The organism is Streptococcus sp. 3109 (assembly GCF_013276905.1).
Lineage (GTDB): Bacteria > Bacillota > Bacilli > Lactobacillales > Streptococcaceae > Streptococcus.
This window is the reverse complement of sequence record NZ_VMLY01000001.1, coordinates 1-111,723: the sequence shown is the minus strand read 5'-3', so window position 1 is coordinate 111,723 and position 111,723 is coordinate 1. Positions and strand designations below refer to the sequence as shown.

The 111,723-nt window shown below is 39.8% G+C and carries 130 protein-coding genes, 7 pseudogenes and 1 other annotated feature (1 of these 138 only partly in view); of the genes and pseudogenes, 112 read left to right on the top strand and 25 right to left on the bottom strand.

Annotated features, from left to right (window positions below; all coding sequences use genetic code 11):
• From HT698_RS00675 to HT698_RS00590, 19 genes and pseudogenes are all read left to right on the top strand, one after another.
• Nucleotides 1-406, top strand: partial view of a hypothetical protein gene (locus HT698_RS00675; protein WP_240147172.1) — the 3' portion only. The gene continues 452 nt to the left of window position 1, outside the view; 406 of the gene's 858 nt are visible here — the last part of the coding sequence; its start codon lies off the left edge, out of view; it ends in the stop codon at nucleotides 404-406.
• Nucleotides 399-833, top strand: a complete 435-nt coding sequence (locus HT698_RS10225) for a hypothetical protein (protein ID WP_240147173.1) — start codon at nucleotides 399-401, stop codon at nucleotides 831-833. The genes HT698_RS00675 and HT698_RS10225 overlap by 8 nt, the downstream gene beginning before the upstream one ends.
• 346 nt (nucleotides 834-1,179) lie before the next feature.
• Nucleotides 1,180-2,250: a hypothetical protein gene (locus tag HT698_RS00670; protein ID WP_173218368.1), complete on the top strand. Its 1,071-nt coding sequence runs from the start codon at nucleotides 1,180-1,182 to the stop codon at nucleotides 2,248-2,250.
• A 23-nt stretch (nucleotides 2,251-2,273) separates the two neighbouring features.
• Nucleotides 2,274-3,443 carry a hypothetical protein gene (locus HT698_RS00665; RefSeq protein WP_173218370.1) on the top strand — a complete coding sequence of 390 codons (1,170 nt, stop codon included), beginning with the start codon at nucleotides 2,274-2,276 and terminating at the stop codon, nucleotides 3,441-3,443.
• A gap of 182 nt (nucleotides 3,444-3,625) precedes the next feature.
• A pseudogene (locus HT698_RS00660) lies at nucleotides 3,626-3,940 on the top strand (transposase family protein); the annotation flags it as partial.
• 143 nt (nucleotides 3,941-4,083) lie between these two features.
• Nucleotides 4,084-5,307: an FtsW/RodA/SpoVE family cell cycle protein gene (locus HT698_RS00655; protein ID WP_050242906.1), complete on the top strand. Its 1,224-nt coding sequence runs from the start codon at nucleotides 4,084-4,086 to the stop codon at nucleotides 5,305-5,307.
• Between the two features lie 24 nt (nucleotides 5,308-5,331).
• Nucleotides 5,332-8,028, top strand: a complete 2,697-nt coding sequence (ppc, locus tag HT698_RS00650) for a phosphoenolpyruvate carboxylase (protein WP_173218372.1) — start codon at nucleotides 5,332-5,334, stop codon at nucleotides 8,026-8,028.
• 69 nt (nucleotides 8,029-8,097) lie between these two features.
• Nucleotides 8,098-8,315, top strand: a binding site (T-box leader).
• Between the two features lie 265 nt (nucleotides 8,316-8,580).
• Nucleotides 8,581-9,576 carry a tryptophan ABC transporter substrate-binding protein gene (trpX, locus tag HT698_RS00645; protein ID WP_173218375.1) on the top strand — a complete coding sequence of 332 codons (996 nt, stop codon included), beginning with the start codon at nucleotides 8,581-8,583 and terminating at the stop codon, nucleotides 9,574-9,576.
• Between the two features lie 75 nt (nucleotides 9,577-9,651).
• The gene (locus HT698_RS00640; RefSeq protein WP_045612545.1) at nucleotides 9,652-10,518 is read left to right on the top strand and encodes an ABC transporter permease; all 867 of its coding nucleotides are present in this window, start codon (nucleotides 9,652-9,654) and stop codon (nucleotides 10,516-10,518) included.
• Nucleotides 10,515-11,273 carry an ABC transporter ATP-binding protein gene (locus HT698_RS00635; protein WP_173218377.1) on the top strand — a complete coding sequence of 253 codons (759 nt, stop codon included), beginning with the start codon at nucleotides 10,515-10,517 and terminating at the stop codon, nucleotides 11,271-11,273. Before HT698_RS00640 ends, HT698_RS00635 begins: the two co-directional genes overlap by 4 nt.
• Before the next feature lie 89 nt (nucleotides 11,274-11,362).
• Nucleotides 11,363-13,123 carry a DNA primase gene (gene dnaG, locus HT698_RS00630; RefSeq protein ID WP_173218379.1) on the top strand — a complete coding sequence of 587 codons (1,761 nt, stop codon included), beginning with the start codon at nucleotides 11,363-11,365 and terminating at the stop codon, nucleotides 13,121-13,123.
• A 2-nt stretch (nucleotides 13,124-13,125) separates the two neighbouring features.
• A complete protein-coding gene (rpoD, locus tag HT698_RS00625; RefSeq protein ID WP_173218381.1) occupies nucleotides 13,126-14,235 on the top strand; it encodes an RNA polymerase sigma factor RpoD in 1,110 nt (369 codons plus the stop codon).
• A 14-nt stretch (nucleotides 14,236-14,249) separates the two neighbouring features.
• Nucleotides 14,250-14,579, top strand: coding sequence for a metal-sulfur cluster assembly factor (locus HT698_RS00620; protein WP_000331925.1), 330 nt, complete (start codon nucleotides 14,250-14,252; stop codon nucleotides 14,577-14,579).
• 115 nt (nucleotides 14,580-14,694) lie between these two features.
• Nucleotides 14,695-15,738 carry an alpha-galactosylglucosyldiacylglycerol synthase gene (gene cpoA / locus HT698_RS00615; RefSeq protein ID WP_173218383.1) on the top strand — a complete coding sequence of 348 codons (1,044 nt, stop codon included), beginning with the start codon at nucleotides 14,695-14,697 and terminating at the stop codon, nucleotides 15,736-15,738.
• 15 nt (nucleotides 15,739-15,753) lie between these two features.
• On the top strand, nucleotides 15,754-17,079 hold the full coding sequence (locus HT698_RS00610) for a glycosyltransferase family 4 protein (protein WP_173218385.1): 1,326 nt from the start codon (nucleotides 15,754-15,756) through the stop codon (nucleotides 17,077-17,079).
• A gap of 30 nt (nucleotides 17,080-17,109) precedes the next feature.
• Nucleotides 17,110-17,286, top strand: coding sequence for a PspC domain-containing protein (locus tag HT698_RS00605; protein ID WP_173218387.1), 177 nt, complete (start codon nucleotides 17,110-17,112; stop codon nucleotides 17,284-17,286).
• Between the two features lie 58 nt (nucleotides 17,287-17,344).
• A complete protein-coding gene (locus tag HT698_RS00600; protein ID WP_000863859.1) occupies nucleotides 17,345-17,479 on the top strand; it encodes a DUF4044 domain-containing protein in 135 nt (44 codons plus the stop codon).
• 63 nt (nucleotides 17,480-17,542) lie between these two features.
• On the top strand, nucleotides 17,543-18,853 hold the full coding sequence (gene obgE, locus HT698_RS00595; RefSeq protein WP_173218389.1) for a GTPase ObgE: 1,311 nt from the start codon (nucleotides 17,543-17,545) through the stop codon (nucleotides 18,851-18,853).
• A 9-nt stretch (nucleotides 18,854-18,862) separates the two neighbouring features.
• Entirely contained in the window at nucleotides 18,863-19,021 is a 159-nt protein-coding gene (locus HT698_RS00590; RefSeq protein WP_001808548.1) for a hypothetical protein, read from the top strand.
• 1,018 nt (nucleotides 19,022-20,039) lie between these two features.
• On the opposite strand, the gene HT698_RS00585 is transcribed toward HT698_RS00590, so the two are convergent.
• Nucleotides 20,040-21,206, bottom strand: a complete 1,167-nt coding sequence (locus HT698_RS00585; protein WP_173218391.1) for an IS30 family transposase — start codon at nucleotides 21,204-21,206, stop codon at nucleotides 20,040-20,042.
• Nucleotides 21,207-21,432: 226 nt separating this feature from the next.
• Between HT698_RS00585 and HT698_RS00580 the strand changes: the two genes are divergently transcribed.
• From HT698_RS00580 to radC, 6 genes are all read left to right on the top strand, one after another.
• The gene (locus HT698_RS00580) at nucleotides 21,433-22,692 is read left to right on the top strand and encodes a UDP-N-acetylglucosamine 1-carboxyvinyltransferase (RefSeq protein WP_173218393.1); all 1,260 of its coding nucleotides are present in this window, start codon (nucleotides 21,433-21,435) and stop codon (nucleotides 22,690-22,692) included.
• 15 nt (nucleotides 22,693-22,707) lie between these two features.
• Nucleotides 22,708-23,259, top strand: a complete 552-nt coding sequence (locus tag HT698_RS00575; protein WP_173218395.1) for a GNAT family N-acetyltransferase — start codon at nucleotides 22,708-22,710, stop codon at nucleotides 23,257-23,259.
• A complete protein-coding gene (spxR, locus tag HT698_RS00570; protein WP_173218397.1) occupies nucleotides 23,252-24,529 on the top strand; it encodes a CBS-HotDog domain-containing transcription factor SpxR in 1,278 nt (425 codons plus the stop codon). The genes HT698_RS00575 and spxR overlap by 8 nt, the downstream gene beginning before the upstream one ends.
• Nucleotides 24,530-24,544: 15 nt before the next feature.
• Nucleotides 24,545-25,405, top strand: coding sequence for a methionyl aminopeptidase (locus HT698_RS00565; RefSeq protein ID WP_000631543.1), 861 nt, complete (start codon nucleotides 24,545-24,547; stop codon nucleotides 25,403-25,405).
• A gap of 516 nt (nucleotides 25,406-25,921) precedes the next feature.
• A complete protein-coding gene (gene pcrA, locus HT698_RS00560) occupies nucleotides 25,922-28,213 on the top strand; it encodes a DNA helicase PcrA (RefSeq protein WP_173218399.1) in 2,292 nt (763 codons plus the stop codon).
• Between the two features lie 42 nt (nucleotides 28,214-28,255).
• Nucleotides 28,256-28,936: a DNA repair protein RadC gene (gene radC / locus HT698_RS00555; RefSeq protein ID WP_054392765.1), complete on the top strand. Its 681-nt coding sequence runs from the start codon at nucleotides 28,256-28,258 to the stop codon at nucleotides 28,934-28,936.
• Here radC and HT698_RS00550 read toward each other — a convergent pair.
• From HT698_RS00550 to HT698_RS00495, 12 genes are all read right to left on the bottom strand, one after another.
• On the bottom strand, nucleotides 28,933-29,622 hold the full coding sequence (locus HT698_RS00550; RefSeq protein WP_023935878.1) for a gamma-glutamyl-gamma-aminobutyrate hydrolase family protein: 690 nt from the start codon (nucleotides 29,620-29,622) through the stop codon (nucleotides 28,933-28,935). The genes radC and HT698_RS00550 overlap by 4 nt on opposite strands.
• Nucleotides 29,623-29,639: 17 nt before the next feature.
• A complete protein-coding gene (locus HT698_RS00545; RefSeq protein WP_000653414.1) occupies nucleotides 29,640-30,281 on the bottom strand; it encodes a redox-sensing transcriptional repressor Rex in 642 nt (213 codons plus the stop codon).
• A gap of 82 nt (nucleotides 30,282-30,363) precedes the next feature.
• Nucleotides 30,364-30,579, bottom strand: a complete 216-nt coding sequence (locus tag HT698_RS00540) for a DUF4649 family protein (protein WP_173218401.1) — start codon at nucleotides 30,577-30,579, stop codon at nucleotides 30,364-30,366.
• 7 nt (nucleotides 30,580-30,586) lie between these two features.
• On the bottom strand, nucleotides 30,587-30,934 hold the full coding sequence (locus HT698_RS00535; RefSeq protein ID WP_000863540.1) for a DUF1831 domain-containing protein: 348 nt from the start codon (nucleotides 30,932-30,934) through the stop codon (nucleotides 30,587-30,589).
• 4 nt (nucleotides 30,935-30,938) lie between these two features.
• Complete coding sequence (locus tag HT698_RS00530) at nucleotides 30,939-32,054, bottom strand: cysteine desulfurase family protein (protein WP_023935874.1); 1,116 nt, start codon at nucleotides 32,052-32,054, stop codon at nucleotides 30,939-30,941.
• Between the two features lie 9 nt (nucleotides 32,055-32,063).
• Nucleotides 32,064-33,023, bottom strand: a complete 960-nt coding sequence (locus tag HT698_RS00525; protein ID WP_004254210.1) for a ribose-phosphate diphosphokinase — start codon at nucleotides 33,021-33,023, stop codon at nucleotides 32,064-32,066.
• A 112-nt stretch (nucleotides 33,024-33,135) separates the two neighbouring features.
• Nucleotides 33,136-33,705 (bottom strand): CYTH domain-containing protein, encoded by a 570-nt coding sequence (locus HT698_RS00520; RefSeq protein WP_173218403.1) that lies wholly within the window; start codon nucleotides 33,703-33,705, stop codon nucleotides 33,136-33,138.
• A gap of 132 nt (nucleotides 33,706-33,837) precedes the next feature.
• Nucleotides 33,838-34,983, bottom strand: a complete 1,146-nt coding sequence (locus tag HT698_RS00515; protein ID WP_173218405.1) for a site-specific integrase — start codon at nucleotides 34,981-34,983, stop codon at nucleotides 33,838-33,840.
• Nucleotides 34,984-35,156: 173 nt separating this feature from the next.
• Complete coding sequence (locus HT698_RS00510; RefSeq protein WP_173218407.1) at nucleotides 35,157-35,753, bottom strand: CD20-like domain-containing protein; 597 nt, start codon at nucleotides 35,751-35,753, stop codon at nucleotides 35,157-35,159.
• Between the two features lie 435 nt (nucleotides 35,754-36,188).
• Nucleotides 36,189-36,977 carry a DUF1828 domain-containing protein gene (locus tag HT698_RS00505; protein ID WP_173218409.1) on the bottom strand — a complete coding sequence of 263 codons (789 nt, stop codon included), beginning with the start codon at nucleotides 36,975-36,977 and terminating at the stop codon, nucleotides 36,189-36,191.
• Entirely contained in the window at nucleotides 36,970-37,434 is a 465-nt protein-coding gene (locus tag HT698_RS00500; RefSeq protein WP_031233729.1) for a hypothetical protein, read from the bottom strand. Before HT698_RS00500 ends, HT698_RS00505 begins: the two co-directional genes overlap by 8 nt.
• Nucleotides 37,435-37,441: 7 nt before the next feature.
• Entirely contained in the window at nucleotides 37,442-38,236 is a 795-nt protein-coding gene (locus tag HT698_RS00495; protein WP_173218411.1) for a S24 family peptidase, read from the bottom strand.
• Between the two features lie 454 nt (nucleotides 38,237-38,690).
• Between HT698_RS00495 and HT698_RS00490 the strand changes: the two genes are divergently transcribed.
• The 4 genes from HT698_RS00490 (at nucleotide 38,691) to HT698_RS00475 (ending at nucleotide 39,605) form a co-directional block, all read left to right on the top strand.
• Nucleotides 38,691-38,921, top strand: a complete 231-nt coding sequence (locus tag HT698_RS00490; protein WP_023938094.1) for a hypothetical protein — start codon at nucleotides 38,691-38,693, stop codon at nucleotides 38,919-38,921.
• 137 nt (nucleotides 38,922-39,058) lie between these two features.
• Entirely contained in the window at nucleotides 39,059-39,244 is a 186-nt protein-coding gene (locus HT698_RS00485; RefSeq protein ID WP_000274132.1) for a helix-turn-helix transcriptional regulator, read from the top strand.
• Nucleotides 39,245-39,255: 11 nt separating this feature from the next.
• The gene (locus HT698_RS00480) at nucleotides 39,256-39,453 is read left to right on the top strand and encodes a hypothetical protein (RefSeq protein WP_001057655.1); all 198 of its coding nucleotides are present in this window, start codon (nucleotides 39,256-39,258) and stop codon (nucleotides 39,451-39,453) included.
• Nucleotides 39,454-39,464: 11 nt separating this feature from the next.
• Entirely contained in the window at nucleotides 39,465-39,605 is a 141-nt protein-coding gene (locus tag HT698_RS00475; protein ID WP_000993373.1) for a hypothetical protein, read from the top strand.
• 25 nt (nucleotides 39,606-39,630) lie between these two features.
• On the opposite strand, the gene HT698_RS00470 is transcribed toward HT698_RS00475, so the two are convergent.
• Nucleotides 39,631-40,161, bottom strand: a complete 531-nt coding sequence (locus HT698_RS00470) for a hypothetical protein (RefSeq protein ID WP_001135683.1) — start codon at nucleotides 40,159-40,161, stop codon at nucleotides 39,631-39,633.
• 305 nt (nucleotides 40,162-40,466) lie between these two features.
• On the opposite strand from HT698_RS00470, the gene HT698_RS00465 reads away from it, so the two are divergent.
• From HT698_RS00465 to HT698_RS00400, 14 genes and pseudogenes are all read left to right on the top strand, one after another.
• Nucleotides 40,467-40,757 carry a hypothetical protein gene (locus tag HT698_RS00465; RefSeq protein ID WP_023937079.1) on the top strand — a complete coding sequence of 97 codons (291 nt, stop codon included), beginning with the start codon at nucleotides 40,467-40,469 and terminating at the stop codon, nucleotides 40,755-40,757.
• Between the two features lie 12 nt (nucleotides 40,758-40,769).
• Nucleotides 40,770-41,108: pseudogene (locus tag HT698_RS00460) on the top strand (hypothetical protein).
• 34 nt (nucleotides 41,109-41,142) lie between these two features.
• Complete coding sequence (locus tag HT698_RS00455) at nucleotides 41,143-41,391, top strand: hypothetical protein (RefSeq protein WP_240147142.1); 249 nt, start codon at nucleotides 41,143-41,145, stop codon at nucleotides 41,389-41,391.
• The gene (locus tag HT698_RS00450) at nucleotides 41,382-42,278 is read left to right on the top strand and encodes a phage replisome organizer N-terminal domain-containing protein (protein WP_173218415.1); all 897 of its coding nucleotides are present in this window, start codon (nucleotides 41,382-41,384) and stop codon (nucleotides 42,276-42,278) included. The genes HT698_RS00455 and HT698_RS00450 overlap by 10 nt, the downstream gene beginning before the upstream one ends.
• Entirely contained in the window at nucleotides 42,278-42,472 is a 195-nt protein-coding gene (locus HT698_RS00445; RefSeq protein ID WP_173218417.1) for a hypothetical protein, read from the top strand. Before HT698_RS00450 ends, HT698_RS00445 begins: the two co-directional genes overlap by 1 nt.
• Nucleotides 42,472-42,933, top strand: a complete 462-nt coding sequence (locus HT698_RS00440; RefSeq protein ID WP_173218419.1) for a class I SAM-dependent methyltransferase — start codon at nucleotides 42,472-42,474, stop codon at nucleotides 42,931-42,933. Before HT698_RS00445 ends, HT698_RS00440 begins: the two co-directional genes overlap by 1 nt.
• A 9-nt stretch (nucleotides 42,934-42,942) precedes the next feature.
• A complete protein-coding gene (locus HT698_RS00435) occupies nucleotides 42,943-43,170 on the top strand; it encodes a hypothetical protein (protein ID WP_173218421.1) in 228 nt (75 codons plus the stop codon).
• Nucleotides 43,171-43,256: 86 nt separating this feature from the next.
• On the top strand, nucleotides 43,257-43,652 hold the full coding sequence (gene ssb / locus HT698_RS00430) for a single-stranded DNA-binding protein (RefSeq protein WP_000609557.1): 396 nt from the start codon (nucleotides 43,257-43,259) through the stop codon (nucleotides 43,650-43,652).
• Between the two features lie 14 nt (nucleotides 43,653-43,666).
• Nucleotides 43,667-43,876, top strand: a complete 210-nt coding sequence (locus HT698_RS00425) for a hypothetical protein (RefSeq protein ID WP_173218423.1) — start codon at nucleotides 43,667-43,669, stop codon at nucleotides 43,874-43,876.
• On the top strand, nucleotides 43,848-44,165 hold the full coding sequence (locus HT698_RS00420) for a hypothetical protein (RefSeq protein WP_173218425.1): 318 nt from the start codon (nucleotides 43,848-43,850) through the stop codon (nucleotides 44,163-44,165). Before HT698_RS00425 ends, HT698_RS00420 begins: the two co-directional genes overlap by 29 nt.
• Before the next feature lies 1 nt (nucleotide 44,166).
• Complete coding sequence (locus tag HT698_RS00415) at nucleotides 44,167-44,676, top strand: DUF1642 domain-containing protein (protein ID WP_173218427.1); 510 nt, start codon at nucleotides 44,167-44,169, stop codon at nucleotides 44,674-44,676.
• Nucleotides 44,676-44,957: a hypothetical protein gene (locus HT698_RS00410; RefSeq protein ID WP_173218428.1), complete on the top strand. Its 282-nt coding sequence runs from the start codon at nucleotides 44,676-44,678 to the stop codon at nucleotides 44,955-44,957. The genes HT698_RS00415 and HT698_RS00410 overlap by 1 nt, the downstream gene beginning before the upstream one ends.
• Nucleotides 44,954-45,214, top strand: a complete 261-nt coding sequence (locus tag HT698_RS00405; RefSeq protein WP_173218430.1) for a DUF1372 family protein — start codon at nucleotides 44,954-44,956, stop codon at nucleotides 45,212-45,214. Before HT698_RS00410 ends, HT698_RS00405 begins: the two co-directional genes overlap by 4 nt.
• Nucleotides 45,211-45,603: a YopX family protein gene (locus tag HT698_RS00400; RefSeq protein ID WP_172922637.1), complete on the top strand. Its 393-nt coding sequence runs from the start codon at nucleotides 45,211-45,213 to the stop codon at nucleotides 45,601-45,603. The genes HT698_RS00405 and HT698_RS00400 overlap by 4 nt, the downstream gene beginning before the upstream one ends.
• A gap of 20 nt (nucleotides 45,604-45,623) precedes the next feature.
• On the opposite strand, the gene HT698_RS00395 is transcribed toward HT698_RS00400, so the two are convergent.
• Together HT698_RS00395 and HT698_RS00390 are read right to left on the bottom strand one after the other, a co-directional pair.
• Nucleotides 45,624-45,977 (bottom strand): type II toxin-antitoxin system PemK/MazF family toxin, encoded by a 354-nt coding sequence (locus tag HT698_RS00395; RefSeq protein WP_138706349.1) that lies wholly within the window; start codon nucleotides 45,975-45,977, stop codon nucleotides 45,624-45,626.
• Entirely contained in the window at nucleotides 45,961-46,176 is a 216-nt protein-coding gene (locus HT698_RS00390; RefSeq protein ID WP_001098945.1) for an AbrB family transcriptional regulator, read from the bottom strand. Before HT698_RS00390 ends, HT698_RS00395 begins: the two co-directional genes overlap by 17 nt.
• 129 nt (nucleotides 46,177-46,305) lie before the next feature.
• Here HT698_RS00390 and HT698_RS00385 point away from each other — a divergent pair, with 129 nt between their 5' ends.
• From HT698_RS00385 to HT698_RS00225, 34 genes and pseudogenes are all read left to right on the top strand, one after another.
• Complete coding sequence (locus HT698_RS00385) at nucleotides 46,306-46,734, top strand: ArpU family phage packaging/lysis transcriptional regulator (protein WP_023940104.1); 429 nt, start codon at nucleotides 46,306-46,308, stop codon at nucleotides 46,732-46,734.
• Nucleotides 46,735-47,021: 287 nt separating this feature from the next.
• Complete coding sequence (locus HT698_RS00380; RefSeq protein ID WP_138700361.1) at nucleotides 47,022-47,588, top strand: site-specific integrase; 567 nt, start codon at nucleotides 47,022-47,024, stop codon at nucleotides 47,586-47,588.
• A gap of 233 nt (nucleotides 47,589-47,821) precedes the next feature.
• Nucleotides 47,822-48,166, top strand: coding sequence for an HNH endonuclease signature motif containing protein (locus HT698_RS00375; RefSeq protein ID WP_050228905.1), 345 nt, complete (start codon nucleotides 47,822-47,824; stop codon nucleotides 48,164-48,166).
• Between the two features lie 193 nt (nucleotides 48,167-48,359).
• Nucleotides 48,360-49,664, top strand: coding sequence for a hypothetical protein (locus HT698_RS00370; protein ID WP_173218432.1), 1,305 nt, complete (start codon nucleotides 48,360-48,362; stop codon nucleotides 49,662-49,664).
• Nucleotides 49,618-50,853 (top strand): hypothetical protein, encoded by a 1,236-nt coding sequence (locus HT698_RS10220; RefSeq protein WP_240147141.1) that lies wholly within the window; start codon nucleotides 49,618-49,620, stop codon nucleotides 50,851-50,853. The genes HT698_RS00370 and HT698_RS10220 overlap by 47 nt, the downstream gene beginning before the upstream one ends.
• A complete protein-coding gene (locus tag HT698_RS00360; RefSeq protein WP_112445646.1) occupies nucleotides 50,840-51,067 on the top strand; it encodes a hypothetical protein in 228 nt (75 codons plus the stop codon). The genes HT698_RS10220 and HT698_RS00360 overlap by 14 nt, the downstream gene beginning before the upstream one ends.
• Nucleotides 51,068-51,116: 49 nt before the next feature.
• A complete protein-coding gene (locus tag HT698_RS00355; protein WP_050216382.1) occupies nucleotides 51,117-51,347 on the top strand; it encodes a hypothetical protein in 231 nt (76 codons plus the stop codon).
• 50 nt (nucleotides 51,348-51,397) lie between these two features.
• Nucleotides 51,398-52,810, top strand: coding sequence for a terminase large subunit (locus tag HT698_RS00350; RefSeq protein WP_050216383.1), 1,413 nt, complete (start codon nucleotides 51,398-51,400; stop codon nucleotides 52,808-52,810).
• 82 nt (nucleotides 52,811-52,892) lie between these two features.
• The gene (locus HT698_RS00345; protein WP_173218434.1) at nucleotides 52,893-53,357 is read left to right on the top strand and encodes a DUF4355 domain-containing protein; all 465 of its coding nucleotides are present in this window, start codon (nucleotides 52,893-52,895) and stop codon (nucleotides 53,355-53,357) included.
• 5 nt (nucleotides 53,358-53,362) lie between these two features.
• Nucleotides 53,363-54,262 (top strand): phage major capsid protein, encoded by a 900-nt coding sequence (locus HT698_RS00340; protein WP_173218436.1) that lies wholly within the window; start codon nucleotides 53,363-53,365, stop codon nucleotides 54,260-54,262.
• Between the two features lie 5 nt (nucleotides 54,263-54,267).
• Entirely contained in the window at nucleotides 54,268-54,480 is a 213-nt protein-coding gene (locus tag HT698_RS00335; protein WP_050216386.1) for a HeH/LEM domain-containing protein, read from the top strand.
• Between the two features lie 3 nt (nucleotides 54,481-54,483).
• A complete protein-coding gene (locus tag HT698_RS00330; RefSeq protein WP_050216387.1) occupies nucleotides 54,484-54,924 on the top strand; it encodes a phage Gp19/Gp15/Gp42 family protein in 441 nt (146 codons plus the stop codon).
• Complete coding sequence (locus HT698_RS00325; protein WP_050216388.1) at nucleotides 54,869-55,207, top strand: hypothetical protein; 339 nt, start codon at nucleotides 54,869-54,871, stop codon at nucleotides 55,205-55,207. Before HT698_RS00330 ends, HT698_RS00325 begins: the two co-directional genes overlap by 56 nt.
• A complete protein-coding gene (locus HT698_RS00320) occupies nucleotides 55,200-55,436 on the top strand; it encodes a hypothetical protein (RefSeq protein WP_112445663.1) in 237 nt (78 codons plus the stop codon). The genes HT698_RS00325 and HT698_RS00320 overlap by 8 nt, the downstream gene beginning before the upstream one ends.
• Complete coding sequence (locus tag HT698_RS00315; RefSeq protein ID WP_173218438.1) at nucleotides 55,433-55,768, top strand: hypothetical protein; 336 nt, start codon at nucleotides 55,433-55,435, stop codon at nucleotides 55,766-55,768. Before HT698_RS00320 ends, HT698_RS00315 begins: the two co-directional genes overlap by 4 nt.
• A gap of 81 nt (nucleotides 55,769-55,849) precedes the next feature.
• Nucleotides 55,850-56,407 carry a phage tail protein gene (locus HT698_RS00310; protein WP_173218517.1) on the top strand — a complete coding sequence of 186 codons (558 nt, stop codon included), beginning with the start codon at nucleotides 55,850-55,852 and terminating at the stop codon, nucleotides 56,405-56,407.
• A gap of 5 nt (nucleotides 56,408-56,412) precedes the next feature.
• Nucleotides 56,413-56,688 carry a hypothetical protein gene (locus HT698_RS00305; protein WP_112445655.1) on the top strand — a complete coding sequence of 92 codons (276 nt, stop codon included), beginning with the start codon at nucleotides 56,413-56,415 and terminating at the stop codon, nucleotides 56,686-56,688.
• Between the two features lie 11 nt (nucleotides 56,689-56,699).
• A complete protein-coding gene (locus HT698_RS00300; RefSeq protein ID WP_112445657.1) occupies nucleotides 56,700-57,086 on the top strand; it encodes a DUF5361 domain-containing protein in 387 nt (128 codons plus the stop codon).
• Complete coding sequence (locus HT698_RS00295; protein ID WP_173218440.1) at nucleotides 57,086-59,923, top strand: PblA; 2,838 nt, start codon at nucleotides 57,086-57,088, stop codon at nucleotides 59,921-59,923. The genes HT698_RS00300 and HT698_RS00295 overlap by 1 nt, the downstream gene beginning before the upstream one ends.
• Nucleotides 59,923-60,621 carry a phage tail protein gene (locus HT698_RS00290; protein WP_173218442.1) on the top strand — a complete coding sequence of 233 codons (699 nt, stop codon included), beginning with the start codon at nucleotides 59,923-59,925 and terminating at the stop codon, nucleotides 60,619-60,621. The genes HT698_RS00295 and HT698_RS00290 overlap by 1 nt, the downstream gene beginning before the upstream one ends.
• Entirely contained in the window at nucleotides 60,618-62,423 is a 1,806-nt protein-coding gene (locus HT698_RS00285) for a phage tail spike protein (RefSeq protein ID WP_240147140.1), read from the top strand. The genes HT698_RS00290 and HT698_RS00285 overlap by 4 nt, the downstream gene beginning before the upstream one ends.
• Nucleotides 62,420-62,941 carry a hypothetical protein gene (locus HT698_RS10440; RefSeq protein ID WP_173218444.1) on the top strand — a complete coding sequence of 174 codons (522 nt, stop codon included), beginning with the start codon at nucleotides 62,420-62,422 and terminating at the stop codon, nucleotides 62,939-62,941. The genes HT698_RS00285 and HT698_RS10440 overlap by 4 nt, the downstream gene beginning before the upstream one ends.
• 8 nt (nucleotides 62,942-62,949) lie before the next feature.
• The gene (locus tag HT698_RS00275; RefSeq protein ID WP_173218446.1) at nucleotides 62,950-63,315 is read left to right on the top strand and encodes a hypothetical protein; all 366 of its coding nucleotides are present in this window, start codon (nucleotides 62,950-62,952) and stop codon (nucleotides 63,313-63,315) included.
• 6 nt (nucleotides 63,316-63,321) lie between these two features.
• Nucleotides 63,322-63,699, top strand: a pseudogene (locus tag HT698_RS10210) (gp58-like family protein); the annotation flags it as partial.
• A gap of 189 nt (nucleotides 63,700-63,888) precedes the next feature.
• Nucleotides 63,889-64,797, top strand: a pseudogene (locus tag HT698_RS10205) (tail fiber domain-containing protein); the annotation flags it as partial.
• The gene (locus HT698_RS00265) at nucleotides 64,790-64,996 is read left to right on the top strand and encodes a hypothetical protein (protein WP_173218450.1); all 207 of its coding nucleotides are present in this window, start codon (nucleotides 64,790-64,792) and stop codon (nucleotides 64,994-64,996) included. The pseudogene HT698_RS10205 and the gene HT698_RS00265, both read left to right, overlap by 8 nt.
• The gene (locus HT698_RS00260; protein WP_173218451.1) at nucleotides 64,993-65,583 is read left to right on the top strand and encodes a hypothetical protein; all 591 of its coding nucleotides are present in this window, start codon (nucleotides 64,993-64,995) and stop codon (nucleotides 65,581-65,583) included. Before HT698_RS00265 ends, HT698_RS00260 begins: the two co-directional genes overlap by 4 nt.
• Nucleotides 65,576-65,728, top strand: coding sequence for a hypothetical protein (locus HT698_RS00255; protein WP_173214043.1), 153 nt, complete (start codon nucleotides 65,576-65,578; stop codon nucleotides 65,726-65,728). The genes HT698_RS00260 and HT698_RS00255 overlap by 8 nt, the downstream gene beginning before the upstream one ends.
• A gap of 10 nt (nucleotides 65,729-65,738) precedes the next feature.
• Nucleotides 65,739-66,176: a hypothetical protein gene (locus tag HT698_RS00250; RefSeq protein WP_173218453.1), complete on the top strand. Its 438-nt coding sequence runs from the start codon at nucleotides 65,739-65,741 to the stop codon at nucleotides 66,174-66,176.
• A gap of 17 nt (nucleotides 66,177-66,193) precedes the next feature.
• Nucleotides 66,194-66,670 (top strand): hypothetical protein, encoded by a 477-nt coding sequence (locus tag HT698_RS00245; protein ID WP_173218455.1) that lies wholly within the window; start codon nucleotides 66,194-66,196, stop codon nucleotides 66,668-66,670.
• A gap of 6 nt (nucleotides 66,671-66,676) precedes the next feature.
• Nucleotides 66,677-66,997 carry a hypothetical protein gene (locus HT698_RS00240; protein ID WP_112445809.1) on the top strand — a complete coding sequence of 107 codons (321 nt, stop codon included), beginning with the start codon at nucleotides 66,677-66,679 and terminating at the stop codon, nucleotides 66,995-66,997.
• A 5-nt stretch (nucleotides 66,998-67,002) separates the two neighbouring features.
• Nucleotides 67,003-67,827, top strand: a complete 825-nt coding sequence (locus tag HT698_RS00235; protein WP_173218457.1) for a collagen-like protein — start codon at nucleotides 67,003-67,005, stop codon at nucleotides 67,825-67,827.
• Nucleotides 67,828-67,841: 14 nt separating this feature from the next.
• The gene (locus tag HT698_RS00230; RefSeq protein ID WP_173218459.1) at nucleotides 67,842-68,177 is read left to right on the top strand and encodes a phage holin; all 336 of its coding nucleotides are present in this window, start codon (nucleotides 67,842-67,844) and stop codon (nucleotides 68,175-68,177) included.
• Nucleotides 68,177-69,133, top strand: coding sequence for an N-acetylmuramoyl-L-alanine amidase family protein (locus HT698_RS00225; protein ID WP_173218461.1), 957 nt, complete (start codon nucleotides 68,177-68,179; stop codon nucleotides 69,131-69,133). Before HT698_RS00230 ends, HT698_RS00225 begins: the two co-directional genes overlap by 1 nt.
• 311 nt (nucleotides 69,134-69,444) lie before the next feature.
• Here HT698_RS00225 and HT698_RS00220 read toward each other — a convergent pair whose 3' ends face one another.
• Together HT698_RS00220 and HT698_RS00215 are read right to left on the bottom strand one after the other, a co-directional pair.
• The gene (locus tag HT698_RS00220; protein ID WP_023937752.1) at nucleotides 69,445-69,624 is read right to left on the bottom strand and encodes a hypothetical protein; all 180 of its coding nucleotides are present in this window, start codon (nucleotides 69,622-69,624) and stop codon (nucleotides 69,445-69,447) included.
• A gap of 141 nt (nucleotides 69,625-69,765) precedes the next feature.
• On the bottom strand, nucleotides 69,766-69,915 hold the full coding sequence (locus HT698_RS00215; protein ID WP_162489709.1) for a hypothetical protein: 150 nt from the start codon (nucleotides 69,913-69,915) through the stop codon (nucleotides 69,766-69,768).
• A 341-nt stretch (nucleotides 69,916-70,256) separates the two neighbouring features.
• On the opposite strand from HT698_RS00215, the gene HT698_RS00210 reads away from it, so the two are divergent.
• Together HT698_RS00210 and HT698_RS00205 are read left to right on the top strand one after the other, a co-directional pair.
• A complete protein-coding gene (locus HT698_RS00210) occupies nucleotides 70,257-71,024 on the top strand; it encodes a class I SAM-dependent methyltransferase (protein ID WP_050971369.1) in 768 nt (255 codons plus the stop codon).
• Between the two features lie 117 nt (nucleotides 71,025-71,141).
• A pseudogene (locus HT698_RS00205) lies at nucleotides 71,142-71,294 on the top strand (NUDIX hydrolase); the annotation flags it as partial.
• Here the strand turns inward: HT698_RS00205 and HT698_RS00200 are convergent.
• A pseudogene (locus tag HT698_RS00200) lies at nucleotides 71,291-71,359 on the bottom strand (DNA-binding transcriptional regulator); the annotation flags it as partial. The pseudogenes HT698_RS00205 and HT698_RS00200 overlap by 4 nt on opposite strands.
• Nucleotides 71,360-71,503: 144 nt before the next feature.
• On the opposite strand from HT698_RS00200, the gene HT698_RS00195 reads away from it, so the two are divergent.
• From HT698_RS00195 to HT698_RS00165, 7 genes and pseudogenes are all read left to right on the top strand, one after another.
• Nucleotides 71,504-72,478 carry a LacI family DNA-binding transcriptional regulator gene (locus HT698_RS00195; RefSeq protein WP_000207600.1) on the top strand — a complete coding sequence of 325 codons (975 nt, stop codon included), beginning with the start codon at nucleotides 71,504-71,506 and terminating at the stop codon, nucleotides 72,476-72,478.
• Nucleotides 72,478-73,389 carry a ribokinase gene (rbsK, locus tag HT698_RS00190; protein ID WP_050971368.1) on the top strand — a complete coding sequence of 304 codons (912 nt, stop codon included), beginning with the start codon at nucleotides 72,478-72,480 and terminating at the stop codon, nucleotides 73,387-73,389. Before HT698_RS00195 ends, rbsK begins: the two co-directional genes overlap by 1 nt.
• Nucleotides 73,364-73,762, top strand: coding sequence for a D-ribose pyranase (rbsD, locus tag HT698_RS00185; protein WP_050971367.1), 399 nt, complete (start codon nucleotides 73,364-73,366; stop codon nucleotides 73,760-73,762). The genes rbsK and rbsD overlap by 26 nt, the downstream gene beginning before the upstream one ends.
• Before the next feature lie 13 nt (nucleotides 73,763-73,775).
• Nucleotides 73,776-75,254, top strand: coding sequence for a sugar ABC transporter ATP-binding protein (locus HT698_RS00180; RefSeq protein ID WP_173218463.1), 1,479 nt, complete (start codon nucleotides 73,776-73,778; stop codon nucleotides 75,252-75,254).
• A gap of 1 nt (nucleotide 75,255) precedes the next feature.
• Nucleotides 75,256-76,200 (top strand): ribose ABC transporter permease, encoded by a 945-nt coding sequence (rbsC, locus tag HT698_RS00175; protein ID WP_004248623.1) that lies wholly within the window; start codon nucleotides 75,256-75,258, stop codon nucleotides 76,198-76,200.
• 99 nt (nucleotides 76,201-76,299) lie between these two features.
• The gene (locus tag HT698_RS00170) at nucleotides 76,300-77,265 is read left to right on the top strand and encodes a substrate-binding domain-containing protein (RefSeq protein ID WP_000691495.1); all 966 of its coding nucleotides are present in this window, start codon (nucleotides 76,300-76,302) and stop codon (nucleotides 77,263-77,265) included.
• Between the two features lie 77 nt (nucleotides 77,266-77,342).
• Nucleotides 77,343-77,468: pseudogene (locus HT698_RS00165) on the top strand (NUDIX hydrolase); the annotation flags it as partial.
• Between the two features lie 11 nt (nucleotides 77,469-77,479).
• On the opposite strand, the gene HT698_RS00160 reads toward HT698_RS00165, so the two are convergent.
• The 5 genes from HT698_RS00160 to coaB all read right to left on the bottom strand — a co-directional run bounded on the left by HT698_RS00160 (nucleotide 77,480) and on the right by coaB (nucleotide 80,776).
• Entirely contained in the window at nucleotides 77,480-77,995 is a 516-nt protein-coding gene (locus HT698_RS00160) for a transcription repressor NadR (protein WP_000159184.1), read from the bottom strand.
• Between the two features lie 11 nt (nucleotides 77,996-78,006).
• Nucleotides 78,007-78,534, bottom strand: coding sequence for an ECF transporter S component (locus tag HT698_RS00155; protein ID WP_173218467.1), 528 nt, complete (start codon nucleotides 78,532-78,534; stop codon nucleotides 78,007-78,009).
• A 442-nt stretch (nucleotides 78,535-78,976) separates the two neighbouring features.
• On the bottom strand, nucleotides 78,977-79,540 hold the full coding sequence (locus HT698_RS00150; protein WP_000747412.1) for an ECF transporter S component: 564 nt from the start codon (nucleotides 79,538-79,540) through the stop codon (nucleotides 78,977-78,979).
• Entirely contained in the window at nucleotides 79,524-80,075 is a 552-nt protein-coding gene (gene coaC / locus HT698_RS00145) for a phosphopantothenoylcysteine decarboxylase (protein ID WP_173218469.1), read from the bottom strand. The genes HT698_RS00150 and coaC overlap by 17 nt, the downstream gene beginning before the upstream one ends.
• 11 nt (nucleotides 80,076-80,086) lie before the next feature.
• Nucleotides 80,087-80,776, bottom strand: a complete 690-nt coding sequence (gene coaB / locus HT698_RS00140; RefSeq protein WP_173218471.1) for a phosphopantothenate--cysteine ligase — start codon at nucleotides 80,774-80,776, stop codon at nucleotides 80,087-80,089.
• Nucleotides 80,777-81,008: 232 nt separating this feature from the next.
• Between coaB and HT698_RS00135 the strand changes: the two genes are divergently transcribed.
• From HT698_RS00135 to HT698_RS00110, 6 genes are all read left to right on the top strand, one after another.
• Nucleotides 81,009-82,679, top strand: coding sequence for a formate--tetrahydrofolate ligase (locus HT698_RS00135; protein WP_173218473.1), 1,671 nt, complete (start codon nucleotides 81,009-81,011; stop codon nucleotides 82,677-82,679).
• Between the two features lie 359 nt (nucleotides 82,680-83,038).
• A complete protein-coding gene (mutY, locus tag HT698_RS00130) occupies nucleotides 83,039-84,208 on the top strand; it encodes an A/G-specific adenine glycosylase (protein WP_173218474.1) in 1,170 nt (389 codons plus the stop codon).
• Nucleotides 84,209-84,269: 61 nt separating this feature from the next.
• Nucleotides 84,270-84,974 (top strand): response regulator YycF, encoded by a 705-nt coding sequence (gene yycF, locus HT698_RS00125; RefSeq protein ID WP_050223087.1) that lies wholly within the window; start codon nucleotides 84,270-84,272, stop codon nucleotides 84,972-84,974.
• Entirely contained in the window at nucleotides 84,967-86,316 is a 1,350-nt protein-coding gene (gene vicK, locus HT698_RS00120) for a cell wall metabolism sensor histidine kinase VicK (protein ID WP_173218476.1), read from the top strand. The genes yycF and vicK overlap by 8 nt, the downstream gene beginning before the upstream one ends.
• 1 nt (nucleotide 86,317) lies before the next feature.
• A complete protein-coding gene (locus HT698_RS00115; protein WP_054384038.1) occupies nucleotides 86,318-87,127 on the top strand; it encodes an MBL fold metallo-hydrolase in 810 nt (269 codons plus the stop codon).
• A gap of 85 nt (nucleotides 87,128-87,212) precedes the next feature.
• Complete coding sequence (locus HT698_RS00110) at nucleotides 87,213-87,986, top strand: ion channel (protein WP_164226228.1); 774 nt, start codon at nucleotides 87,213-87,215, stop codon at nucleotides 87,984-87,986.
• Nucleotides 87,987-88,246: 260 nt separating this feature from the next.
• Here the strand turns inward: HT698_RS00110 and HT698_RS00105 are convergent, their stop codons facing one another.
• Nucleotides 88,247-89,233 carry an L-lactate dehydrogenase gene (locus HT698_RS00105; protein WP_000204726.1) on the bottom strand — a complete coding sequence of 329 codons (987 nt, stop codon included), beginning with the start codon at nucleotides 89,231-89,233 and terminating at the stop codon, nucleotides 88,247-88,249.
• Nucleotides 89,234-89,426: 193 nt separating this feature from the next.
• Between HT698_RS00105 and gyrA the strand changes: the two genes are divergently transcribed.
• The 20 genes from gyrA to HT698_RS00005 all read left to right on the top strand — a co-directional run bounded on the left by gyrA (nucleotide 89,427) and on the right by HT698_RS00005 (nucleotide 111,625).
• The gene (gyrA, locus tag HT698_RS00100) at nucleotides 89,427-91,895 is read left to right on the top strand and encodes a DNA gyrase subunit A (protein ID WP_173218478.1); all 2,469 of its coding nucleotides are present in this window, start codon (nucleotides 89,427-89,429) and stop codon (nucleotides 91,893-91,895) included.
• Complete coding sequence (gene srtA / locus HT698_RS00095) at nucleotides 91,895-92,638, top strand: sortase SrtA (protein WP_173218480.1); 744 nt, start codon at nucleotides 91,895-91,897, stop codon at nucleotides 92,636-92,638. Before gyrA ends, srtA begins: the two co-directional genes overlap by 1 nt.
• A gap of 138 nt (nucleotides 92,639-92,776) precedes the next feature.
• Nucleotides 92,777-93,574, top strand: a complete 798-nt coding sequence (locus HT698_RS00090; RefSeq protein ID WP_173218482.1) for a formate/nitrite transporter family protein — start codon at nucleotides 92,777-92,779, stop codon at nucleotides 93,572-93,574.
• A 148-nt stretch (nucleotides 93,575-93,722) separates the two neighbouring features.
• Nucleotides 93,723-95,003 carry an O-acetylhomoserine aminocarboxypropyltransferase/cysteine synthase family protein gene (locus tag HT698_RS00085; protein ID WP_173218519.1) on the top strand — a complete coding sequence of 427 codons (1,281 nt, stop codon included), beginning with the start codon at nucleotides 93,723-93,725 and terminating at the stop codon, nucleotides 95,001-95,003.
• A 95-nt stretch (nucleotides 95,004-95,098) separates the two neighbouring features.
• Entirely contained in the window at nucleotides 95,099-96,373 is a 1,275-nt protein-coding gene (locus HT698_RS00080; RefSeq protein ID WP_173218484.1) for a DUF2130 domain-containing protein, read from the top strand.
• 9 nt (nucleotides 96,374-96,382) lie between these two features.
• Nucleotides 96,383-97,261 carry a tRNA pseudouridine(55) synthase TruB gene (gene truB, locus HT698_RS00075; protein ID WP_173218485.1) on the top strand — a complete coding sequence of 293 codons (879 nt, stop codon included), beginning with the start codon at nucleotides 96,383-96,385 and terminating at the stop codon, nucleotides 97,259-97,261.
• A gap of 111 nt (nucleotides 97,262-97,372) precedes the next feature.
• Nucleotides 97,373-98,011 (top strand): uridine kinase, encoded by a 639-nt coding sequence (gene udk, locus HT698_RS00070; protein ID WP_001181376.1) that lies wholly within the window; start codon nucleotides 97,373-97,375, stop codon nucleotides 98,009-98,011.
• A gap of 110 nt (nucleotides 98,012-98,121) precedes the next feature.
• Nucleotides 98,122-99,963: a GbpC/Spa domain-containing protein gene (locus HT698_RS00065; protein ID WP_173218487.1), complete on the top strand. Its 1,842-nt coding sequence runs from the start codon at nucleotides 98,122-98,124 to the stop codon at nucleotides 99,961-99,963.
• Nucleotides 99,960-100,481, top strand: a complete 522-nt coding sequence (locus HT698_RS10510; RefSeq protein WP_173218489.1) for an LPXTG cell wall anchor domain-containing protein — start codon at nucleotides 99,960-99,962, stop codon at nucleotides 100,479-100,481. The genes HT698_RS00065 and HT698_RS10510 overlap by 4 nt, the downstream gene beginning before the upstream one ends.
• Before the next feature lie 240 nt (nucleotides 100,482-100,721).
• Nucleotides 100,722-102,062, top strand: coding sequence for an exodeoxyribonuclease VII large subunit (gene xseA / locus HT698_RS00055; RefSeq protein WP_000417491.1), 1,341 nt, complete (start codon nucleotides 100,722-100,724; stop codon nucleotides 102,060-102,062).
• The gene (locus HT698_RS00050; protein WP_000043226.1) at nucleotides 102,040-102,252 is read left to right on the top strand and encodes an exodeoxyribonuclease VII small subunit; all 213 of its coding nucleotides are present in this window, start codon (nucleotides 102,040-102,042) and stop codon (nucleotides 102,250-102,252) included. The genes xseA and HT698_RS00050 overlap by 23 nt, the downstream gene beginning before the upstream one ends.
• Complete coding sequence (locus tag HT698_RS00045; RefSeq protein ID WP_173218491.1) at nucleotides 102,249-103,124, top strand: polyprenyl synthetase family protein; 876 nt, start codon at nucleotides 102,249-102,251, stop codon at nucleotides 103,122-103,124. Before HT698_RS00050 ends, HT698_RS00045 begins: the two co-directional genes overlap by 4 nt.
• Entirely contained in the window at nucleotides 103,117-103,932 is an 816-nt protein-coding gene (locus tag HT698_RS00040; protein WP_173218492.1) for a TlyA family RNA methyltransferase, read from the top strand. Before HT698_RS00045 ends, HT698_RS00040 begins: the two co-directional genes overlap by 8 nt.
• Nucleotides 103,925-104,356 carry an arginine repressor gene (locus tag HT698_RS00035; RefSeq protein WP_001034401.1) on the top strand — a complete coding sequence of 144 codons (432 nt, stop codon included), beginning with the start codon at nucleotides 103,925-103,927 and terminating at the stop codon, nucleotides 104,354-104,356. Before HT698_RS00040 ends, HT698_RS00035 begins: the two co-directional genes overlap by 8 nt.
• Nucleotides 104,357-104,362: 6 nt before the next feature.
• The gene (gene recN, locus HT698_RS00030; protein ID WP_173218493.1) at nucleotides 104,363-106,030 is read left to right on the top strand and encodes a DNA repair protein RecN; all 1,668 of its coding nucleotides are present in this window, start codon (nucleotides 104,363-104,365) and stop codon (nucleotides 106,028-106,030) included.
• A gap of 1 nt (nucleotide 106,031) precedes the next feature.
• The gene (locus tag HT698_RS00025) at nucleotides 106,032-106,760 is read left to right on the top strand and encodes a metallophosphoesterase family protein (RefSeq protein WP_173218495.1); all 729 of its coding nucleotides are present in this window, start codon (nucleotides 106,032-106,034) and stop codon (nucleotides 106,758-106,760) included.
• A gap of 78 nt (nucleotides 106,761-106,838) precedes the next feature.
• Nucleotides 106,839-108,662, top strand: coding sequence for a translation elongation factor 4 (lepA, locus tag HT698_RS00020; RefSeq protein ID WP_173218497.1), 1,824 nt, complete (start codon nucleotides 106,839-106,841; stop codon nucleotides 108,660-108,662).
• Between the two features lie 618 nt (nucleotides 108,663-109,280).
• Complete coding sequence (locus tag HT698_RS00015; protein ID WP_173218499.1) at nucleotides 109,281-109,757, top strand: PTS sugar transporter subunit IIA; 477 nt, start codon at nucleotides 109,281-109,283, stop codon at nucleotides 109,755-109,757.
• Nucleotides 109,758-109,795: 38 nt separating this feature from the next.
• Nucleotides 109,796-110,101 carry a PTS sugar transporter subunit IIB gene (locus HT698_RS00010; RefSeq protein WP_000590550.1) on the top strand — a complete coding sequence of 102 codons (306 nt, stop codon included), beginning with the start codon at nucleotides 109,796-109,798 and terminating at the stop codon, nucleotides 110,099-110,101.
• A gap of 48 nt (nucleotides 110,102-110,149) precedes the next feature.
• Nucleotides 110,150-111,625 carry a PTS galactitol transporter subunit IIC gene (locus tag HT698_RS00005; RefSeq protein ID WP_173218501.1) on the top strand — a complete coding sequence of 492 codons (1,476 nt, stop codon included), beginning with the start codon at nucleotides 110,150-110,152 and terminating at the stop codon, nucleotides 111,623-111,625.
• Nucleotides 111,626-111,723: the final 98 nt, after the last annotated feature.

Here is a 111,723-nt window from a genome sequence, read left to right as displayed (position 1 = left end):
AGATAAAATCGCAGAGTGGAATAAGAGGGAAACAGCTGCTTCCTATCTCTACTTTGATTCTAGGCACAGATATAATGATTTAAAAGAACCTAAATTTGTAAAAAATATTTCACTCAATTCTCTTCCACGTTTATATCGCTTTTTAGATACACTAGTTACTGTAATTGAAAGAATTGGTGATAATGTAACTTCAAATTGGGATATTCAAATTGATAAGGATATTGTTCGTTTTGAAGTTATAGAATCAACAGACAAAGTAAGTCATGAATTAACAAAAGAAGAAGCTAAAGAACTAGCAGAGTACAATGATAGCGTTAAGTTTAATGGATATGCTTTTAAACCAAGAATAAAGAAGTATGACTATATACCAAATGGAAAATTCCGATTTAAGATAATAGATGGGTAAATACATTAAAGATACTAAAGAATTCACACTTGAACAATCAATCCCAGAAATAATTGTTTTAATTTACCAAGAGCATTATAAAGTTAAGAACTTACGCCTTGAACGTGAAGAGAAAGCAAGACTATACGAAGAGGAGCAAGAGCGAAAAAGAAAATTACAAAATAGAATCGAAGAAGAGAAGAAGCGGACAATGTCTCTTCTGAATATGCTAGAAGATTTTCAAACAGCAAATGATTTAAGACTGATGGCTGATAAACTGGAGATAGTAGGGAAACTTAGTAAAGAGGAAATTGATTGGATTAGATCCAAGGCTGACTGGATCGACCCAATAGTTTCTTCATCAGATGAATTATTAGGAATCAGAAATCATGAAAATTCTAGAGAAGAAAAAGAACAATATCTAAGTGAGAAAAGGTACTACTGGTAAATTTGTGTTTTTAGTTTTTCACAGAGTGTAGTGTTATTAGAGTAAATGATTAACTAAACTAATAATAAATCATTTTACACATTTATTATAAATAGGTCTTTAATACAAGATAGTATATACTTTCGTTCTATAATTTAGAAGTTTTCTTGCACTATGTTTAGTCACTATCACTGCTTGTTATTTCTATAAATTAAAATAGTAAGATTTTTTGAAAACAAAATTTTTATTGTTCAGGAACAATTTGTATCAAAGTGGTTGTTCAAGTTGAACTTCTTAATGGCTAAGGTCTTTTTATAGTTTTAGTGGTATAATAAACAATATGAATAAGCTGTTTTTGGGGGACAAAATGATTGATAGTATTAAAGTGAAGAAAGTTGAAATAGACTCTAAAAAAATTCCCATAGACAGCTCAACAAACCTCTCTGAAAAGATAAAATTGGGACAAAATACTACACCTATTTCTGTTTTGGCTGATACCTTTAGTAGCTTTCAAGCAACTGTAAATGCTAACATTATTTCAGAATTAACTGCAACTTCAAATGTATTAAGTTCAGCTAAATTAGTGAATATTACTAATTTGACAACTTCTTTACTAAGTCTGCCTTCATCAATTCAAGTGGACAAAAGCGTTATTAATGTTATGTTAGAAGTGATTGATTCGTACAATAAGATGTTGTCAAGCACACACTTGCAAGCAATTCAAAACATTGCAGAGTCTGCTAAAAATTTAATTGCTAGCTATCAAATTGATTATTCAAAGACTTTTAGTGGCATTAATGAACTTTTAAAGTCACTGCCTTCGATTTACACACAAGAAGAAATTGAGCAGATTATTTCTCGAGTTCAACTGCTGGCAGAAAATGGATGGGTTATTTATTTTCGTGATAGAAATGTTTATCAACGTTTACTTGCTGAGGAATGGAATACCTTGGAGGACGAATGGTTAGAGCTGCTTAGGGATAAACTAAAAAATGAGGATTTTATTATTGACTTACAAAATTCAGCGTGTTATTCAGCTCCTCTTGTAAGATCAATGGTTGATTGCTACTTTAATCGAAACTTTTATGCAGCATACACTCTGGGAAGTTTGGCAATTGATGGTGCACTAAATAGAATTTCAGAAATGACTTCATTAGAGAAAAAAATACCAGTAGGTCACCGAGCGATTAAAGAAATTGATAATATATTTATTGATAAGTCGTTTAGCGATGTAGGACTGATGCACTGGCTGTATAGTTTCTTCAAAGATACTAATAGATTTACACTTGATGAACCAAATCGACATATGATTAGTCATGGTCGGTGGGAGAAAGAAATCGAAGAACAAGAGTTTTTGAAGTTATTTAATGCAATGTTGTATATTTGTGATGAGTATGATTATTGGGAAGAAGTTATTCGTTATGAACAAGACAACTAAATATTTTTGGAGGTTAAACACCTATGCTTGAAATATATCCTTTTATTCAGGAGCTAGTTAAGTGTGAAACGACCATACAGAAAATAGAAGTTTTCAATAGATGGAACCTTCATGAGTGTAGAGTTTTTCTATTTGATGAAGAAAAGTCAAATTTTGGTAATATAGGCAAATCATTTAGCTATGGAAAGTTTAATCTGATTGGTTTGGGAGATTACCAAAAAATTTGGGTTATTGATAAAAATACTGTGAATGCTAAGGATAATTTCTTACCCGTTGCCAGAATTATCAATTATGACTTAAACATTTTTACCTACATACATGATTTATATAGAGGAAGAAATGTCCCAGATAAGGAGAATTTAATTAAATTTTTACACGAAATTAAATCGTTGCGTCTAACAAATAATATTTCAAATGCTTTAATGGAAAGATATACCACCCCAATAAATCGTGAATTATTAGCCAAAATGATTGAAAGTTATGTTTATTTTGATAGCACTAATTTTGAAGTATTTCAATCTAATGTGCCTCAGACTCTAAAACCAGATAAATATATTTGGATGAAAGAAATCTGGGAAGATGCAGAAAACTACCTAAGCAATGATGAGGTGATACAACAGTATGAGGCAGTATGTTGCTATATATTGAAAGCATTCGTTTTGAAAAATACAAAAAATCTTTCTACAAAAGCTAAAGTAGCTGAGTTTAAACGCTATTGTTTTGAGGATTTATGCGTATTTTTAGAATTGGAAATGACTTTATTAATACTTTTTTTGAAAAATGATAGTGCTGTTCAAGAAATATTTAAAAAGTTACAGCTAGGGGCTAAGAAGTTAATTGATAAAATACATAATACAGCATGGGATATTTTTCATATAAGACTATTGGAACAAAGTACTTTATTCAATTGTATTGAAAATTCAGATGTGATTTATCTCCATTATTTCGCAACTGCGGATTCTGGAGTGGCTGAGGTATTACGAGTCAATCCGATTAAAATGCTGGTTTATTATAATGAAAAACTTATACCTATACGTCGATATGATGCACTAGATTTCTTCACTCAAGATGAATTAGATTTTTATACTACTGCAGAAAAAATTACATTACGTGAGACGAAAGTTCAGAGTATTGATTTCTGTTCTATAAAGCAAGGATTGGTCAGTGAGTTAGGGGATTTCCTTACTAAATAAATTTTAATAGTTCCGTTCTATAGTATTATTCCAAAATCACTTTTACATACTTTCGTTCTATAATATAGAAGTTTGCTAGCACCACACGTGGAGTGTGTAGGATTGCTTGAAAAAGCGTAAAAACCTTGGAACGAAAGGGATAATAGACTTTCTGCGAAACAAAAATACAAGACAATAAAACTATGGATGATGAAGCAAGTAAACAATTAAGCGATATCCGTTTCAAGAGCCTTGTAGGTGTTCAGCGCACGACTTTTGAAGAGATGTTATCTGTGTTAAAAACAGCTTATCAACGTAAACGCGCAAAAGGTGGACGAAAATCCAAATTAAGCCTAGACGATCTCCTCAAGGTAACTATTCAATACATGCGAGAATAGCGCACTTATGAACAAATTTCGGCTGATTTTGGCATTCACGAAAGCAACATAATTAGTCGGAGTCAATGGATTGAAGCAACTCTTATTCAAAATGGTTTTACGATTTCAAATTCTGCCTTAATTCTGTAAAAACAGTAAAATTCGAAGGATTGTAAGGTAAGAGTTTTTTTCTTTCTGAAAAAATGGTATAATAGCAATCAAAACTAGAAAATAAAACGGAATTTGGAACAGATTTATCTGTATCCTAGTAGAGTGGTGATACTATGAAGATTAGTAAGAGGCACTTATTAAATTATTCCATCTTGATTCCTTACTTGCTTTTATCTATTTTGGGCTTGATTGTGGTCTATTCGACCACCAGCGCTATTTTAATCGAAGAAGGCAAGAGCGCCTTGCAATTGGTTCGAAACCAAGGAATCTTTTGGATTGTTAGTTTGATACTGATTGCCTTAATTTATAAATTGAGACTAGATTTTTTGAGAAATGAGCGACTAATCATTTTAGTTATATTGATAGAAATGCTTTTATTGTTCTTGGCTCGTTTTATTGGTATTTCCGTAAATGGGGCATACGGTTGGATTTCGGTTGCAGGAGTAACTATTCAGCCAGCTGAGTACTTAAAAATCATTATTATTTGGTATTTGGCTCACCGATTCTCCAAACAGCAAGAAGAAATAGCTATTTATGATTTTCAAGTTTTGACTCAAAATCAATGGCTTCCCCGTGCTTTTAATGATTGGCGATTCGTTCTCCTGGTTCTGATTGGAAGTTTGGGAATTTTCCCTGATTTAGGAAATGCGACTATTTTAGTCTTGGTTTCCTTGATTATGTATACAGTTAGTGGAATCGCTTATCGCTGGTTTTCAACCATTCTGGCGCTCGTATCTGCCGCTTCTGTCTTTGTCTTGACCACTATCAGCCTAATCGGTGTTGAGACCTTTTCAAAAATTCCAGTATTTGGCTATGTGGCCAAGCGCTTTAGTGCCTTTTTTAATCCTTTTGCCGATCGTGCGGATGCGGGTCACCAGTTATCTAATTCTTATTTTGCCATGGTCAATGGCGGTTGGTTTGGTCTAGGTCTTGGGAATTCGATTGAAAAACGAGGTTATTTACCAGAAGCTCATACAGACTTTGTCTTTTCTATCGTGATTGAAGAATTTGGCTTTGTTGGTGCCAGTCTTATTTTAGCTCTCTTGTTTTTCATGATTTTGCGGATTATCTTGGTCGGTATCCGAGCGGAGAATCCTTTCAATGCTATGGTTGCACTCGGTGTCGGAGGGATGATGTTGGTTCAGGTATTTGTCAATATCGGAGGGATTTCGGGCTTGATTCCATCTACAGGAGTGACTTTCCCCTTCTTATCCCAGGGTGGAAATAGTCTTCTAGTCTTATCAGTGGCAGTAGCCTTTGTCTTAAATATTGATGCCAGTGAAAAACGCGCTAAGTTGTACCGAGAATTGGAAAATCAACCAATGAACCTTCTGTGAAGTAGAATAAAGAAAGGATAGTCTATGTCTCTTCAAAAATTAGAAAATTATAGTAATAAAAGTGTTGTGCAAGAAGAAGTATTGATTCTAACAGAATTGCTGGAAGATATCACTAAAAACATGCTTGCCCCAGAGACCTTTGAAAAAATCATGCAGTTGAAAGAATTATCAACGCAGGAAGATTATCAAGGTCTAAACCGTCTAGTGACTAGCTTATCAAATGATGAAATGGTCTATATTTCACGCTATTTTTCAATCTTACCTCTTTTGATTAATATTTCAGAGGATGTGGATTTAGCTTATGAAATCAATCATCAAAATAATATTGATCAGGACTATTTAGGTAAATTATCTACAACGATCAAAATGGTTGCTGAAAAAGAAAATGCCGTTGAGATCCTAGAACACTTGAATGTTGTCCCTGTTTTGACAGCCCATCCAACACAAGTGCAACGCAAAAGTATGTTGGATTTAACAAATCATATTCATAGTCTTTTGCGTAAATACCGTGATGTTAAGTTGGGGTTGATCAATAAAGAAAAATGGCACAATGATTTGCGCCGTTATATCGAAATTATCATGCAGACAGACATGATTCGTGAGAAAAAATTAAAAGTGACTAACGAAATCACGAATGCTATGGAATATTACAACAGCTCCTTTTTGAAAGCTGTACCTCACTTGACGACGGAGTATAAGCGCTTAGCGCAAGCCCATGGGCTGAATTTAAAACAGGCTAAACCGATCACGATGGGAATGTGGATTGGTGGAGACCGTGATGGGAATCCCTTTGTTACAGCAGAGACCTTGAAGCAGTCTGCACTCACTCAGTGTGAAGTCATCATGAACTATTATGATGAAAAGATTTACCAACTTTATCGTGAATTTTCTCTTTCAACTAGTATTGTCAATGTAAGTAAGCAAGTCAGAGAAATGGCTCGTCAGTCTAAGGATAATTCGATTTACCGCGAAAAAGAGCTTTACCGTCGTGCCTTGTTTGATATTCAATCAAAAATCCAAGCAACAAAAACCTATCTGATTGAGGATAAGGAAGTTGGGACTCGTTATGAAACCGCCAATGATTTCTACAAGGATTTGATTGCCATTCGAGATTCTCTACTAGAAAATAAGAGCGAGTCCTTGATTTCAGGTGATTTTGTGGAATTATTGCAGGCAGTAGAGATATTTGGTTTTTACCTAGCATCAATTGATATGCGACAAGACTCTAGCGTCTATGAAGCCTGTGTGGCAGAACTCTTGAAATCAGCAGGAATTCATTCTCGATATAGCGAGTTGAGCGAAGAAGAAAAATGTGACCTTCTCTTGAAAGAGTTAGAAGAAGATCCCCGAATTCTTTCTGCGACTCACGCAGAGAAATCAGAATTATTAGCAAAAGAACTAGCTATTTTTAAGACGGCTCGTGTTTTGAAAGATAAGTTGGGAGATGATGTCATCCGTCAGACCATCATTTCACATGCAACCAGCCTTTCTGATATGCTAGAATTAGCTATTCTATTAAAAGAAGTAGGACTGGTGGATACGGAAAGGGCGCGTGTTCAGATTGTTCCCCTTTTTGAAACAATTGAAGACTTGGATCATTCAGAGGAAACAATGAGACAATATCTTTCTCTTCCTCTTGCCAAAAAATGGATTGCTTCACGTAATAACTATCAAGAAATCATGTTGGGCTACTCTGACAGTAATAAAGATGGCGGTTACTTGTCATCATGTTGGACCCTCTACAAGGCTCAACAACAATTGACTGCTATTGGAGATGAATTTGGCGTTAAGGTTACCTTCTTCCATGGCCGTGGTGGGACTGTCGGTCGTGGTGGTGGGCCAACCTATGAAGCCATCACATCTCAACCGCTCAAGTCTATCAAGGATCGTATCCGCTTGACGGAGCAGGGTGAAGTAATTGGCAATAAATACGGTAATAAAGACGCTGCTTACTATAACCTTGAAATGCTAGTATCGGCAGCTATTAACCGTATGATTACTCAGAAGAAGAGCGATACCAATACCTCAAATCGTTATGAAGCCATTATGGATCAAGTAGTGGACCGTAGTTACGATATCTACCGTGATTTGGTCTTTGGTAATGAGCATTTCTATGATTATTTCTTCGAGTCAAGTCCAATCAAGGCTATTTCAAGCTTTAACATTGGTTCTCGCCCAGCTGCCCGTAAGACGATTACTGAAATCGGTGGTTTGCGTGCCATCCCTTGGGTATTCTCATGGTCACAAAGTCGTGTTATGTTCCCTGGATGGTACGGGGTTGGTTCAAGCTTCAAGGAATTTATCGATAAAAATCCAGAAAATATTGCTATTTTACGAGATATGTACCAAAATTGGCCTTTCTTCCAATCGCTTCTTTCAAATGTTGATATGGTTTTGTCAAAATCAAATATGAATATTGCTTTTGAATATGCTAAACTTTGTGAAGACGAGCAAGTTAAGGCCATCTATGAGACTATTTTAAATGAATGGCAAGTTACTAAGAACGTTATCCTGGCTATTGAAGGACATGACGAACTCTTAGCTGACAATCCATATCTAAAAGCTAGTCTGGATTACCGTATGCCTTACTTTAATATTCTCAACTATATTCAGTTGGAGTTGATCAAACGCCAACGTCGTGGAGAATTGTCCAGTGATCAAGAACGATTGATTCATATCACCATCAACGGAATTGCGACAGGATTGCGTAATTCAGGTTGATAATTTTCAAGAGTGAATATCAAAAAAATTCTAATAGACTATTGACAAGTAGTTTAAAAATGATATAATTTAACCATTCAGAAAAGTAATCGTACAAACTTTCAAGAGAGTCTGTGGTAGCTGAAAACAGATAAGTGGCGATGATGAAAATTGGGCTGAATGCTATTTAGAATTTGAAATCATAAGAATTCGGTGAGCACACCTTACAGTGCATCTCGTTATTGCGAGACAGAGCGATAGGGAAATTCCCTATAATTGAGGTGGTACCGCGCATCGACGTCCTCACACAAGTTTTTTGTGTGAGGACTTTTTTGATGGAGGTTAGTATGGAAAGAAAACGATGGCGTCGCTTGTTTATACTCAATGAAAATCAAAAAGCAAACTAGGAAGCTAGCCGCAAGCTGCTCAAAACACTGTTTTGAGGTTGTGGATAGAACTGACAGAGTCAGTATCATATATCTACGGCAAGGTGAAGCTGACGTGGTTTGAAGAGATTTTCGAAGAGTATTAGATAAGTGAAGTATTTTAAAGGAAGTAAAAAGGAGAAAGAGAATGAAAAATAAACATTTGATTGGAATGATCGCTGCCTTGGCAGTCTTAGTAGCAGGAAGCTTGATCTACTCTTCAATGAATAAACCAGAAGCTAAGAACGAAAAGAAAGTTGCTAAAGTTGGTGTCCTTCAGTTTGTCAGCCATCCATCTCTTGACTTGATTTATAAAGGGATTCAAGATGGACTTGCAGAAGAAGGTTATAAAGATGATCAATTGAAAATTGACTTTATGAACTCAGAAGGTGACCAAAGTAAGGTTGCGACAATGAGTAAACAATTGGTTGCAAATGGGAATGACCTTGTGGTTGGTATTGCAACACCAGCTGCTCAAGGTTTGGCTAGTGCCACAAAAGACCTACCGGTTATCATGGCCGCTATTACAGACCCAATCGGAGCTAACTTGGTCAAAGATTTGAAAAAACCAGGTGGCAACATTACAGGTGTATCTGACCATAATCCAGCTCAACAACAAGTTGAACTCATCAAAGCTCTCACACCAAATGTGAAAACAATCGGAGCTCTTTATTCAAGTAGCGAAGACAATTCAAAAACACAGGTAGAAGAATTTAAGGCTTATGCTGAAAAAGCAGGTTTGACAGTGGAAACATTTGCGGTTCCTTCAACAAATGAAATTGCTTCAACAGTCAATGTTATGACTAGTAAGGTTGATGCTATCTGGGTTCCAATTGATAACACTATTGCTTCAGCCTTCTCAACTGTTGTATCAAGTAACCAATCAGCTAAAAAACCAATCTACCCAAGTGCAACTGCCATGGTAGAAGCAGGTGGTTTGGCATCCGTTGTAGTTGACCAACATGATCTTGGTGTGGCAACTGGTAAAATGATTGCGCAAGTTTTGAAAGGTGCAAAACCAGCTGATACTCCAGTCAATGTCTTTTCAACTGGTAAGTCAGTCATCAATAAAAAAATAGCACAAGAACTAGGTATTACGATTCCTGAATCTGTTCTAAAAGAAGCAGGACAAGTGATTGAATAATCTACAATGGAGGAGTTGGGGACATCTCCTCCAATTTTTTACAAAAGAAATCGTATAGAAAAGGTTAAGAAACAGATGATATTATCTATTATTTCTCAAGGATTTGTCTGGGCTATTTTAGGTCTGGGAATCTTTATGACATTTAGGATTTTGAACTTTCCAGATATGACGACAGAAGGTTCCTTCCCTCTTGGGGGAGCTGTTGCTGTCACTTTGATAACCAAAGGTGTAAATCCCTTTTTAGCGACACTTGTTGCTGTAGGAGCAGGTTGTTTGGCTGGAATGGCAGCAGGACTTCTTTATACAAAAGGGAAGATTCCAACCTTGTTATCAGGGATTTTGGTGATGACTTCTTGTCACTCTATCATGCTCTTGATTATGGGACGTGCAAATTTAGGATTGCTTGGAACTAAGCAAATTCAGGATGTCTTGCCTTTTGATTCGGATTTGAATCAACTCTTGACAGGTCTTATCTTTGTGAGTATTGTTATTGCTCTCATGCTCTTTTTCTTGGACACTAAACTCGGACAAGCCTATATTGCTACAGGTGACAATCCTGATATGGCTAGAAGTTTCGGGATTCATACTGGACGCATGGAGCTCATGGGCTTGGTTTTATCAAATGGTGTGATTGCCCTTGCAGGTGCCCTCATTGCTCAGCAAGAAGGCTATGCTGATGTATCTCGAGGAATCGGGGTTATCGTTGTGGGGCTTGCAAGTTTGATTATTGGGGAAGTTATCTTCAAGAGTTTGAGCTTGGCAGAACGTCTGGTTACCATCGTTGTCGGTTCTATCGCCTATCAATTCTTAGTGTGGGCAGTTATTGCACTTGGCTTTAATACAAGTTACCTTCGTTTGTACAGCGCCGTGATTTTAGCAGTCTGCCTCATGATTCCAACATTTAAGCAAACAATCTTGAAAGGAGCCAAGTTAAGCAAATGACAGCAATTGTAGAATTAAAAAATGCAACCAAAGTCGTTAAAAATGGCTTTGATAAAGAAAAGATTATTTTAAATGATGTTTCCTTAGAAATTTTTGAACAGGACTTTATCACGATTTTAGGTGGAAATGGTGCTGGGAAATCAACCCTCTTTAACACTATTGCAGGAACTTTATCACTAACCAGTGGAACTATCCGTATTTTAGGTGAGGATGTTACCAAGTTTTCACCAGAGAAGCGCGCTAAGTATCTGTCTCGTGTCTTCCAAGATCCAAAGATGGGGACAGCTCCTCGTATGACAGTGGCAGAGAATCTCTTGATTGCCAAGTTTCGTGGTGAAAAGCGTGAACTATTTCCACGACGCTTGACTAGTTATAAGGATGAGTTTCAGACAACAATTGAAAAAGTAGGAAATGGTCTTGAGAAACACTTGAATACACCAATTGAGTTCTTATCAGGTGGTCAAAGACAGGCCTTGAGTCTCTTGATGGCAACCTTGAAGCGTCCTGAATTGCTCTTGTTAGACGAGCATACTGCAGCCCTTGATCCAAAGACCAGTGTTGCCCTCATGGAATTGACAGATGAATTTGTCAAGAAAGACCAGCTGACAGCTCTTATGATTACTCACCACATGGAAGATGCTCTTAAGTATGGCAATCGCTTAATTGTCATGAAAGAAGGACGAATTATCCAAGATTTGAACCAAGAAGAAAAAGCAAAAATGAAAATCTCTGATTATTATCAGCTCTTTGAATAAAGTAGGGAAAATGAGTGAAATGGTTTACTTTTTTTCTGAAATAAAGTATACTATATAAAGTAAACTATGATAACATGGAGGTATTGTGTATGGTTGACAAACAAGTCATTGAAGAAATCAAAAACAATGCCAACATTGTGGAAGTCATAGGAGATGTGATTTCTTTACAAAAGGCAGGACGGAACTATCTAGGGCTCTGTCCTTTTCATGGTGAAAAAACACCTTCTTTCAACGTTGTAGAGGACAAGCAGTTTTACCACTGTTTTGGTTGTGGCCGCTCGGGTGATGTCTTTAAATTCATCGAGGAGTACCAAGGGGTTCCCTTTATGGAGGCTGTCCAAATCTTAGGTCAGCGTGTGGGGATTGAGGTTGAAAAACCGCTTTATAGTGAACAGAAGCCAGTTTCTCCTCACCAAGCTCTTTATGATATGCACGAAGATGCGGCTAAATTTTATCATGCTATTCTCATGACAACGACTATGGGGGAAGAGGCCAGAAACTACCTTTATCAGCGTGGTTTGACAGATGAAGTGCTCAAGCATTTTCGGATTGGTTTAGCACCTCCAGAACGCAACTATCTCTATCAACGTTTGTCTGATCAGTATCGTGAAGAGGATTTCTTGGATTCGGGACTGTTTTATCTCTCGGATGCTAATCAATTTGTAGACACCTTTCACAATCGCATTATGTTTCCCCTGACCAATGATCAGGGAAGGGTCATTGCCTTCTCAGGTCGTATCTGGCAGAAAACGGATTCACAAACTTCTAAGTATAAAAATAGCCGATCGACTGCAATTTTTAACAAAAGTTACGAATTATATCATATGGATAGGGCAAAAAAATCTTCTGGAAAAGCCAGTGAGATTTACCTGATGGAAGGGTTCATGGATGTCATCGCAGCCTATCGGGCTGGAATCGAAAACGCTGTGGCGTCCATGGGAACGGCCTTGAGTCATGAGCATGTTGAGCATCTGAAAAGGTTAACCAAGAAGTTGGTTCTTGTTTATGATGGTGATAAGGCTGGGCAAGCTGCGACATTGAAAGCCTTGGATGAAATTGGCGATATGCCTGTGCAAATCGTTAGTATGCCTGATAACTTGGATCCAGATGAGTATCTACAAAAAAATGGACCAGAAGACTTGGCCTATCTATTAACAAAAACTCGTATTAGTCCGATTGAGTTTTACATTCACCAGTACAAACCTGAAAACAGTGAAAATCTGCAGGCTCAGATTGAGTTTATTGAAAAAATAGCTCCCTTGATTGTTCAAGAAAAGTCCATCACTGCTCAAAACAGCTATATTCATATTTTAGCAGACAGTCTGGCGTCCTTTGATTATGCCCAGATTGAGCAGATTGTTAATGAGAGTCGTCAGGCGCAAAGGCAGAATCGCATGGAAGGAATTTCCAGACCGACGCCAATCACCATGCCTGTCACCAAGCAGTTATCCGCTATTATGAGGGCAGAAGCCCATCTACTTTATCGGATGATGGAATCCCCTCTTGTTTTGAACGATTACCGCTTGCGAGAAGACTTTGCATTTGATACACCTGAATTTCAGGTCTTATATGACTTGCTTGGTCAGTATGGCAATCTTCCTCCAGAAGTTTTAGCAGAACAGACAGAGGAAGTTGAAAGAGCTTGGTACCAAGTCTTAGCTCAGGATTTGCCTGTTGAGATGTCACCGCAGGAACTTAGTGAAGTAGAGTTGACTCGAAACAAGGCTCTCTTGAATCAGGACAATATGAGAATCAAAAAGAAGGTGCAGGAAGCTAGCCATGTAGGAGATACCGACACAGCCCTAGAAGAATTGGAACGTTTAATTTCCCAAAAGAGAAGAATGGAGTAATAATGGCAACAAAACAAAAAGAAGTAACAACATTTGACGTACAAGTAGCAGAATTTATCCGTAATCATAAGCAAAAAGGGACAGCAACAGATGATGAAATCAATGCTAGTCTTGTCGTTCCTTTTACCTTGGACGCTGATGGGATTGAAGATCTCTTGCAACGGATTCAGGATGCAGGAATTTCGATCACAGATAACGAAGGAAATCCAAGTGCGCGTGTTCTTAACACTGAAGAAGAGCCAGAACTCAGTGATGAGGACTTGATTGGTTCAACTTCGGCTAAGGTCAATGACCCTGTCCGTATGTACTTGAAAGAAATCGGGGTTGTTCCTCTCTTGACCAATGAAGAGGAAAAAGAATTGGCACTAGCTGTTGAAGCTGGTGATATCGAAGCCAAACAACGTCTTGCTGAAGCCAACCTTCGTTTGGTTGTTTCTATTGCCAAACGCTATGTTGGACGCGGTATGCAGTTCCTTGACTTGATTCAAGAAGGAAATATGGGCTTGATGAAGGCGGTTGACAAGTTTGACTATTCTAAAGGGTTCAAGTTTTCAACTTACGCAACTTGGTGGATTCGTCAGGCTATCACTCGTGCTATTGCGGATCAAGCTCGTACTATTCGTATCCCAGTCCACATGGTTGAAACGATTAACAAGCTTGTTCGTGAACAGCGTAACCTTCTTCAAGAATTGGGGCAAGATCCAACACCAGAACAAATCGCTGAACGAATGGATATGACACCTGATAAGGTTCGTGAAATCTTGAAGATTGCCCAAGAACCGGTATCCCTTGAAACTCCAATCGGTGAAGAGGATGATAGCCACCTTGGGGACTTTATCGAAGATGAAGTGATTGAAAATCCAGTGGACTATACAACTCGTATCGTCTTGCGTGAGCAGTTGGATGAGGTCTTGGATACTCTTACAGACCGTGAAGAAAATGTTTTGCGTCTGCGTTTTGGGCTAGATGATGGTAAAATGCGTACCCTTGAAGATGTTGGTAAAGTCTTTAACGTGACTCGCGAGCGAATTCGTCAGATTGAAGCTAAGGCTTTGAGAAAACTACGCCAACCAAGTCGCAGCAAACCACTTCGTGATTTTATTGAAGACTAAGAGTGAGGATGAATATGGCTTATACAGAAGAGCAAATTGAAAACATCAAAACACGAATTTTATCAGCCTTGGAAGAAGTTATTGACCCTGAGTTGGGAATCGATATTGTCAATCTTGGTTTGATCTATGAGATTCGTTTTGACGGCGACACAGGACAAACAGAGATTGATATGACTTTGACAACCATGGGTTGTCCCCTGGCAGATCTTTTGACAGACCAGATTTATGATGCTATGACCGAGGTGCCAGAAGTAACTGACACTGAGGTCAAATTAGTTTGGTATCCAGCCTGGACTGTTGAAAAAATGAGTCGCTATGCACGCATTGCCCTAGGCATTAAGTAAACAAATAAAAGCATGTGAGAGATTATTGGAAAAGTGAGGAAATTTCCTCTTCTTTTCCTTTAGTCTCTCCTTTCTTTTGCTGATTTTATTCAAAGAAAATGATATAATAGTAGTTATGGAAAAAAAGAAATTACGCATCAATATGTTGAGTTCAAGTGAGAAAGTAGCAGGACAAGGAGTTTCAGGTGCCTACCGTGAATTAGTTCGTCTTCTTCACCGTGATGCCAAGGACCAATTGATTGTTACAGAAAATCTTCCAATCGAGGCAGATGTGACTCACTTTCATACAATTGATTTCCCCTATTATTTATCAACATTCCAAAAGAAACGCTCAGGGAGGAAAATTGGCTATGTACATTTCTTGCCTGATACACTTGAGGGGAGTTTGAAAATTCCATTTTTCTTAAAGGGAATTGTGAAACGCTATGTATTTTCTTTTTACAACCGGATGGAGCACTTGGTGGTGGTCAATCCTATGTTTATCGAGGATTTGGTGGCAGCTGGTATTCCACGTGAAAAAGTGACTTATATTCCTAACTTTGTAAACAAGGAAAAATGGCATCCTCTTCCACAGGAAGAGGTAGCGATACTGCGTACAGAGCTAGGTCTTAGTGACAATCAGTTTATCGTAGTAGGTGCTGGTCAAGTTCAGAAGCGCAAAGGGATTGACGATTTTATCCGTCTGGCTGAGGAATTGCCGCAAATTACCTTTATCTGGGCAGGTGGTTTCTCTTTTGGTGGTATGACAGATGGTTATGAACGTTACAAGAAAATCATGGAGAATCCCCCTAAAAATTTGATTTTTCCAGGAATTGTCTCACCAGAGCGGATGCGCGAATTATATGCCCTAGCGGATCTTTTCTTGCTTCCTAGTTACAATGAGCTCTTTCCGATGACGATTTTAGAGGCTGCTAGTTGTGAAGCTCCTATTATGTTGCGTGATTTAGATCTTTATAAGGTAATTTTAGAGGGAAATTATCGGGCGACAGCAGATAGAGAAGAGATGAAAGAAGCTATTCTGGAATATCAAGCAAATCCTGCTACCTTAAACGATCTTAAAGAAAAGGCTAAGAATATCTCTAGAGAGTATTCTGAAGAGCATCTGTTGCAAATCTGGTTGAACTTTTATGAGAAACAAGCCGCTTTAGGGAGAAAGTAAAAAGTGAGGTAATCTATGCGAATTGGTTTATTTACAGATACCTATTTTCCTCAGGTTTCAGGTGTTGCGACCAGTATTCGAACCTTGAAAACAGAACTTGAAAAACAGGGACATGCTGTTTTTATCTTTACGACGACAGATAAGGATGTCAATCGTTATGAAGATTGGCAAATTATCCGCATTCCAAGTGTTCCTTTCTTTGCTTTTAAAGATCGTCGCTTTGCCTATCGAGGTTTCAGCAAGGCGCTTGAAATTGCTAAACAATATCAACTGGATATTATCCACACTCAGACAGAATTTTCTCTTGGTTTGTTGGGGATTTGGATTGCGCGTGAATTGAAGATTCCAGTCATCCATACCTATCACACTCAGTACGAAGACTATGTGCATTATATTGCCAAGGGAATGTTGATTCGTCCTAGCATGGTCAAGTATCTGGTTAGAGGTTTTTTGCATGATGTGGATGGAGTCATTTGCCCGAGTGAGATTGTCCGAGACTTGCTATCGAACTATAAGGTTAAGGTTGAAAAACGGGTCATTCCTACTGGGATTGAATTAGCCAAGTTTGAGCGTCCAGAAATCAAGCAGGAAAATTTGAAAGAACTGCGTACTAAACTAGGGATTCAAGATGGTGAAAAGATGTTGCTGAGTCTTTCGAGAATTTCCTATGAAAAAAATATTCAAGCAGTACTAGCAGCCTTTGCAGAAGTTCTGAAAGAAGAAGACAAGGTCAAACTGGTAGTAGCTGGGGACGGGCCTTATTTAGATGACCTCAAAGGGCAAGCCCAGAAACTAGAGATTCAAGACTCGGTCATCTTTACAGGGATGATTGCTCCTAGTGAGACGGCTCTTTATTATAAGGCGGCGGATTTCTTCATCTCGGCATCGACAAGTGAAACCCAAGGCTTGACCTACTTGGAAAGCTTAGCCAGTGGGACGCCTGTCATTGCTCATGGAAATTCTTATCTGGACAATCTGATCAGTGACAAAATGTTTGGAACCTTGTATTACGGTGAACATGATTTGGCTGGAGCTATTTTAGAGGCCTTGATTGCAACGCCAGATATGAATGAGCATACCTTATTAGAGAAATTGTATGAGATTTCAGCTGAGAACTTTGGAAAACGAGTGCATGAGTTTTATCTGGATGCCATTATTTCAAATAACTTCCAGAAAGATTTGGCTAAAGATGATACGGTTAGTCAGCGTATCTTTAAGACAGTTTTGTATCTACCGCAAAAGGTGGTCGCTGTACCGGTAAAAGGCTCTAGACGCATGCTGAAGGCTTCAAAAACACAGTTAATCAGCATAAGAGATTATTGGAAAGACCATGAAGAATAGAAAGAGGAACAGCTATGAAAAAAACAATTAATGAGAAGTGGGCATGACAAAAAGATTGCGGGTGTTTGTGCCGGAGTGGCCCATTATCTTGATATGGATCCAACTATCGTTCGCGTAATATGGGGTGTTTTTGCTTGCTGTTACGGAGCGGGAATTGTAGCTTATATCATTTTATGGATTATCGCACCTGTAGCAACTGACTATTGAAAACTAGCTAAATTCATGCTAAGATAATAGAAAATAGAATGTAACGAAGGAGAAAAAAATGGCATTTGGAGATAATGGAAATCGTAAAAAAACTATGTTTGAGAAAATAACCTTGTTTATCGTGATTATCATGCTAGTAGCAAGTTTATTGGGAATTTTTGCAACTGCAATTGGTGCCCTCAGTAATCTATAAAATAGATTTAAGAAAATTTTGTGACTGGGATTTCCCAGCCATTTTTTAAAGTGAGAAGAAAAAATGAGTATGTTTTTAGATACAGCCAAGATCAAGGTCAAGGCTGGTAATGGTGGCGATGGCATGGTTGCCTTTCGCCGTGAAAAATATGTCCCTAATGGTGGACCTTGGGGTGGTGACGGTGGTCGTGGAGGCAATGTGGTCTTCGTTGTAGACGAAGGACTACGGACTTTGATGGATTTTCGCTACAATCGCCATTTCAAGGCTGATTCTGGTGAAAAAGGGATGACCAAAGGGATGCATGGTCGTGGTGCTGAGGACCTTAGAGTTCGTGTACCACAAGGTACGACCGTTCGTGATGCAGAGACTGGCAAGGTCTTGACAGATTTGATTGAACATGGTCAAGAATTTATCGTTGCCCACGGTGGTCGTGGTGGTCGTGGAAATATCCGCTTTGCGACACCAAAAAATCCTGCACCGGAAATCTCTGAAAATGGAGAACCAGGTCAGGAGCGTGAATTACAATTAGAACTAAAAATTTTGGCAGACGTAGGTTTGGTAGGATTCCCATCAGTAGGAAAATCAACACTTTTAAGTGTTATTACCTCAGCTAAACCTAAAATTGGTGCCTACCACTTTACGACCATTGTGCCAAATCTAGGTATGGTTCGCACCCAATCAGGTGAATCCTTTGCAGTAGCTGATTTACCAGGTTTGATTGAAGGGGCTAGTCAAGGTGTTGGTTTGGGAACTCAGTTCCTCCGTCACATTGAGCGTACCCGTGTCATCCTTCACATCATTGATATGTCAGCTAGCGAAGGCCGTGATCCTTATGAGGACTACCTAGCAATCAATAAAGAGTTGGAGTCATACAATCTTCGCCTCATGGAGCGTCCGCAGATTATTGTAGCCAATAAGATGGATATGCCTGAGAGTCAGGAAAATCTTGAAGAATTCAAGAAAAAATTGGCTGAAAACTACGATGAATTTGAAGAGTTACCAGCTATCTTCCCGATTTCTGGATTGACCAATCAAGGTTTGGCAACGCTCTTGGATGCGACAGCTGAATTGTTAGACAAGACACCAGAATTCTTGCTCTACGACGAGTCAGATATGGAAGAAGAAGCATACTACGGCTTTGACGAGGAAGAAAAAGCCTTTGAAATTAGTCGTGATGACGATGCAACATGGGTGCTTTCTGGTGAAAAACTGATGAAACTCTTTAATATGACCAACTTTGATCGTGACGAATCAGTCATGAAATTTGCTCGCCAGCTTCGTGGTATGGGGGTTGATGAAGCCCTTCGTGCGCGTGGTGCTAAAGATGGTGACTTGGTCCGAATTGGTAAATTTGAGTTTGAATTTGTAGACTAGGAGACTGGTATGGGAGATAAACCGATATCTTTCCGAGATGCGGATGGAAATTTCGTTTCCGCTGCAGATGTTTGGAATGAAAAGAAATTGGAAGAACTATTTAATCGTCTCAATCCAAATCGTGCCTTGAGATTGGCACGAACTAAAAAGGAAAATCCATCTCAGTAAAGAAGATAAAAAAATTCCGTGCCTCATCAGACACGGGATTTTGTGGTACGACGGGATGTATAGCAAACTGAATCTGGAATAGCACAGCATATCTTCTAAAATATTGTTATCAATTGATTTGAATTTCAAAATTAAATTGTTTAATTCTTATTTCACTTTGTTATAGTATATCTGATGTCAAAGTTATCGGCGAGTCAAATAGCGATTCCCAAGCCTGACTATCGTGAGGTAGCGGATTAAAACGGTCTGGGGATAGACCGTTTTAAGTCTGACGCTGGAAATAAGAATCGTCAGAGGAAGGGATAGCGAAATCGTGGCTCTACGAACAGGAACGTGATAGTAAGGCGTATATAGTGGATAAGGGAGCTCAAAACTCTAAATTCCAAAAAGGTAGTCGTAACCTATATACATAAAGCACGAGAGTAATTGAATTTGGACTAAGGTTTTCTATTTTCACTGTAACCTTTTAACGTCCTCATATCTTGTATAAACGAGGATAGATGTACGACTTATCCCGTGAGGTCTATCACTATAAAGAGAAAACGACAGATAGAAGTGATCCTGAGTCACGGTTATCTTTAAAATAAATTGTCTGATAGGATGCTAGCCTGAAAACGTCTTGTTCATGAAATATAGGACGGTATGTATAAAACGCTTCTGTGAACTGAGAGAAGGGGGAGAAGTTCTTGCTAAAATTTAGTTGAACAGCCGTATTCCGATACTTAGATAAGGGAGCTAGTCTTAGCTCCTACTTGGTTTCAGGGGACAAAAAAGGGGCAATAGCGATTCGAGAAAGATTATACTCTTCGAAAATCTCTTCAAACCACGTCAGCGTCGCCTTATCGTATATATGTGACTGACTTNNTTTGAGCAGCCTGCGGCTAGTTTGCTCTTTAATTTTCATTGAGTATCAGTGACTAACTCATCAACTCTGATTGGTAAATTCCCAAACTAAGTTCCACTGCTAATCCAAGTGGAAGTTAGTGTGAGACGTTTGAATGGGGTTAAAGATTAGTTTTTAGATTTTATGTTGGAGTAATTTAGACGACTGGCAGACGTCTTCTGCAGGTATTTTAGAAATGCCGAGAAGTTTAGGAATTTCTTCTCCATAGGTAAAGGCAAAGAGTTCATAGGCTGACTTTCCATTCAAAGCAGCGCGTTTGACGCTGTTGACATGAGAGCAGACGAGATTGATATCCTCTTGAGTTAAGTTGTCAAAGGAAGTTCCCTTAGGTAGAATGTCTCGAATCAGCGTGTGATTTTTCTCAATTCTCCCTTTCTGGTCAGAGCGATTAGGGTCACAAAAGAAGAGTTTACTCTCTCCTCGCACATCCATTTCGATATCATCAACCCTGGCAAACTCTCCGCCATTATCTGTCAGAATGACAGGGAAGAGTTGGAAGAAATCTTTGTCGGCTTGATGAAGAGTGTTCTTGATGTCATAGAGGTGTTTGGTAACCTCAAGGGCAGTTTTATTATCCAGAAGTCTAGCGAAGATGAAGTTACAGAAAGATAGATTGAAGGTGAGTAGGACTTTACCTCCCATCCTGCCCATAACGGTGTCCATTTCCAGCCAAGAGTCTAGTTGATTAAGGGATAAATAGTTTTGGAAATCCTCATAGGAACGGCCTTTTTTCGCTTCTTTAGGGATGGAAGGTAGCTTACTTTTTCTTCTTTCTTTGAATTTAACGGCTCTAGCAAGATCAATCGGAGCGATAGACAGGTAACCTTTTCGGATGTGTCGATAGACAGTTGAGGAGCTAACATCCAGGTTATGAGTTTTGAGGATATGATAGATGTGTTGTCCCTTTTTACCCCCATCAGAAATGACTTTGTCCATGTCCCAGAAGGTCTTGGAATTGAGGGGAGTTCCTTCACGAGCTTCAACAAGAGTTTGTTCGTACTGCTTTTGAGCTTGTTTAGCGAGATAGAAGACTTTCTGATAGCCACAGTTTTGTCTTCTTTTAGGGCATCCGTTACAGACAAAGGGAGCTTTGTCGAGCAGAGGGCAAGGGAGGTTATCATAAGTAGACTCTCGGACTTGTCTGTTTCGTTTGACTTCTTTAGAAACAGTAGTAGGGTCTTTTAGAATAAGTTGCCCGATAGCTTTGAAGGTTTCACCGCGCTCTAAGCCCAATTGGATATCATTGCGGTCTGAAAGGGTAAGGTGTTTATGTTTTGTCATAGTAGACCTCATTTCTAACTCAAACGTCTCACACTTAATTCCACCATAAAAATCCGTTTGAGACTAATTTCCACTTCGGTTAGGTAAGTGGAAGTTACTTTGAGAAGTTACCGTCAACTTTGATTTATCCAATAAAATTGAAAAGAATGGAAAAAAGGTTGCATTTATGATATAATTTATTTTAAAGACCTTATTAGAAATCTTGAAAGAGTATTAAAAACTTAGAATGAGAAAAATTGTTATCAATGGTGGATTACCACTGCAAGGTGAAATCACTATTAGTGGTGCTAAAAATAGTGTTGTGGCCTTAATTCCGGCTATTATCTTGGCTGATGATGTGGTGACTTTGGATTGCGTTCCAGATATTTCGGATGTAGCAAGTCTTGTCGAAATTATGGAATTGATGGGAGCTACTGTTAATCGTTATGACGATGTATTGGAGATTGATCCAAGAGGTGTTCAAAATATTCCAATGCCTTATGGGAAAATTAACAGTCTTCGTGCATCTTACTATTTTTATGGGAGCCTCTTAGGCCGTTTTGGTGAAGCGACAGTTGGTTTACCGGGAGGATGTGATCTTGGTCCTCGTCCGATTGACTTACACCTTAAGGCTTTTGAAGCTATGGGTGCCACTGTTAGCTACGAGGGAGATGACATGAAGTTATCTGCTAAAGATACAGGACTTCATGGTGCAAGTATTTATATGGATACGGTTAGTGTAGGGGCAACGATCAATACCATGATTGCTGCGGTTAAGGCGAATGGTCGTACTATTATTGAAAATGCAGCCCGTGAGCCTGAGATTATTGATGTAGCTACCCTCTTGAATAATATGGGTGCCCATATCCGTGGGGCAGGAACCAATATCATCATTATTGATGGTGTCGAAAGATTACATGGGACACGTCATCAGGTTATTCCAGACCGCATTGAAGCTGGAACATATATATCTTTAGCTGCTGCAGTCGGCAAGGGGATTCGTATAAATAATGTTCTTTACGAACACCTAGAAGGATTTATTGCTAAGCTGGAAGAAATGGGAGTGAGAATGACTGTATCTGAAGACAGCATTTTTGTCGAAGAGCAGTCTAATTTGAAGGCAATCAATATTAAGACAGCTCCTTACCCAGGCTTTGCAACTGATTTGCAACAACCGATTACCCCACTTTTACTAAGAGCGAATGGTCGTGGTACAATTGTTGATACGATTTACGAAAAACGTGTAAATCATGTTTTTGAACTAGCAAAGATGGATGCGGACATTTCGACAACAAATGGTCATATTTTGTACACAGGTGGACGTAATTTGCGTGGGGCAAGTGTTAAAGCGACTGACCTACGAGCTGGGGCTGCACTAGTCATTGCTGGGCTTATGGCTGAAGGTAAAACTGAAATTACCAATATCGAGTTTATCTTACGTGGTTATTCTGATATTATCGAAAAATTACGTAATCTAGGAGCGGATATTACACTTGTTGAGGATTAAACCGTAGAGGTGTTTATGAATATTTGGACCAAATTAGCAATGTTTTCTTTTTTTGAAACGGATCGCTTGTATTTGCGTCCTTTCTTTTTTAGTGATAGTCAAGACTTCCATGAGATAGCTTCAAATCCAGACAATCTTCAATTTATTTTCCCGACTCAGGCAAGTCTGGAAGAGAGCCAATATGCGTTGGCCAATTACTTTATGAAGTCCCCTTTGGGAGTATGGGCTATTTGTGACAAGAAAACTGAAAAAATGATTGGTTCTGTTAAGTTTGAAAAGTTAGATGAAATTAAAAAAGAAGCTGAACTTGGCTATTTTTTGAGAAAAGATGCTTGGTCGCAAGGATTTATGACAGAGGTTGTTAGAAAAATTTGTCAACTTTCTTTTGAAGAAGTTGGCTTAAAACAATTATCCATCATTACCCACCTTGAAAATGAAGCTAGTCAACGGGTTGCCCTTAAGTCTGGATTTCGATTGATTCGTCAGTTTAAAGGAAGTGATCGCTATACAAGGAAAATGCGGGATTATCTTGAATTTCGGTATGTAAAAGGAGAATTCAATGAGTAAGCATCAGGAAATTCTAAGCTATTTGGAGGAATTACCAGTAGGTAAAAGGGTCAGTGTTCGTAGCATTTCCAACCATCTGGGAGTCAGTGATGGAACGGCTTATCGCGCTATCAAGGAAGCTGAAAACCGTGGAATTGTGGAGACCCGTCCTAGAAGTGGAACAATTCGTGTTAAATCCCAGAAAGTTGCTATCGAAAGATTAACTTTTGCTGAAATTGCTGAAGTGACCTCTTCTGAGGTTCTGGCTGGACAAGAAGGTTTAGAGAGAGAATTTAGTAAGTTTTCAATCGGTGCCATGACTGAGCAAAATATCTTATCTTACCTTCATGATGGGGGGCTCTTGATTGTCGGAGACCGTACCCGTATCCAACTGTTAGCACTTGAAAATGAAAATGCCGTTTTGGTTACAGGGGGATTTCAGATTCATGATGATGTTCTTAAACTGGCCAATCAAAAAGGAATTCCTGTTCTGAGAAGCAAGCATGACACTTTCACTGTCGCGACCATGATCAATAAAGCCTTGTCAAATGTCCAAATCAAGACTGATATTTTGACAGTTGAGAAGCTTTATCGTCCAAGTCATGAATATGGTTTTCTGAGAGAGACAGACACTGTTAAAGATTATTTGGACTTGGTACGCAAGAATCGTAGCAGTCGTTTCCCTGTTATCAATCAACATCAAGTGGTTGTTGGGCTTGTTACTATGCGTGACGCAGGAGACAAGTCTCCCAGCACGACGATTGACAAGGTGATGACGCGCAGTATCTTCGTAACAGGGTTAGCGACCAATATTGCCAATGTGAGTCAACGAATGATAGCAGAAGACTTTGAAATGGTACCAGTTGTTCGAAGCAATCAAACCTTGCTTGGGGTTGTAACCAGACGAGATGTCATGGAGAAGATGAGTCGTTCCCAAGTTTCTGCTCTACCTACTTTTTCTGAGCAGATTGGTCAAAAACTTTCTTATCACCATGATGAAGTAGTGATTACAGTGGAACCCTTTATGCTAGAGAAAAATGGTGTTTTGGCTAATGGTGTATTGGCAGAAATTTTGACCCATATGACTCAAGATTTAGTTGTGAATAGTGGTCGCAATCTCATTATCGAGCAGATGCTGATCTACTTTTTGCAGGCTGTTCAGATAGATGATATACTGCGCATTCAAGCACGGATTATTCATCATACGAGACGATCAGCTATTATTGACTACGATATTTATCATGGTCACCAGATTGTTTCAAAAGCAAATGTAACCGTTAAAATTAATTAGAAACTAGGAGAAAAAATGATAACATTAAAATCAGCTCGTGAAATCGAAGCTATGGATAAGGCCGGTGATTTTCTAGCAAGTATTCATATCGGCTTACGTGATTTGATTAAGCCTGGCGTAGATATGTGGGAAGTTGAAGAGTATGTCCGCCGTCGTTGTAAGGAAGAAAATTTCCTTCCGCTTCAGATTGGGGTTGATGGTGCAATGATGGACTATCCTTATGCTACCTGCTGCTCTCTTAATGATGAAGTGGCTCACGCTTTCCCTCGTCACTATATCTTGAAAGATGGTGATTTGCTCAAAGTTGATATGGTTTTGGGAGGTCCTATTGCTAAATCTGACCTGAATGTCTCAAAATTAAACTTCAACAATGTTGAGCAAATGAAGAAATACACTCAGAGCTATTCTGGTGGTCTTGCAGACTCATGTTGGGCTTATGCTGTAGGTACACCGTCCGAAGAAGTGAAAAACTTGATGGATGTAACCAAAGAAGCTATGTACAAGGGTATTGAGCAAGCTGTTGTTGGAAATCGTATTGGTGATATTGGAGCAGCTATTCAAGAATATGCTGAAAGTCGTGGATACGGTGTAGTGCGTGATTTGGTTGGTCATGGTGTTGGCCCAACCATGCATGAAGAACCAATGGTTCCGAACTATGGTATTGCAGGTCGAGGACTCCGTCTTCGTGAAGGAATGGTCTTGACTATTGAACCAATGATCAATACAGGTGACTGGGAAATTGATACAGATATGAAGACTGGTTGGGCCCATAAGACCATTGACGGTGGATTGTCATGTCAGTATGAACACCAATTTGTCATTACGAAAGATGGACCTGTTATTTTGACTAGTCAAGGTGAAGAAGGGACTTATTAATAAAAAGTGAAAAGACTACTGGAAGTTTATTTTGATAAAAAATCTAGTAGATCTTTTTATAATAAAACGCATTGTATCAAGCTTTAAGTACCTGGTATAATGCGTTTTTCTGATTTTAAGATTTTTTTCAACTCTGTTTGTAACCACATCATAACAGAGGATCTAGGATTCAGGGCTTTCCTCCTATATACTATTAGTAAAGCAAAACTAGGGGAGAATATTTTAGTGTCGCAATCTATTGTTCGTGTAGAGGTTTTACGATATCGTTGTTTTGGTTTTAAAAAGATAAATGGAATTCTGTTTAACGTTCGTATTGCCAATCTTAAATTTACTTTTTTATATTGAGGTATTGAGCTAGTTTATGAAAAAATTGAGTGAAAGAGTCGAGTGTTTTAGAAACCCACAGTGTAGTATTCTAGTTTCAATCCACTATATTTTGCTACTCCCCGTAAAGTTTCTATTTTCCCTGAATTCTGATATAATAGAAATATTGACTTCAAGAGTAAGGAAGAGAAGATGAACGCATTATTAAATGGAATGAATGACCGTCAGGCTGAGGCGGTACAAACGACAGAAGGTCCCTTGTTGATCATGGCGGGGGCTGGTTCTGGAAAGACTCGAGTTTTGACCCACCGCATTGCTTATCTGATTGATGAAAAGCTGGTCAATCCTTGGAATATCTTGGCCATTACCTTTACTAATAAGGCTGCGCGTGAGATGAAAGAGCGTGCTTATAACCTCAATCCAGCCACTCAGGACTGTCTGATTGCGACTTTTCACTCCATGTGTGTTCGTATTCTGCGTCGTGATGCGGATCATATTGGCTACAACCGTAATTTTACTATTGTGGATCCTGGTGAACAGCGAACTCTTATGAAACGCATTCTTAAGCAGTTAAACTTGGATCCGAAAAAATGGAATGAACGGAGCATCTTGGGGACTATTTCCAATGCCAAGAATGACTTGATTGATGATGTGGCTTATGCTGCCCAAGCTGGCGATATGTACACGCAAATTGTGGCCCAGTGTTATACAGCCTATCAGAAAGAACTGCGTCAGTCGGAGTCGGTTGACTTTGATGATTTGATTATGCTGACCCTGCGTCTCTTTGATCAAAATCCTGATGTTTTGACTTATTATCAACAGAAATTCCAATACATCCACGTTGATGAGTACCAAGATACCAACCATGCTCAGTACCAATTGGTCAAACTCTTGGCTTCCCGTTTTAAAAATATCTGTGTTGTTGGAGATGCGGACCAGTCTATCTACGGTTGGCGTGGTGCTGATATGCAGAATATCTTGGACTTCGAGAAAGATTATCCTCAAGCCAAGGTTGTTTTGTTGGAGGAGAATTACCGTTCAACCAAAACTATTCTCCAAGCGGCCAATGAGGTTATTCAAAACAATAAAAACCGCCGTCCTAAGAATCTCTGGACCCAAAACGCTGATGGGGAACAAATCGTTTACTATCGTGCCGATGATGAGCTAGATGAGGCTGTATTTGTAGCCAGAACCATCGATGAACTTAGTCGCAGTCAAAACTTTCTTCACAAGGATTTTGCAGTTCTCTATCGTACAAATGCGCAGTCTCGTACCATTGAAGAAGCCCTGCTCAAGTCAAATATCCCTTATACAATGGTCGGAGGGACCAAGTTCTACAGCCGTAAGGAAATTCGTGATATTATTGCCTACCTCAACCTTATTGCTAATTTGAGTGATAATATTAGTTTTGAACGTATTATTAACGAGCCTAAACGTGGAATTGGCCCAGGTACTGTTGAGAAAATCCGTGATTTTGCGAATATGCAAGACATGTCTATGTTAGATGCTTCAGCTAATATCATGTTATCTGGTATCAAGGGTAAGGTATCTCAGTCTATCTGGGATTTTGCCAATATGATTCTAGATTTACGAGAGCAGCTAGATCACTTAACTATTACAGAGTTGGTTGAGGCTGTTCTAGAAAAAACAGGATACGTCGATATTCTTAATGCCCAAGCAACTCTAGAAAGCAAGGCTCGGGTTGAAAATATCGAAGAGTTCCTTTCTGTGACAAAAAACTTTGATGACACCTCTGATGTGGCAGAAGAAGAAACTGGTCTGGACAAACTGAGTCGTTTCTTAAATGACTTGGCCTTGATTGCCGACACAGATTCAGGTAGTCAGGAGACATCAGAAGTGACCTTGATGACCCTGCATGCTGCCAAAGGTCTAGAGTTTCCAGTTGTATTTTTGATTGGGATGGAAGAAAATGTCTTCCCGCTTAGCCGTGCAGCTGAAGATCAAGATGAACTAGAAGAAGAGCGCCGTCTAGCCTATGTAGGAATTACGCGTGCAGAGAAAATTCTCTATCTGACCAATGCCAACTCGCGCCTGCTTTTCGGTCGTACCAACTACAACCGTCCGACTCGTTTTATTAATGAAATTAGTTCAGACTTGCTTGAGTATCAAGGATTGGCCCGTCCAGCCAATGCAAGCTTTAAGGCATCATATAGCAGTGGTGGTCTTGCCTTCGGTCAAGGTATGAGTCTGGCTCAAGCTCTTCAAGACCGTAAACGTAGTGCCGCCCCAAGAACTATCCAATCAAGCGGTCTCCCATTTGGTCAATTTACAGCTGGCGCAAAATCAGCGTCTAGTGAGACAAATTGGTCCATTGGTGATATTGCCCTCCACAAGAAGTGGGGAGAGGGAACCGTTCTGGAAGTTTCAGGTAGTGGTGCTACGCAGGAATTGAAAATCAATTTCCCAGAAGTAGGTTTGAAAAAACTTTTAGCCAGTGTGGCTCCAATTGAGAAAAAAATCTAATTTTTCATCCTTCTCACGAATAATAAAGTGAGGAGGATTTTTATGTACAGTATTTCATTTCAAGAAGATTCATTATTGCCAAGAGAAAGACTGGCCAAGGAAGGAGTTGAAGCGCTCAGTAATCAAGAGTTGCTAGCTATTTTACTTAGGACAGGAACACGTCAAGCCAGCGTTTTTGAAATTGCCCAGAAAGTCTTGAGCAATCTTTCAAGCCTAACGGATTTGAAAAAAATGACCCTGCAGGAATTGCAGAGTCTGTCTGGTATCGGTCGTGTTAAGGCTATAGAGTTGCAAGCTATGATTGAATTGGGGCATCGTATTCACAAATACGAGACCCTTGAAATGGAAAGTATTCTCAGTAGTCAAAAGTTGGCCAAGAAGATGCAACAGGAATTAGGGGACAAAAAACAAGAGCACCTGGTGGCGCTCTATCTCAATACTCAAAATCAAATCATCCATCAACAGACCATTTTTATCGGTTCTGCCACTCGTAGTATCGCTGAGCCGCGAGAGATCCTTCACTATGCAATCAAGCATATGGCGACTTCTCTCATCTTGGTTCACAATCATCCTTCAGGAGCGGTAGCGCCTAGCCGAAATGATGATCATGTCACTAAACTTGTCAAAGAAGCCTGCGAACTGATGGGGATTGTCCTCTTGGACCATTTGATTGTCTCACAATCTAGTTACTTTAGTTACCGTGAAAAGACGGATTTAATCTAAAGTTCATTAACGACATAATCAAAGAGATTTTTATCCTTGGGACGATTTTCAAATAGAAATTCTGGATGCCATTGGACACCGAGAAAGGCGACATCATCCGTACTCATAACAGCTTCTATAATACCATCTTTAGGATCATGAGCCGCAATCTTTAAATTTGGTGCTAAATCCTTGATGCTCTGGTGGTGGAAGGAGTTGATATGGGAGATTTCTCCATAGATTTCTCGAAGAACAGTATTTGGTTCTGTCACCAAGCGTTGAGTTGTGTATTCGGCAGAACAATCCTGCCAGTGGTCTTCTATATCTTGGTACAAAGTTCCACCCATGGCAACGTTAAAAAGCTGAGTCCCACGACAGACAGAGAAAATCGGCTTTTGCTGTTTGATAGCTTCCTTGATGAGGGCTAGTTCGAATATATCTCTTTGAAGGTGGTAGTCATCGCTATCAATAGTTTTTGGTTCACCATAGAATTTTGGATCAACATTTTGCCCACCTGTCAAGATGAGCTTGTCAATCATACTGATATAGTGGCAGGCCATTTCTTGATCACCAATCGGTAGGATGATGGGAATCCCTCCAGCGTCTTTAACGCCTTCAACAAAGCCTTTTGCTGCGTAGCTCATCATGATGTCATCATCTGGATGAGTTTTTTCGTTTCCTGTAATCCCTATAACTGGTTTTTTCATAAAATGATTTTCGCTTTCTAATCCTCTTTTCTCATGAAATAGAGGAGGGTTTGGAGTTCACTTGTCAAATCGACATACTGAACGACCACGTCCTTTGGTAAATGCAGATGGACTGGTGAAAAACTGAGAATTCCTTTCACGCCAGCATCCACCAAGAGATTGGCAACCTCTTGTGACTTGACGCTGGGAACGGTCAGGATAGCAGTTTTGACATCAGCATCCTTGATTTTATCCTTGATTTGAGAAATTCCGTAAATGGGAATCCCATCAGGAGTTTGGCTACCGACTTCAGGATGGTCATCCAGGTCAAAGGCCATGATAATCTTCATCTTGTTACGCTCGTGGAAGCGGTAGTGGAGAAGGGCATGGCCCATATTTCCAATACCAACCAGCATGACATTGGTAATAGAGTTATCATTGAGTAAATCGGCAAAAAACGTCATCAGTTTTTTAACATCATAGCCAAAACCACGACGACCTAGTTCACCAAAATAGGAAAAATCCCGACGTACGGTCGCTGAATCAATACCGATAGCCTCTGCAATTTGCTTAGAGTTGGCACGTTCAATCTTTTCTGCATGAAATCTCTTAAAAATTCGATAGTAGAGAGAGAGTCTTTTCGCTGTAGCTTTTGGAATAGCAGACTGTTTATCTTTCACAAAATCACAACCTTTCTATTCTTCTATTTTATAGAAACATTGTGAAAAAATCAACAAAAACAAGAAAAAACTAAGAAAAATCTTAGTTTTGATGTAAAAAATCTGCATGTGATAGAAAACGGTAGAGGTCTCCGACCAGTCCTTGGTAAACTTCCTGCTCTTGAAAGGTCAAAGAAGTTACATAAAGTGTATCTGGCAGAGTCACACATCCTGATAGAGCCAGCATGAGAGCCTCGTAATCCTCATACTTGAGAGTGCGCTCTACATGATAGCTGTCCTTATAGGTCAGTTCAAACATATGGGACCTATCTTTCCGATTTTGTGAAGACACCACGTTCTACCAAGCTATCCATGAGGAAATAGAATTTTTCCTGATGAATGTGGTGGTCTTCTGATTTGAAAATATCAACCAGACGAAGGCCAAACTTGTCAGTGATATTGATTTTAGCCCCTGTAAGTTCCTTGTTAATGATGATTTTGAGTTGGAATCCTTCACCGCTGTTTGGCACTTTTTCCAAAAGGCGAGTCAGTTCATAGTTACCAACTTTTGTCTCAAAAAAGGTGTTATCTTTGAGGGTGAATTTTTTAACAGAAGGGCTAAGAGTGTAGTCGTAACGACAATTTTTTAACTGAATGGTTTTTTCAAATGCCATATGGCTAACCTCCGATAATTTCTTTTAAGTTTTTTGCGAGGGTTTGTAGGTCTTCAACGGTATTTTGTGGCGACAAACTGATACGAACGGATTCCTTCAAGCGTTCTGAATTTGCTCCGTACATAGCTTCAAGAACATGGCTGGATTGGACAATGCCTGCCGTACAGGCTGAGCCAGTAGAGATTGAAATTCCAGCTAAATCTAGACGAAGGAGTAAGAGGTCGTTTTTCTGGCCAGGAAATCCAATATTGAGGACATAAGGGAGATGATGGTCTCCTCTGTTCAAGTAATATTGAATACCCTCTAGCTCTGCCAGAAAGGCAGTTTCTAGATTTTGTACATGTTGAAAATGTTCTTCTTGCTGTTCTAGGTCCTCTTTTAGGGCTGCAATCATGCCTACGATAGCAGCTAAATTTTCAGTTCCTGCACGTTTTTTCTGTTCTTGGTCTCCGCCATGTAGATAGGAATCAAAATCCATGCTAGATGCGTAGAGAAAGCCGATTCCCTTAGGACCATGGAACTTGTGGGCAGAAGCAGTGAGAAAATCAATGCCCAATTCTTCTGGGTGTATAGGGATTTTACCAATAGCCTGAACTGCATCGACATGATAGGCGGCTGGGTGTTGCTTGAGTATTTGGCCAATTTCAGCAATGGGCAGTAGGTTTCCAGTCTCATTATTGGCAAACATGGTAGAAACCAAAATCGTATCGTCACGTAAGGCCTCTTGAATTTGCTGGGCTGTGATTTCTTGATTTTCTGGTTGAATAATGGTTGCTTCAAACCCAAAGTGTTGAACCAAGTAATCAATGGTTTCAAGGACAGCATGGTGTTCAATGGCAGTTGTGATGATATGTTTTCCTTGTTCTTGGTGACGAAGGCAGTAGCCAATGATAGCAGTATTGTTGCCTTCAGTCCCACCAGAAGTGAAAAAGATATGTTGAGGTTTTGTCCCCAGTAACTGGGCTAGTTCCTGACGGGCTTCTCGTAAGAGTTTACCAGCTTGACGACCATGACCATGAATACTAGAAGGGTTGCCGTAGGTTTCTTGCATCACCTTGGTCATAGCTGAAATAGCAACTGCTGACATAGGAGTTGTCGCAGCATTGTCCAAATAAATCAAAGAATCACCTTATTTCTTTTTGTTGTAGGCAAAGAGTGGGCTGACTGGTTTTCTTTCGTGGATACGGACGATGGCATCACCAATTAACTCACTAGCAGTGATGTAGCATACGTTTTTAGGAGTTTTTTCTTTTGTTGCTACTGAATCAGTCACAAGAATTTCTTTAATCTTAGTATTGTCAAGAAGTTCAGCAGCTCCTTCGACGAAGAGACCGTGGCTAGAAACAGCATAAATTTCTGTAGCCCCTTCACGTTCAACGATTTTAGCAGCTTCAGAGAAGGTACGTCCTGTGTTAAGAATATCATCAATCAAGATGGCTTTCTTACCTTCAACATCACCAATAATGTAACCTTCGTTACGAGTTGCATCGTCTTGAGGGTAATCGATAATGGCGATAGGAGCATCAAGATACTCAGCCAAGCTACGAGCACGTTTGACACCTGAATTTTTAGGGCTGACGACAACAACATCTGAGCCAAGGAGGCCCTTATCGCAATAGTGTTTTGCAAATAGGGGAACAGTGAAAAGATTATCCACTGGAATATCAAAGAAACCTTGAACCTGAACGGCATGCAAATCAAGAGTCAGGATACGATCAACCCCAGCCTTAACTAGCATATTAGCAACTAGTTTAGCTGTAAGTGGCTCACGTGGTGAAGCAATGCGGTCTTGACGTGCATAGCCAAAATATGGAAGGACAACGTTGATACTGTGGGCACTTGCGCGCACACAAGCGTCGACCATGATAAGCAATTCCATTAGGTGGTTGTTAACAGGGAAACTTGTTGATTGGATGATGTACACATCATAACCACGGACACTTTCTTCGATATTTACTTGGATTTCTCCGTCTGAAAATTGACGTGATGATAGTTTTCCAAGTGGGACACCAACAGCTTGGGCAATTTTCTGTGCAATCTCTTGGTTAGAGTTGAGTGCGAAAAGTTTCATGTTTTTTCTATCTGACATTATAGACCGTCCTCTGTAAACTTTATAAATCCTAGTGATATTTGCCTTACATATATGAACTGGGATTTTTGTATTTTTATCTTTTCTATTTTACCAAAAAATGGAGATTATTTCAGCTATTTTTCATACTTTTGACAAATCGAACCAATTTTGAAGGAGCTTTTTGATAGGAAATCTGATTTTTCTCTAAAAATTGTTGGAAATCCTGTTTGCCTTGCTCGTGATTTTCCACTTCAAGCTCCAATTCGTAATCCGTCATATCAAAGTATTGACTTTCATCCAGAGCCATGAGACCGATAGCTGTTTGCATTTCATAGCGAAGCGTTGTTAGACAACCAAGAACCTGCCATTCACTAGTTTGGATACCATGTTTAGCCAATTCATCAAGAACCAGCCCTTGAGGAAGTTCTTCCTTACTCAGATAGTTCTCAGCATCTTTTAGTTGCAATTTTTGGTTGTATTCCATGTTCCCAACACTTTGTGGGACTTTGAGTGTCAATTCTGCCCAGTCTTCAAAGGTTCGAATGCGCATAGCAACTTTCTTTTCTCGCAGCTCAAAATCAGGTGTGTCGATGTAGTAATTTTTTTGAAGAACAGAAGTGACACCTGTGAACTGGTCTTTTAGACGATCATACTCATCTTTTTTCAAGAGTGTTTTCAATTCAATTTCTAAATGTTTCATTTTTCTTACCTTTTCTTTATCTATGAAAGCGGATTATGGTATAAACTGCTCACAGCTTCCTAGTCCCTTGAAATCAGTGGGTTTCTAGCATGTCAACCAAAAGTGAATACGAGATTGAATACGGCATGACTTTTAGCTGGAGCGGATGAAATCCATGAGTTGATCGACGACTTCAAAACGTTGATTATCATTGATGTGGGTATACATATCAAGGGTGGTTTGAACATTGTTATGACCTAATCTGTCCGAAATGATTTTAGCTGTAACACCTGCTTCAAAGAGGAGAGAAGCGTGTGTGTGCCTGAAACCGTGAGGAGTGATTTTTTTGACATCCTTATGTTCACAAAAGAATCTTCTAAGTCTCTCTTTCACAGCTGAAGGAGAAATCCATCCTCCGAAACTATTCGTAAAGATATAATTCGAATCATGTTTGTAAGGTACGCCAGCCCGAAAATATTCTTTTATCTGCTGACGCTTCCAGATTTTTAATATATTTAGAGTTTCATCATCTAAAGTGATAACCCTCTTACTCATTTTGGTTTTAGGGCCCTGAACAGTTTGTTTTTTATTAACAACGACAGCTGTTCGAGAAATGCTTAATCGTTTATTTTCAAAGTCAACATCTGACCACATGAGCCCAAGAGCCTCACCACATCTCAAACCAGTAAAAGCTAGTAAGTGATAAAAGGTATACTCTACAGGCTTACAATCTACTCTGCAAACTTTAAGAAACTCCGTTAGCTCCTGTTTTGTATAGTGGTTCTCTTTGGCCTTTAAGGGTCTATTTTTAGGCTTGATAATCTTGTCTAAGGGATTTAACTTAATGATGTCAAGAGAAACGGCATACTTGAAAATACGGCTGATTACAGAGTAGTAATTAGCATAGAGGATATAGCGATTACTTAACTGGATAGCAACCTTTTGACAATAAGCTACACTGATCTGCTGGATTTTCATATCTGTAAAATACAAGTCAATCATAACATCAAGTTTTTTCTTAACGTTCTGATAGGTTGTTGGTTTCACAGTGCTCTTATAGCTATCAAGCCATAACTCAGCAACTTCAGCGAAAGTAGGGTTCTGAAAATCTTCATTGTTTGAAAAACCGTTCTCTTCAACATCTAAGAGAAGGTCACGTTCGGCAGCCTTTGCCTCTTTAATGGTTTTAAAACCACGTCTTGTTGTGCGTTTTTCTTTTCCAGTAGCAGGGTCTATGCCCAAATATGTTTGAAAGAGATATCTAGTCTCTCCTTTTTTTGTGATGTATTTTTTTATCATAAAAAAGTCCTTTCTTTTCGATTGCTTGCCCGCATAGTTGAAAAGGTGTAGAACTTATGATAAACTATAGTTGTATTTTTTTATCATCCTTTCCATTGCTTGCTTGATGGAAAGTTGAATCCTCACACTCAAAGTTTGGCGATGGAGAGTGTGGGGATTTTTTGTTGTCTTTTTTACTCTAGACCTGAGCTGATTTTAGAAGTCAACAAGAAAGAACCGTCGTCTTGTTTTGAAAACGAAAGAATAACGCTCTTATATTTGCTACCAGTAGAAGTATATGATACTGTCTTGCTGTCGTGGTCATTTACTGAACTAGTTGTCACATTGTTAGGTTCTCCGTGAACGCTAGCAACGTCATCGTAGTTAGTTCCACCAGCTCCATAGTTGATAATATCACCAACTTGAAGCGTATCAAACTGTTCTTTTGTCCAGTTAAATTTAGCATCTTCCTCTTTTTGAGATGATTCGATAGAAGAACTTACAGAGCTAACAGTCTCTTCAATGTTTTTACCTAGTTCTTTCAATGATTTAGCGTACATTGCTTGAGTTACTAATACAATAGCAATAGACACGACTGCTAGAACCGTCCCAATAATAGCTAGTGTTTTTGGTCTTTTTCGATTTACTGCAAAACCAATTAAACCGAAGATAAGAGCTAAAATAGCTAGAATGAATGAAAAATTATTGATGATAGGCATCCATGAGCCAAGTAGAGCAATTGCTCCAAAAATAATAGCTAAAATACCTAAAACTTTGCGTTCTTGTTTCATAATGAAACCTCTCTATCAGCTTTTAGTGTGGATCAGTTATTGCACATATTTTTATTTCTGTTTTTTACATGCCAACTATTTCCAAAATGGAAACAGTTGGCAGCTCGTCAGATAATAAAATAAGGTGTACCTCTTAGAAGTACACCAGACGATTTTATCCTTGACGAACAAGGCTTTTTTACATTCTTAGTGTATTTCTTTTTTTAATTTCTGTCAAACGTCAACTTATTTTAACGACTTATGTTTACTAGAATATGAAAAGAAAAGTAGCCGTATCAAATACGGCTACCATCACGATATGGATCTAAAATCCAAACCTAAACTTTATGGAGCTAAACTCCTGATAGCTGTATTGTAATATAATTTTCAAAAAATATCAATTTTGCACAATAGACTTCTTGGATATGGGGGACTATTGCCGAGTGCGGGGATTTTTTATATCACATTTGATAATAAAAGAGAATTTTCTAAGATATCTTTATGAGATAACAATATTATTTTATCTTTGCTATTTTCGTTAAATACCGCTAGGGTTTCTGCCACTTTATCAAATCTATGGTGTATATCGTCGACTACAGCAATATATTCAACGTTATCTTTATGGTTCTGTAAAATACGTGTATCCATTGCGAGTAATTTAGCCCTGTTGAGATCATTTCCGTTTGAAATAGTCCTTACAAGTCTTTCTTTTTTGATTGTGGGAATTGCGAAGTCAAATTGCACAGTTATCCCCTCTTTACCTGAATAAGACGGCCTTCTTGTAAAAAGAACCTCTCTCTGTACTAAGGTGTTTTCTATTTCGTCATGGAAAACATTTTTAATTGTTGTATCTCGTAAGACTATCATATCATTCACCTGCATAATAGTTTGGAGCAACCGTTGCTTTGCAAGTGGGAATTTTTCGAGGCTGGTTGTGATAAACAACTCTCCATTTTCAGCTCTCGTACCTAAATTGTTTACGATTGTATTTAGTAAGTTATTTTTGTATGTTGAACGATTTGAGAAACTAACGCCGTGACTTTTTAAATTGTTAATGGTCCATCCGTCATCTGTGAGTGTGACCCTACCATCTGATAAAAACTCAGCATATAGGATGATATGATCAAAATCATTATCTAAAAACGGTGTTCTAATTTCTACTATATTTTTCTCTAGATCATTGAACTTATACTCTTTTAATAACCAATCAAAATATATATTTTTTAGTGTATTTGAGTTATTCATCATCAGCCTCCGTCTTGATATGTGTATATTTGATGAATTCAGAAAATACGTCCACAATGTGAGTTAAATTAGGGAAGTCAGAATCTTCAAGCGGGATAGCAACTCTATCCTTTTTATCGTAGTGATTGGAGTATATATGAATGTGATTCCCCTCTACAATTGAGTCATCAGGATTCACATGTCTATTAGATGGATTAATGTCTACCCTAACTAAATGATTATGGGAATTTTTAAACCTAATATGAATGCTGTAGCGCTCAGGATTCATCCTTCCTCTGTATATGTGAAGTATATATTGAATGTCATCATCATCAATAATAGCTTCGTCTATATCTATTTTACCAAATAAAGACGAGATTGTAGTATGGATTTCATTAAAAGAAAGTTCGTTTTTGGGGTACTTCAGTTTGTTAATTAATTCTTGTACCTGCTGATCATTTAAGTCGTTGTAATTCATTTTTTCCTTACTCCCCTCTATACACCCCGATAACTGCATAGATCTTGATGTGTGTGTCTTCGGCTGGTGGGAAGTCTAGGATGATGTCTTCGTACTTGTCATTGAGTGATACGAGGCGTAAGCGTCCGTTTTCGGTATAGATCTTTTTGAAGTAAGAACGGTCTCCATATGCGATAACTGCCAAATCTCCGTTGTAGGTAGTCAGTCCCTTGTCTACTAAATAGAGGATATCTCCGTCTTGGTAGTCAGGCTGCATGGAGTCTCCGCTGACCTTAGTCGCAATATCGTGGCGTGGTGGTTGCTCGTCAACCTCTATAGTCTCTCTGTCTGTATCATCGTAACCAAATCCATAGTTAAATCCAGAAGCTGCTGCCGTCTCAGATACAACCTCAACTTGGTACAAGCTGATAACTTCCGATACTTCGTTTATCTTCGTTTCTTCTTCGTTTTGCTCTATGTACATCTCGCCGTTTGCTTTTTGTCTCTCCAGAAGCTCCTCAGAAGTCCGTAGGACGATTTTTTTATTATCTGGGGTTAATTGTACCACCTTGTTCGTTATCTGCTGTGTGAGCGAATCTGGGGACGCTGTGGGGGTGGTAACTTTAGAAAGACTAAATAGTTGTTGTGGCTCAACTTCGAGAGCAGCAGCATAAATTCTAATATCTGTTTCGTCTAATTGTCGTTTGCCGTTCTCATGATTGGATATAGTATTTTGTTTAAAACCAGTCAACTGTGACAATTCGTTTTGTGTCATTTTCTTAGATTTTCTGATTTCTTTAATAGAATTACCTAGTATATTCATAAACATTTCCTTTCTCTACCTATAATATATCACAATGAGATAAAAAAATAAATAAAAAAATCTCAAAAAGAGATAAAAAATCATTGGCTTATATCTCAAAATGAGATATAATAGTCTTGTAAGGTTGAGAAAGGCAATCTTAAGACAAGGAAAACAACAGAAAGGATGGACTAAATGAAAAAGCACAAAAAGAAAAGACTTACCAATGAAGTCAAGATCGGTTTGATAATAGCCCTCATCAATCTAATCTCTGCACTGGTAAATCTTATATCAAAACTCTTCTAGGAAGAGAGTGGAAGGGGCGAAAGCCCCAACCACTATTGTGTAATTTCATTATAGCACAAGGTAGAAAAAATGCAAAACAAAACCGCTAAATTTATCACTTGGTCTTTGATTGCCTTAACTATTCTAGTTATCATTATTACTTGGCTTATATAAGAGAGGAGAATTATTGTTGACAAATAAAGAGAAAATACGTTCTCAATTTCTTCTTCCTAAAATTCGATTAAGGGAAGAACGTAGAAAAAGAGAGCTTACTACGTTATACATGGCGGACTTGATTGGGTTAAAAAATCGTCGTCAGTATGAACTTAAAGAAAAAGGTCAGTTTCCTTTTCAGGATTATGAAATGGCAATTATTGCTAATAAATTCGGAATGAGTGAAACTGACTTATTCTTCAGTTAAAAATATCTCAAAAAGAGATAAAACAAACAAAAGTCAAAAAGGTCAAACTTTTTCAAAATCGATAGAATAATTCTATCAAAACTGTTGACAAGTACCAACAGTTTTGAAAAGACCTATTAGTAGAAAGGAAAAAGTCGATGTACGGAGCGAAAATGAGGGAGCTGAGAACGGCTCAAAAGCTGGGCTTGCGTGAGCTTGCCAAGCGAACCTTGATAGACTACACGACCTTGTCACGGATCGAGAACGACCTGAAGGCAGTGACGCTGTCGCAGGCGGTGGTCATCGCCAAGGCGCTAGGGTGTAGGGTGGAAGATATGTTGTAGGAGGAAATACTATGAACAACGCAGCGCAAAAAGTAACACGGATTGACAGAGATGCCTGGGAGATCGCTACGGAGCTGGCGAACGAGTACGGCGTATCTATTTGTCACATCATCAGTGAGAGCGTCCGCTACTGTGCAGAGAATGCCGAGTTTAAGGAGATGGACGTTGTCGTTAAACGGTTGGTAGTCGGCAGTAAGGTGCTGGAGTAGGAGGGGAAGAGATGAATGCAAATGTAAATGTATTTTATGAATTAACTTGTAAAGACTTGAACGAAGCGATTGACGCAAAAAATAAAATCATCGCCAATACACTTGACGATGAAACTGTTGAGATAAAAATTGAATTCTTACGTGATGTTTGAACTGTAAAATCGCTCGGAGATGGTTCTATCGTAGATCGCGTAATAGAGCCATGGTCGATTGTCTGATAGCTGTAGCTGGAGAATCGCTTTTATTGCTCTCGTTTACAGTGTAGAACATTGCAGATGCCAATGTAGCATCAAGTACAAACTTGTCTATATATTTGTGTTTCTTGCTATCGGAGTAAGTAATTGTCAGTGTAATTCGACCTTTATAATCTGGGTCTATTGATGATGTAAATTTTTGTCCTGGGGCAATCATATTTCCGATAAGTGAGTTGAAGCGGTGTACAGAATTCAATGGATCCAATTCGCCATCTATCTGAATATTATCTATATATGCTGGAGTTTGGCCAAAGTTTTTAAAAACAAAGGTACGTTGTTGATTTTTAACTGCATAGACATCTACATAAACATTAATATAAGGCTTTGCCATATCCTCTGTAGCTTTCTTTGTTTGCCAGAGTGAAATGGTATTAAAAACAAAACCGATAACTGCAATTATTACTGTGATATAGAGTGTCCAAATCTGGACATTATCATTGGTGATTTGTGGCATTAGATCACTTCCTTTCTGCTTTTATTATAGCAAAAAGGAGAGAAAAATAGAAAGGAGAGGAAGAGATGGCAAATAAGGAATTTAAAAATAGTTACTCAGTGAATCTACAACGTACAGAGAAGCTAAAATAGCGTGTGAGAAGCTATTTAGACAAGTCAGCCATGAGATAGAACTCAGAGCGCTGGAAAGTAATACAGTTTGACAAGAACGCAAAAAAGCACCTGACGAAGTCAGGCGCATACTAAAACAATTTAAACCATTATATCACAAAAATGCTTGCCCGCATAGTTGAGAGGATGTAGAAAATGGAAGGTATAACGTTACAATTACGATTAGACGGCGAAAGTGCTGAATTGTTCACAAATCAATTATTGGCTTTTGCTGAAAAGCAGGTCAAGGAGCAGTTAGAGAATGATCGTATGCCAATCAATCAACAGGCTTTGATGAAGAAGTTTGGCTTTACTCATGCCTATATTAAGAAATTAGAACGTAAAGGGTTAAGATTTCGTAAGCAAGGGAAAGATATTATGTACGATGTCAATGATGTTTATGAAATTTTGGAATTAGAGAAAGAAGTACGAAAATTAAGAGCGTAAGGAGATAGAAAAATGTTTGAACCACCGATTTTAGACCAGTTGATGGGTGTTGGAGCCTTGCTGCTTGGATTTGCAGGGGCTTATCGTCATATCAAACTGCAAGAAAAACGAGAGGAAGAAGAGAGACGATAAGAGCAAGAATTTGCGTCTATGATTATCCAAGTGCGTAATCATGCATACGAACGTGGTAGAGAGGACAAATGGCAAGAAATTCGCAAGAATATTCGTCGTCCGTTCAAGGGCTTCACCTACGACAATGAACCGCCTGTAGGCTTGCGTCCAGAGCCGTTAGGCTTACCAGAACCTAAGACTTTTGTCATGAGGAGGGCAGGAAATGGAAGAATTGATTGAATGGCTATTCTGGCATGAGAGAGTGAATAAAGAAATGATGTCGTCTGATGAAGAAAAATCTGATTTCGAAATATATTTAGAGGACGAGAACAGGAAAATTTCACTTATCAAAGAATACCTAACCGACTATGGAAAACTAGCAAAGGACTATCGTGATGTGGTCTCTGAGAATAAACTGCTAAAGGTTGAGAAGATGGCGCTAGAAGGCAGGTACATCTATGAGGATATGCGGATGAAGTACCGCGCTAACCGTAGGAAATGGGGTGTGAAATTATGGCGTTAAAAAACAAGCGGTATTTCTGGATCCAGCTTGCTCAGGACTTCTTTAAGTCAAAGGAGATGAAACTACTTCGCAAGATTGCTGGCGGAGATACACATACCATCATTTATCTCAAAATGATGTTAATTAGCTTGGAAGACGGAGGGCATATTTACTACGATGGATTGGCTGACAATCTAGCTGAAGAAATCGCTCTTGTCATTGACGAAAATGTCGAAGATATTAAAATTACATTGATTTTTTTAGAAAGCAAAGGATTGTTGACTAGAAAAAATGACAGGGACTATTTCTTAGAGCAAGTTCCTGAGATGGTTGGGAGTGAAACAGCAACTGCCAGAAGGGTTCGCAAGTTTCGAGAGAACAAACAGGTGTTACATTGTAACACCGATGAAACAAAGTGTAACGGAGATATAGATATAGATAAAGAGATAGATATAGAGATAGAGAAAGATATAGATAAAAATAAAAATAAAAATAAAAATAAAAATCCAGTCGAGCTCATCGTGGAAGAATATCAATCTCGTATTGCTCCGTTAGATGGAACTCAATTTGAAATCTTGAAAGAGTTCATCACTTTGGATGGAATGGAAGCGAAAGTTGTTCTGAAAGCAATTGGTTTTGCTGCTGACAATGGTAAACGGAATTTTAGTTATATTAAAGCAATTTTGACGAATTGGAAAAAAGACGGAGTCTTGACGATTGCAGCAGTCGATGAACGTGAGCGAGCCTACAAAGAAAGTAAAATCAAGGGTCAGTCAGGGAATCAAAAATCAAATGTTCCTGAATGGTCTCAACCTAACTATGTGAATACCACGAGCGAGGAGGACAAGGAAGAGCTTGAAAAACGGAAACGTGAATTACTTGAAAGGCTTGAAAATAGAGGTGGCTGATGTTTATTTTAAGACATGGGACAAGAGAGGATAAGCCCTTTCTGATGTCCGCAGTTATCGGAGTGACTGGTTTGGACATTTCATATTCTGAGGAGAAGAAAGCCATGCGGTTTGTTTCTCGTGGGGCAGCCGTACAGGTTGGTAAGGCATTGAGGGGTTGCTTTGGGAACTTTTACCCTGTTGAGGTGGAGTGATGAAAGATATCAGAATACTAGATGCGTGTTGTGGCTCTCGAATGTTTTGGTTTAATAAAAAGGAACCACACACAACATACATGGATAGACGTGAAGAGGAATTTGAGATTCACAAAAAGAAAATCAACGTTAAGCCAGACATTGTTGCAGATTTTCGAGATATGCCATTTGATGATGAAACATTTAACCTTGTTGTATTTGATCCGCCACACCTTTTATGGGCTGGCCAGAAATCATTCATGCGTGCGCAATATGGACAACTAGACTTGTTGACTTGGAGATTAGATTTACAACAAGGTTTTGAAGAATGTTTTAGGGTTTTGAAAACAGGAGGAACACTTATTTTCAAGTGGTCTGATGCTCAAGTAAATGTTAAGGAAATTTTGGAATTAGTCCCACAACAACCACTTTTTGGGCAACAGCGTGGGACAACTCACTGGATGGCTTTTATGAAATTTTAGGAGGTATTGATGTTAAATCTTTACTTCGTCTATAACGGGCACTGCAAGTTTTTCCTTGGGAGGTTTGACAATGTCGATGATCTCATTGAGCAAATGGAAGATCATCAGTGGGCTTTCTCGGCTATCACTCATCCAAGGTTTCAGAAGCACATTGGTCAGCGGACGACACGGTTTGACTATGGTGCGAAGGATTGTTACTATTTAGCGACTTTTTCAGGAGGAGAAGAAAATGATTGAACTTATTAAAGAATTTGGAATGGCGATTCTGTGGTTATTTCTCGGCTACTTAATAGGGGAACGTGCAGCAAGAAAGGAAAAGAAAGATGATCAATAACGTTACATTGGTAGGGCGCTTAACGAAAGACCCTGAATTAAAATATACGCCGTCGAATGTGGCGGTTGCTACCTTTACTCTGGCGGTCAATCGGAACTTCAAGGGAGCAAACGGCGAGCGAGAGGCGGACTTCATCAACTGTATGATGTGGCGCAAGCAGGCGGAACTGTTCGCAGAATGGTGCAAGAAAGGCAATCTGGTCGGTGTGACAGGGCGCATCCAGACAAGGAATTATGAGAATCAGGAGGGGCGCAGGGTCTATCTGACTGAGGTGGTCGCAGATGGTTTTGAGCGACTTGAAAAGCGTGATGATACTGCTAACCGTTCGAACATTGAGGAACAAATGCCAGGATACGCCCTTGAAGAAGATGATTTTCCGTTTTAGTGGGAGGTGTTTGGTTGAAGTATGACAAACAGGCTGAGATTGAAGGACTGAAACGCACAATCGAGCAAAACGAAGAGAAGATAATCGAGTATTCGAAACCGTGCGATGCACGCAAGAGACGGATTAGAGCGCTGGAGCGCGATTTGTTGAAGAAAAAGAATAAAGAATTAAGACAGAAAGTAGAGGAGTTGGAAGATGATGGAAGAGTTAAAGCAAAAAGTTAATGAAGTATACAACTGGACGGTAGAAGACGGGAAACCCAAACCTCCCAAGCAAGATTTACCACAAGCGGTAAAAGACCGGGCGGATTATTTCTGGGAAATGACAGAAGATGGCATGACGTTTATGGGAGTGATGGAATGTATCTTCGCTGATGAAAGACCTAAAGAATACGATTTGGGAGCTACCAAGGATTGGTTGCCAAAATCTAAGGAGTTTGATGATTGGATTAGCTATTCGCCAAGCATGGCTCAGGTAGTTATTGCAGTTTATTTGATTTATGGAGGAAGCTAAGATGAAACTTAAGGAATTGATTGATTATTGTAACGTCTTAAAAGAAAGTAAAAGTAGGTTTATCAATTGTATTGATGTAGACAGAATCATCGATACAATCAAACAACTAGACGAACCAGAAAAAGTCAAAGTTCCGCAGTGTGTTCATAAATATATTCAAGAAGCAAAAGAATATAATTGGGACTTACAAGATTTAATGAAGTCTATAGATGATGAAGATAGTGAGGACCTTCAAAGATGGTTTTATCACGAATGCAATCAAGAAACACTTGCTCGTGCATGGCTTGACGGCTACGATGTCGAGGAAGAGAAGCGGTATCGGGTAAAGATGAAAGGTATCGTAAACGCACTGAGCTTTTTGAGCTATCACAAAAATGCTGATATATGGACGGTCACAGATAAAAATAATTCAGACGGACACAGAGCACATCACACCTGTAAAGAACTAGAAGAAGCTGGATTCGGATGGGTTTTCAATTGTGAAGGTGTTGAGATTGAGGAGGTTGAGTGATGGAAGAAATGAAAAGAGAGTTTGCAGGTAAATTGTACAGAAAAGCTTGTGAAATTGCAGAGTTTTATGAAGAGCAAATGGATAGTGAAGACGATGACGAAGTATTTGATATTGAAGAGTGTTTGGTAGAGTTATGTCAGCTAGTTTTTGACGAAATGATTTTTTGTCAAGCGGCAGTATCGAGAACATACTTCGCAACATTGCCAACAGACAATCTTTATATTATGAGTGAAGCAAGAAAAGAATTGCCTTTTAAACCACAGCAGGAGGTCACAGATTGAAAAGATTTATCGCAATATGGATATTATTATCTGCTGGACTAAACATCTGGCAGATGGACAGGATTCGAGATTTAGAAGAAAAGAAGCCGATGGTTATCTATAAGGCTGATAACGCAGGCGCTGAGATATTTGGCAAGGTCCTTGAGAAAGGACGGCACGGGAAGCTATACACGCTTACTATACGTGACTACGGGGTGTTCGTGGTTACGAAGGACGTGTATGAGAAAGTGAAAGTTGGGGATGAGGTGATGTTATGATACCAAAATTTAGAGCGTGGGATAGACTGCGAAAAGAAATGAATTACAAAGTCATGGTAGGCAATTGTGACACAGATGATGAAAACTGGACTTGTCCTGTCATTTGGATTGAAGATAGAAAAAAGTGGTTACATTTTGATGATTATGACTCTATCATGCAATCAACAGGACTCAAGGATAAGAACGGCAAAGAGGTCTTTGTCGGAGATATTATCAAATGCACAAGAGGATGTCCACATGAAGTGTATTTAGAAAAAGAATATGGTGGTACATTCATAGGTGGAATGCCAGCTGTATACCTAAAAGACTTGGGAGAAGGATATGCGTGGACTGAGCATGAAGAAGTCATCGGCAACATCTACGAAAACCCTGAATTTTTGGAGGAATAAAAAAGCCCAATCCATAAGGACTAGGCTTCGAAGATGAAATTGTAGAGTTGGACAACCTTCTGAAAACTGGTTGTATCCATGGTTGTGATTTTTTGAGCCCTGCGCTCTCTAAAGTCAAAAGTATAGAGTTGGAGTGGATTGACAGAGCCATCTACCTTATTGGAACGCACAGGAACGAGCAGACCTTGTTCTTCTAGTCTGTTTTGACCGTGTGTAATAGGGCATACAGCCACAAATCCAGTCCGCTCCGAATATTCTCTACGAGAGACGACAATAGCAGGACGGCGTTTCTGAATCTCACGCCCAACAGACGGGTCAAAGTCAATCCAGATGATGTCCTGTTTTTCTGGAATGTAATCATATTTCGCTGTCAAGGAATTTTACCCCCTCGAAGTCATCTTCCATGCGTAGGTCTGCATCGCCGCTAAATGGGTCTGGAATTTTTGGAGCTAGGACAATGACATTATCTACACCCTTGTAGACAAACATTTCCTGACCTTCTGGAACGTTGAGTGTTTTGGGAATGGTCACAGTGACAGAGTTCCCAACCTTACGAGTTTTAACAGTATTCATTTGTTTCTCCTTTATTTAGTATACATACAGTATACACCTAAAAAGGGAGCAAGGCAAGAAAAAAGCCAGCACAGCTGACTTCTCGTGTTATAGTTTCGCATAACTATTATATCATGAGGAGGAGTTCGTGTGCAAATAGAGTTATTGGATATCATCGATGAAAAGAAGACAAGAAAGGAAGCTATCAAAGTCCTTAAAAAATACAGTCGTCTGAGACGGATAGCTGGAGAAGAATACGCTCCAAAAATAACAATATCCTACTCGCTTGAACCAAAATCATCAAGTGGTCAGACAAGTAAGCAGGTAGAAAGCATGGTCTTGCGTAGAGTATCAGCTCAGCAGGACCTAGAACTAATCGCTAAAGCAATCAACAATCTTTCTGATATGGAATACACACGTATCCTAATCGAACGATATTGCAGGAAGAAAAGGAGGGAAGACTACAGTATTTATTCAGAACTAGGCTACTCATCCAGTGAGTATTATCGGATATTAAACAAAGCTCTTTTAGAGTTCGCGGAGTCCTATCAAGCAAGCAACCTTCTGGTTTACAAGTGATTTCTGGGAAAATCTTGGGAAAAATCTGGGAAAATCTTGGGAGAATTGGAACGGAAAAAGGTGCTAAAATAGTATTATCCAATGATTGGCAACGAACAGTCATGAGGACTCCTAAAAATATAGAGGTTTCGACCTCTTAGACAGTAAGGACAGGTTAGCAGGTTGTTTGGGTCTCCTTGAAACTTTTACCAAGCGTGCGTTTTACTGCTAGACCAGCTGGTTCAATTCCAGCTACTGTCATATTCAATGCCACGACTAGTGGCTTTTTATGTAGAAAGGAGAGGTACATGAAGAAAGTAGAACCAATTCGTGATTTAGACGATATCGAACGAATGAAAAATTATTTAAAATCAAAAAGTGAACGAAACTATATTCTCTTTTTATTTGGGATATACTCAGGTTTACGAGTAAGCGATATTGTTCCTCTCCAAGTAAAACATGTTACCCAAGACAGAATAGAAATAAAAGAGAAAAAGACAGGGAAAGTAAGAAGGTTCGCAGTTAACCCAGAGTTAAGAAAAGCCTTGAATCGCTACATAAAAGAAAATAATCTTGAAAGTTACGACTACCTCTTTCCGAGCCGGAAGAAAGTTAGGGGCGATGGACTTAGAATCAAGCATATAGGAAGAGTAGCTGTGTATCAATTTCTAAATGATGCAGCAAATCATTCTGGACTTGAACATATTGGTACTCACTCAATGAGAAAAACATTTGGGTACCATCACTACAAACAGAATGGTAATATAGCTATCTTAATGCAGATACTTAATCACTCTGCACCAGATATAACATTGGACTATATAGGCTATAATCAAGATGAAATAGATGAAAGTATGCTTACTTTTACGTATTAAAAGCATGTCTATTTATCATATTGAGAAACGGTAAATTCAATAAATCAGAAATGTAGTTGAAGCATTGCCTAGACTGAGTTAAAGCAGGTTCTCTCGAAAGTCACAAAATATAAGATATGTTAAATACAAGAGGGGGTGGGTGCACTAAAAACACCCCTGTTTTGAAAGATACCGAGGGGGTATATTTGAGAACACCAACCCCCCTACCCTAAAAGAAAGGACCCCCTCCTTAGATGAATACCAACCCCCTCCGTGCAGACCGTAGCGGACCACATAGAGTAGCCTTTGAGAAGAACAAGAAGATTATCTTAAAGACAAGAAACACTTGTGGGATATGTGGCCAGCCTGTAGACAAAGACCTGAGATATCCTCATCCATTAAGTCCAGTCATTGACCACATCGTTCCAGTAAATAAGAATGGACATCCATCTGATATTGCTAACTTGCAGTTAGCACATTGGCAATGCAATAGACAGAAGTCTGACAAGCTATATGCTGATGAGAAGACAAATGGAACAAAGGTTATCGGTAATAGGAACTTGCCACAAAGTACAGATTGGTTTAAATATAAGAGTTAATATTAAAACCATCAGTAATCATTTACAAAAATAAATAGACCTTGTTTAAAAAAATAATTAGATAGAAAATGAAAAAAGGACGAGTGTTCCTGCCAAGGTGGGGGGGGGATGACCCCCTCCCCCTCGGTGCTTCAGGGCTTCACACCGTCACTGTACATTTTTTCTCGCGGGAAATGAAAGGTAGTTGTATAAAATGACATTGAAAGGTATGGGCTATCTCAGGAAGAAGCTAGCCAATTACAAAATGGGTGTAGATACTAGATACAATCAGTATGCTATGCAGCATAATGAGATAGATGTTGGTATTACGATACCACCTCAAATCAGGCAACAATATCGAGCGGTCTTAGGTTGGGCTGCTAAGGGTGTTGACAGTCTTGCAGAACGTTTGGTCTTTCGTGAGTTTGCTAATGATGATTTTGGGGCTAATGAAATCTTTGCACAGAACAATCCTGATGTATTCTTTGATAGCGCGATCCTTTCAGCTTTGATTGGGTCGTGTTGTTTTGTCTACATCTCGCAAGGGGACGATGATGACGCTTCTAGGTTGCAGGTTATCGAGGCGAGTAATGCAACTGGTGTTTTGGATCCTATCACTGGCTTGCTGACTGAGGGATATGCAGTTTTGAAACGGGATGATAATGGTTATGCCGTGCTTGAGGCTTACTTTACTAGTGATGTGACTTGGTTCTATCCGAAAGATGGTAAGCCGTTTGCAATAGGAAATCCAACTGGGGTTCCTTTGCTGGTGCCAGTCATTCATAGACCTGATGCGGTTCGTCCGTTTGGTCGGTCACGAATTACTCGGGCAGGGATGTACTATCAGAGATATGCTAAACGAACGCTTGAGCGGTCAGATGTGACTGCTGAGTTCTATTCATTCCCTCAGAAGTATGTGTTGGGATTGAGTCAAGATGCTGAGGCGATTGATACTTGGAAAGCGACTGTGTCCAGCTTGCTGACCTTTACGAAAGATGATGAAGGGGACAAACCGAACGTGGGTCAATTCACAACATCCAGCATGTCTCCCTTTACTGAGCAGTTACGGACTGCGGCTGCTGGCTTTGCTGGGGAGATGGGCTTGACCTTGGATGACCTCGGCTTTGTGTCTGACAATCCGTCATCTGTTGAAGCTATCAAGGCTAGTCATGAGAACTTGCGGTTAGCTGGTCGTAAGGCCCAACGATCTCTGGGTTCTGGTCTACTGAATGTGGCCTATGTGGCTACTTGTTTACGTGATGAGTTTCCATATCTGAGGAAACAATTCAATAAAACGGTCGTGAAGTGGGAGCCTTTGTTTGAGGCAGACGCTAACATGTTGACCTTAATTGGTGATGGTGTTATCAAACTGAATCAAGCGGTGCCTGGCTATATGGATGCTGAAACCATCCGTGATTTGACTGGAATTAAGGGGTCAGACAAGCCTGCTCCAGTAGTGAAGGAGGTTGCAGATGGTGGAGGATATCGTTCCGAGCCTGCTCAAGAAAATCAAGTCTGAGTTTGAAGGTGCTAGGCTGGACAGCGAGGTCTTGAAAGACTTGCTGTCTAAACTACACCATAGCAAGGCAAGTTATTTGGACGCTAATCAATATGCTATTGAAATTGGGGAGATACTTTCTAAGACTCTGGGAGCCTCTCTGACGAATGAAACGCTACCAGACGGTAAAATGTATTACAATATCGCTCAACGTGTGCTGACGGACGTTCTGGGGCGGAATTACGAGCTTGTGAGTGATTATACTGAACAAGTTCAGAAGAATTTGAACTCTGAGGCTAAAATTGGGTTAGCTGCTCAGGTTCCTGAACTGAATCAAGACAGAATTGATGGTCTGGTCAATCGTTTAGCAAGTGAGGAAAATTTCGATGATGTAAAATGGTTGCTTGATGATCCGATTGTAAATTTTAGTCAGAGCATTGTGGATGATAGCATTCGAAAAAATGCGGAGTTCCATCACAAAGTGGGGTTGAGTCCGAAAATCGTTCGAAGAGTTGTCGGTCATCCGTGCAAATGGTGCAAGAGTTTAGAGGGTTCATACAATTATCCAGAAGTTCCCAAGGATATATATAGACGGCATGGCAATTGTCGGTGTACTGTTGACTATCATCCTGGTAATGGGAAGAAACAGAATGTTTATACTAAACGTTGGGCAGAATCTCAAAAAAGTGCTAAAATAGAAGTATTAAAAGGTGTAGGCTTACCTGTTCAATCTGGTGCAAGAAATTATTTTCGTGATGAATCGAATGATGATATTTTGCCAAAAGATTTTATTAAAGCAGAAAAGCACGCTTATCTTACGTATGACAAAATAAAAAATAGTAATCAAGAATTAGAGAAGCGAAAAATTTACTCGAACATTGGAAAGTTTAAGGAAATGAAAGACTTTACCAAGGAAGATGTTGATATTGCTTTTAATCATGTTTTTAATGATATCCATCTTTTAAAAGACGGGGAAAGCTTATTTCATCCAGAAGTCAATATGGCAGAGTCGTGGGAGCGTCTGATTACTGGTAAGGATATCCAATCACATGATTTGATATTATTGAAACACGAGCGATTAGAGCATGATTATATGTATGTCAGAGGGAATATGGATTATGATACTGCTCATGCTAAAACAGATGAAACATATAATTATGGTAATGCTTTGACTCGATATTTGGAAAGGAAGAATAATGTTAAAATTTAATTTGATTGAAGTTGTGAACGGTTTTTACCATTACGAGGTCTTTCCTGAGGGTGATGTGAGTAGAAGGGAGATTTTTGAATTTAACCCTTCTACCCGTGAGATAAAGCGAAATGATCCCCCGAAATATGGTTTTGATTATGTGTCAAAATGCATCATAAATCTAAAAAATGAAGACGGCAGTTTGAAAGAATCAGGGCAAGTTGCTTGGTATTAAGCACCTAGAGAAATCTAAGTGCTTTTCTTATGCTTAGAAAGGAGTAACAATGGGAAACACGATTGATTTTTCAGAGAAAAAGTCTAGTCTGGAGCGCGGTGCTTCCGTGAAAGAAATTTTGGAGGAAAATCTTGAGGCTAGTCATGACTACACTTCGGTGTTGGTAGTTTCTTTGGATAAAGATGGTGAGATAAATCTTGGCTATAGCTGGGATAGTAGTTTGCAGGCATTGGGAATGCTAGATGTTGCTAAAAACTATATTTTAAACGTAATCAATTAAATCATCCCAGCGATAGGGTTATCATGCGGTACGATTGAAAGGAGCAGTGGATGGCTAGAAAGAAACTTGGCAATCAGAATCCTACTCAATCGGTAATTTTAAAGTACGTCAAGAAAAATTCTAAGGCGAAAGAAGCGGTAGAAATCTACGAGCGGACAGGTCTTTCTTGCTACGCTTGGCAAGTCAATTTGTTGACCTCTATCATGGCGGTTGACAAGAATGGTTTGTGGGTGCATCAAAAATTTGGCTACTCTATTCCTCGTCGTAATGGGAAGTCTGAACTCTTGTACCTTTTTGAACTTTGGGGCCTGCATAATGGACTAAACATCCTACACACGGCTCATAGAATATCCACCTCTCATTCCTCTTTTGAAAAGGTTAAACGTTACCTTGAAAAAATGGGATATGTGGACGGTGAGCACTTTAGCTCTATACGAGCCAAAGGACAAGAGCGGATTGAACTGTTTGACGGCGGTGGGATTGTACAATTTCGTACCAGAACATCCAATGGTGGTTTGGGGGAAGGTTTTGACCTTCTTGTAATCGATGAGGCTCAGGAATATACGACTGAGCAGGAATCGGCCTTGAAATATACGGTAACGGATAGTAGCAATCCAATCACAATCATGTGTGGGACACCACCTACACCTGTTTCAAATGGGACGGTATTCACAAATTACCGTAAGACTTGCCTGTTTGGGAAAGGAAAATACTCAGGTTGGGCAGAATGGTCGGTTTCTGAGGAAAAAGAAATCGATGATGTCGATGCCTGGTATAACTCCAATCCCTCAATGGGCTACCATTTGAATGAGCGGAAGATAGAAGCCGAGCTTGGTGATGATAAGTTAGACCATAATGTTCAGCGTTTGGGTTATTGGCCTGAATACAACCAGAAATCTGCTATTTCGGAAACGGAATGGAATGAGTTGTGTGTTGACTCTATGCCTGATTTATCAGGTAAGTTGTTTGTCGGAGTCAAATATGGTCAAGATGGCGCAAACGTGGCATTAAGTATTGCTGTTCGTACGGTAGATGAGCGGATTTTTGTTGAGACGATTGACTGTCAGTCAGTCCGTAATGGGAATGACTGGATTTTGGATTTTGTGAAGCGTGCCGATGTGGCTACTATCGTAGTCGATGGGGCAAGCGGTCAGAAAATCCTTGATGAAGAGTTGAAAAAGGAACGCATGAAGAGCGTGATATTGCCTACGGTCAAGGAAATCATCGTGGCTAACTCTATGTGGGAACAAGGGATTTATCAAAAGACCTTGTGCCATGCTGGTCAACCGTCTTTGAAGAAAATCACAACCAACTGTGAGAAGCGGAACATCGGTTCAAACGGTGGGTTTGGCTATCGCTCGCATTTTGCGGATATGGATATTTCTTTGATGGATAGCGCCTTGCTTGCGCATTGGGCTTGTGTGACAACTAAGCCTAAGAAAAAGCAAAAAATCAGTTATTAAGAGGAGCGGTTGAAAGACTGCTTTTTTTGATGCCTAAAAAATTACCGAACTGCCGGGAAAGCAGGAGAAAGGAGACATGAAGATGTCTGAATTTAAAACGATTGAAACACAGGAAGAGCTAGATAACATCGTGAAGGAACGTATCAGACGTGAGCGTGAAAAATTCGCTGATTATGATGATCTCAAGAAACGTGTTTCAGAACTAGAGTCTGAAAACAGTGCTTTGAAGTCTACTGTTGAAGATGACAAGCAAACCAGAGCGGGATTAGACGCTCAAATTACTGAATTGCAGGGGCAAGTGAGCAATTATGCAACTGCTAGCTTGCGAACTCGTATCGCTTTACAAAATGGCTTGCCTTATGACTTGGCTGACCGTCTTCAAGGTGCTGACGAAGAGGCATTAAGGGCTGACGCTGAGCGTCTAGCTGGCTTTATGCGTCCAGCAACACCTCAAGCACCGCTAAGAGATACTGAGCCCCCTATCGGTGATGACAAAACTGTGCAAATGAAGCAGATGCTTCGTGAATTACAACCAAAAGGAGAATAGAAATTATGGCAGATAATGCAATGAAAGCTGGAACACTTTTTAAACCAGAACTAGTAACAGAATTGATTAGCAAGGTGCAGGGGAAATCTGTACTGGCTAAATTGTCAGCGCAAACCCCAATTCCATTCAATGGTGTGGAGCAATTTATCTTTAACCTTGAAGGTAATGCGCAAATCGTTGGTGAGGGTGAGCAAAAACTTGGAAATAAAGCGAAATTGACTTCAAAAGTTATCAAACCGCTTAAATTTGTTTATCAAGCCCGTATTACAGATGAGTTCAAGTATGCCTCTGAAGAAAAACAAATGAATTTCTTGTCAGCTTACATGGATGGTTTTGCTAAGAAGATTGCGGAAGCTTTTGACCTTGCTGCTCTTCATGGTTTGGAACCAAAAACAATGACAGATGCCTCTTTCCGTGCAACCAACTCATTTGACGGATTGATTACTGGTAGCACTGCAACGTACGATGAAACAAAAATTGATGAAAACATCGAAGACGTCGTACAGCAAGTTATTGCTCGTGGTTGCGAGGTAACAGGTATTGCCTTGTCACCAACAGCAGGTCATGCATTAGGTAAATTAAAAGACGCTGATAAACGCCCTGTTTATCCTGAGTTCCGCTTTGGTCAAAATCCTGATTCATTCTACGGCATGAAATCAGACATCAACAAGAACCTTACTGTCATTGGTGGAAGTGCTGAAACAGACCACGTCATTGTAGGGGATTTCCAAAACCGTTTCAAGTGGGGTTATGCTGAAAATATCCCAATGGAAATCATTGAATACGGTGATCCAGATGGCGCAGGTCGGGACCTTAAAGCCTACAATGAAATCTGTTTGCGTGCGGAAGCCTTTATCGGTTGGGGTATCCTTGATGAAGATGCCTTCGCTCGTGTGAAAGCGTAAGTTTTATGGCTTTATACCGTGATACGAAAACGGGCGTGATTATCTCCGCTGAGAGTGTTCTTGGCGGAGATTGGGTGCCTGTGGAAGATACGGCACCAAGCGGAGCGGATTTGACCGTAGCGGAATTAAAGTCTAGTTTGGATGAATTAGGCATTGATTACGATAAGGGTTCAAAAAAATCCGATTTGGTAGCCTTGTACGAGGAAAACAAGGGTTAAGCTATGGGAAATTTTGCAAAGATTGAAGACTTGGAATTGTTGTGGCGCTCGTTGAAATTTGATGAGCGTGCAAGGGCTGAGGCTTTGTTGGAAGTTGTATCTAATTCTTTGCGAGTGGAAGCTGAAAAAGTCGGTAAAGACCTTGACGATATGGTGGCTGAGAGCGTGTCATTCGCTAGTGTTGCCAAGTCTGTCACGGTTGATATCGTGGCACGAACCCTCATGACCTCAACAGACCATGAACCGATGACTCAGGTTGCTGAAAGTGCCTTGGGTTATTCGTTTAGTGGCTCTTACCTTGTGCCTGGGGGTGGTCTCTTTATCAAAGATACCGAACTTAAAAGGCTTGGTTTGAAGAAAAAACAACGATATGGAGCGATTGAGATTTATGACATACCTAAAAGGAATCCCTGTCATTTTAATAGACAAGGTGGAAATTGGTAATGACGATTTCGGTCATCCAATCCATCGTGATGTTGAGATTGAGGTTCAAAATGTATTGGTTGCCCCAACTTCATCAGAGGACGTCATCAATCAAATGAACTTGACTGGGAAGAAGGCGGAATATACACTTGGTATTCCTAAAGGGGATACTAACAAGTGGGAAAACCGTGAGGTCAAGTTTTTTGGTCGTAAATGGCGGACGATTGGCATCCCTCAAGAGGGGATTGAATCAATGATTCCATTATCGTGGAATAGAAAGGTCATGGTTGAAGTTTATGAGTGATATGAAATTTCAATTGAACTCGGCTGGCGTGTCTGCCTTGCTACGTTCTTCCGAAATGCAGGGCATTTTGAGGGAGAAAGGGCAAGGGATTGCTGAAAGAGCTGGCGAGGGGTTTGAATTGACCGTATCGCTAGGTCAGAAGCGTGCCAATGCGAAGATTAGTACAACTGACATCAAGAGCATGGCTAGAAATAAAAAACACAATATTTTACTGAAGGCTATGAGATGATCGAATTAGTTATAAAGAAATTTTTGGACGGACAGTTAGAGGTTCCGTCTTTTTTTGAACATAAACCGAATATGCCTGAGAGTTATGTCATTTTAGAAAAGACAGGAAGTGGTGGAAGCGACTACGTTCATTCCGCCACATTTGCTTTTCAAAGTTATGCACCATCACTCGAAAAGGCTGCTGAGCTGAATGAGAAAGTCAAGAAAGTAGTTGAGGATCTCATCACGGTCAACGAAGTCAGCGGTGTGCATCACAATAGTGACTACAACTTTACAGACACAGAAACGAAGCAATATCGCTATCAAGCGGTATATGACATTAATTATTTTTAAAAAGGAGGTGTAGTTTTGGCGCCAGAATTAGAAGTACCAGAAGTAAGAACACCAAATGCAGAATCAACAGGAGGAAAGAATATGACGACTGCATCAGCATCAAATGTAACGGCTGCTAAGCCTAAAATTGGAGGAGCAGTATCTACTGCACCAGCTGGAACAAACCTACCACTAAATGCCAAAACAGTATTGGATGCTGCATTTAAAACGCTAGGATACATTTCAGAAGATGGATTGACCAATGAGAACTCACCAGAGTCAGAAGAAGTCAAGGCGTGGGGCGGACAAACAGTCTTGTCTTCACAAACTGAAAAGAAAGATACTTTCAAATACAAATTGATTGAAGGTCTGAACATTGAAGTCTTGAAAGAAGTCTATGGACCAGATAACGTTTCAGGAACCCTTGAAACAGGTATCACTGTAAAAGCCAATGGTAAAGAATTGCCAGAACATAGCTTGGTTATTGATACATTGTTGAAAAACGGCTATGTGAAACGCGTTGTCATCCCTCGTGGTAAGGTTAGCGAAATTGGCGAAATTAGCTATAAAGACGGCGAACCTATCGGCTATGAATTGACGATTACTGCATTGCCAGACACAGACGAAAATACTCACTACGAATACATTCAAGGAGCGTAAAGTAAATGGAAGAAATCTTAAAAGGAACAACAGAGTCAGGGTTTGAGTACAAAATCCCTAAAAAACGATTGAGAAACTTTTATCTCATGCGCGAAGCGTCCAAAATGGAGAAGGGGGATTTTGAAGCTGCTGAAAAATTGCTGAATCTTCTTTTTGGTAAAGAACAAGCGAAAGCATTCTTGTCTCATTTAGATGATGGAGACGACTTCATTGATACTGAAGTACTGTTCGCAGATATCAAGAGTATTTTTGAGTCCAACAAAGACCTAAAAAAATCTTAGTCCTTGCTCAGATGATTGCCTTAGACGAGGATGCTCTTGTCTGTGATTTAGCGGAAACTTACCAGATATACGACTATAAACAGCTACCTTTAAATGAGGTGGCTGTTTTTGCGTATGGGTTGCGTGATGATTCGCGGATAAAGCAGATGATGTCTGACCAAATCGTCCCTCTGGAAACGACGTTACTTGCAAGTATTGTAGACAGACTGTCTGTTTCTTTGTGGTTGCAGACAAAGGATGGGCAGAAGGGTGTTAATCGCCCAACGTCAATTGCTGAAATGCTAACAAAAAATAACAAAGAAGAGAGTGACGAAAGGGATTATCTCGTCTTTGAATCTGGTGAGGACTTTGAAAACTATCGCAAGGCTTTGCTTGCAAAAACAGGAGGTGAGGATTAGTGGCGACCGAATTAGGAAAAGCCTATGTACAAATCATTCCATCTGCTAAAGGTATTAGTGGAATGATTCAAAAAGAATTGGGTGGTGAAGTTGCCTCAGCTGGCGTTAGCGCAGGCGAATCCCTCGGATCTAAAATGATGGGCGCTGTTTCAGGAATTATTGCTGCTGCTGGAATTGGTAAAGCAATCGGAGCATCGATAAACGAAGGGGCAGCACTTCAACAATCGCTTGGTGGTGTCGAAACCTTATTTAAAGATTCGGCTGATAAGGTCAAAGGCTTTGCGAATGAGGCCTACAAGACAACAGGTCTGTCAGCCAATGCCTATATGGAAAATGTAACAGGCTTCTCAGCCAGTCTGTTGCAATCTCTTGGCGGAGATACAGATAAAGCAGCAGAAACGGCAAACATGGCCATGATTGATATGTCGGATAATGCGAACAAGATGGGGACATCTATGGAAAGCATTCAGCTAGCTTATCAAGGTTTTGCCAAGCAAAACTATACCATGCTTGATAACTTGAAATTGGGTTATGGTGGTACAAAACAAGAAATGCAACGGCTTTTAGCTGACGCAGAAAAATTGACAGGTGTTAAGTATGACATAAATAACTTGTCAGATGTTTATAGCGCCATTCACGCCATCCAAGAGAATTTGGACATCACTGGTACAACAGCGAGAGAGGCAGCAACTACATTTACAGGTTCATTTGAGTCTATGAAAGCAGCTGCTCAGAATGTACTTGGTAAAATTGCGATTGGCGAAAATGTAACGCCAGCTTTGCAATCGCTATTAGAAACTACTAAAACTTTCCTTTTTGGTAACTTCTTACCAATGATAGGCAATATCTTCTCTGGGTTAGGAGTAGTCTTAACTGAAGGGATCAGTTCACTAGCTTCTCAGCTTTTTGGGGACGCTTTTGGCAGTGCAGTCTATGACCAAATCGGACGTGTGACAGGGATTTTCCAGACCTTTTTTGACATGATCTTTGGGTCTATGGATAAAGAGGGGAACTTCGAGATATTAGATGCACTTGGATTTAGCGAGGATGCAGCGAACCAAATTATCAATATTGCTGACAATATCCGTGTAACCTTTGAGAATATCGGTTCTGCTATCGGTAATGTTGGTAGTATCGTAGCTGACTTTGTAGGCGATCTCTTAGGAATTCAGGGTGGTGAGCAGGGAGTTAATCTTCTTGGAACTGCTTTTGAAATTTTGAGTTCAGCATTGAGAACTGGTTCATCTATCCTAAAAGAAATTACTAGCTTTTTCAAAGAAAATAAATTGGCGGCTGACCTACTCAAGACAGCTGTAGTTGCACTTGGTATTGGTTTACCAGTAGTGAAATTCGCAAACTTTTTACAAGGTTTGGGTGGAATTAGTGGAGTGCTTGGAATTGCAAAGACGGCAATAACAACGTTTGCTACAAGTATAACGGCAGCAATATCATCCATACCTTTGATTGGTTGGATTGCAGCTGCAGTTGCCGCCTTGGCTTGGTTCTTCACTCAAACCGAAACAGGTAGACAAATTTGGTCATCTTTTGTAGCTTGGATCAAACAGGCTTGGCAGGGGATTGCTGATTTCTTTGTAAACCTTTGGTCTGGAATCTCTGAAGGTGCTAGTACATTGTGGGATGGAGTTGTTACAGCCTGGAATGCCGTTGTAACATTCTTTTCTGACTTGTGGGTAAGTATTCAAGAAGCTGCATCTGTGGCATGGACAGCTATCACAACAGCAGTGATGGCTATTGTTCAACCGTTCATTGATGGATTCATGAATATTTGGAACAATATTTCAGATGGTCTTACCCAAATTTGGGAAGGGGTTAAGATGATTTTCCAAGGTGCTTGGGAATTCATCAAATCGATTTTCTTAGGTGCTATTTTAATCATCATTGACCTTGTGACAGGGAATTTTGACCAACTAAGTGCAGATCTTTCTCTAATCTGGGAAGGGATTAAAAATAGTATCTCTATGATTTGGGAAGGGATTAAAACATACTTCTCTGGAGTCGTGGATGTTATCGTAGGTTATGCTACTGCTATTTTTGAAAACTTTTCTACCACTCTTAGTACAATTTGGAAAGGGTTGTCCGCTGCAGGTAAGGCTATCTTTGATGGTTTTGCTCAGATATTATCTAACATCTGGAACACTATCAAATCTGTCGCAAGCAGTGCTTGGGAAGGGTTGAAATCAACTGTCTTAGGGCTGATTGATGGACTTGTCCAAGGAGCTAAAAATGCTTGGGAAAGCATGAAACAAGGTGTTCGTGATCTTGTTGATAAGGTTACAAGCATATTCGATGGAATCAAAAACATTGACCTTTGGGAGGCAGGTAAAGCTATCCTTGATGGCTTTTTAAATGGTTTGAAATCTGCTTGGAGTGCGGTTACTGACTTCGTTGGTGGTATTGCTAGCTGGATTCGTGACCACAAAGGTCCGATTGAGTATGACCGCAAGCTCTTGATTCCTGCTGGTAATGCGATTATGCAAGGTTTGGATAGAGGGTTGCAAGACCGTTTCAAAGATGTTAAGAAATCGGTCGTTGGAATGGCTGGCGAAATCTCAAACGCATTTTCAAATGATGATTTTGGTTTGAGTGGAACACCGACTATTGCCAGGAATCTTGAAGCAAGCTTGGCTATGCCAAGTGCTCAAATCGAGGCAAAAGATAGTCAAACCGTGTCTGAGATAGCGATTCTGAGAGCAAGTATGGAGAAGATCCTTACTGCTATCCTTGAAAAGCCATCAGATACTTACCTGGACGCTGATAAAATTTCAATGAGCGTCTACCAACGCCAAGGTGCGATTTATGCTAGGGAGGGAATTTAATGGAATACATGATTATCAATGGTTTCAATACTTCAACCATTCCTAACTGCGTGGTGACAGATTTTGGCGAGGTGGAGGCTGCTAAACCTAAAGTTTCAGAAACAGCTACCCTATTTGGGGTTAACGGGAATTACCGTGTCTTGGACGGTGCTTATGAGAGTTATGAACGAACATTTGCATTTTACCTTCCAAGGACGGTAGACCCGTCTAAAATTGTTGAGAGATTCCAACCAAATGATAATACGCTAGAGTTTAGCTACCAACTAGGCTCTATTTTTTATGCTGATTTCGTCAGTGCAAAATACAAGCCCCAAGGTATGCACGGCTGGAAATTAGAAATCAAGCTGAGTATGCAACCATTCCGTTATCAGAAAAATGTTGCTCCTCTTATCTTTACCGCAAGCGGTAATGTCAACAATCCAGGCTCTGTCTATAGTGAGCCTGTGATTGAGATTGAAGGGGACGGTGATATTTCTTTGACTATCGGACGGACAACCATGCACTTGACCATTAGACGAAAAGTGACTATTGATTGTAGACATAAGAAACAGAATATCTACAACGCAGATGGTGCGGTTCAAAATACGCTACGTAAGCGTGGAGGCTTCTTTGAGTTAGCAGTCGGGAATAACGGTCTGGTCTTTACTGGTTCGGTTCGTAAGGTCACGGTTCGGCCGAATTGGAGGTATATCTTATGATTTATCTTACTGAAGGCAATACGCCTTTAAACGAGGCCTACAATGACGAAATTGTCCAGGAGCGGAACAATACCTATCAACTGACCTTTCGTTTTCCTACATCGGATCCCAAGTGGGAATTGCTGAAAGAGGAAACTTTTCTGACTGCAGACGATCTGCATGGTGAGCAGGATTTTTATATTTTTGAGGTTGAAAAACAACAAGGATATATCCAAGTCTACGCTAATCAGGTTATCAGTCTGTTGAATAATTATATCGTCAGCTCTATCGAGGTTGACCGTGTCAGTGGGACGAGGGTATTGAGCGCATTGGCTGGTAGTATTACCAGAGCCAATCCTTTTTCTTTCTTCTCAGATATTGACGATAGGCATACGCTCAACATCAAGGACAAGAATGCGATGGAGGTCTTGGCGAAAGACAAGCACTCTATCCTTGGTCAGTGGGGCGGAGATATGGTGCGAAATGGCTACAACTTACGTTTGTTGAAGAATGGCGGTTCAGAAAATGAATCGCTTTTTATGTACAAGAAAAACCTGTCTAGCTACCAGCATAAGACCTCTACCAAATCGCTGAAAACTCGGATAACCTTTAAAACGACTGTTAAAGGCGAGGGAGAAAAGGCGCCTGACGTTGATTATATGGTGGTGATTGATAGCCCCTTACTCGGGAAATATAGCCAAATCTATGAAGCAGTTGTTGAGGTCAATGACCAGAATGTCAAAGACCAAGCTAGCTTGATTGAATATGGTAAACAGTATTTTCGGACAAGTATGTGCGATATGTTGGAAGATAGTCTTGAAATTTCGGTTGTCGGTCAGAGCGATGTTGCGGTGCAGATGTTCGATGTGGTCAGTATCTACCATGAGTGGTATGGTCTTGATGTTCGTAAGAAAATCACCAAATATACCTATTCGCCAATGGCAAAACGCTTGAAGACAATTGGATTCGGAACCTTCCAGTCGAGTCTTGCGAATGCGATCGGTGGGATTGTAAATGATGCCGTTTTGAATGAAAGCCGAAATCTGCATCAGATTTTTGAGGAACGTTTGAAAAAGGAAATTGCCAACGCTGATCGTGCTTTTGATGCTGAATTTGCCAAGCGTGAGAAAGCTATCACGGATGCCATCGAGCAGTACAAGGCTAAGGCCGAAGAAATGGGCGCTAAAATCCATGAGGAAATGGAAAAAGAGCGTCCTGAGTTCGTGAAGCGGATTCGTGAGGAACTGATGAGTGGTGCGGACTCAATCGCTGAACTGAGCAAGAAGCTGGAGCAGGTTAGTGAAACAGCAAGAGTCAACGCAAGCCTGATAGGTGGTGACGGAAATACCCGGTACAACAAGAATCGCTTAAATGGTGGCACGGCCAAGAAAATCAGCTATGGAACGGATTTCGTGGAAGTAGGACACAACGGAGAGGGTTTTGAACTTGGTAAGCAGTACGTCATAAGCTGGTCAGCAACCTGCACACCTTACGGTAAGACGGATGTGACTGTGGTAGTCAATAAGACACTGTTCTATGGTGGCCACGTTCATTTAGCGCCTGCTAATACGGTCATGCCAGCGATTGATAAAGACCTGACCCAGAAAGAAGAGCAGGTCTTAGCAGTTTACTACGGTACTTATCGTATGACCTTCTCAGGAGAATGGTATCAGAACGTAGAGCAGTCTGTGACGATTGACAATCAGACAAGACGGATTGAACTAGCGCCAGTCTACAAGACGGTTGCGGACGGACAAAATGCTAGATATGAGGGAAGTTGGAGCGAGAGTCCAACTTTTATTTTTGACGGAGGAAGAACATGACAGAAACAATCCCAGTGAGGGTACAACATAAACGCATGTCAGCGAGTGACTGGGCAAGTAGCACTCTGGTCTTACTTGATGGAGAGTTAGGTATCGAGAGCGATACAGGAAAGGTCAAGGTCGGAAATGGCCGTGACCGATTTTCAGCTCTTCAATATCTAACAGGACCAAAAGGTGACCGTGGAGAACGTGGGGAAACAGGATCACGAGGAGCGGACGGAGTTATGCGATTCGAGAACTTGACGAGTCAACAGAGAGAAAGTTTGCGTGGTCCGCAGGGTGTCCAAGGTGAACGAGGGCAACAAGGACTGCAGGGCATTCAAGGGCCTAGAGGATTGACTGGTGCAAAGGGTCCAGCAGGACCGGCAGGAGCTAGAGGTGCGGATGGAGCGCCAGGGCAAAACATCATCAATCAGAACGGCGGGCAACCAATGAAATATTGGTCTGGTACAAGGTCTCAATATGACGCGATTGCCAACAAGGATAGTAACACTATCTACGATATTTTTAGTCAATAGGAGGTAGTATGGCTAGAGAAGGAATTTACGTGGGTGGCAAGGAAATCACTCAGCGTTATGTAGGTGATAAGTTGGTTTGGGAGAAAAGGAAAACAATAGTGCCTTACTTGGGATTTATGGGGACTGTTTCACACAATTACTATTCAAGTGAAATGAATATTTTTAATTACAGTGATGCGTTTAGGGATATTTCGTTTCCAAAAGTTGCTTATATAGGTCGGAGCGAAAGACTTATAGCAATCACCTTGAGAGCAGGATATGGAAATTCTCACGTTATTGCTAAACTAAAAAGCCCAGGTGATTTTAATGAAGCTCAAAGGTTATTTGATACACGAAACGCAGATATCTACATGACGTTTTACGAGGAAAGGTAGTAACACATGGACATAACCATTCAAAACGTCCGTTCGCCTGCTCTTGAGCACAACGGGCGGTATTATAAGGTCTTTCAGCCACGGACACGAGATGAACTGCTGAAACTGCACCATATGGGTTGTGTGGGTGACACGGTGCTGACGGATATTCAGCTGGAGCAGGGGGATTTCCCGACTAGCTTCGTGGAGCCTACTGTAACGCAACGTACCCTGTCAGGTCTTTTCAAGGATATGCGTTCTATTGAACTGGAACTGAGAGATCCAAACAGTACTCTATGGGGCAAAATCCAGCAGAATAACCAAGGGGCGCTGACTCAGTTCTTTGACAAGAATGTCAAGAGTGCTATTGCTCAAACTGCCAGAGAAATCAGGCAGGAAGTGCGAGATGCTGCTAATAGTGCGAGGGTACAAGTGACGCCTGAAGGTGTGACCATCGGCTCAACTACCTTGACGGGCGAGCAGTTAGCTTCTACCATTTCCGCAAGCCCTAGAGGTGTGGATATCATCGCTCCGCACGTTCGAGTACAGTCAGATATGTTGGTAGATGGTGCTGTAACAGCTAGGAAGATGGCCGCTGGTTCTGTCACTGCTGACCATATCCAAGCAGGTGCCATCACAGGCGATAAAATCAGCGTAGACGATGCCCTGATTCGGAACCTGACCGCTAGAGATGCCTTGATTGACAAGTTGACATCTAAGGAAATCTTCACAACCAAGATTGAGTCTGTCGTATCTAGTTCAACCTTCCTACAAGCCTATCAGGGTGAAATTGGAGGGTTTACCATCGGGAGTTTCCCAAACGGGAGTGGCAAGTGGATATCTGGCACAAATACGTTTGCGGTAGGAATGGGAAATGGTGGAAGTTTCGGTGATACCCGAACAGCCTTCTGGGCGAATTGGGGGAGTAATTGGAATCACGCAGGACCTAATGCCTGGTACGTGACAACCGCAGGAAAAATGAATTGTAAGAATGATGCGGATTTTCACGCTAAGGTCGACTTTTCAAACACATCAAATGCTAGGTTTTATGGACGGACAGAATTTCAAAAATCGCCTATTTTTGTCAATGGGATTCATATGTACGAACAAGAAATTTTGGGAAATGGTTGGAGTCCGAGGGAGGGACATCAAAATAAGGTCGTGTGGTGGAACCAGGTAGGCGAGGGAACGGTAAAGCACTGGATAGACAAATCTTCAGATAGACGCTTGAAAGAAAACATCACAGAAACAGCTGTGAAAGCCTTGGATATAATCAACAGACTGAACTTAGTCGCTTTTGATTTCATAGAAAGCAAGAAACACGAAGAAATCGGTTTGATTGCACAAGAGGCTGAGATTATCGTTCCAGAAGTTATCTCACGAGACCCTGAGAATCCAGATGGCTATCTGCACATCGACTATACTGCTTTCGTCCCCTACTTGCTGAAAGCAGTCCAAGAACTAGACCAAAAAATCAAAGAAATGGAGAAACTACATGGATAATAACACAATCGACAAGCTAGTCGCTGAGTCACTCGTTAACCGCTTGGCAGAAGGCGAATTGGGTCGTGCTCATTTAGAGGCACGTTATACGCTGACTTTGGCTGAATTACAGGCCTTTAAGGCGGTGCTGGAATATGACCCAGCCCTTAAAGAACTATTTGAAGAAACGCAAGTAAAAATGAAAGGAGCTAACAAATGAGCTATGAACTTGCAATTAAGCCCTACTTGAAAGGTGGGGAAAATGTAACAGTTGTCGCCATCAAGATGGAAAACAAGGGGCGCTATTCTTATGAGCAGTGCGAATTACTAGATGACCATACACAGGATAGTGAGGACGCCCTTATCCAAGCGGTTTTGGAATTGGTTCGCACCGAACTTGACCCAACAAGCGCTATTGTCAAAAACCAAGAACAGTTGGCTAAAACGACGGAAGCGCTGGAGAAAGCCAACCAACTCATGGATGGCATGCAGAAGGTCAATCTCCAGAATGCTCAGGATATTGAAGATATCTTAGCGCGATTGGAAGAGCTGGAAGCTCAAGGAGAGCCTGACCAGGGGGAGAAAGAGGGGGCAGAAGAGGAAGCCCCTCAGGTTACGGACACAGAAAACCAAGCTGATGACCCAGCCTCAGCGCAGCCAACTACTGAACAACCAGTAGCAGAAGCGCCTACACAACCAACCCCAGCGGTAGAAGATAACAAAGAAAGCGAGAAAGAAGATGACATTTCTGAAACGACAAACCAAGAGAGCCCTAGTGAAGACAATGGAGGTAGCAGCAATGAGTAAGATTACACTAGACCAAGCAAAAATCGATATGTACATCAACCTACTGGAACGTGGAGCAGTTGACTTTTCATGGGTACATAAACGCTGGAAAGACCGTGTGCGCAAGGAATTGAAGCGACGTGGTTTGAGCCATCTGGCAGACTAGCGAGGTGCTTATGGACGTCTTACAATCAATAGAGCATTTCTTCATGAACGTGCTATCAGCAGCTTCACCGATTATTATAGCTTGGCTCAGCTACAAATTGCCGAAGAAATCAAAGGAACAGACAGACCAAATCATTTCAGAGTTGAGCGAAGTCAAGAAACAGATCAAAGATGTCCAGACTACCGCTAAAGATAGCAATTCCAAAATCGATGAAGTACAGGAAAAGCTAAAAGTGCACGACGAGGCGCATCTAAATACTATGAAGTTGCGCCTTGACCGTGATATGCGACGGGCTATTCGTAGAGGGTTCACTTCAAAAGACGAATTTTCCCTAGTGGAAAGTCTGCACAAAAGCTACAAGGCTTTAGGAGGTAATGGCTACATAGACCGCTTATTCAACGATTTTGGAAAATTGGAGATTAAGGAAGACATCTTAGTAGATGATTAGATAGAAAGAGGTGCAGAATGGTCTGTAATCTCAATATGACCAATTTGCGGCAGATTGACGGCGGTCACCTGATTAAACAAGGGGACTTGGCTTCCACCTTTGGTTTTGCCCTCTTAGACGAAGACTACCAAGTCATCTCCTCTCTGGAAGGGGAGGAGGCGCTGATCAGTCTGACCAAGGAGGGCTACCAGTGGAAAAAGCAGGTAGCTGTTACCAGTCAAGGTGTGAGTTTTCATCTGGACGCTATCTTGCCCATTGGGAGTTATCGCTTGGAAATCACGGCTGGAGGCTATGTTTTCCCCAGTGATAAATCTGTCCATATCAAGATAGTCGCCTCAGATAAGGAATTGGTCACAGAAGAAGTCCACGCTCTAAAAGAGCTGGATATTGCAAAAGAAGTCGAAAAACAGCTTGCAGGTAGAACTGTAGGCGAGAGCCCAGCAGGTCAGGAATTGCCAGACCTGCTCTTTTATTACAATTTAGGAAAGGTGTAACACAAAATGGATACTACAAAATTAACAGCATTTGCGCAGGCAGTGGGGGAAGATAACAAAAAGGTAAACGAAGAGCTGAAAACGAAAGTCAGCACGTCTGCCATGAATCAGGCAATCGCCCAAGCTAAATCTGAAGTTAAGGCTGAAATCTTGGGTGAGGGAACGCCTGAAAATCTTGACACACTGAAAGAAATCGCGGAAAAAATCACAAGTATGGGACAAGATGAAAATAGCGCACTTCTTGGCAAAGTAACTGAAGTCAGCGGACGTGTAGATCAGATTGCCAATGTTGACTTGGTCGCAACCTATAACGCAGCGAAAGCGTGAGTGCTATGAGTAACCTTGAAAATCTAGCAAGAGCAATCGGTGAGGATGTCAAGGCAATCAAAGAAGATTCAGAGTTAAAGGATAGGGAAGTCCAGGAAAGACTGGGCTCCCTTGAGAGTAGACCGAGAGTCAATCCAGAAACCCTCGTTACAAAAGCGGAGCTGGAAAAGAAAGGCTACTTGACCTCCCACCAAGACTTGTCTACTTATGCCCAAAAATGGGAGTTGTACAATGATATCCCCATCAAGGCTAGGATTTCCGCCTTGGAAAATCGCCCGTCATTTGACAATCTGACCTCCAGCCAGAGAGAAAGCTTAAAAGGGGAAAATGGCCACAGCTTAAATGCGAATGTACGTATTGAGGGAAGCTATCGAAACGGTGCGACTAGTCAGTTGAATTTGATCGCGGACGTCTACTATGACGGAACACGGTTAACCAGTGGCTATACTCTTGATTATTACTACAGAGGTTTTGGGAATAATAGCTGGGGTGTTTTGAGAAATCAAACGCCTGATGCAAATGGTAAATTTGGTCAGTGGAACGCTACTCAGCGTTCAGGAGGCTGGTTTGAGGTCTACATAGTTGTAACGCACAACGGCATTAAAGCAGCTGCTAGCACACGTCTTGATAATGTCAGTGATGGTGCAACAGGTCCAGCAGGCGCTAGAGGAGCCACAGGAGAACGTGGCCCAGCAGGAGCGCCCGGCCAAAACATCATCAACCAAAACGGTGGGCAAGCCTTGAAATATTGGGTTGGTACAAAGGCTCAATATGAATCTATCAGAACGAAAGACCCCCATACTATCTATGATGTGTATGAACCAAAATAGAAAGGAAACAACATATGACACAATTTAACGAACTCATCATTGCCTTTGCGACAGGCTTTTTAGCAGTAGCAGTAGGCGGTATTGTAAAAGCAGTGAAAGACTATCTTTTGCGTAAAGGTGGAGAGAAAGCGGTTATCATCGCTGAAATCCTAGCCAAGAACGCAGTTAATGCCGTGGAGCAGGTTGCTGCTGAAACTGGCTACAAGGGAGATGAAAAACTGGCACAGGCTCGCGCTAAAATCCGTGCAGAGCTGCTCAAATATAACATCAGCATGACCGACAAGGACTTGGATACCTTTGTGGAGTCCGCAGTGAAGCAGATGAATGACGCTTGGAAAGGACAAGAGTAATGGATATCGATACAAGCAGACTACGTACAGGCTTGCCACAAGTCGGAGTGCAACCTTATAGACAAGTACATGCTCACTCAACAGGCAACCGCAACTCAACCGCTCAGAATGAGGCGGACTACCACTATAGAAAGAACCCTGAACTTGGATTCTTTTCTCATGTCGTTGGTAACGGTCGTGTCATGCAAGTAGGCCCTGTAAATAACGGATCTTGGGACGTTGGAGGCGGTTGGAATGCGGAAAGCTATGCAGCAGTTGAATTGATTGAAAGCCATTCAACTAAAGAAGAGTTCATGGCTGACTACCGCCTCTATATCGAACTCTTACGCAATCTAGCTGATGAAGCAGGTTTGCCGAAAACGCTTGATACAGATGACTTGGCAGGTATCAAGACGCATGAATACTGTACCAATAACCAGCCTAACAACAACTCAGACCATGTTGACCCGTATCCTTATCTTGCCAAATGGGGCGTTAGTCGTGAACAGTTCAAGCAGGATATTGAAAACGGCTTGACGATTGAAACAGGTTGGAAGAAGAACGATACAGGCTATTGGTATGTACACTCAGACGGCTCTTATCCAAAAGATAAGTTTGAGAAGGTCAACGGAACCTGGTATTACTTCGACGGCTCAGGCTATATGCTTGCAGACCGCTGGAAGAAGCACTCAGACGGCAACTGGTACTACTTTGACCAGTCAGGTGAAATGGCGACAGGCTGGAAGAAAATCGCTGATAAGTGGTATTATTTCGACGTAGAGGGTGCCATGAAGACAGGTTGGGTCAAATACAAGGACACATGGTACTACCTAGACGCTAAAGAAGGCGCCATGGTATCAAATTCCTTTATCCAATCAGCTGATAAAAAAGGCTGGTACTACATTAAACCAGATGGAACACTGGCAGATAAGCCAGAATTCACAGTAGAGCCAGAAGGCTTGATTACAGTTAAATAAATAGAAAGGAAACTTTCTAAAATGTTCTTTCACCGCAGGCTCAGGCTTGCGGTTTTTTTGTTTGCTCTGAAATTGACTTGTTGACATCAACAAATAGCTTTACAAAGCGCTTGGTTGTCAATTTTGTTGACGTTAACAAAATTAGAGTTTGTATTTCTATTTTGCAAAAACACGCATTTTGAACGATTAGAAATCAAAATCTAAATCCTATTGTTCAAAAAAGCGTTTTCTTGAAGAATAGGGAGGAGTAATGGCAGGGTATTATTGTCAAAAACGGTGTTTTGTTAAAAATAAAAAAACAGTGACCGAAATCACTGCTTATCAGTTGTAGCAAATTCATAAAGTTTTTCCGCTGTGAGAAGTGCCATTTTGTCCATACTTGTTTTTCCTTTTCTGAGGTCAGAAACGGTAGTCCATGGAACTCCAGCGCCTTGCGAAATAGCAGATGTAGACATCGAACTGTCTAACAATTCTTGAATAACTTTTCTCATCTTATTTGTCCTTTTTGTTTTTTAGATAAATGTATACATTAATTGCAATTATAAAAATAGCTATTGCACTAACCATTGCATTTCCTCGTTCCATTTGATAAAATAGAGGTGTGAGGGGCTTTCGCCCCAACCTCTTAGCGTTTACCTTTTTCTTTTGCGGGATTTCGGTTTACGCTTTTTGTTTTGCCTTGCGACCGTTATTGCGGTCACTAGACTTGCGATAGCAGTTACTGTTTCAGGAATATTGTCTATTGCCTTTTCAAGTAACCTAAGCCAATCTTCTTTGTTCAACTTCATCACCCCCTTTCCTTATCTTGATTATATTATATCACGGTATACCGAGAAAGCCAAGAGTTTTGATGGAGTTTTTTTATTTTATTTTTTTAAAAAAAGACCGTGAGTAATCACAGTTTTCTATTTGTAAACTATTGAACTTTAAGTTGGAACCTTCTCAACTATGCGGGCAAAAGTGAATACGATGATGAATACGATTAAAAAAAATGATAGCAATTAACGAAAATGATTTTAACGAAAAATAAGTAAAAACTCAACTATTTACAAGTGATGATAACTATTTGTAAACGTTTTTCACTTATGGTATAATCTTAAAATATGAAAGGAAGGACTAGAAAATGGATGATAAAGTAATTGAACAATATGCAAAACAAGATAATCTTGATATTAGAGTAAAAATACATAAGAAGTATTCAAAAAATAAATTAGGATTTAACAATTGGATATTTTCCAACTACCAAATCACTGATGAAGTAAAGGTTCTAGAATTGGGATGTGGTACAGGAGAACTGTGGAAAAGTAACAGTGATTCTATAGATAAAATGAAGCAGTTGGTTATTACAGATTTTTCTAAAGATATGGTGAAAACAACGAGATCAGTGATTGGAAATAGAGACAATGTTAACTATGAAATAATGGATATTCAAAAGATTTCTTTTGAGGATGAAACGTTTGATATTGTTATTGCTAATATGCTTCTACATCATGTAAATGATATTCCTAAAGCGCTCTCTGAGGTGAATAGAGTCTTAAAAACAGGCGGAATTTTTTACTGTGCTACATTTGGTGAAAATGGAGTTGTAGATTATTTGGCAAGCTTATTTAAAGATGAGGTCAATCAAGATTTGGAAAATAAAACTTTTACTTTACAAAATGGTAAAAGGTACCTGAGTAGGTGTTTTAACTCTGTCGATACATTGCTCTATGATGATGAGTTACAGGTAACTAGTATAGATGACCTAGTTAAATACATCCAATCCTTTAAAGGAATTTCAGAAATAGGTTCGCTAGAAGAGGAAATAATTCGTAAAAGGTTGGAAACTGAGTTTAATAATGGTATGTTGATTATTCCTAAAGAATATGGAATGTTTATCGCTCGAAAATAAAGTTAAGGGAAAGAATTGTGAAAAATTATGGAGAAGCTTTTCGATATAAAATCAAGCGGATAGTCTTTAGAGCATGCTATAGCTGATTCTATATAAAAATCTCAATCTTTTGGATTTGGAGAAGTTTCTTGGGTGCAAAAAGACCAGATTCCAAACTTGGATCTGGCCTATGATATGTTACCTTTGATGGAGATGATGGAAGCTCCTGACAAATCAGAGTTTTTCTACCGTCATCGTACAGAAGACGATTGGGAAAAGAAAATTTTCTAGTCTTTTACTAAATAACCAAGTTGGTCCAAGGCCTCCTCGATATAGTGGAGGCCTTGTTGTATTTCCTGTATAATAGTAATAATGGATTTGGAAAAAATATATGTACTCTGAAATAAATTTAAAATATTTTTAGAAAAGTATTGACAAATCAAAAGAAAACGTTTACTATAGAATAAGGGAACGGTTCCACAACGTAAGAAGGAGGAATGATGACTACAATAAAACAGGTTGCTGAAGAAGCTGGAGTATCAAAATCAACGGTTTCAAGATATATATCAAAAAAAGGTTATGTTGGAGATGATGCGAGAGAGAAAATAAAAAATGCGATTAAAAAATTAAATTACACACCAAATGTATTAGCACAATCTTTGAAAACCAAAAAAAACCAAATGGTGGGACTCTTATTGCCAGATATTTCAAATCCCTTCTTCCCAAGATTGGTTCGAGGAGCTGAATCATATTTGAAAGATAAAGGTTATAGAATTATGGTTGGTACGATTTCAGACCAAGAATCTTTGAGTGAATATGTTAATTTACTGTTGAAAACAAATGCTGCTGGAATTATTACTACACATGACTTCACAAAAGAATATCCAGATTTATCATTACCTGTTGTTGTGGTTGATCGAATTAGTAAAGATACAGGTTACGGTGTTTTTTCTGATAATCAGTCAGGTGGTCGTTTGGCTGCTGAAGCAATCTGTAATGCAGGTGCTAAACAAGTTCTGATTATTAAAGTTTTAGATGATAAAGCCGAGAATATCGCGGAACGGTTTGAAGCAAGTTTAAACTATTTGAGGAATAAATCTTTAGAAATTTGTATTGAAGAAAGTGAAACGTTTGACTTTGAAAAAATTCAAAAAGAAGCTAAAGAGAATCTAAAAAGAAATCCCAATATCGATAGTATTATAGCACCTTCAGATATTCATGCGATAGCTTATATTCATGAAATTTTAGCAATTGGTAAAAAAATTCCAGATGATATTCAAATCATTGGTTATGACGATATTGTACTTAGTCAATTTATTTACCCTTCTTTATCAACTATTCACCAATCATCATATAAAATGGGAGAACAGGCTGCAAAGCTAATCTATAATATGGCAAATAAGTTCTCTATAGATGAAGCTAAAATTAAACTACCTGTTAGATACGTAGAAAGAAATACATTAAGGAGAAAGTAATGAGTAAAATTGTTGTTGTTGGAAGTATTTCAATGGACTTAGTTATGAGAACAAAAAGGATTCCAGAAGGAGGTGAAACGATTTTTGGGGATTCATTTAATATAGTTCCAGGTGGAAAAGGTGCAAATCAAGCTGTAGCTATTGGTAGATTATCCAGTGTAGAAGATAATATTTACATATTTGGAAACGTCGGAGAAGATATTTTTTCAGAAGATTTACTAAGTAATTTGCAAAATAATAATATTTCTACAGAACATGTGGGAACGGTACCACAATCTACAGGAGCTGCACAAATTACTTTATATGGAGGTGATAATAGGATTATTTATTATCCCGGAGCGAATAATTTAGTTAAAACAAATGATTGGAAAAATGAGTGGGAATTGATTAGTGATGCAAGTATTGTTGTATTACAGAATGAAATACCACATGAAGCCAACCTATCTATAGCTAAATTTTGTCAAGAAAATCAAGTTAAGGTGCTTTACAATCCTGCACCAGCTAGAGAAACAGACATAGAGATGATTCCTTTTTGTGATTTTATTACTCCTAATGAGCATGAATGTTCAGAGCTTTTTCCAGATAAGAAATTAGAAGAAATTATTAAAATTTATCCTAATAAAATGATTGTGACATTAGGAGTTGAAGGTTCTATTTATTATGATGGGACAGCAGTTCAGAAGATTCCTGCTATAAAAGCAGAAGTAGTTGATACTACAGGAGCAGGAGATACGTTTAATGGTGCTTTTGCTTATGCTATCTCAAAAGGAAAAGAGATGAATGTTGCATTGTCCTTTGCAACGATTGCTTCACATCTTTCTGTTCAAAGATTTGGAGCGCAAGGAGGCATGCCGAGTTTGAAAGAAATAAAGGAGCATTCAGGATATGAAGAAATATGGGATTTTAAATAGTAATATAGCAAAACTAGCTGATGATTTAGGTCATATGGATTTGGTTTGTATCGGAGATTTAGGATTGCCAGTTCCAAAAGGTGTTGATAAAATTGATTTAGCATTAAGAAAAGGTAGTCCAAGTTTTTTAGAGGTTTTAAAAGAATATTCAGATCATGTACTTATTGAAAAAATTTTCTTAGCAGAAGAAATTAAGGAAAAAAACAAAGAACAGTGGCATGCAGTTCTAGATCTTTTAGGATCGAATATAATTATTGAATATATTAGTCATGAAGAATTGAAAGCTATGAATACTAAAGTTAAAGCAGTTATTCGCACTGGGGAAGATACACCATATTCGAATATAATCTTGCAATCAGGAGTTATTATTTAGAAGGGGGTTGCCTATGAAAATTGAAATGAAGAACATTTCAAAATCTTTTGGGAATAATCGTGTTTTAGAAAGTATTGATTTGGTTCTTAATTCAGGAGAAGTTCATGCTTTAATGGGGGAGAATGGTGCAGGCAAATCAACCTTAATGAATATTTTAACTGGACTTTTTCCAGCTACTTCAGGAACTATTTTTATTGATGGAAAAGAAAAAACATTTTCTAATCCTCAAGAGGCAGAACGGTTTGGATTGAGTTTTATTCATCAAGAAATGAATACTTGGCCAGATATGACTGTACTTGATAATCTTTTTTTAGGAAGAGAAATAAAAAATTCGATTGGGTTTCTAGATAAGGCTAGTATGGAAAGGAAAGCTAAAGAAGCATTTAAACGTCTTAATATCTCTATTCCTCTCGATGCAATCATTGGTCAATTATCAGTCGGACAACAACAAATGATAGAAATAGCAAAATGTTTATTATCAGAAGTTTCCTTGTTAATTATGGATGAACCCACAGCAGCTTTAACTGATCGTGAAACTGAAACACTTTTTAAAGTGATAGAAGGATTAAAATCTGATGGTGTAGGTATTGTGTATATTTCACATCGGATGGAAGAAATCTTTAAGATTACAGATCTTATAACTGTTATGAGGGATGGGTTTGTAATTGATACTAAGAAAACGAAGTTAACTAATGCGGATGAATTAGTTCAGAAGATGGTAGGTCGTGAATTAGAAGATTATTATCCAGAAAAAAAGGCTGAGATTGGGAATATTGTTTTTCAAGCTAAGAATCTTTCTGGTGATGCTTTTACGGATATTTCTTTCTATGTACGTCAAGGGGAAATTCTTGGTTTTTCTGGTTTGATGGGTGCTGGTCGTACTGAAATAATGCGAGCAATTTTTGGAATTGATTCTTTAAAATCTGGTCAAATTATAATAAACGGAGAACAACTGATAATTAAAAATCCTTTTGAAGCAATTAAGCATGGAATTGGTTTCTTAACAGAAGATCGTAAAGATGAGGGATTGATTTTAGATTTTTCTATTAAAGATAATATGACTTTACCTAGTACTCGTGATTTTGTTAAAAATGGCATTTTCGATAATAAAACAAGTGGTATATTTGTACAACGCTTAATTGATAGGTTACAAATTAAATCAGGTTATCCAGATAAGGAAGTTGGGACACTTTCTGGTGGTAATCAACAGAAAGTAGTTTTAGCAAAATGGATAGGTATTGCACCAAAAGTACTGATTTTAGATGAGCCAACTCGTGGGGTAGATGTTGGTGCTAAGCGTGAAATTTACCAATTAATGAATGAATTGGCTGAACGAGGTGTACCGATTATTATGGTATCTTCAGATTTACCAGAAGTGATCGGAGTCAGTGATCGCATTATGGTCATGCATGAAGGAAGAATTAGTGGAGAATTAACACGTCAAGAAGTTACACAAGAAAAAGTTATGCAACTAGCTACAGGAGGACAATAGTGTGAAAAATACTATGAAGTATATGTCAGAATTGACAACAGTAATAGCATTGATAATTTTAATGGCTGTCATCACTATTATCAATTCAAATTTTTTAACAGCAAATAATCTGTTAAATTTACTATTGCAAGTAACATCAAATGCACTGATCGCTTTTGGAATGACCTTTGTTATTCTAACAGGTGGAATTGATTTATCAGTTGGATCAATTTTAGCCTTATCCAGTGCGTTAACAGCTGGCCTATTAGGATCTGGAATGCCTGTTACATTAGCAATTCTCATCTCTTTAATTTTGGGTTGTATTCTGGGGATGATGAATGGTTTATTGATTTCCTACGGGAAATTAGCTCCATTTATCGTTACTTTAGCAACTATGACTATTTTTAGAGGCGCAACACTTGTTTATACAAATGGGAATCCTATTACAAAAGGATTAAGTGATACATTCTTATTTCAATTTTTGGGGCAAGGTTACATAGTAGGAATTCCATTTCCTGTAATTATTATGTTTATTGTATTTATTGTTTTATATGTTTTACTTCATAAAACAGCATTTGGTAAATCTGTGTATGCTATAGGGGGGAATGAAAAAGCAGCATATATATCAGGTGTGAAACTAAATAAAGTGAAAATTATCATTTATTCAATATCAGGTATTATGGCTTCAATTTCTGGATTAATTATAACATCACGCTTAAGTTCTGCTCAACCAACAGCAGGTGCTAGTTATGAAATGGATGCTATTGCAGCTGTTGTTCTTGGGGGAACCTCATTATCAGGAGGTAAAGGTCGTATACTGGGGACCTTAATAGGTGCTTTAATTATTGGGGTTTTGAATAATGGACTTAATATTATCGGTGTTTCAGCATTTTGGCAACAAGTAGTAAAAGGAGTTGTAATCTTAATTGCTGTTCTGATTGATCGTTTTAAAGTTGTAAAACAGTAGAATCATTTTCAATTTTTTTGGAAATAGTAACAATTTATTAGATGACGAACAATAGTCGGGATGGAAACTATCCCTATATATATTACGAGGAGTAATAACATGAAAATTATTAAAAAAATTAGCATTTTTGCTTTGTTTGTAACATTTATTTTTGCTTTAGTAGCTTGTGGAAAAACTGGTTTAGGAAATTCATCAAATGATAATAAATCTACGACTCAAAAGTCGGCAAAAGAATTAAAATTAGGAGTTTCTATTTCGACTACTAACAATCCCTATTTTGTGGCTATGAAAGATGGTCTTGAAAAAGCCGCAGGAGAAAAAGAAGTAACTTTGAAGATAGCAGATGCACAAGATGATGCTGCTAGACAAGCAGATGATATTCAGAATTTTATAAGTCAAAATGTAGATGCTTTACTAATTAATCCAGTTGATTCTGATGCAATTGTTACATCTATTAAAGCTGCTAATAATGCAAATATTCCAGTAATCTTAATTGACCGCGGTAGTAATGGTGGTGAAGTCTTGACAACTGTTGCTTCTGATAACGTAGAAGCAGGTAAAATGGCTGCCGAATTTATTACCAAGCAATTGGGAGAAAAAGCAAAAACTTTTGAATTATCAGGAGTCCCTGGCGCTTCTGCAACTGTAGATAGAGGTAAAGGATTTGAACAAATTTCAAAGACAAATTTAGATGTTCTTTCTAGTCAATCCGCTAATTTTGATCGCGCAAAAGCTTTGAATACAGCGCAAAATATGATTCAAGGAAACAAAGAAGTACAAGCAATCTTTGCACAGAATGATGAGATGGCGTTAGGAGCTGCACAAGCAGTAAAAGCAGCTGGTCTTAGCAATGTATTAATTGTTGGTATTGATGGTCAACCAGATGCACATGATGCTATTGCCAAAGGTGATATTACTGCCACTATTGCTCAGCAACCAGCTAAGATGGGTGAAATTGCTATTCAATCAGCAATTGATCATTATCAAGGGAAAAAACTAGAAAAAGAAACAGTTTCTCCAATTTATCTTGTGACTAAGGATAATGTTGATCAACATAATTGGTGATATATTTTCAATAAGTAGGTACTTATTCATCTTCATTCAATGTAGTTTTTAAATATCATTGTTACTATTTGAGCTATTGGATTCAAAAAGACCAGATTCCAAACTTGAATCTGGCCTATGATATGTTGCCTTTGATGGAAATGATGGAAGCTCCGGACAAATCTGAATTTTTCTACTCTCGCCGTACAGAAGATGATTGGTAGAAGAAAATCTTCTAGTCTTTTACTAAATAACCTAGCTGATCCAAGGCCTCCTCGATATAGCGGAGGTCTTGTTGTGTTTCAGCTTCGACTAGGTGGTAATGGATGCCATCTGTCAATTCAGACAGAGGTCTAAAATCTGAATGCTCGACTTGTTCTAGAAAATGTTGCACATCTCTACGACAAGACAGTTTCAGCAAGGTTTCAATTTCTCCATAAACGGGATGGTCAATCAAGGTATTCTGGACACGCCCTCCATTATCTACGATAGCAAGGAGTTCTTGACCGATTTCTTCAACTTCATGTTTCACTTTGAAAAGTTTGTGAACATAAGGATTGGTTTCAATTTGCTTATAGATGTAGCCACGATTGGTGGATAGGATAGGAGCACCATCGGCTCTTAAAATTGCAATGTCCTGTACAATGACCTGGCGTGTAACATGAAAATGTTCAGCCAAACTTTGACCATTGAGGGCTTTAGGAGCTTCTTTCAAGAGTTGGAGCAGGGCTTGTTTACGATCTTTTGTCATAGTTCTTCCTTTTAACGGCGTTTTCGAAGCACTTTATAGACAGCTAGTGCTAATGTATAGTCTACCATACTATGGATAATTGTGCCAAATCCAACTAGTACAAAGAGAACATAAAACATATTTTCTACATTGGTACCGGAAGTTGCATAAAAAAGGACACAGGCTAATACTTCAGCAAGGGCATGGACAAGCGCTAACACAAAGTTGAAAATCCAGGAAGATTTTGGTTTATCTAGGGTTTCGGGGAATTTTTGTAGGTAAAGAGCCCCCAAAGTCCCAAAAAAGATATGGGAAAAAGCTCGAAATACGATAACCATGGGATAGCCAGCCATCAAAAATCCAAAACTAGAGGCTATGATGACAAAAACTGCCATCAAGGGCGATAAGAACATAGCGATAAAAATAGCGATGTGGCTTCCCAAAGTGTAAGAAGCAGGTGGAATGACAATCTTAAAAGGCATAACAATTGGAATCAAAATCGCAATAGCCGTTAAGAGGGCAGTCATTGTCATAAATTGTGTCTTTTTCCGTGTATTCATAAGAATCTCCTTTTTATCTGTATATACACTAGTATAGTATAATAAACCAGACAATAAAGCAAGGATTTACTTGAGTTTATAGGTCGTTTTTTAGTTAATACTCTTCGAAAACCTCTTCAAACCATGTCAGCTTCCATCTGCAATCTCAAAACAGTATTTTGAGCTGGCTTCGTCAGTTCTATCCAGAACCTCAAAACCGTGTTTTGAGCAACTTGCGGCTATCTTCCTAGTTTACTTTTTGATTTTCATTGAGTATAAATATAGTAGTTTGAAACTGGAAGAGTATATCATGAATGATAAAATATTTCTAGAAATTAATTTGAATTCCCTAATCTATTTGTTGGTATCTTATTTCAATATATTTTACTGGTAAAAATTTCACTAAAAAATAAAATATACAGAACAAAATCTCCACCTTCAAGCATGAAAGCGGAGATTGTTTTTATTTCTTCAAAGTTTGTAATCTTGGAACAATGGCTAGGGTTAGAACTGCGGAAATAACTAATTCAGCAATGGAGTTTGTTGAGATAACAGTTGCTAGGAGTTTTTGGATATTACCATCAAAAACATTTCCAAAAAGGTAGAAAATTCCACCAAGGACAAAGACTGTATTAGTAAGTGAACCAAGGGCGCCAGCTAGAATCAGACCGGTTTTATTTTTCATCAGTTTATAGACCAGATAAGGAGTTAAACCAATCAAAATACGTGGGACGATGGCAATGATAGCTGAGTAGATGTTCCCGTTTGGTACGAAGGGAGAGAAGAGGTAGCTTGTCGGCAGAATCGTAATTGTGTTAACGGTCAAGCTAAGTAGTCCCATTAAAAATCCAAGTGTAACCCCAACGCGTGGACCGTAGATAATGCTGGCAATAATGACAGGAATATGAACGATGGTCGGTTTGATTGGGAATGGAAAAAGGTTAAAGATAAGTGAGCTTAGAAAATGAATCACGAGCATGGTTGCAAAAAAGATAGCAATAGGTGCAATATTAGAACGTTTTTTCATTGAGAGTTTCCTGTATTCTTTCTAAAATAATTGTGAGGTCAGCTAAGGCTCCTCGTCCGTGGTCTCCACAAGCTAGTAGGGATTCCTTCGGAGCGATCAGCTGATAGCCGTAGGTTTCTAATGTTTTCAGATTAGCCTGAGTTGCTGGATGGTCATACATCTTTGTATTCATAGCAGGTGCGATGAGTTTTGGGATATGACTTGGCAAGGCTAGAGCCGTACTGGTCACCATATTGTCCGCAAAGCCGTGGGCTAGTTTTGCAATAGTGTTAGCAGTTGCAGGGGCCACGATGAATAGATCAGTTTCTTTTCCAAGTTCAATATGATTGACTTGATCTGGATAGGATTCCTTCATGACATCCAAGTGAATAGGATTCTGTGAGAGTACCTGTAGTGTCAAAGGTTGGATAAACTCTGTAGCAGCCTGAGTCATTAAGACAGTGACTTGATGATCTTGTTTTTTTAGAGAACTGACTAAATCTGCCGACTTGTAAGAGGCGATTGAGCCCGTTACAGCCAAGAGAATGTTTGCCATAGTTTTCCTTTCTATGAATGATAGTCTTGAATTTTTTCAAGGAGGAGTTCTGCAATTTCTTCTTTAGTCTGGACTGTTTGAAGCTGATCTTTTTCAACAAAGATAGCTCTGTGCTGCTTTGCTGAGATTTGGGTTAGGTCATTTGCTATGATTAAGTCTGCTTTGTTCTTGATAAGACTTTTTCTAGCAATGTCAACCAGATGGTCTTCGGAAACATCAACCAGCAGTTTGAAACCAATCAGATGAATAGCAGGATTCCACTCCTTGACTAGAGAGATGATTTTGGGTGTCTTTTTTAGGAATAAAACCTGAACCTCATCAGTCGAAGAAATCTTAGCTTGATGATTTTGCTTGCTTAAAAATTCTTCCAAATTGGAGCTAGACTGAACTTCCTCCAGACCTGTCATATAAACAGGAGTGTAATCGGACACAGCCATTGAGTGAATCAAGACCTGATAGTCCTTGACACGTTCTTGCATTTCAAGGAGAAGGTCCTTGGTATTGTTAATTTCTCGAATACTTAGGTTGGGATGGGCTTCTGGCTTCAGAGCTCGTTTTGTAGTAATTAAACAAACTTCATGCCCTGCAGTAAGCAAGGTTTCTGTGATGATTTTTCCCAAGTGACCTGTAGAATGGTTAGTGATAGAGCGGACGCTATCGATAGATTCACTGGTACCGCCCGATGTAACTAAAATTTTCATAGCACTATTGTACCAAAAAAAAAATAATAAGCAAAAGAAAGCGCTTGAATATATATAGAAAATAAAAAGAATCTACTATAGTTTCAAACTATAAAGCCATATAAAATTTAAGAAAGGACTTTAAAAACCTTAAAAATAGGGATATTTACGAACGTTTAGAGAGTTTTGGGATGTTAAAAATCTTGTTTTGTGTTATAATGAATTATCATATAAGAGGTTAGAGGAGTTTTGAATGAAAACAGATATTGAAATCGCACAGAGTATTGAGTTGAAACCTATTGTTGATGTTGTAGAGAAGCTTGGAATTTCTTACGACGATTTGGAGTTGTATGGAAAGTACAAGGCTAAGCTCAGCTTTGATAAAATTCGTGCAGTTGAGAGCAATCCAGTTGGGAAATTGATTTTGGTTACTGCCATCAACCCAACACCTGCAGGTGAAGGAAAATCAACTATTACCATTGGTCTTGCGGATGCCCTGAACAAGATTGGCAAGAAAACCATGATTGCTATCCGCGAACCGTCTCTTGGTCCAGTCATGGGGATCAAGGGTGGTGCTGCTGGCGGTGGTTATGCTCAAGTTCTACCAATGGAAGACATCAACCTTCACTTTACTGGAGACATGCATGCCATTACGACTGCCAACAATGCTCTTTCTGCCTTGATTGACAACCACTTACATCAAGGGAATGAGTTGGGAATTGACCAACGTCGTATCCTCTGGAAACGCGTTGTGGACTTGAATGATCGCGCCCTTCGTCATGTAACTGTTGGACTTGGTGGCCCTCTAAACGGTATTCCACGTGAGGATGGATTTGACATTACAGTTGCTTCTGAAATCATGGCTATTCTTTGCTTGGCGACTGATATTGAAGATTTGAAACGCCGTTTGGCGAATATTGTTATCGGTTATCGTTACGACCGTACACCAGTTTCTGTTGGCGATTTGAAGGTTGAGGGTGCCTTGGCTTTGATTTTGAAGGATGCTATTAAGCCAAACTTGGTTCAGACAATTTACGGAACACCTGCATTTGTACATGGTGGTCCATTTGCCAATATTGCTCACGGATGTAACTCTGTCTTGGCAACTACAACAGCCCTTCACTTGGCTGATTACACAGTTACTGAAGCTGGTTTTGGTGCAGACCTTGGTGCCGAGAAATTCCTTGATATTAAGACACCAAACTTGCCAACATCTCCAGATGCAGTAGTTATTGTAGCAACCCTTCGTGCCCTTAAGATGAATGGTGGCGTGGCTAAAGACGCTTTGATAGAAGAAAACGTAGAAGCTGTTCGTGCCGGTTTTGCTAACTTGAAACGCCACGTTGAGAACATCCGTAAATTTGGAGTACCTGCAGTCGTAGCTATTAATGAGTTTGTCTCTGATACAGAAGCAGAAATCGCAGCCTTGAAAGAACTCTGTGCCTCAATCGATGTACCAGTTGAGTTGGCAAGTGTCTGGGCTGATGGTGCAGAAGGTGGAATAGCTCTTGCTGAAACTCTTGTCAAGACTATCGCTGAAACCCCAGCTAACTATAAACGTTTGTATGACAATGACCTTTCTGTCCAAGAAAAGATTGAAAAAATTGTTACTGAAATCTACCGTGGTAGCAAAGTGAACTTTGAAAAGAAAGCTCAAACGCAAATCGCTCAAATTGTTCAAAATGGTTGGGACAAATTACCAATCTGTATGGCTAAGACTCAGTACAGTTTCTCTGACAATCCAAATGCACTTGGAGCACCTGAAAACTTTGAAATTACCATTCGCGAATTGGTGCCAAAATTAGGTGCAGGCTTCATCGTTGCCTTAACTGGTGATGTCATGACCATGCCAGGACTTCCAAAACGACCAGCAGCCCTCAACATGGATGTTGAAAGCGATGGAACAGTCCTAGGCTTGTTCTAGTATATTGTACTTGACTTTAAATGAGTTTGGAAATACTATCCAAGCTCATTTTTTCTCAGACTGCAAGCAGTTCATCAATAAGAATTATACTCTTCGAAAATCTCTTCAAACCACGTCAGCTTCACCTTGCCGTATAGATGTTACTGACTACGTCAGTTCTATCTGCAACCTCAAAACGGTGTTTTGAGCTGACTACGTCAGTTCTATCCACAACCTCAAAACAGTGTTTTGAGCAACCTGCGGCTAGCTTCCTAGTTTGCTCTTTGATTTTCATTGAGTATCAGTCCTCTTTCCCTTGGGAAGAGGCTTTTTAATACTAGGAAAAGGACAGTTAGAGTCTTCTGTGTTATACTAGAGATATGTTAGATTTGAAAGAATACGGTATCGTCATGTGGCCGGAGGAGAAGATTGTTTCTTTTCGTCAGAAACTCCTCACTTGGTATGATGAAAACAAAAGAGATTTACCGTGGCGTAGAAGTAAAAATCCTTATCACATCTGGGTCTCTGAAATTATGCTCCAGCAGACTAGGGTGGATACAGTTATCCCTTACTACGAACGTTTCTTGGACTGGTTTCCGACAGTGGAAAGTTTGGCGAATGCGCCTGAAGAGCGTTTGTTGAAGGCTTGGGAAGGCTTGGGTTATTATTCTCGAGTTCGTAATATGCAGGCTGCAGCCCAGCAGATTATGACTGACTTTGGTGGCCAATTTCCAAACACCTATGAAGGAATTTCCAGATTGAAAGGAATTGGACCTTATACTGCAGGAGCCATTTCCAGTATCGCTTTTAATTTGCCTGAGCCAGCGGTCGATGGTAATGTCATGCGGGTTTTGGCACGTCTGTTTGAAGTCAATCACGATATTGGAATTCCAAGTAATCGCAAAATTTTTCAGGCAATGATGGAAATCTTGATTGATCCGGATCGTCCGGGTGACTTTAATCAAGCTTTGATGGACTTGGGATCTGATATTGAGGCGCCTGTAAATCCCAGACCAGAAGAAAGTCCAGTTAAGGACTTTAGTGCGGCATATCAGAATGGCACAATGGACCGTTATCCAATCAAGGCTCCCAAGAAAAAGCCAGTTCCTATTTATCTTAAAGCCTTAGTTGTGAAAAATTCTCAAGGACAATTTTTACTTGAAAAAAATGAAAGTGAAAAGCTATTGGCAGGTTTTTGGCATTTCCCCTTGATAGAAGTAGATGACTTTTCGCAAGAAGAGCAGTTTGACCTCTTTCATCAGGTTGCAGAAGAAAGCGTGAACTTTGGCCCAAGTCCAGAAGAGAGTTTCCAGCAGGACTATGACCTAGATGTTGCTTGGCTTGATGTTTATTTTGAGACTGTCAAGCATGTCTTTAGTCATCGTAAATGGCATGTTCAAATTGTAGCAGGTCAAGTGAGTGACTTCCATGATTTTTCAGATAGGGAAGTTCGCTGGCTTTCACCAGAAGAGTTCAAGGATTACCCACTTGCCAAACCCCAACAAAAAATCTGGCAGGCTTATGCAAAAGCCAACTTAGACAGTAGCTAAGACTAGCTATCGTGTCTTCTTGCTATTTTTTTGGTATAATAGTAGAGAAAAAGGTGAACATATGAAAAAAATACTAATTGTAGATGATGAGAAACCAATCTCGGATATTATCAAGTTTAATATGACCAAGGAAGGTTACGAAGTTGTAACTGCTTTTAACGGTCGTGAAGCGCTAGAGCAATTTGAAGCAGAGCAACCAGATATTATTATTCTGGATTTGATGCTTCCGGAAATTGATGGTTTAGAAGTTGCTAAGACCATTCGCAAGACAAGTAGTGTACCTATTATCATGCTGTCGGCTAAAGACAGTGAATTTGATAAGGTTATCGGTTTAGAGCTTGGAGCAGATGACTATGTGACAAAACCCTTCTCCAATCGTGAGTTGCAGGCGCGTGTTAAAGCTTTGCTGCGTCGTTCTCAACCTATGCCAGTAGATGGGCAGGAAGCAGAAAGTAAACCTCAACCTATCCAAATTGGGGATTTAGAAATTGTTCCAGACGCCTACGTGGCTAAAAAATATGGCGAAGAACTAGACTTAACCCATCGTGAGTTTGAGCTTTTGTATCATTTGGCATCGCATACAGGTCAAGTCATTACGCGCGAACACTTGCTTGAGACTGTCTGGGGTTATGACTATTTTGGTGATGTCCGTACGGTTGATGTGACTGTACGACGTCTGCGTGAGAAGATTGAAGATACACCCAGCCGACCAGAGTATATCTTGACGCGCCGTGGTGTAGGGTATTACATGAGAAATAATGCTTGATTTACTGAAACAAACGATTTTTACCAGAGATTTTATCTTTATCCTGATTTTGTTAGGTTTCATCCTTGTTGTGACCCTTCTATTACTAGAGAATAGACGTGATAATATGCGATTGAAGCAAATCAATCAAAAGGTTAAAGATTTGATTGCAGGAGATTATTCCAAGGTTCTTGATATGCAAGGTGGGTCTGAAATCACCAATATTACCAATAATTTGAATGACTTGTCGGAGGTTATTCGTCTCACTCAGGAAAATCTAGAACAAGAGAGTAAGAGACTAAATAGTATCCTGTTTTATATGACAGATGGGGTTCTTGCGACCAATCGTCGGGGGCAGATTATCATGATTAACGATACAGCCAAGAAGCAACTGGGGCTGGTTAAAGAAGATGTTCTGAATAGAAGCATTTTGGAATTGCTCAAGATAGAAGAAGACTATGAATTGCGTGATTTGATTACCCAAAGTCCAGAATTGTTGCTAGATTCCCAAGACATCAATGGGGAATATCTGAGCCTTCGAGTTCGCTTTGCCTTGATTCGTCGAGAGTCTGGCTTTATTTCAGGTTTGGTGGCTGTTTTGCATGATACGACGGAGCAGGAGAAGGAAGAGCGCGAACGGAGACTCTTCGTTTCCAACGTTAGTCATGAGTTACGGACTCCTTTAACCAGCGTGAAATCTTATCTTGAAGCCTTGGATGAGGGAGCTTTGTGTGAAACTGTAGCACCAGACTTCATCAAGGTGTCTCTGGACGAAACCAACCGTATGATGCGCATGGTGACGGATCTCCTCCATCTCTCACGGATTGATAATGCGACCAGTCACCTAGATGTAGAATTGATAAACTTCACTGCCTTTATTACCTTTATCCTCAATCGTTTTGACAAGATGAAAGGACAGGAAAAAGAAAAGAAATATGAGCTGGTGAGAGATTATCCTATCAATTCTATCTGGATGGAAATTGATACAGACAAGATGACACAGGTGATTGATAATATTTTAAATAATGCTATTAAGTATTCGCCAGATGGGGGTAAAATCACTGTCAGAATGAAGACAACTGAAGACCAGATGATTTTATCCATTTCTGACCACGGTTTGGGGATTCCTAAGCAGGATTTACCACGTATCTTTGACCGTTTCTATCGTGTGGATCGTGCTAGAAGTCGTGCCCAAGGTGGAACAGGTCTGGGACTGTCTATTGCCAAAGAAATTATCAAACAACATAATGGCTTTATTTGGGCCAAGAGTGAATACGGTAAGGGTTCAACCTTTACCATTGTGCTCCCTTATGATAAGGATGCAGTGAAAGAAGAAGTATGGGAGGACGAAGTAGAAGACTAGAATGAGTGAAATAGGCTTTAAATATAGTATTTTAGCGTCGGGTTCCAGTGGAAATTCCTTTTATCTGGAAACACCAAAAAAGAAGCTTTTAGTGGATGCTGGCTTGTCTGGTAAGAAAATTACTAGCCTACTTGCTGAAATTAACCGCAAACCAGAAGACCTGGATGCCATCTTGATTACCCATGAGCATTCAGATCATATCCATGGAGTGGGTGTGTTAGCTCGCAAGTATGGTATGGATTTGTATGCCAATGAAAAGACCTGGCAAGCTATGGAAAACAGCAAGTATCTTGGCAAGGTAGACTCTTCGCAAAAGCATATTTTTGAAATGGGTAAAACCAAAACCTTTGGAGATATCGACATCGAGAGTTTTGGCGTAAGCCATGATGCAGTCGCACCTCAGTTCTATCGCTTTATGAAAGATGATAAAAGTTTTGTCCTTTTGACAGATACAGGGTATGTTAGTGACCGTATGGCGGGAATTGTCGAAAATGCGGATGGCTATCTTATCGAGTCCAACCATGATGTAGAGATTTTGCGAGCAGGTTCTTACGCTTGGCGACTCAAACAACGAATCCTATCTGACCTCGGTCACCTTTCTAACGAAGACGGTGCTGAAGCTATGATTCGTACCTTGGGAAACCGCACTAAGAAAATCTACCTTGGGCATTTATCCAAGGAGAACAATATCAAGGAGTTGGCTCATATGACCATGGTCAATCAGCTAGCGCAAGCTGATCTGGGAGTCGGAGTAGACTTTAAGGTTTATGATACCTCACCAGATACCGCAACACCATTGACAGATATATAAAAAAGAAGGCGAGGGCCTTCTTTTTTATATATCTGGTAGAGATTTGGTGTGGTATAATGTTTACAAATGATATAGGAGAAGTAGTGTGAAAAGAAAATGGTTATTTAAGGATTATTATGACACAACAATTATTTTACTTGCTTTAATCTCTGTTATTCTGGTATTACTTGGATTTGCTGAGATGATTGATTTAGACAGTCCTCCATACAGTATTATTGACTTGCTACTTTGGTTTGTGTTTGTGGTAGATTATGGTTGGCGGTTCTTTTCAAGTAAAGCAAAATGGAGGTTTATACTTGAAAATATCTTTGACTTGTTAGCTATCCTTCCTTTAAATGCTATTTTTACAGTATTGCGATTAGGGCGTATCTTCCGCTTAGCAAGGCTGACAAAATTACTGAAACTGACTCGTTTACTTAGAATAATTGGACTTACAGGTAAATTAGAAAGAAAAATTAGTAGATTCTTACGAACAAATGGCCTGATTTATATCTTATATGTTAATATTTTTATCGTTCTAGTAGGAAGTTCAATTTTATCTGTAGTTGAAGAAAAATCCTTCTCAGATAGTCTTTGGTGGGCTCTTGTGACAGTAACTACTGTTGGTTATGGTGATATTGTTCCAGTTTCCCTTTTTGGGAAATGGCTAGCAGTTTTACTGATGCTTGTCGGTATTGGAACAATAGGGATGCTAACAAGTGCTTTGACGAACTTTTTTGTAAAGGATAATCCAGATGAACAGATAAAACTTGATAAACTTCAAGATGAATTATCTAGTCAGAGAATATTACTAGAGAAGCAATCTGAGAAAATCGAAGAACTGCATCGGATGATACAAGATTTGCTTGAAAAAACATAATAAAAATAAAGATGAGACAAAGTTTGAGTTGAGGAGAAATCAAGTAAGTTTTGACACAATAGAACGCATATTATCAGGTATAAAAACTTGATACTATGCGTTTTATAGAGAAATGAAATAAAATCTGAACAAATCAATTAGGAATTTAAAGCATTTTATAACAACGTTTTAGAGTAATGGGGTGCTATTTCAACTTCAATCTACTATAATATAGATAAAAAACAACTCCCTGATGATTCAAGGAGTTGTCTATAGTTAAATTAGTTTTTTGAAGCTGCTTGGAATTCTGGGTTTTTCCATGCTTCGTCAATGATAGCTTGCAATTCTTTAGCAGATGCTTGCATTTTTTGAGTTTCTGCGTCGTTCAATGGAATATTTACTGGACGAACGATACCATGTGCACCAACAACAGCTGGTTGACCGATAAAGACATTCTCAACTCCGTATTGACCTTCTTGGAATACTGAAAGTGGAAGTACTGCGTTTTCATCGTCAAGGATTGCTTTAGTGATACGAGCAAGTGCTACTGCAATACCGTAGTATGTTGCACCTTTTTTGTTGATGATTGTGTAGGCTGCATCACGAACACCTTCGAACAATTCAATCAATTCAGCTTCTTGAACATTTTGAGTGTCTTTAAGGAATTCTTCAAGGTTTACACCAGCGATGTTTGCGTGTGACCAAACAGCGAACTCAGAGTCACCGTGTTCACCCATGATGTAGGCGTGCACTGAACGAGCATCCACATCCAATTTTTCAGCAAGTGCTTGACGGAAACGAGCTGAGTCAAGTGAAGTACCTGAACCGATAACGCGTTCTTTAGGGAAACCAGAGAATTTCCAAGTTGAGTAAGTCAAAACGTCAACTGGGTTAGCAGCAACAAGGAAGATACCTTTGAAACCTGATTCAACAACTTGAGTTACGATTGATTTGTTGATAGCAAGGTTTTTACCTACAAGGTCAAGACGAGTTTCACCTGGTTTTTGAGGAGCACCTGCAGTGATTACAACAAGGTCAGCGTCTGCACAGTCAGAGTATTGAGCTGCATAGATTTTTTTAGGTGAAGTGAAGGCAAGGGCGTGACTAAGGTCAAGCGCGTCACCAACAGCTTTTTCATGCAATTGTGGAATTTCGATAATTCCAAGCTCTTGTGCAATTCCTTGGTTAACCAGTGCAAAAGCGTAAGATGAACCTACAGCACCATCACCGACAAGGATAACTTTTTTGTGTTGTTTAGTTGAAGTCATTGTTCTAAACATCTCCTTAATTTTATTAGGGGATTTTCCCCAGACAACTTCATTCTATCACTTTTAAAAAACTTTGTCACGAATATGCCTTATAGTTCTCGATGTAAACGTTTTAGTGGTTTAGAGGCTGAAATAGATGGGAATTTATGGTATAATGTTGTTACTTACTAATTGTGAAATGAGGCATTTATTAATGCAGGATAAAAATTTAGTGAATGTCAATCTGACAAAGGAGATGAAGACGAGCTTTATCGATTACGCCATGAGTGTTATCGTAGCCCGGGCTCTTCCTGATGTTCGAGATGGCTTGAAACCTGTTCACCGTCGCATTCTCTACGGAATGAATGAATTGGGTGTTACTCCAGACAAACCTCATAAAAAATCTGCTCGTATTACAGGGGATGTCATGGGTAAATATCACCCACACGGGGATTCCTCTATTTATGAAGCCATGGTCCGTATGGCTCAATGGTGGAGCTACCGTTACATGCTTGTAGATGGGCATGGAAACTTTGGTTCCATGGATGGAGATGGTGCTGCCGCCCAGCGTTACACTGAGGCACGTATGAGCAAGATTGCTCTAGAAATGCTTCGAGATATCAATAAGAATACGGTTGATTTCGTCGATAACTATGATGCCAATGAACGGGAACCCTTGGTTTTGCCAGCTCGTTTTCCAAACCTTTTGGTCAATGGAGCAACTGGTATCGCTGTTGGTATGGCAACCAATATTCCACCTCATAACCTGGGTGAGACCATTGATGCAGTCAAGCTCGTCATGGACAATCCTGAAGTGACTACCAAGGACTTGATGGAAGTCTTGCCTGGTCCAGATTTTCCAACAGGTGCCCTTGTCATGGGGAAATCAGGCATTCATAAGGCTTATGAAACAGGTAAAGGTTCTATTGTTCTTCGTTCTCGTACTGAAATCGAAGAAACTAAGACTGGCCGTGAGCGAATTGTTGTAACAGAATTTCCTTATATGGTCAACAAAACCAAGGTGCATGAGCATATTGTTCGCTTGGTTCAGGAAAAACGCATTGAGGGGATTACAGCAGTACGTGATGAGTCAAACCGTGAAGGTGTTCGATTTGTTATTGAAGTCAAGCGCGATGCCTCAGCCAATGTTATCCTTAATAACCTCTTCAAGATGACCCAAATGCAAACCAACTTTGGTTTCAATATGCTTGCTATCCAAAATGGTGTACCGAAGATTTTATCCCTTCGTCAGATTTTGGATGCTTATATCGAGCACCAAAAAGAAGTAGTTGTTCGTCGGACACGTTTTGATAAGGAAAAAGCGGAAGCACGCGCTCATATCTTAGAAGGTCTCTTGATTGCGCTAGACCATATCGATGAAGTGATTCGTATCATCCGTGCTAGTGAAACAGACGCAGAAGCACAAGCTGAGTTGATGAGTAAGTTTAAGCTTTCTGAACGTCAAAGTCAGGCTATTCTAGATATGCGTCTTCGTCGTTTGACAGGTTTGGAACGCGATAAGATTCAGTCTGAGTATGATGATCTCTTGGCTCTGATTGCGGATTTGGCGGATATTCTTGCTAAACCAGACCGTGTTTCTCAAATCATCAAAGAAGAATTGGATGAAGTTAAGCGTAAGTTTGGTGACAAGCGTCGTACAGAGTTGATGGTCGGTGAAGTCTTGAGTCTTGAAGATGAGGACTTGATTGAAGAAACGGATGTCTTGATTACGCTTTCTAACAAGGGATACATTAAACGTTTGGACCAAGCTGAGTTTACTGCTCAAAAACGTGGTGGCCGCGGTGTTCAAGGAACAGGTGTCAAAGATGATGATTTTGTTCGTGAGTTAGTGTCAACTAGCACCCATGATCACCTGCTCTTCTTTACAAATAAAGGACGTGTCTATCGCTTGAAGGGGTATGAAATCCCTGAGTATGGTCGAACTGCCAAAGGGCTACCAGTAGTCAATCTTTTGAAATTGGACGAAGGTGAAAGTATTCAGACTATTATCAATGTTGAGTCTGATCGCAGTGATGATGCTTATCTCTTCTTTACAACCCGTCACGGTATTGTGAAGAGAACTAGCGTTAAGGAATTTGCCAATATTCGTCAAAATGGACTTAAAGCACTGAATCTTAAGGATGAAGATGAGTTAATCAATGTCTTGTTGACGGAAGGAGATATGGATATTATCATTGGTACCAAGTTTGGTTATGCAGTTCGCTTTAATCAATCAGCCGTTCGTGGTATGAGCCGTATCGCCACTGGTGTGAAAGGTGTTAATCTCCGTGATGGAGACACAGTAGTCGGAGCAAGCGTAATTACTGATCAAGATGAGGTTCTTATCATTACTGAAAAAGGATATGGTAAGCGTACAGCTGCTACTGAATACCCAACAAAAGGTCGTGGTGGTAAGGGAATGCAGACAGCTAAAATTACCGAAAAAAATGGCTTGCTGGCCGGTCTTATGACTGTTCAAGGGGATGAGGATGTGATGATTATCACTGATACAGGTGTCATGATTCGAACCAATCTTGCCAATATTTCACAAACAGGACGCGCAACTATGGGAGTTAAAGTAATGCGCCTGGATCAAGATGCTCAGATAGTGACCTTCACAACGGTTGCAGCGGCAGAAAAAGAAGAAGTTGGGACAGAAAATGAAACAGAAGGTGAAGCATAATGTCTCAAAAAAATAATAAAAAGAAAAACAAGCGAAAAAATCTGCTGACAAATATCCTAGCAGGATTTCTGATAGTACTGTCACTGGCTTTGATTTTTAATGCGCAAATTCGAAATATTTTCATGGTCTGGAATACCAATAAGTATCAAGTTAGCCAGGTATCAAAAGAAAAAATAGAAGAAAATCAGGATACAGAAGGAAATTTTGATTTTGATTCGGTCAAAGCGATTTCTTCGGAAGCTGTTCTAGCTTCTCAATGGGATGCTCAAAAATTACCAGTTATTGGGGGAATTGCAATTCCTGAATTGGAAATGAATTTGCCGATTTTTAAAGGACTTGATAATGTTAATCTCTTCTACGGCGCTGGTACAATGAAACGCGAGCAAGTAATGGGAGAAGGAAATTATAGTCTAGCTAGTCATCATATTTTTGGGGTCTATAATGCTAATAAAATGTTATTTTCTCCTTTGGATAACGCTAAAAATGGTATGAAGATTTATCTAACTGATAAAAATAAAGTTTATACCTATGAAATCCGTGAAGTCAAACGTGTGACACCGGATCGTGTTGATGAAGTTGATGATAGAGATGGGGTCAATGAAATCACATTAGTAACCTGTGAAGACCTTGCTGCTACAGAACGTATTATTGTAAAAGGTGATTTGAAAGAAACAAAAGATTATTCACAAACATCTGATGAAATCCTAACAGCTTTCAATCAACCGTATAAACAATTTTATTAATACAAATCAGTGAAATCATGGATTTCACTGATTTTTTAAGATTTTCATAAAAATAAACTTTTATGAAATACAGAAAACGCTTCCTTAATTCTAAAGTTTGTGATATAATTATCAAGAAAAAAGATTTAGGAGTTTATTATGGTTTCTTCAGAATTTATCTCAAAGATTGAATTTGCTTGTAAGAAGAAAGAAAGTCTTTATAGCCAAAGCAAATTTAAGTATGCAATTCGTTCTATGTTCGCGGGTGCATTTTTAACCTTCAGTACAGCTGCTGGTGCAGTTGGGGCTGACTTGATTAATAAAATTGCACCAGGTAGTGGACGTTTCCTCTTCCCCTTTGTCTTCGCTTGGGGCTTGGCCTACATTGTTTTCTTGAATGCCGAGTTGGTAACATCAAACATGATGTTCTTGACTGCTGGTAGTTTCTTGAAAAAAATCTCTTGGAGAAAAACAGCTGAGATTTTACTTTACTGTACCTTGTTCAACCTTATCGGAGCCTTGATAGCAGGGTGGGGCTTTGCTCATTCAGCAGCCTATGCGAATCTGACACACGATAGTTTCATCTCAGGTGTTGTTGAGATGAAGTTAGGCCGTTCAAATGAATTGATCTTGCTTGAGGCGATTTTGGCAAATATTTTCGTAAATATTGCGATTCTTTCATTTGTTTTGGTCAAAGATGGTGGTGCCAAACTTTGGCTTGTTTTGTCAGCTATTTACATGTTTGTATTCTTAACAAACGAGCACATTGCTGCAAACTTTGCTTCTTTCGCGATTGTGAAATTCAGTGTTGCTGCGGATTCAATTGCTAACTTCGGTGTTGGAAATATGCTTCGCCACTGGGGTGTAACCTTCATCGGAAACTTTATCGGAGGAGGCTTCTTGATGGGTCTTCCATATGCCTTCCTCAATAAAAATGAAGATACTTATGTAGATTAAGAAAATGAGCACGATTGATTCGTGCTTTTTTCGATTTTTAAAATAAGGTAATAGCTATTTCTTATATCAAAATATAGAAAACTGATATTTGTAAACTATAACTTAAGGTGCTACAATGTCCTTAATCAAACTATTTGGAGGTCGTTTTATGACTCGTGATTTTAAATTTGAAACCTTACAATTGCATGCTGGGCAAGTAGTTGATCCAGCAACTAAGTCTCGTGCAGTGCCGATTTATCAAACAACATCCTTTGTTTTTGATGATACGCAGGAAGGTGCCGATTTGTTTGCCTTGAGGAAACCAGGGAACATTTATACTCGTATTACCAATCCTACAACAGCTGCTTTTGAAGAAAGAATTGCAACTCTCGAAGGTGGTGTCGGAGCTCTTGCAACAGCATCAGGTATGGCAGCAGTGACTTATACGATTTTGGCTCTTGCCCATGCTGGTGACCATGTTGTAGCAGCCTCAACTATTTACGGTGGAACCTTCAATCTCTTGAAAGAAACCCTTCCTCGTTATGGGATCACAACAACCTTTGTCGATGTGGATAATTTGGAGGAAGTGGAAGCAGCTATCAAAGACAATACCAAGCTTGTCTTGATTGAAACCTTGGGCAATCCCTTGATAAACATTCCTGACTTGGAAAAATTGGCTGAGATTGCTCATAAACACCAGATTCCACTAGTTTCGGATAATACCTTTGCTACACCATATTTGATTAACGTCTTCTCTCACGGTGTAGATATTGCTATTCACTCTGCGACTAAGTTTATCGGTGGGCATGGTACAACTATTGGTGGAGTGATTGTCGATAGTGGTCGTTTTGACTGGGCGGCTTCAGGTAAATTTCCTCAATTTGTTGAGGAAGACCCAAGCTATCATAACTTGAGCTATACTCGTGATGTGGGTGCAGCAGCCTTTATTATCGCTGTCCGTGTTCAATTGCTTCGTGATACTGGTGCAGCCTTGTCGCCATTTAATGCCTTCCTCTTGCTTCAAGGACTTGAAACCCTTTCACTTCGTGTGGAACGCCATGTGCAAAATGCAGAGAAAATTGTTGATTTCCTTGTCAACCATCCTAAGGTAGAAAAGGTAAACTATCCAAAACTTGCAGACAGTCCTTATCATGCCTTGGCTGAGAAATATTTACCAAAAGGTGTAGGTTCAATCTTTACCTTCCATGTCAAAGGTGGAGAGGCAGAAGCTCGCAAGGTAATTGATCATTTAGAAATCTTCTCTGACCTTGCAAATGTGGCAGATGCTAAATCACTTGTTGTCCATCCAGCAACAACTACTCACGGTCAATTGTCAGAAAAAGACCTAGAAGCAGCAGGTGTCACACCAAATCAAATCCGCTTGTCTATTGGACTTGAAAATGTAGATGATTTGATTGAAGATTTGCGCTTGGCCTTGGAAAAAATTTAAAGTAAAAGAAGATAAACAGTGGGTTTTGACTCACTGTTTTTGATTTTCCCTCAGGCATGATATAATGGTTAAAGAAGTCTAGAAAGAGGAACGATATGAACGAAATCAAATGCCCCAACTGTGGGGAAGTCTTTACAGTAAATGAGAGCCAGTATGCCGAACTCTTGTCCCAAGTAAGAACGGCAGAGTTTGATAAGGAACTGCACGATCGCATGAAGCAGGAACTGGCCTTGGCAGAGCAAAAGGCTATGAATGAGCAACAGTCTAAACTAGCTCAAAAAGACCAAGAAATCGCGCAATTACAGAGTCAAATCCAAAACTTTGCTACAGAAAAAGAATTGGCCAAGAAAGAGGTTGAACAGACAAGTCATCAGGCTCTCTTGGCCAAGGACAAGGAAGTGCAGGCCTTGGAAAACCAATTGGCTACCTTGCGTTTAGAGCATGAAAATCAACTGCAAAAGACCCTTTCTAACCTTGAAAAAGAACGAGATCAGGTAAAAAATCAGCTCCTCTTGCAAGAAAAAGAAAATGAGTTGTCATTGGCTTCTGTTAAGCAGAATTACGAAGCCCAGCTCAAGGCAGCCAGTGAACAAGTCGAATTTTACAAGAATTTCAAGGCTCAACAATCCACAAAAGCGATTGGGGAAAGTCTGGAACAGTATGCGGAAAGTGAGTTTAATAAGGTCCGCAGTTTTGCCTTTCCAAATGCCTACTTTGAGAAGGATAACAAGGTCTCTGCGCGTGGGTCTAAGGGGGACTTTATCTTCCGTGAATGTGATGAAAATGGAGTGGAAATCATTTCCATCATGTTTGAGATGAAAAATGAAGCGGACGGGACAGAGAAGAAGCACAAGAATGCAGATTTTTACAAGGAATTGGACAAGGACCGTCGGGAGAAGAACTGTGAGTATGCGGTTTTGGTGACCATGCTTGAGGCTGATAATGATTACTTTAACACAGGGATTGTTGACGTCAGCCATGAGTATGAAAAGATGTATGTGGTTCGTCCTCAATTCTTTATCCAGTTGATTGGACTCCTGCGAAATGCGGCGCTTAATTCCCTAAAATACAAGCAGGAGCTGGCCTTGGTTCGCGAACAAAATATTGATATTACACATTTTGAGGAAGACTTGGATGCCTTTAAGCTAGCCTTTGCCAAGAACTATAATTCAGCTTCGACTAACTTTGGCAAAGCTATCGATGAAATTGACAAGGCCATAAAACGGATGGAAGAGGTTAAGAAATTCCTGACAACTTCTGAAAACCAACTCCGTCTAGCTAACAACAAATTAGAAGATGTTTCTGTTAAAAAATTGACCCGTAAAAATCCAACTATGAAAGCAAAGTTTGAAGCGCTGAAGGGGGAGTAGAAAGCAAAAATGAACGGTATTATCAACTTAAAAAAAGAAGCGGGGATGACCTCGCATGATGCGGTTTTTAAACTGCGTAAGATTTTGGGAACCAAGAAAATTGGTCATGGTGGGACCTTGGATCCGAATGTAGTGGGCGTTTTGCCCATTGCGGTTGGCAAGGCGACACGCATGGTCGAGTTTATGCAGGACGAGGGCAAGGTCTATGAGGGGGAAATCACTCTTGGCTATTCCACGACGACTGAGGATGCCAGTGGGGAAGTGGTCGCAGAGACACCTGTTCTATCGCCCTTGGATGAAAAACTTGTCGATGGAGCGATTACTAGCTTAACTGGGTCTATTAGTCAGATTCCACCTATGTACTCAGCAGTTAAGGTCAATGGTCGCAAGCTCTATGAGTATGCGCGTGCTGGTCAAGAAGTAGAGCGTCCAGAGCGTCAGGTGATCATTTATCAATTTGAGCGGACAAGTCCGATTTCTTATGAGGGTCATCTTGCACGCTTTACTTTTCGTGTGAAATGCAGTAAAGGGACTTATATCCGTACCTTGTCAGTTGACTTGGGAGAGAAGCTTGGCTATGCGGCCCATATGTCTCAGTTAACTCGTACTAGTGCAGCTGGTTTGCAACTAGAAGATGCTCTTACCTTGGAAGAAATTGCTGAAAAAGTGGAGGCTAGCCAATTGGACTTTCTCCATCCTTTAGAGATTGGAACAGGGGATCTTGTTAAAGTTTTCCTAAGTCCAGAAGAGGCTACAGAAGTGCGCTTTGGTCGTTTTATCGAACTCGAACAAACAGAACAAGAATTAGCTGCCTTTGAAGGAGATAAATTGTTAGCCATTCTAGAAAAACGGGACAAACTCTACAAGCCAAGGAAGGTTTTTAGCTAGTCTAACTGAGGTGTAGGGATTGGAATTCTTTCCCTAGACCATCCAAATCAGACTATAAATTTTGTAAAAAATGTGATAGAATAGACGACGGATAAAAAAACGGAGGATAGCATGCAAAATAGACCAATCATTATCGGAGTGACAGGTGGTTCTGGTGGGGGTAAGACCAGTGTTTCAAGAGCCATTTTATCGCATTTCCCTGATGAAAAGATTTCCATGATTGAGCATGATTCATACTACAAGGATCAGTCTCACTTGACCTTTGAAGAGCGTGTCAAAACCAACTACGACCATCCTTTTGCCTTTGATACAGACTTGATGATTGAGCAGATAAAGGAATTGTTGGCAGGGCGTCCGGTGGACATCCCGACTTATGACTATACAGAGCATACACGAAGCAGCAAGACCTATCGTCAAGAGCCTCAAGATGTCTTTATCGTTGAGGGGATTTTGGTCTTGGAGGACAAGCGTCTGCGCGATTTGATGGACATCAAGATTTTTGTGGATACGGATGATGATGTGCGCATTATTCGTCGTATCAAGCGCGATATGGAAGAACGTGGCCGTAGCCTTGATAGCGTTATTGACCAGTATCTAGGTGTGGTCAAACCCATGTACCACCAGTTTATCGAGCCAACCAAGCGGTATGCTGATATTGTCATTCCTGAAGGGGTTAGCAATACAGTGGCTATCGATCTTTTGACAACCAAGATTGCAAAGATTTTGGAAGAAGCTCGAAACAGCAAATAAACAGATGAATTAGATTTAAGTAAATTTATTGTATATGTATTAAGTTTGGAAAATAAATAATCAAAAGAAACTAAGTTTTCTCTAAATCGTTCTAAGAAAGAGTGAGTAATATGAACAAAAACTCAGTAAAATTTGGATTAGCAAGCGCATGCTTAACTTCTGCTATCTTATTTGGGGTACATACAGTTGAAGCTTCTGACCAATCTTCAAACATTCAACAAAACGAGTCTGATAGTTATGGCAAGGATTTAACTACGTATAAGGCAGAAACAACAAAATATGAATTAGATAAGAAAGCATATGAAGCAGAACTGAAAGCCTACAATGAAAGTGTGGCTAAATATGAAGCGGACAAGGCCGAGTACGATAAGGCGAAAGCTGAATATGACAAAGCGTTAGCTGTAAACAAAGAAACAGTGACAAAATACGAAAGTGACCTTTCGGAATACAATAAACAAAAAGCTGAGGCGGACAAGGTAAAAGCTGAATACGAAAAACTTAAAGCTGAGTGGGATGCTAAAAAAGCACAATATGAAAAAGATAAAGCGGCCTATGACAAAGCTCAAACTGACTATAATATGGCCAAAGCTGATTATGACGCTAAACTCGCAACATACAATACAAAACTTGCAGAATACAATAAACAAGTTAAATCTAATGAAGCTGCTGATAAAATTGAAAACGATAAACGTAGAGCAGAATATAACGAAAAATTGAAAAAATTCGAAGAAGAATCGAAGAAACCAGGTCGTTTTGCAAGCGAAGAAAAAAACTATTTGATTTTCGTTAAAGAACCAAATGCTAAAATCAGCATAGAAGTTAAAGATACTGGTGATACTGGTGCTTTAGCAATGTTGAAATATACTCAGAAAGACGGAAGTTTTTGGAAACTAAATCATAAAAAGTTGAGTAGCGACCAATTATCAGATGAAGCATTAGCAAGAAATAATTTGACAGATAAGATCATCAAACGATGGGATGAAACAGTAACAGGTTATCGAGAATACGGCAAAGACCCACATATCACCACATATCCTGTCATTGCCAAAAAAGATAGACCCTTTACCGTGACTTACACAAACTTAGAGAACACCACATACGATAAGAAAAAAGTCACACGTATTGATTATGAATACACTGTCTTAGATACTGGTAGTTCTGTTGATACAATGCAAATTTCTCCTGCCTACGATCCAACTATTTCAGTATCAATCTATGGTGATTTCAGAAAACATGGATATAGTACAAGAGTTCGTATGAAACCAACTCTATATCTTGAAGATGGAACGAAAGTGATTCCAACAAAAGAAAAACCAGTTATGTTTGCAGTGAGTTCTATGAATACAGGATGGCATGGTTATAGTGACAATTCGTATTATTTCGCAGACAATAAGGATATGTTTAAGGAATTCTATGGGAAATCAGGAGTTTATGACGAATACTTAAATGACGAATTTAAGAAACTGTATAACGTAGACCTCGAAACAGCATCAAAACCCGGCGGATTATTGAGTGACCCTTCCAAACGTCAAGAGTGGAATACAAAAAAAGCAGAATTGAAAACAGCATACGTAAAAGATGAAGAAGAGTACAAAAAAGATGGTTTCAAAAAAGTCAAAGATTATATGACTAACAAATATGGATCCAATGTGAATACATGGCCTAGTACCTATCGTGAAATTGTGTATGCTATTCATAATGCTTCATTTATCAAATTGAATGAATCTTTTGTCTATAAACATGATGATGGATTTTATGCCGATAAAACATTAGATGAAATTAACAGTGGAAACCCGGTATGGGATAACCAAGAATCACCTTACAAATACAAAGGTGCAGGTGTTATAAAAGTGACAGAAGATGGCTTCTATTTGGAATTTGGTGCAACCGTCCCATTCACTCAATTATTCGGAATCAACACGGCTATCGTTGACGAATATATATTGATGTGAAACCGAAACTAGAATTGGTTGAAACACCAAAACCAACGCCACCAACGAAACCAGTTGAACCAAAACAACCAGAACTTAAAGAACCAACACCATTAGGAGTTGCTCCAAAAGAACCAAACAAGTTCGATAAAGAAAAACCAGTGAAACCTGACTTGAAAGAACCAAAAGCTCCAACCCCACCGGTTAAGCCTGACTTGAAAGAACCAACGCCACCAACGCCACCAACGAGACCAGTGGAGCCACCAAAAGTGGAGAAACCAGTAAAACCAGTGGAACCGCCAAAAGTGGAGAAACCAACAGAACCGGTTGAGCCACCAAAAGTGGAGAAACCAACAGAACCGGTTGAGCCACCAAAAGAGGTGATACCAACGAAACTAGTTGAGCCACCAAAAGAGGAAAAACCAACATTGCCACGTACGGGGAGTGCGTCGGACATGAGTATGACTGTGGTTGGGTTATTAACAACTTTAGCATCATTCTTTGTGTTTACTAAACGTAAAGATGAAAGTAACAAATAGTTATCAAGGTTTTGTCGAAAAGATTTAAGCAGAAGGCAAAAAGTTCACTTTTAAAATATCAAAAAAACGAGTATATCCGTAATTGGATATACTCGTTTTCTTATGCCATAAGCTGTCAGATATTTGTTGAAAACCTATTATTTATTTTTCCCTCATAATGGTACATAAATGGAGATTTTTAGGCATATTTTTGGTATAATAATACCCATGAAAGAGCAAGAAAATGAATAGTAGGTGGAGATGGAAAAGTATTTATCGGTAACAACTTTGACCAAGTATCTGAAAATGAAATTCGATAAAGACCCATACTTGGAACGGGTCTATTTAACTGGTCAAGTTTCCAACTTTCGTAAACGACCTACTCACCAATATTTCTCCCTAAAAGATGACCATGCAGTTATTCAAGCGACCATCTGGTCTGGGGTTTATCAGAAATTAGGTTTCGACCTAGAAGAAGGAATGAAAATCAATGTGATTGGGCGTGTGCAGGTCTATGAACCAAGTGGTAGCTACTCCATCATCATTGAAAAGGCTGAGCCTGATGGGGTTGGGGCGCTTGCGATTCAGTTTGAACAACTCAAGAAAAAATTGACAGAAGAAGGCCTGTTTCAAGAACGCTTCAAGCAAGCTCTGCCCCAATTTTCTAAGAGAATTGGTGTGGTAACCAGTCGCAGTGGAGCCGTTATTCGAGATATTATCACGACCGTCAGCAGGCGCTTTCCAGGTGTCGATATCCTACTTTATCCGACTAAGGTGCAAGGTGAAGGCTCTGCCGAGGAAATTGCTAGAAATATTGCGCGTGCTAATCAAGGGGACGATTTGGATTTACTCATTATTGGTCGTGGTGGTGGTTCCATAGAGGATCTCTGGGCCTTTAACGAAGAAATTGTGGTACGAGCTATTTTTGAATCTCGTTTGCCAGTTATTTCTAGTGTGGGGCATGAGACGGATGTGACCTTGGCAGATTTTGTGGCAGATCGACGGGCTGCGACACCAACAGCTGCTGCTGAACTAGCAACACCTGTGACCAAGTTGGATCTATTAGCTCATTTGCAAAATCAGGAAAAACGGATGGCAACGGCAGTCCGAAATGTCCTATCTAAGAAACAAGAAGCTTTGAAAAAATGCAGTCAGTCTGTTATCTTTAGACAACCAGAACGTTTGTATGATGGCTATATGCAACGCTTGGATCAACTGCAATTGCGTTTGAAACAAAGTTTGCGAACACGGATTTCTGATAACAAGCAATTAGTCCAAGCAAGGACGCATCAACTGGTTCAATTATCACCTGTTACCAAAATCCAACGCTATCAAGACCGTCTAGGCCAGTTGGACAAGCTCCTTCGTAGCCAAATGGCGCTGGTTTATGATGCCAGGGTTGCTGAAGTCAAGAGACTTTCAGAAGCCCTGCTCATGTTGGATACCAGTCGAATCGTGGCGCGAGGTTATGCTATTGTCAAAAAAGAAGAGTCCGTTGTAGATTCGGTTGAGAGTTTGAAGAAAAAAGACCAAGTGACGCTTTTGATGCGAGATGGTCAAGTAGAATTAGAGGTTAAAGATGTCAAAACAAAAGAAATTTGAGGAAAATCTAGCAGAACTGGAGACCATTGTCCAAAGTTTGGAAAATGGTGAGATTGCTCTGGAAGATGCGATTGCTGCCTTTCAAAAGGGCATGGTCTTGTCAAAAGAGCTCCAAGCTACGCTAGACAAGGCTGAAAAGACTTTGGTCAAGGTTATGCAAGAAGACGGAACAGAAAGTGATTTTGAATGAAAAAGCAAGAAAAATTAGCTCTTGTCGAGTCAGTCCTGGAAGATTTTTATGGAGATCAGCAGTTTGCCTTTAGTTTGCGAGAGTCTGTTCTCTATTCCATTCATGCTGGTGGCAAGCGTATTCGACCCTTTCTCTTGTTAGAAGTTCTGGAAGCCTTGCAGGTGGCTATTAAACCAGCACATGCACAGGTGGCTGCGGCCTTGGAGATGATTCATACAGGGAGTTTGATTCACGATGACCTTCCTGCTATGGATGATGATGATTACCGTCGGGGACGATTAACCAATCACAAGAAATTCGGTGAAGCTATGGCAATATTGTCAGGAGATGCTTTATTCCTAGATCCTTACGCCTTGATAGCGCAGGCAGATTTGCCAAGTCAGATAAAGGTAGACTTGATTGCCAACTTATCCCTTGCTTCAGGTAGTTTAGGCATGGTGGCAGGCCAGGTTTTGGACATGGAGGGGGAACACCAGCACTTGTCCTTGGAAGAACTTCAGACCATTCATGCCAATAAGACTGGGAAATTACTAGCCTATCCCTTCCAAGCAGCTGCTATCATTGCGGAATTGGCACCTGAGATGCAGGCAAAACTGAAAACTGTTGGTGAATTGATTGGACTTGCTTTTCAAGTTCGAGATGACGTACTGGATGTGACTGCTAGTTTTGAGGAAATCGGCAAGACACCTCAAAAGGATTTGCAGGCAGAAAAGTCAACCTATCCAGCCTTGTTGGGCTTGGAAGAGGCCATTGCCTTTTGTAACCAAACCCTGGATCAAGCTAATGCCAATTTAGAAGAAATTGCCCAGCAGATTCCCTTTGAAACAGAATCGATTGTAAAAGTAGTAGAAAGTTTGAGAATCAATGGCTAAGGAAAGAGTGGATGTACTAGCTTATAAACAGGGCTTGTTTGAAACGCGAGAGCAGGCCAAGCGCGGTGTCATGGCTGGTCTAGTCGTAGCAGTCCTCAATGGAGAACGGTTTGACAAGCCAGGAGAGAAAATCCCAGATGACACCGAACTAAAACTCAAGGGGGAGAAACTCAAGTATGTTAGCCGTGGTGGCTTGAAACTGGAAAAGGCCTTGCAGGTCTTTGATTTGTCAGTGGATGGTGCGACCACGATTGATATCGGGGCCTCTACTGGTGGCTTTACCGATGTTATGCTGCAAAATGGTGCTGAGTTAGTTTATGCAGTCGATGTCGGTACCAATCAGTTGGCTTGGAAATTACGCCAAGACCCACGAGTGGTCAGCATGGAGCAGTTTAATTTCCGCTATGCTGAAAAGACTGATTTCGAAAAGGAACCGAGCTTTGCCAGTATTGATGTGAGTTTCATTTCCCTCAGTCTGATTCTTCCGGCCTTGCACCGTGTCTTGGCAGATCAAGGTCAGGTTGTGGCTCTGGTTAAGCCTCAGTTTGAGGCAGGACGTGAGCAGATTGGAAAAAATGGAATCATTCGTGATGCCAAGGTCCATCAGAATGTCCTTGAATCTGTCACAGCTATGGCAGTAGAGGAAGGTTTTTCAGTTCTTGGTTTGGACTTTTCTCCCATCCAAGGCGGTCATGGAAATATTGAGTTTTTAGCGTATTTGAAAAAAGAAGAGTCAGCAAGTAATCAAGTTCTTGCTGAGATTGAAGAAGTAGTAGAGAGGGCGCATAGTCAATTTAAAAATGAATAAAAAAGAGAGACTTGAAAAAATTAGACGATTTGTGACAGATTATCAAATCGGTACACAAGAAGAAATCGTAGAACATTTGAAAGAAGCAGGTATCACTGCCACTCAGGCAACTGTATCCCGAGATATCAAAGAGCTAGGTATTGTCAAAATTCCTTTGAGAGACAACACCTATGTCTACGAATTGCCAAAATCAATCGTAAAAAGTTTGCAACTAGCTGAAGACAATATCGAATCGGCAGAATTGATGGATAAGATGATCAATCTCCAGGTTATTCCAGGAAATACGGCTTTTGTAAAAGCTCAGTTAACCGAGACTTTTGCGGACAAGATTTTCAGCTGTTTGGCTGATGATAGCTCGATTTTAGTCATTGCCAGAAGTGAAAGTCTAGCTGAGGAAATCTTTGAACAAGTAAAAAATTGGTAGGTCTATATGTTACTTGAAATTTCGATAAAAAACTTTGCCATTATTGAGGCTATTTCCCTCAATTTTGAAAAGGGAATGACTGTTCTGACTGGTGAAACGGGTGCAGGGAAGTCGATTATCATTGATGCCATGAATATGATGTTGGGAGCTCGTGCGACGACAGATGTTATTCGTCATGGGGAGCCAAAGGCAGAGATTGAGGGGCTTTTTTCAGTTGAGAATAGTCGCCTTTTACAGGAAATTTTTGATGAGCAAGGTTTGGAAATGGGTGATGAAATTATCATCCGTCGAGAAATTCTGCAAAATGGTCGTAGTATTAGTCGTGTCAATGGCCAGATGGTTAATCTGTCTGTTTTGCGTGCTATTGGGCAACATCTTGTGGACATTCATGGTCAGCATGACCAAGAAGAGTTAATGCGTCCTCAACTGCACATCCAAATGTTGGATGAATTTGGCGATGCAGCTTTTTGGGACTTGAAAGAAACCTATCAAACGAGTTTTGATGCCTATCGAAAAATGCGCAAGCAGGTTCTGGAAGTTAAGAAAAACCAACAGGAACACAAGGCACGTATCGAAATGTTGGAATTTCAAATGGCAGAGATTGAGGCAGCAAACTTGCAGGCTGGAGAAGACCTAGCTCTCAACCAAGAGCGAGAGAAGCTTCTCAACCATAAAAATATCGCGGATACGCTGACCAATGCCTACAGTATGTTGGACAATGAAGACTTTTCGAGTCTAGCCAATGTTCGTTCAGCCATGAATGACATGGAAAGTGTCGAAGAGTATGACCCTGAATACCGTGAAATTTCAAGCTCTCTGTCTGAGACCTACTATGTCTTAGAAGATATTAGCAAACGTTTGGAAGCTATCATTGAGGATCTTGATTTTGACGGCAATCGTCTCATGCAGGTTGAGAATCGTTTGGACCTCCTTCATACCATTACGCGTAAATATGGTGGGACTGTAGACGATGTCTTGCTTTATTTTGCCAAGATTACGGAAGAATACAATCTCTTGACAGGAAATAACCTTTCATCTGAGGACATGGAAGCAGAGCTTAAGAAGTTAGAAGTCAATCTTGTCGATTTGGCAGGTCAGCTTGCCTCTGCTCGTCATGACTTGGCCCAGCAGCTCGAAGCTGAGATTAAACAAGAGCTTCAAGACCTTTATATGGAAAAAGCCCAGTTTCAGGTTCGTTTTAGCAAGGGAAAATTCAGTCGTGAGGGAAATGAAATGGTCGAGTTTTACATTTCAACCAATCCTGGCGAAGACTTTAAACCCTTGGTTAAGGTTGCGTCCGGTGGGGAATTATCTCGTCTCATGTTAGCCATTAAGTCTGCCTTTTCACGTAAAGAAGGTAAGACTAGTATTGTATTTGATGAGGTTGATACGGGAGTTTCAGGTCGTGTAGCTCAGGCAATTGCACAGAAGATTCATAAAATTGGCCAGCATGGTCAGGTTCTGGCTATTTCCCATTTGCCACAAGTGATTGCGATTGCGGATTATCAATTCTTTATTGAGAAGATTAGTAATGACCATTCAACAGTTTCGACTGTTCGTCTCTTGACGGTTGAAGAGCGAGTGGAGGAAGTTGCCAAGATGTTGGCAGGTGATGATGTGACGGAAGCAGCCCTGACGCAAGCTAGAGAATTGTTGAGAAACAGGGAGAAATAAGATGACAGACTATTATGTAATTGGAGATGTTCACGGAAAAGCTGGGATGCTGGAAAACCTTCTCAAAACATGGGATGGTCAGACCCAGTTGCTCTTTCTAGGGGACTTGATTGACCGTGGTGAAGATAGTCGCCGTGTCCTAGAGATGGTTAAGGACTTGGTCGATAATCAAGGGGCAATCTGTTTGTCTGGAAATCATGAGTATATGTTTTTGACTTGGCTCGATGACCCAGAAGAAAGCTATGACCACTATCGTCGCAATGGTGGAGATACAACCATTAACTCTATCCTAGGTCGTCCCTTGAATGCACCAGTTGATGGAGTTGAGGATGCCAAGCGAGTTGCTACTGAAGCGGCAGATTTAGTCGAATTTATTCGTCAAATGCCATTTGTGGTAGAGACAGACAAGTATATCTTTGTTCATGCAGGTATTGATTTGACCTTGGATGACTGGCATGAAACCACAGATTATAAGAAAGTCTGGCTCAGAAAACCATTCCACGAAGCAGAAAATCATACTGGAAAAACCATTGTCTTTGGTCATACACCGGTTTACGGCTTGTTGAAGCAAGACCGTGGTACAGCAGAGCTTTGGATTACAGAAGATGGCAAGATTGGTATGGATGGAGGAGCTGTCTATGGTGGTGTCCTCCATGGGATTGTCTTTACAGATCAAGGAATGACAGAACACCACTTTATCGAAAATGACGGCTTTGTCGCTGAAGATTAGTACTCCTAGCAGGGGATGGTCTTGTCAAAATGTCAAAAACACATTATAATTAGTAAATACCCTGAAAGGAAGAGAATCATGAACTTAGAAGAATTAAAAAAACGACAGGAGAAGATCCGCAACTTCTCTATCATTGCCCATATTGACCATGGGAAATCAACTCTAGCAGACCGCATTTTAGAAAAAACAGAGACGGTTTCCAGTCGTGAGATGCAGGCCCAGCTTTTGGATAGTATGGATCTAGAACGGGAACGTGGAATTACCATTAAACTCAATGCTATCGAGCTGAATTACGTTGCTAAAGATGGGGAGACCTATATTTTCCACTTGATTGATACGCCTGGACACGTGGACTTTACCTATGAAGTTTCGCGTTCTCTAGCTGCCTGTGAGGGAGCTATTTTGGTGGTCGATGCTGCCCAAGGGATTGAGGCCCAAACCCTTGCCAACGTTTATCTGGCCTTGGACAATGATTTAGAAATCATGCCAGTCATTAACAAAATTGACCTGCCAGCTGCAGATCCAGAGCGCGTGCGTATTGAGATTGAGGATGTGATTGGTTTGGATGCCAGTGTAGCAGTGTTGGCCTCTGCCAAGGCTGGTATTGGTATCGAAGAAATTCTGGAGCAAATCGTGGAAAAAGTGCCAGCACCAACGGGTGATGTTACAGCACCTCTAAAGGCCTTGATTTTCGACTCAGTTTACGATGCTTACCGTGGGGTTATTCTCCAAGTGCGTGTCATGGATGGAGTGGTTAAACCTGGCGATAAGATTCAGCTCATGAGCAATGGCAAGACCTTTGATGTGACCGAAGTCGGAATTTTTACACCCAAAGCAGTTGGCCGTGATTTCCTGGCGACTGGTGACGTTGGTTATATTGCGGCGTCTATTAAGACGGTTCAGGACACTCGTGTAGGTGATACCGTTACCTTGGCAAGCAATCCTGCTGCAGAACCCTTACATGGCTACAAGCAGATGAACCCTATGGTCTTTGCGGGTCTCTACCCAATTGAATCAAACAAGTACAATGACCTACGTGAAGCCCTTGAAAAATTGCAACTGAATGATGCTAGTCTTCAGTTTGAACCAGAAACATCGCAGGCCCTTGGATTTGGTTTCCGTTGTGGTTTCCTTGGACTTCTCCATATGGATGTTATCCAAGAACGTTTGGAACGTGAGTTCAACATCGACCTCATCATGACAGCTCCATCTGTTATCTATAAGGTTAATTTGACCGACGGTGAGTCTATGGATGTGTCTAACCCATCTGAGTTTCCAGACCCAACTAAGATTGCGACCATTGAAGAGCCTTATGTCAAGGCGCAAATCATGGTACCGCAAGAGTTTGTTGGAGCAGTGATGGAATTAGCTCAGCGCAAGCGTGGTGACTTTGTGACTATGGACTATATTGATGACAATCGTGTCAATGTTATCTATCAAATTCCTCTTGCTGAAATCGTCTTTGACTTCTTTGATAAGCTTAAGTCTTCAACTCGTGGTTATGCAAGCTTTGACTACGAATTGTCAGAGTATCGTCCATCTAAGCTGGTCAAAATGGACATCCTTCTCAATGGAGACAAGGTGGATGCCCTCAGCTTTATCGTTCATAAGGATTTTGCCTACGAACGTGGGAAACTCATTGTTGACAAGCTCAAGAAAATCATCCCTCGTCAACAATTTGAGGTGCCAATCCAAGCAGCAATTGGACACAAGATTGTCGCTCGTACAGATATCAAGGCCCTTCGTAAGAACGTACTTGCCAAGTGTTATGGTGGTGACGTTTCTCGTAAGCGTAAACTCCTTGAAAAACAAAAAGCTGGTAAGAAGCGTATGAAAGCTATCGGATCAGTAGAAGTTCCACAAGAAGCCTTCCTCAGTGTCTTGAGCATGGATGAAGAATAAAATTTTTTACTTATAAATTAGAGCAGGTCAAGAAGCCTGCTTTTTATTATGGGAAAATTTTTGAAAAGTTACAAATGAATAGTTTCTTATCTTTAACAAAAATCAAAATAGCAAACTTGAAAGCTAAGTCTAGCCAGTTAAACATATTGCTGTGATGTTGCAGATGGGTGCATGAGTAAAATCCTCTACATCAGAAAACATCATAATTATCAGATATTCAAAAGCAGTGATATTATGTATTTTATACTGAAAATACTTACCTTGTTTTCTCTTTAAATTGACTTTTTGTTCAGCGTCAATTAATCTCCTGTCAACGAAAGCTCCTTTTCAAATTCTTTCTAATTTTAAACTAGTCAATCAACCTATTCACTAGTAAAAGTAAAGAAGAATATAATACATAATAAACCTGATAATTTTGTTATATTATATAGACTTTCTTTATTCTATTTCTAAAAAATGTTTTATTTTATTTATATATCCCTGTCTATATGTGATTGTTACGAAAACGATAAACAATAAGGATAAAAAAAGAACAAAAATCAACAGAAAACTATTGACAACGATTTCATATGGTGTTATACTTATAGCATAAAGTTAATGGAAAGAAGGGAAAAATTTATGGGATTAGATCATTTCTTTGACAAAAACCTTGTGTTTTGTTTAGAAGCGAATAATCAAGAACATCTCTTTGATCAGGTTGCAACTTTGTTGGAAGAACGTAAAATTGTTACTCCCACTTATCGTGAAGCCTTGATTACGCGTGAAAAGTCATTTCCAACTGGCTTAGATATGGAATTTTTGGGTAAGGATTTGCCGAATGTGGCCATTCCTCACACAGATATTGTTCATAATCTGGCTGAAAAAGTTATAGTCGTTCGATTAGAAAAACCAGTGACTTTCCACAATATGATTGCGCCGGATAAGGAAGTAGAAGTATCCTTTCTCTTCTTTATCATTAATAACTCCAGTTCAAGTCAAACCAACATTCTTGCTCAGTTGATGGACTTCTTTACAGGAAATGGTCATCTTGATAATCTATCAAAAATTTCTGAACCAGAAGCCCTCTATGCTTATATAGCTGAAGCAATCGCTTAATCTTGTCTATTAAAAATATTAAATCGGAGGAGATCCATATGATTAAAATTCTTGCTGCCTGCGGTGCAGGTGTTAACTCAAGCCACCAAATTAAAAGTGCTCTTGAAGAAGAACTTTCAAACCGTGGCTACGATGTTCACTGCGATGCAGTTATGGTCAAAGACGTTAACGAAGATCTTATTAAAGGTTATGACATCTTTACACCAATTGCTGCGACAGACCTTGGTTTTGACCCAGGTATTCCAGTTATCGAAGCTGGACCAATCTTATTCCGTATCCCAGCTATGAGTGCTCCAGTATATGATAATATTGAAGCAGCCATCAAAGAACACGGATTAAGCTAATTATCAATTTGTTAACATTCATATAACATAAAAAAGGGAGGAACTGTTATGGATGCAATCTTTGACCTAATCAAAGACTTTTTCACGCCCATCTTAGATATGGGTGGACCTGTCATCATGTTAATCATTTTGACAGTATTGGCTTTACTTTTTGGAGTGAAATTCTCCAAAGCGCTTGAAGGTGGTATCAAACTTGCCATCGCTCTTACAGGTATCGGTGCTATCATCGGTATGCTAAATACTGCTTTCTCAGCGTCGCTTGCAAAATTCGTTGAAAATACTGGTATCCAATTGAGTATTACTGACGTTGGTTGGGCACCACTTGCTACAATCACTTGGGGTTCTGCTTGGACACTATACTTCTTGCTCATCATGTTGATTGTCAACATAGTGATGCTAGCTATGAAGAAAACAGATACACTTGACGTTGATATCTTTGATATCTGGCACTTGTCTATCACAGGTCTCTTGATTAAATGGTATGCTGACAACAATGGTGTGAGTCAAGGGGTTTCACTCTTTATTGCTACAGCAGCTATCGTCCTTGTTGGTGTTTTGAAAATTATCAATTCTGACTTGATGAAACCTACATTTGATGACCTTCTTAACGCTCCAAGTTCATCACCAATGACATCAACTCACATGAACTACATGATGAACCCAGTTATCATGGTTTTGGATAAGATTTTTGAAAAATTCTTCCCAGGACTTGATAAATATGACTTTGATGCTGCTAAATTGAACAAGAAAATCGGTTTCTGGGGTTCTAAATTCTTCATCGGTTTCATTCTTGGTATCGTTATCGGTATTATGGGAACTCCACATCCAATTGAAGGGGTTGTAGATGCAGATAAATGGCGTCTTGTTATCAGAGGATGGTTGTCTCTTGGTTTGACTGCCGGTGTATCTTTGGAACTCTTCTCACTTATCGGTTCATGGTTCATCGCAGCCGTAGAACCACTATCACAAGGTATTACAAACGTTGCTACTAAACGTCTTCAAGGACGTAAATTCAACATCGGTCTTGACTGGCCATTCATCGCTGGTCGTGCTGAAATCTGGGCTTGTGCCAACGTACTTGCACCAATTATGTTGGTTGAAGCGGTGCTTCTTTCAAAAGTCGGAAATGGTATCTTGCCACTTGCAGGTATCATCGCTATGGGTGTTACTCCAGCTCTCTTGGTTGTAACTCGTGGTAAATTGCTCCGTATGATCATTTTCGGAACACTCTTGTTGCCACTCTTCCTTCTTTCAGGTACACTTATTGCACCATTTGCAACAGAACTTGCTAAAGGTGTAGGTGCTTTCCCAGCAGGTGTGAGTGAAACTCAATTGATTACTCACTCAACTCTTGAAGGACCAATCGAAAAACTTCTTGGTTGGACAATTGGTAACACTACAACAGGTGATATCAAAGCAATCCTTGGTGCTGTAGTCTTCCTTGTATTCTATATCGGTATCTTTGCATGGTACAGAAAACAAATGATCAAACGTAACGAAGAGTACGCAGCAAAAGCAAAATAATGCGCTCCTATAAAATGTAAGCTCAATGAAAATCAAAGAGCAAACTAGGAAGCTAACCGAAGGTTGCTCAAAACACAATTTTGAGGTTGTAGATAAGA

What these genes read in the sequence shown, in the direction of transcription:
- radC (WP_054392765.1), top strand. Translation starts at nt 28,256, where the DNA reads ATGTACAGTATTTCATTTCAAGAAGATTCATTATTGCCAAGAGAAAGA.
- HT698_RS00495 (WP_173218411.1), bottom strand. Translation starts at nt 38,236, where the DNA reads ATGAATATACTAGGTAATTCTATTAAAGAAATCAGAAAATCTAAGAAA.
- HT698_RS00485 (WP_000274132.1), top strand. Translation starts at nt 39,059, where the DNA reads ATGTACGGAGCGAAAATGAGGGAGCTGAGAACGGCTCAAAAGCTGGGC.
- HT698_RS00375 (WP_050228905.1), top strand. Translation starts at nt 47,822, where the DNA reads ATGAATACCAACCCCCTCCGTGCAGACCGTAGCGGACCACATAGAGTA.
- HT698_RS00370 (WP_173218432.1), top strand. Translation starts at nt 48,360, where the DNA reads ATGACATTGAAAGGTATGGGCTATCTCAGGAAGAAGCTAGCCAATTAC.
- HT698_RS00310 (WP_173218517.1), top strand. Translation starts at nt 55,850, where the DNA reads ATGACGACTGCATCAGCATCAAATGTAACGGCTGCTAAGCCTAAAATT.
- HT698_RS00330 (WP_050216387.1), top strand. Translation starts at nt 54,484, where the DNA reads ATGGGAAATTTTGCAAAGATTGAAGACTTGGAATTGTTGTGGCGCTCG.
- HT698_RS00665 (WP_173218370.1), top strand. Translation starts at nt 2,274, where the DNA reads ATGCTTGAAATATATCCTTTTATTCAGGAGCTAGTTAAGTGTGAAACG.
- HT698_RS00500 (WP_031233729.1), bottom strand. Translation starts at nt 37,434, where the DNA reads ATGAATTACAACGACTTAAATGATCAGCAGGTACAAGAATTAATTAAC.
- HT698_RS00435 (WP_173218421.1), top strand. Translation starts at nt 42,943, where the DNA reads ATGTTAAATCTTTACTTCGTCTATAACGGGCACTGCAAGTTTTTCCTT.
- HT698_RS00590 (WP_001808548.1), top strand. Translation starts at nt 18,863, where the DNA reads ATGGGAGATAAACCGATATCTTTCCGAGATGCGGATGGAAATTTCGTT.
- HT698_RS00285 (WP_240147140.1), top strand. Translation starts at nt 60,618, where the DNA reads ATGATTTATCTTACTGAAGGCAATACGCCTTTAAACGAGGCCTACAAT.
- truB (WP_173218485.1), top strand. Translation starts at nt 96,383, where the DNA reads ATGAACGGTATTATCAACTTAAAAAAAGAAGCGGGGATGACCTCGCAT.
- HT698_RS00155 (WP_173218467.1), bottom strand. Translation starts at nt 78,534, where the DNA reads ATGAATACACGGAAAAAGACACAATTTATGACAATGACTGCCCTCTTA.
- rbsD (WP_050971367.1), top strand. Translation starts at nt 73,364, where the DNA reads ATGAAGAAATATGGGATTTTAAATAGTAATATAGCAAAACTAGCTGAT.
- HT698_RS00035 (WP_001034401.1), top strand. Translation starts at nt 103,925, where the DNA reads ATGAATAAAAAAGAGAGACTTGAAAAAATTAGACGATTTGTGACAGAT.
- HT698_RS00470 (WP_001135683.1), bottom strand. Translation starts at nt 40,161, where the DNA reads ATGCCACAAATCACCAATGATAATGTCCAGATTTGGACACTCTATATC.
- HT698_RS00115 (WP_054384038.1), top strand. Translation starts at nt 86,318, where the DNA reads ATGAGTGAAATAGGCTTTAAATATAGTATTTTAGCGTCGGGTTCCAGT.
- gyrA (WP_173218478.1), top strand. Translation starts at nt 89,427, where the DNA reads ATGCAGGATAAAAATTTAGTGAATGTCAATCTGACAAAGGAGATGAAG.
- HT698_RS00245 (WP_173218455.1), top strand. Translation starts at nt 66,194, where the DNA reads ATGGTCTGTAATCTCAATATGACCAATTTGCGGCAGATTGACGGCGGT.
- HT698_RS10225 (WP_240147173.1), top strand. Translation starts at nt 399, where the DNA reads ATGGGTAAATACATTAAAGATACTAAAGAATTCACACTTGAACAATCA.
- HT698_RS00275 (WP_173218446.1), top strand. Translation starts at nt 62,950, where the DNA reads ATGGCTAGAGAAGGAATTTACGTGGGTGGCAAGGAAATCACTCAGCGT.
- HT698_RS00355 (WP_050216382.1), top strand. Translation starts at nt 51,117, where the DNA reads ATGGGAAACACGATTGATTTTTCAGAGAAAAAGTCTAGTCTGGAGCGC.
- HT698_RS00260 (WP_173218451.1), top strand. Translation starts at nt 64,993, where the DNA reads ATGAGCTATGAACTTGCAATTAAGCCCTACTTGAAAGGTGGGGAAAAT.
- vicK (WP_173218476.1), top strand. Translation starts at nt 84,967, where the DNA reads ATGCTTGATTTACTGAAACAAACGATTTTTACCAGAGATTTTATCTTT.
- HT698_RS00010 (WP_000590550.1), top strand. Translation starts at nt 109,796, where the DNA reads ATGATTAAAATTCTTGCTGCCTGCGGTGCAGGTGTTAACTCAAGCCAC.
- HT698_RS00350 (WP_050216383.1), top strand. Translation starts at nt 51,398, where the DNA reads ATGGCTAGAAAGAAACTTGGCAATCAGAATCCTACTCAATCGGTAATT.
- HT698_RS00380 (WP_138700361.1), top strand. Translation starts at nt 47,022, where the DNA reads ATGAAGAAAGTAGAACCAATTCGTGATTTAGACGATATCGAACGAATG.
- HT698_RS00640 (WP_045612545.1), top strand. Translation starts at nt 9,652, where the DNA reads ATGATATTATCTATTATTTCTCAAGGATTTGTCTGGGCTATTTTAGGT.
- HT698_RS00025 (WP_173218495.1), top strand. Translation starts at nt 106,032, where the DNA reads ATGACAGACTATTATGTAATTGGAGATGTTCACGGAAAAGCTGGGATG.
- rbsK (WP_050971368.1), top strand. Translation starts at nt 72,478, where the DNA reads ATGAGTAAAATTGTTGTTGTTGGAAGTATTTCAATGGACTTAGTTATG.
- trpX (WP_173218375.1), top strand. Translation starts at nt 8,581, where the DNA reads ATGAAAAATAAACATTTGATTGGAATGATCGCTGCCTTGGCAGTCTTA.
- HT698_RS00305 (WP_112445655.1), top strand. Translation starts at nt 56,413, where the DNA reads ATGGAAGAAATCTTAAAAGGAACAACAGAGTCAGGGTTTGAGTACAAA.
- HT698_RS00325 (WP_050216388.1), top strand. Translation starts at nt 54,869, where the DNA reads ATGACATACCTAAAAGGAATCCCTGTCATTTTAATAGACAAGGTGGAA.
- HT698_RS00510 (WP_173218407.1), bottom strand. Translation starts at nt 35,753, where the DNA reads ATGAAACAAGAACGCAAAGTTTTAGGTATTTTAGCTATTATTTTTGGA.
- HT698_RS00635 (WP_173218377.1), top strand. Translation starts at nt 10,515, where the DNA reads ATGACAGCAATTGTAGAATTAAAAAATGCAACCAAAGTCGTTAAAAAT.
- HT698_RS00565 (WP_000631543.1), top strand. Translation starts at nt 24,545, where the DNA reads ATGATAACATTAAAATCAGCTCGTGAAATCGAAGCTATGGATAAGGCC.
- HT698_RS00235 (WP_173218457.1), top strand. Translation starts at nt 67,003, where the DNA reads ATGAGTAACCTTGAAAATCTAGCAAGAGCAATCGGTGAGGATGTCAAG.
- ppc (WP_173218372.1), top strand. Translation starts at nt 5,332, where the DNA reads ATGTCTCTTCAAAAATTAGAAAATTATAGTAATAAAAGTGTTGTGCAA.
- HT698_RS00105 (WP_000204726.1), bottom strand. Translation starts at nt 89,233, where the DNA reads ATGACTTCAACTAAACAACACAAAAAAGTTATCCTTGTCGGTGATGGT.
- HT698_RS10220 (WP_240147141.1), top strand. Translation starts at nt 49,618, where the DNA reads ATGGTGGAGGATATCGTTCCGAGCCTGCTCAAGAAAATCAAGTCTGAG.
- HT698_RS00240 (WP_112445809.1), top strand. Translation starts at nt 66,677, where the DNA reads ATGGATACTACAAAATTAACAGCATTTGCGCAGGCAGTGGGGGAAGAT.
- HT698_RS00575 (WP_173218395.1), top strand. Translation starts at nt 22,708, where the DNA reads ATGAATATTTGGACCAAATTAGCAATGTTTTCTTTTTTTGAAACGGAT.
- HT698_RS00320 (WP_112445663.1), top strand. Translation starts at nt 55,200, where the DNA reads ATGAGTGATATGAAATTTCAATTGAACTCGGCTGGCGTGTCTGCCTTG.
- HT698_RS00455 (WP_240147142.1), top strand. Translation starts at nt 41,143, where the DNA reads ATGATGTCGTCTGATGAAGAAAAATCTGATTTCGAAATATATTTAGAG.
- recN (WP_173218493.1), top strand. Translation starts at nt 104,363, where the DNA reads ATGTTACTTGAAATTTCGATAAAAAACTTTGCCATTATTGAGGCTATT.
- HT698_RS00670 (WP_173218368.1), top strand. Translation starts at nt 1,180, where the DNA reads ATGATTGATAGTATTAAAGTGAAGAAAGTTGAAATAGACTCTAAAAAA.
- HT698_RS00195 (WP_000207600.1), top strand. Translation starts at nt 71,504, where the DNA reads ATGACTACAATAAAACAGGTTGCTGAAGAAGCTGGAGTATCAAAATCA.
- dnaG (WP_173218379.1), top strand. Translation starts at nt 11,363, where the DNA reads ATGGTTGACAAACAAGTCATTGAAGAAATCAAAAACAATGCCAACATT.
- HT698_RS00005 (WP_173218501.1), top strand. Translation starts at nt 110,150, where the DNA reads ATGGATGCAATCTTTGACCTAATCAAAGACTTTTTCACGCCCATCTTA.
- HT698_RS00085 (WP_173218519.1), top strand. Translation starts at nt 93,723, where the DNA reads ATGACTCGTGATTTTAAATTTGAAACCTTACAATTGCATGCTGGGCAA.
- HT698_RS00220 (WP_023937752.1), bottom strand. Translation starts at nt 69,624, where the DNA reads ATGAGAAAAGTTATTCAAGAATTGTTAGACAGTTCGATGTCTACATCT.
- HT698_RS00135 (WP_173218473.1), top strand. Translation starts at nt 81,009, where the DNA reads ATGAAAACAGATATTGAAATCGCACAGAGTATTGAGTTGAAACCTATT.
- HT698_RS00160 (WP_000159184.1), bottom strand. Translation starts at nt 77,995, where the DNA reads ATGACAAAAGATCGTAAACAAGCCCTGCTCCAACTCTTGAAAGAAGCT.
- HT698_RS00225 (WP_173218461.1), top strand. Translation starts at nt 68,177, where the DNA reads ATGGATATCGATACAAGCAGACTACGTACAGGCTTGCCACAAGTCGGA.
- HT698_RS00605 (WP_173218387.1), top strand. Translation starts at nt 17,110, where the DNA reads ATGAGAAGTGGGCATGACAAAAAGATTGCGGGTGTTTGTGCCGGAGTG.
- HT698_RS00440 (WP_173218419.1), top strand. Translation starts at nt 42,472, where the DNA reads ATGAAAGATATCAGAATACTAGATGCGTGTTGTGGCTCTCGAATGTTT.
- HT698_RS00230 (WP_173218459.1), top strand. Translation starts at nt 67,842, where the DNA reads ATGACACAATTTAACGAACTCATCATTGCCTTTGCGACAGGCTTTTTA.
- HT698_RS00065 (WP_173218487.1), top strand. Translation starts at nt 98,122, where the DNA reads ATGAACAAAAACTCAGTAAAATTTGGATTAGCAAGCGCATGCTTAACT.
- yycF (WP_050223087.1), top strand. Translation starts at nt 84,270, where the DNA reads ATGAAAAAAATACTAATTGTAGATGATGAGAAACCAATCTCGGATATT.
- HT698_RS10440 (WP_173218444.1), top strand. Translation starts at nt 62,420, where the DNA reads ATGACAGAAACAATCCCAGTGAGGGTACAACATAAACGCATGTCAGCG.
- HT698_RS00620 (WP_000331925.1), top strand. Translation starts at nt 14,250, where the DNA reads ATGGCTTATACAGAAGAGCAAATTGAAAACATCAAAACACGAATTTTA.
- HT698_RS00300 (WP_112445657.1), top strand. Translation starts at nt 56,700, where the DNA reads ATGATTGCCTTAGACGAGGATGCTCTTGTCTGTGATTTAGCGGAAACT.
- HT698_RS00335 (WP_050216386.1), top strand. Translation starts at nt 54,268, where the DNA reads ATGGCTTTATACCGTGATACGAAAACGGGCGTGATTATCTCCGCTGAG.
- HT698_RS00390 (WP_001098945.1), bottom strand. Translation starts at nt 46,176, where the DNA reads ATGAATACTGTTAAAACTCGTAAGGTTGGGAACTCTGTCACTGTGACC.
- HT698_RS00080 (WP_173218484.1), top strand. Translation starts at nt 95,099, where the DNA reads ATGAACGAAATCAAATGCCCCAACTGTGGGGAAGTCTTTACAGTAAAT.
- HT698_RS00290 (WP_173218442.1), top strand. Translation starts at nt 59,923, where the DNA reads ATGGAATACATGATTATCAATGGTTTCAATACTTCAACCATTCCTAAC.
- HT698_RS00535 (WP_000863540.1), bottom strand. Translation starts at nt 30,934, where the DNA reads ATGGCATTTGAAAAAACCATTCAGTTAAAAAATTGTCGTTACGACTAC.
- HT698_RS00015 (WP_173218499.1), top strand. Translation starts at nt 109,281, where the DNA reads ATGGGATTAGATCATTTCTTTGACAAAAACCTTGTGTTTTGTTTAGAA.
- HT698_RS00550 (WP_023935878.1), bottom strand. Translation starts at nt 29,622, where the DNA reads ATGAAAAAACCAGTTATAGGGATTACAGGAAACGAAAAAACTCATCCA.
- HT698_RS00480 (WP_001057655.1), top strand. Translation starts at nt 39,256, where the DNA reads ATGAACAACGCAGCGCAAAAAGTAACACGGATTGACAGAGATGCCTGG.
- HT698_RS00655 (WP_050242906.1), top strand. Translation starts at nt 4,084, where the DNA reads ATGAAGATTAGTAAGAGGCACTTATTAAATTATTCCATCTTGATTCCT.
- srtA (WP_173218480.1), top strand. Translation starts at nt 91,895, where the DNA reads ATGTCTCAAAAAAATAATAAAAAGAAAAACAAGCGAAAAAATCTGCTG.
- udk (WP_001181376.1), top strand. Translation starts at nt 97,373, where the DNA reads ATGCAAAATAGACCAATCATTATCGGAGTGACAGGTGGTTCTGGTGGG.
- HT698_RS00415 (WP_173218427.1), top strand. Translation starts at nt 44,167, where the DNA reads ATGAAACTTAAGGAATTGATTGATTATTGTAACGTCTTAAAAGAAAGT.
- HT698_RS00410 (WP_173218428.1), top strand. Translation starts at nt 44,676, where the DNA reads ATGGAAGAAATGAAAAGAGAGTTTGCAGGTAAATTGTACAGAAAAGCT.
- HT698_RS00450 (WP_173218415.1), top strand. Translation starts at nt 41,382, where the DNA reads ATGGCGTTAAAAAACAAGCGGTATTTCTGGATCCAGCTTGCTCAGGAC.
- lepA (WP_173218497.1), top strand. Translation starts at nt 106,839, where the DNA reads ATGAACTTAGAAGAATTAAAAAAACGACAGGAGAAGATCCGCAACTTC.
- HT698_RS00600 (WP_000863859.1), top strand. Translation starts at nt 17,345, where the DNA reads ATGGCATTTGGAGATAATGGAAATCGTAAAAAAACTATGTTTGAGAAA.
- HT698_RS00340 (WP_173218436.1), top strand. Translation starts at nt 53,363, where the DNA reads ATGGCAGATAATGCAATGAAAGCTGGAACACTTTTTAAACCAGAACTA.
- HT698_RS00585 (WP_173218391.1), bottom strand. Translation starts at nt 21,206, where the DNA reads ATGACAAAACATAAACACCTTACCCTTTCAGACCGCAATGATATCCAA.
- rpoD (WP_173218381.1), top strand. Translation starts at nt 13,126, where the DNA reads ATGGCAACAAAACAAAAAGAAGTAACAACATTTGACGTACAAGTAGCA.
- obgE (WP_173218389.1), top strand. Translation starts at nt 17,543, where the DNA reads ATGAGTATGTTTTTAGATACAGCCAAGATCAAGGTCAAGGCTGGTAAT.
- HT698_RS00170 (WP_000691495.1), top strand. Translation starts at nt 76,300, where the DNA reads ATGAAAATTATTAAAAAAATTAGCATTTTTGCTTTGTTTGTAACATTT.
- HT698_RS00505 (WP_173218409.1), bottom strand. Translation starts at nt 36,977, where the DNA reads ATGAATAACTCAAATACACTAAAAAATATATATTTTGATTGGTTATTA.
- HT698_RS00040 (WP_173218492.1), top strand. Translation starts at nt 103,117, where the DNA reads ATGGCTAAGGAAAGAGTGGATGTACTAGCTTATAAACAGGGCTTGTTT.
- HT698_RS00420 (WP_173218425.1), top strand. Translation starts at nt 43,848, where the DNA reads ATGATGGAAGAGTTAAAGCAAAAAGTTAATGAAGTATACAACTGGACG.
- HT698_RS00580 (WP_173218393.1), top strand. Translation starts at nt 21,433, where the DNA reads ATGAGAAAAATTGTTATCAATGGTGGATTACCACTGCAAGGTGAAATC.
- HT698_RS00255 (WP_173214043.1), top strand. Translation starts at nt 65,576, where the DNA reads ATGAGTAAGATTACACTAGACCAAGCAAAAATCGATATGTACATCAAC.
- cpoA (WP_173218383.1), top strand. Translation starts at nt 14,695, where the DNA reads ATGGAAAAAAAGAAATTACGCATCAATATGTTGAGTTCAAGTGAGAAA.
- HT698_RS00050 (WP_000043226.1), top strand. Translation starts at nt 102,040, where the DNA reads ATGTCAAAACAAAAGAAATTTGAGGAAAATCTAGCAGAACTGGAGACC.
- HT698_RS00360 (WP_112445646.1), top strand. Translation starts at nt 50,840, where the DNA reads ATGTTAAAATTTAATTTGATTGAAGTTGTGAACGGTTTTTACCATTAC.
- HT698_RS00475 (WP_000993373.1), top strand. Translation starts at nt 39,465, where the DNA reads ATGAATGCAAATGTAAATGTATTTTATGAATTAACTTGTAAAGACTTG.
- spxR (WP_173218397.1), top strand. Translation starts at nt 23,252, where the DNA reads ATGAGTAAGCATCAGGAAATTCTAAGCTATTTGGAGGAATTACCAGTA.
- HT698_RS00345 (WP_173218434.1), top strand. Translation starts at nt 52,893, where the DNA reads ATGTCTGAATTTAAAACGATTGAAACACAGGAAGAGCTAGATAACATC.
- HT698_RS00520 (WP_173218403.1), bottom strand. Translation starts at nt 33,705, where the DNA reads ATGAAACATTTAGAAATTGAATTGAAAACACTCTTGAAAAAAGATGAG.
- mutY (WP_173218474.1), top strand. Translation starts at nt 83,039, where the DNA reads ATGTTAGATTTGAAAGAATACGGTATCGTCATGTGGCCGGAGGAGAAG.
- HT698_RS00515 (WP_173218405.1), bottom strand. Translation starts at nt 34,983, where the DNA reads ATGATAAAAAAATACATCACAAAAAAAGGAGAGACTAGATATCTCTTT.
- HT698_RS00150 (WP_000747412.1), bottom strand. Translation starts at nt 79,540, where the DNA reads ATGAAAAAACGTTCTAATATTGCACCTATTGCTATCTTTTTTGCAACC.
- HT698_RS00090 (WP_173218482.1), top strand. Translation starts at nt 92,777, where the DNA reads ATGGTTTCTTCAGAATTTATCTCAAAGATTGAATTTGCTTGTAAGAAG.
- HT698_RS00525 (WP_004254210.1), bottom strand. Translation starts at nt 33,023, where the DNA reads ATGTCAGATAGAAAAAACATGAAACTTTTCGCACTCAACTCTAACCAA.
- HT698_RS00400 (WP_172922637.1), top strand. Translation starts at nt 45,211, where the DNA reads ATGATACCAAAATTTAGAGCGTGGGATAGACTGCGAAAAGAAATGAAT.
- xseA (WP_000417491.1), top strand. Translation starts at nt 100,722, where the DNA reads ATGGAAAAGTATTTATCGGTAACAACTTTGACCAAGTATCTGAAAATG.
- coaB (WP_173218471.1), bottom strand. Translation starts at nt 80,776, where the DNA reads ATGAAAATTTTAGTTACATCGGGCGGTACCAGTGAATCTATCGATAGC.
- HT698_RS00250 (WP_173218453.1), top strand. Translation starts at nt 65,739, where the DNA reads ATGGACGTCTTACAATCAATAGAGCATTTCTTCATGAACGTGCTATCA.
- HT698_RS00045 (WP_173218491.1), top strand. Translation starts at nt 102,249, where the DNA reads ATGAAAAAGCAAGAAAAATTAGCTCTTGTCGAGTCAGTCCTGGAAGAT.
- HT698_RS00180 (WP_173218463.1), top strand. Translation starts at nt 73,776, where the DNA reads ATGAAAATTGAAATGAAGAACATTTCAAAATCTTTTGGGAATAATCGT.
- HT698_RS00210 (WP_050971369.1), top strand. Translation starts at nt 70,257, where the DNA reads ATGGATGATAAAGTAATTGAACAATATGCAAAACAAGATAATCTTGAT.
- HT698_RS00465 (WP_023937079.1), top strand. Translation starts at nt 40,467, where the DNA reads ATGGAAGGTATAACGTTACAATTACGATTAGACGGCGAAAGTGCTGAA.
- coaC (WP_173218469.1), bottom strand. Translation starts at nt 80,075, where the DNA reads ATGGCAAACATTCTCTTGGCTGTAACGGGCTCAATCGCCTCTTACAAG.
- HT698_RS00265 (WP_173218450.1), top strand. Translation starts at nt 64,790, where the DNA reads ATGGATAATAACACAATCGACAAGCTAGTCGCTGAGTCACTCGTTAAC.
- HT698_RS00445 (WP_173218417.1), top strand. Translation starts at nt 42,278, where the DNA reads ATGTTTATTTTAAGACATGGGACAAGAGAGGATAAGCCCTTTCTGATG.
- ssb (WP_000609557.1), top strand. Translation starts at nt 43,257, where the DNA reads ATGATCAATAACGTTACATTGGTAGGGCGCTTAACGAAAGACCCTGAA.
- pcrA (WP_173218399.1), top strand. Translation starts at nt 25,922, where the DNA reads ATGAACGCATTATTAAATGGAATGAATGACCGTCAGGCTGAGGCGGTA.
- HT698_RS00540 (WP_173218401.1), bottom strand. Translation starts at nt 30,579, where the DNA reads ATGTTTGAACTGACCTATAAGGACAGCTATCATGTAGAGCGCACTCTC.
- HT698_RS00610 (WP_173218385.1), top strand. Translation starts at nt 15,754, where the DNA reads ATGCGAATTGGTTTATTTACAGATACCTATTTTCCTCAGGTTTCAGGT.
- HT698_RS00315 (WP_173218438.1), top strand. Translation starts at nt 55,433, where the DNA reads ATGATCGAATTAGTTATAAAGAAATTTTTGGACGGACAGTTAGAGGTT.